100 protein-coding genes (2 of these 100 only partly in view) are annotated in these 115,343 nt (G+C 57.7%); 51 read left to right on the forward strand and 49 right to left on the reverse strand.

Annotated features, from left to right (window positions below; all coding sequences use genetic code 11):
- Nucleotides 1-11 carry the end of a citrate lyase holo-[acyl-carrier protein] synthase gene (gene citX, locus P349_RS15355; protein WP_032647413.1) on the forward strand. 529 nt of this gene lie to the left of the window's left edge, so 11 of the gene's 540 nt are visible here — the last part of the coding sequence; its start codon lies beyond the left edge, outside the window; its stop codon occupies nucleotides 9-11.
- On the forward strand, nucleotides 1-861 hold the 3' portion of the coding sequence (citG, locus tag P349_RS15350) for a triphosphoribosyl-dephospho-CoA synthase CitG (RefSeq protein ID WP_032647411.1). Its footprint begins 15 nt before the window's first position; only the last 861 of its 876 coding nucleotides appear in the window; its start codon lies beyond the left edge, outside the window; its stop codon occupies nucleotides 859-861. The genes citX and citG overlap by 26 nt, the downstream gene beginning before the upstream one ends.
- 27 nt (nucleotides 862-888) lie before the next feature.
- Entirely contained in the window at nucleotides 889-1,437 is a 549-nt protein-coding gene (locus tag P349_RS15345) for an RBBP9/YdeN family alpha/beta hydrolase (protein ID WP_032647409.1), read from the forward strand.
- 17 nt (nucleotides 1,438-1,454) lie between these two features.
- Nucleotides 1,455-4,049 carry a bifunctional aconitate hydratase 2/2-methylisocitrate dehydratase gene (locus tag P349_RS15340; protein WP_032647407.1) on the forward strand — a complete coding sequence of 865 codons (2,595 nt, stop codon included), beginning with the start codon at nucleotides 1,455-1,457 and terminating at the stop codon, nucleotides 4,047-4,049.
- Between the two features lie 96 nt (nucleotides 4,050-4,145).
- Entirely contained in the window at nucleotides 4,146-5,585 is a 1,440-nt protein-coding gene (locus tag P349_RS15335) for an anion permease (RefSeq protein WP_032647406.1), read from the forward strand.
- 57 nt (nucleotides 5,586-5,642) lie between these two features.
- Here the strand turns inward: P349_RS15335 and P349_RS15330 are convergent, their stop codons facing one another.
- Nucleotides 5,643-6,236, reverse strand: coding sequence for a TetR family transcriptional regulator (locus P349_RS15330; RefSeq protein ID WP_032647404.1), 594 nt, complete (start codon nucleotides 6,234-6,236; stop codon nucleotides 5,643-5,645).
- A 116-nt stretch (nucleotides 6,237-6,352) separates the two neighbouring features.
- Between P349_RS15330 and P349_RS15325 the strand changes: the two genes are divergently transcribed.
- Nucleotides 6,353-7,840: an MFS transporter gene (locus P349_RS15325; protein ID WP_032647401.1), complete on the forward strand. Its 1,488-nt coding sequence runs from the start codon at nucleotides 6,353-6,355 to the stop codon at nucleotides 7,838-7,840.
- 77 nt (nucleotides 7,841-7,917) lie between these two features.
- Entirely contained in the window at nucleotides 7,918-9,801 is a 1,884-nt protein-coding gene (locus tag P349_RS15320) for a potassium transporter Kup (RefSeq protein WP_032647843.1), read from the forward strand.
- A 39-nt stretch (nucleotides 9,802-9,840) separates the two neighbouring features.
- Here P349_RS15320 and P349_RS15315 read toward each other — a convergent pair whose 3' ends face one another.
- The 7 genes from P349_RS15315 to P349_RS15285 are packed head-to-tail and all read right to left on the reverse strand — an operon-like array spanning nucleotide 9,841 to nucleotide 16,291.
- Nucleotides 9,841-11,067: a Zn-dependent hydrolase gene (locus P349_RS15315; protein WP_032647399.1), complete on the reverse strand. Its 1,227-nt coding sequence runs from the start codon at nucleotides 11,065-11,067 to the stop codon at nucleotides 9,841-9,843.
- A complete protein-coding gene (locus tag P349_RS15310; RefSeq protein WP_032647396.1) occupies nucleotides 11,064-11,546 on the reverse strand; it encodes an L-2-amino-thiazoline-4-carboxylic acid hydrolase in 483 nt (160 codons plus the stop codon). The genes P349_RS15315 and P349_RS15310 overlap by 4 nt, the downstream gene beginning before the upstream one ends.
- Before the next feature lie 17 nt (nucleotides 11,547-11,563).
- Nucleotides 11,564-12,721: a branched-chain amino acid ABC transporter substrate-binding protein gene (locus tag P349_RS15305; protein ID WP_032647394.1), complete on the reverse strand. Its 1,158-nt coding sequence runs from the start codon at nucleotides 12,719-12,721 to the stop codon at nucleotides 11,564-11,566.
- A gap of 28 nt (nucleotides 12,722-12,749) precedes the next feature.
- A complete protein-coding gene (locus P349_RS15300; RefSeq protein ID WP_032647393.1) occupies nucleotides 12,750-13,469 on the reverse strand; it encodes an ABC transporter ATP-binding protein in 720 nt (239 codons plus the stop codon).
- Nucleotides 13,462-14,229, reverse strand: a complete 768-nt coding sequence (locus tag P349_RS15295) for an ABC transporter ATP-binding protein (protein ID WP_032647391.1) — start codon at nucleotides 14,227-14,229, stop codon at nucleotides 13,462-13,464. The genes P349_RS15300 and P349_RS15295 overlap by 8 nt, the downstream gene beginning before the upstream one ends.
- Nucleotides 14,226-15,332, reverse strand: a complete 1,107-nt coding sequence (locus P349_RS15290; RefSeq protein WP_032647390.1) for a branched-chain amino acid ABC transporter permease — start codon at nucleotides 15,330-15,332, stop codon at nucleotides 14,226-14,228. The genes P349_RS15295 and P349_RS15290 overlap by 4 nt, the downstream gene beginning before the upstream one ends.
- Before the next feature lie 8 nt (nucleotides 15,333-15,340).
- A complete protein-coding gene (locus tag P349_RS15285; RefSeq protein ID WP_032647388.1) occupies nucleotides 15,341-16,291 on the reverse strand; it encodes a branched-chain amino acid ABC transporter permease in 951 nt (316 codons plus the stop codon).
- A 170-nt stretch (nucleotides 16,292-16,461) separates the two neighbouring features.
- On the opposite strand from P349_RS15285, the gene P349_RS15280 reads away from it, so the two are divergent.
- The gene (locus P349_RS15280; protein WP_032647386.1) at nucleotides 16,462-17,406 is read left to right on the forward strand and encodes a LysR substrate-binding domain-containing protein; all 945 of its coding nucleotides are present in this window, start codon (nucleotides 16,462-16,464) and stop codon (nucleotides 17,404-17,406) included.
- 49 nt (nucleotides 17,407-17,455) lie between these two features.
- On the opposite strand, the gene P349_RS15275 is transcribed toward P349_RS15280, so the two are convergent.
- Together P349_RS15275 and yddG are read right to left on the reverse strand one after the other, a co-directional pair.
- On the reverse strand, nucleotides 17,456-18,565 hold the full coding sequence (locus P349_RS15275; RefSeq protein ID WP_032647384.1) for a porin OmpC: 1,110 nt from the start codon (nucleotides 18,563-18,565) through the stop codon (nucleotides 17,456-17,458).
- Nucleotides 18,566-19,194: 629 nt separating this feature from the next.
- Entirely contained in the window at nucleotides 19,195-20,073 is an 879-nt protein-coding gene (yddG, locus tag P349_RS15270; RefSeq protein WP_032647383.1) for an aromatic amino acid DMT transporter YddG, read from the reverse strand.
- A gap of 221 nt (nucleotides 20,074-20,294) precedes the next feature.
- On the opposite strand from yddG, the gene fdnG reads away from it, so the two are divergent.
- From fdnG to fdnI, 3 genes are read left to right on the forward strand one after another with little or no spacing between them, the layout of a single operon-like run.
- Nucleotides 20,295-23,342, forward strand: a complete 3,048-nt coding sequence (gene fdnG / locus P349_RS15260) for a formate dehydrogenase-N subunit alpha (protein ID WP_152540062.1) — start codon at nucleotides 20,295-20,297, stop codon at nucleotides 23,340-23,342.
- Nucleotides 23,343-23,353: 11 nt separating this feature from the next.
- A complete protein-coding gene (fdxH, locus tag P349_RS15255) occupies nucleotides 23,354-24,238 on the forward strand; it encodes a formate dehydrogenase subunit beta (RefSeq protein ID WP_032647380.1) in 885 nt (294 codons plus the stop codon).
- Nucleotides 24,231-24,887, forward strand: coding sequence for a formate dehydrogenase-N subunit gamma (gene fdnI / locus P349_RS15250; protein WP_032647378.1), 657 nt, complete (start codon nucleotides 24,231-24,233; stop codon nucleotides 24,885-24,887). Before fdxH ends, fdnI begins: the two co-directional genes overlap by 8 nt.
- A gap of 58 nt (nucleotides 24,888-24,945) precedes the next feature.
- Here the strand turns inward: fdnI and ppk2 are convergent, their stop codons facing one another.
- Nucleotides 24,946-25,788, reverse strand: coding sequence for a polyphosphate kinase 2 (gene ppk2, locus P349_RS15245; protein WP_032647376.1), 843 nt, complete (start codon nucleotides 25,786-25,788; stop codon nucleotides 24,946-24,948).
- Between the two features lie 178 nt (nucleotides 25,789-25,966).
- Between ppk2 and P349_RS15240 the strand changes: the two genes are divergently transcribed.
- Nucleotides 25,967-26,611 (forward strand): QnrE family quinolone resistance pentapeptide repeat protein, encoded by a 645-nt coding sequence (locus P349_RS15240; protein ID WP_032647374.1) that lies wholly within the window; start codon nucleotides 25,967-25,969, stop codon nucleotides 26,609-26,611.
- A 120-nt stretch (nucleotides 26,612-26,731) separates the two neighbouring features.
- Nucleotides 26,732-27,907, forward strand: a complete 1,176-nt coding sequence (gene araJ / locus P349_RS15235) for an MFS transporter AraJ (RefSeq protein WP_032647372.1) — start codon at nucleotides 26,732-26,734, stop codon at nucleotides 27,905-27,907.
- Between the two features lie 6 nt (nucleotides 27,908-27,913).
- Here the strand turns inward: araJ and P349_RS15230 are convergent, their stop codons facing one another.
- From P349_RS15230 to P349_RS15175, 12 genes are all read right to left on the reverse strand, one after another.
- Entirely contained in the window at nucleotides 27,914-29,005 is a 1,092-nt protein-coding gene (locus P349_RS15230) for an alkylhydroperoxidase domain protein (RefSeq protein ID WP_032647371.1), read from the reverse strand.
- Between the two features lie 10 nt (nucleotides 29,006-29,015).
- Complete coding sequence (locus P349_RS15225; protein WP_032647369.1) at nucleotides 29,016-30,005, reverse strand: putative FMN-dependent luciferase-like monooxygenase; 990 nt, start codon at nucleotides 30,003-30,005, stop codon at nucleotides 29,016-29,018.
- Nucleotides 30,002-31,609 (reverse strand): dipeptide ABC transporter ATP-binding protein, encoded by a 1,608-nt coding sequence (locus tag P349_RS15220; protein ID WP_032647368.1) that lies wholly within the window; start codon nucleotides 31,607-31,609, stop codon nucleotides 30,002-30,004. The genes P349_RS15225 and P349_RS15220 overlap by 4 nt, the downstream gene beginning before the upstream one ends.
- Nucleotides 31,609-32,457, reverse strand: coding sequence for an ABC transporter permease (locus tag P349_RS15215; protein ID WP_032647367.1), 849 nt, complete (start codon nucleotides 32,455-32,457; stop codon nucleotides 31,609-31,611). Before P349_RS15215 ends, P349_RS15220 begins: the two co-directional genes overlap by 1 nt.
- Nucleotides 32,454-33,398 (reverse strand): ABC transporter permease, encoded by a 945-nt coding sequence (locus P349_RS15210; protein ID WP_032647365.1) that lies wholly within the window; start codon nucleotides 33,396-33,398, stop codon nucleotides 32,454-32,456. The genes P349_RS15215 and P349_RS15210 overlap by 4 nt, the downstream gene beginning before the upstream one ends.
- A gap of 10 nt (nucleotides 33,399-33,408) precedes the next feature.
- A complete protein-coding gene (locus P349_RS15205) occupies nucleotides 33,409-35,028 on the reverse strand; it encodes a TIGR04028 family ABC transporter substrate-binding protein (protein WP_032647363.1) in 1,620 nt (539 codons plus the stop codon).
- Between the two features lie 150 nt (nucleotides 35,029-35,178).
- A complete protein-coding gene (gene adhP, locus P349_RS15200; RefSeq protein ID WP_032647362.1) occupies nucleotides 35,179-36,189 on the reverse strand; it encodes an alcohol dehydrogenase AdhP in 1,011 nt (336 codons plus the stop codon).
- Between the two features lie 196 nt (nucleotides 36,190-36,385).
- Nucleotides 36,386-38,095, reverse strand: a complete 1,710-nt coding sequence (locus P349_RS15195) for an ABC-F family ATP-binding cassette domain-containing protein (RefSeq protein WP_032647361.1) — start codon at nucleotides 38,093-38,095, stop codon at nucleotides 36,386-36,388.
- 773 nt (nucleotides 38,096-38,868) lie between these two features.
- Nucleotides 38,869-40,566, reverse strand: coding sequence for an NAD-dependent malic enzyme (locus tag P349_RS15190; protein ID WP_024909550.1), 1,698 nt, complete (start codon nucleotides 40,564-40,566; stop codon nucleotides 38,869-38,871).
- Between the two features lie 176 nt (nucleotides 40,567-40,742).
- Nucleotides 40,743-40,880 (reverse strand): stationary-phase-induced ribosome-associated protein, encoded by a 138-nt coding sequence (gene sra / locus P349_RS15185; RefSeq protein WP_008501714.1) that lies wholly within the window; start codon nucleotides 40,878-40,880, stop codon nucleotides 40,743-40,745.
- A gap of 95 nt (nucleotides 40,881-40,975) precedes the next feature.
- On the reverse strand, nucleotides 40,976-41,191 hold the full coding sequence (gene bdm, locus P349_RS15180) for a biofilm-dependent modulation protein (RefSeq protein WP_008501713.1): 216 nt from the start codon (nucleotides 41,189-41,191) through the stop codon (nucleotides 40,976-40,978).
- A gap of 232 nt (nucleotides 41,192-41,423) precedes the next feature.
- Nucleotides 41,424-42,275: a Vmh family MBL fold metallo-hydrolase gene (locus tag P349_RS15175; protein WP_032647359.1), complete on the reverse strand. Its 852-nt coding sequence runs from the start codon at nucleotides 42,273-42,275 to the stop codon at nucleotides 41,424-41,426.
- A 110-nt stretch (nucleotides 42,276-42,385) separates the two neighbouring features.
- Here P349_RS15175 and P349_RS15170 point away from each other — a divergent pair, with 110 nt between their 5' ends.
- Both P349_RS15170 and P349_RS15165 read left to right on the forward strand, forming a co-directional pair.
- Complete coding sequence (locus tag P349_RS15170) at nucleotides 42,386-43,267, forward strand: LysR family transcriptional regulator (protein WP_032647358.1); 882 nt, start codon at nucleotides 42,386-42,388, stop codon at nucleotides 43,265-43,267.
- 75 nt (nucleotides 43,268-43,342) lie between these two features.
- Nucleotides 43,343-43,771, forward strand: coding sequence for an OsmC family protein (locus tag P349_RS15165; protein WP_023311893.1), 429 nt, complete (start codon nucleotides 43,343-43,345; stop codon nucleotides 43,769-43,771).
- 23 nt (nucleotides 43,772-43,794) lie between these two features.
- Here P349_RS15165 and P349_RS15160 read toward each other — a convergent pair whose 3' ends face one another.
- Nucleotides 43,795-44,700, reverse strand: coding sequence for a LysR family transcriptional regulator (locus P349_RS15160; RefSeq protein ID WP_032647357.1), 906 nt, complete (start codon nucleotides 44,698-44,700; stop codon nucleotides 43,795-43,797).
- Nucleotides 44,701-44,815: 115 nt separating this feature from the next.
- Between P349_RS15160 and P349_RS15155 the strand changes: the two genes are divergently transcribed.
- On the forward strand, nucleotides 44,816-45,565 hold the full coding sequence (locus P349_RS15155) for an SDR family NAD(P)-dependent oxidoreductase (RefSeq protein WP_008501706.1): 750 nt from the start codon (nucleotides 44,816-44,818) through the stop codon (nucleotides 45,563-45,565).
- Here P349_RS15155 and P349_RS15150 read toward each other — a convergent pair.
- From P349_RS15150 to P349_RS15120, 7 genes are read right to left on the reverse strand one after another with little or no spacing between them, the layout of a single operon-like run.
- Nucleotides 45,562-46,491 (reverse strand): oligopeptide/dipeptide ABC transporter ATP-binding protein, encoded by a 930-nt coding sequence (locus P349_RS15150; RefSeq protein ID WP_032647356.1) that lies wholly within the window; start codon nucleotides 46,489-46,491, stop codon nucleotides 45,562-45,564. The two genes, P349_RS15155 and P349_RS15150, sit on opposite strands and share 4 nt — an antisense overlap.
- The gene (locus tag P349_RS15145; protein ID WP_032647355.1) at nucleotides 46,484-47,470 is read right to left on the reverse strand and encodes an ABC transporter ATP-binding protein; all 987 of its coding nucleotides are present in this window, start codon (nucleotides 47,468-47,470) and stop codon (nucleotides 46,484-46,486) included. The genes P349_RS15150 and P349_RS15145 overlap by 8 nt, the downstream gene beginning before the upstream one ends.
- Nucleotides 47,470-48,363: a D,D-dipeptide ABC transporter permease gene (ddpC, locus tag P349_RS15140; protein ID WP_032647354.1), complete on the reverse strand. Its 894-nt coding sequence runs from the start codon at nucleotides 48,361-48,363 to the stop codon at nucleotides 47,470-47,472. The genes P349_RS15145 and ddpC overlap by 1 nt, the downstream gene beginning before the upstream one ends.
- Nucleotides 48,360-49,382: an ABC transporter permease gene (locus P349_RS15135; RefSeq protein WP_024909542.1), complete on the reverse strand. Its 1,023-nt coding sequence runs from the start codon at nucleotides 49,380-49,382 to the stop codon at nucleotides 48,360-48,362. The genes ddpC and P349_RS15135 overlap by 4 nt, the downstream gene beginning before the upstream one ends.
- 23 nt (nucleotides 49,383-49,405) lie before the next feature.
- The gene (locus tag P349_RS15130; RefSeq protein ID WP_032647353.1) at nucleotides 49,406-50,938 is read right to left on the reverse strand and encodes an ABC transporter substrate-binding protein; all 1,533 of its coding nucleotides are present in this window, start codon (nucleotides 50,936-50,938) and stop codon (nucleotides 49,406-49,408) included.
- 15 nt (nucleotides 50,939-50,953) lie between these two features.
- A complete protein-coding gene (ddpX, locus tag P349_RS15125) occupies nucleotides 50,954-51,529 on the reverse strand; it encodes a D-alanyl-D-alanine dipeptidase (protein ID WP_032647350.1) in 576 nt (191 codons plus the stop codon).
- 12 nt (nucleotides 51,530-51,541) lie between these two features.
- Entirely contained in the window at nucleotides 51,542-52,396 is an 855-nt protein-coding gene (locus tag P349_RS15120; RefSeq protein WP_032647349.1) for a MurR/RpiR family transcriptional regulator, read from the reverse strand.
- 264 nt (nucleotides 52,397-52,660) lie between these two features.
- Here P349_RS15120 and P349_RS15115 point away from each other — a divergent pair, with 264 nt between their 5' ends.
- The 14 genes from P349_RS15115 (at nucleotide 52,661) to dsbG (ending at nucleotide 68,782) form a co-directional block, all read left to right on the forward strand.
- Nucleotides 52,661-54,142 (forward strand): alpha/beta hydrolase, encoded by a 1,482-nt coding sequence (locus P349_RS15115; protein ID WP_032647347.1) that lies wholly within the window; start codon nucleotides 52,661-52,663, stop codon nucleotides 54,140-54,142.
- 93 nt (nucleotides 54,143-54,235) lie between these two features.
- Entirely contained in the window at nucleotides 54,236-55,447 is a 1,212-nt protein-coding gene (locus P349_RS15110; protein WP_032647345.1) for a diguanylate phosphodiesterase, read from the forward strand.
- Nucleotides 55,448-55,535: 88 nt separating this feature from the next.
- Nucleotides 55,536-56,426 carry an aminoimidazole riboside kinase gene (locus P349_RS15105; RefSeq protein ID WP_032647343.1) on the forward strand — a complete coding sequence of 297 codons (891 nt, stop codon included), beginning with the start codon at nucleotides 55,536-55,538 and terminating at the stop codon, nucleotides 56,424-56,426.
- Between the two features lie 172 nt (nucleotides 56,427-56,598).
- Nucleotides 56,599-58,116: a carbohydrate porin gene (locus P349_RS15100; RefSeq protein WP_032647341.1), complete on the forward strand. Its 1,518-nt coding sequence runs from the start codon at nucleotides 56,599-56,601 to the stop codon at nucleotides 58,114-58,116.
- Nucleotides 58,117-58,183: 67 nt separating this feature from the next.
- Nucleotides 58,184-59,554, forward strand: a complete 1,371-nt coding sequence (locus P349_RS15095; protein WP_024909534.1) for a sucrose-specific PTS transporter subunit IIBC — start codon at nucleotides 58,184-58,186, stop codon at nucleotides 59,552-59,554.
- Nucleotides 59,554-60,960 carry a sucrose-6-phosphate hydrolase gene (locus P349_RS15090; protein ID WP_032647339.1) on the forward strand — a complete coding sequence of 469 codons (1,407 nt, stop codon included), beginning with the start codon at nucleotides 59,554-59,556 and terminating at the stop codon, nucleotides 60,958-60,960. The genes P349_RS15095 and P349_RS15090 overlap by 1 nt, the downstream gene beginning before the upstream one ends.
- A 28-nt stretch (nucleotides 60,961-60,988) precedes the next feature.
- Nucleotides 60,989-61,996: a LacI family DNA-binding transcriptional regulator gene (locus P349_RS15085; protein ID WP_032647338.1), complete on the forward strand. Its 1,008-nt coding sequence runs from the start codon at nucleotides 60,989-60,991 to the stop codon at nucleotides 61,994-61,996.
- Between the two features lie 98 nt (nucleotides 61,997-62,094).
- Complete coding sequence (locus P349_RS15080) at nucleotides 62,095-63,645, forward strand: methyl-accepting chemotaxis protein (RefSeq protein WP_032647336.1); 1,551 nt, start codon at nucleotides 62,095-62,097, stop codon at nucleotides 63,643-63,645.
- A 200-nt stretch (nucleotides 63,646-63,845) separates the two neighbouring features.
- Entirely contained in the window at nucleotides 63,846-64,265 is a 420-nt protein-coding gene (locus tag P349_RS15075) for a hypothetical protein (RefSeq protein WP_024909528.1), read from the forward strand.
- Nucleotides 64,266-64,270: 5 nt separating this feature from the next.
- Nucleotides 64,271-64,831 (forward strand): RNA polymerase sigma factor, encoded by a 561-nt coding sequence (locus tag P349_RS15070; protein ID WP_081758200.1) that lies wholly within the window; start codon nucleotides 64,271-64,273, stop codon nucleotides 64,829-64,831.
- An 87-nt stretch (nucleotides 64,832-64,918) separates the two neighbouring features.
- Complete coding sequence (locus P349_RS15065; protein WP_032647333.1) at nucleotides 64,919-65,290, forward strand: hypothetical protein; 372 nt, start codon at nucleotides 64,919-64,921, stop codon at nucleotides 65,288-65,290.
- Nucleotides 65,291-65,338: 48 nt separating this feature from the next.
- Nucleotides 65,339-67,363: a protein-disulfide reductase DsbD family protein gene (locus P349_RS15060; protein WP_032647331.1), complete on the forward strand. Its 2,025-nt coding sequence runs from the start codon at nucleotides 65,339-65,341 to the stop codon at nucleotides 67,361-67,363.
- 7 nt (nucleotides 67,364-67,370) lie between these two features.
- The gene (locus P349_RS15055) at nucleotides 67,371-67,982 is read left to right on the forward strand and encodes a DsbA family protein (protein ID WP_032647841.1); all 612 of its coding nucleotides are present in this window, start codon (nucleotides 67,371-67,373) and stop codon (nucleotides 67,980-67,982) included.
- Between the two features lie 41 nt (nucleotides 67,983-68,023).
- A complete protein-coding gene (gene dsbG, locus P349_RS15050; protein ID WP_032647330.1) occupies nucleotides 68,024-68,782 on the forward strand; it encodes a thiol:disulfide interchange protein DsbG in 759 nt (252 codons plus the stop codon).
- A 38-nt stretch (nucleotides 68,783-68,820) separates the two neighbouring features.
- Here dsbG and P349_RS15045 read toward each other — a convergent pair whose 3' ends face one another.
- From P349_RS15045 to P349_RS15005, 9 genes are all read right to left on the reverse strand, one after another.
- Nucleotides 68,821-70,113 (reverse strand): glycoside hydrolase family 10 protein, encoded by a 1,293-nt coding sequence (locus P349_RS15045; RefSeq protein WP_032647328.1) that lies wholly within the window; start codon nucleotides 70,111-70,113, stop codon nucleotides 68,821-68,823.
- 7 nt (nucleotides 70,114-70,120) lie between these two features.
- Nucleotides 70,121-70,408: a VF530 family DNA-binding protein gene (locus P349_RS15040; protein WP_032647326.1), complete on the reverse strand. Its 288-nt coding sequence runs from the start codon at nucleotides 70,406-70,408 to the stop codon at nucleotides 70,121-70,123.
- 94 nt (nucleotides 70,409-70,502) lie between these two features.
- Complete coding sequence (locus tag P349_RS15035) at nucleotides 70,503-72,677, reverse strand: glycoside hydrolase family 2 protein (RefSeq protein WP_032647839.1); 2,175 nt, start codon at nucleotides 72,675-72,677, stop codon at nucleotides 70,503-70,505.
- Nucleotides 72,674-75,340: a hybrid sensor histidine kinase/response regulator gene (locus P349_RS15030; protein ID WP_032647324.1), complete on the reverse strand. Its 2,667-nt coding sequence runs from the start codon at nucleotides 75,338-75,340 to the stop codon at nucleotides 72,674-72,676. The genes P349_RS15035 and P349_RS15030 overlap by 4 nt, the downstream gene beginning before the upstream one ends.
- Before the next feature lie 11 nt (nucleotides 75,341-75,351).
- Nucleotides 75,352-75,777, reverse strand: a complete 426-nt coding sequence (locus tag P349_RS15025) for a hypothetical protein (protein ID WP_028013202.1) — start codon at nucleotides 75,775-75,777, stop codon at nucleotides 75,352-75,354.
- A complete protein-coding gene (locus P349_RS15020; RefSeq protein WP_032647323.1) occupies nucleotides 75,774-77,168 on the reverse strand; it encodes a DUF3131 domain-containing protein in 1,395 nt (464 codons plus the stop codon). Before P349_RS15020 ends, P349_RS15025 begins: the two co-directional genes overlap by 4 nt.
- The gene (locus P349_RS15015) at nucleotides 77,153-78,700 is read right to left on the reverse strand and encodes a DUF3131 domain-containing protein (protein ID WP_032647321.1); all 1,548 of its coding nucleotides are present in this window, start codon (nucleotides 78,698-78,700) and stop codon (nucleotides 77,153-77,155) included. The genes P349_RS15020 and P349_RS15015 overlap by 16 nt, the downstream gene beginning before the upstream one ends.
- Nucleotides 78,697-80,016, reverse strand: a complete 1,320-nt coding sequence (locus P349_RS15010; RefSeq protein WP_032647319.1) for a DUF3131 domain-containing protein — start codon at nucleotides 80,014-80,016, stop codon at nucleotides 78,697-78,699. Before P349_RS15010 ends, P349_RS15015 begins: the two co-directional genes overlap by 4 nt.
- The gene (locus tag P349_RS15005; RefSeq protein ID WP_032647318.1) at nucleotides 80,013-81,830 is read right to left on the reverse strand and encodes a glycosyltransferase family 2 protein; all 1,818 of its coding nucleotides are present in this window, start codon (nucleotides 81,828-81,830) and stop codon (nucleotides 80,013-80,015) included. The genes P349_RS15010 and P349_RS15005 overlap by 4 nt, the downstream gene beginning before the upstream one ends.
- A 278-nt stretch (nucleotides 81,831-82,108) precedes the next feature.
- On the opposite strand from P349_RS15005, the gene opgC reads away from it, so the two are divergent.
- From opgC to P349_RS14980, 5 genes are read left to right on the forward strand one after another with little or no spacing between them, the layout of a single operon-like run.
- Nucleotides 82,109-83,326, forward strand: coding sequence for an OpgC domain-containing protein (gene opgC / locus P349_RS15000; protein ID WP_032647316.1), 1,218 nt, complete (start codon nucleotides 82,109-82,111; stop codon nucleotides 83,324-83,326).
- A gap of 11 nt (nucleotides 83,327-83,337) precedes the next feature.
- A complete protein-coding gene (locus P349_RS14995) occupies nucleotides 83,338-84,237 on the forward strand; it encodes a hypothetical protein (RefSeq protein WP_081112037.1) in 900 nt (299 codons plus the stop codon).
- A gap of 9 nt (nucleotides 84,238-84,246) precedes the next feature.
- Complete coding sequence (locus P349_RS14990; protein WP_032647314.1) at nucleotides 84,247-85,461, forward strand: PP2C family protein-serine/threonine phosphatase; 1,215 nt, start codon at nucleotides 84,247-84,249, stop codon at nucleotides 85,459-85,461.
- Nucleotides 85,451-85,789 (forward strand): STAS domain-containing protein, encoded by a 339-nt coding sequence (locus tag P349_RS14985; RefSeq protein WP_032647312.1) that lies wholly within the window; start codon nucleotides 85,451-85,453, stop codon nucleotides 85,787-85,789. The genes P349_RS14990 and P349_RS14985 overlap by 11 nt, the downstream gene beginning before the upstream one ends.
- Entirely contained in the window at nucleotides 85,790-86,215 is a 426-nt protein-coding gene (locus P349_RS14980; protein WP_032647310.1) for an ATP-binding protein, read from the forward strand.
- 28 nt (nucleotides 86,216-86,243) lie between these two features.
- On the opposite strand, the gene P349_RS14975 is transcribed toward P349_RS14980, so the two are convergent.
- On the reverse strand, nucleotides 86,244-87,731 hold the full coding sequence (locus tag P349_RS14975; RefSeq protein ID WP_032647308.1) for a UbiD family decarboxylase: 1,488 nt from the start codon (nucleotides 87,729-87,731) through the stop codon (nucleotides 86,244-86,246).
- A 113-nt stretch (nucleotides 87,732-87,844) separates the two neighbouring features.
- Between P349_RS14975 and P349_RS14970 the strand changes: the two genes are divergently transcribed.
- The gene (locus P349_RS14970) at nucleotides 87,845-88,729 is read left to right on the forward strand and encodes a LysR substrate-binding domain-containing protein (protein WP_032647307.1); all 885 of its coding nucleotides are present in this window, start codon (nucleotides 87,845-87,847) and stop codon (nucleotides 88,727-88,729) included.
- Here the strand turns inward: P349_RS14970 and P349_RS14965 are convergent.
- The 4 genes from P349_RS14965 to P349_RS14950 form a co-directional block, all read right to left on the reverse strand.
- A complete protein-coding gene (locus P349_RS14965) occupies nucleotides 88,720-89,631 on the reverse strand; it encodes a LysR family transcriptional regulator (protein ID WP_032647305.1) in 912 nt (303 codons plus the stop codon). The genes P349_RS14970 and P349_RS14965 overlap by 10 nt on opposite strands.
- A gap of 4 nt (nucleotides 89,632-89,635) precedes the next feature.
- Nucleotides 89,636-90,622 (reverse strand): MBL fold metallo-hydrolase, encoded by a 987-nt coding sequence (locus P349_RS14960; protein ID WP_032647303.1) that lies wholly within the window; start codon nucleotides 90,620-90,622, stop codon nucleotides 89,636-89,638.
- A gap of 142 nt (nucleotides 90,623-90,764) precedes the next feature.
- Nucleotides 90,765-91,514, reverse strand: a complete 750-nt coding sequence (locus P349_RS14955; protein WP_443112196.1) for a 5'-nucleotidase, lipoprotein e(P4) family — start codon at nucleotides 91,512-91,514, stop codon at nucleotides 90,765-90,767.
- Between the two features lie 86 nt (nucleotides 91,515-91,600).
- A complete protein-coding gene (locus P349_RS14950) occupies nucleotides 91,601-92,128 on the reverse strand; it encodes a GNAT family N-acetyltransferase (protein ID WP_032647299.1) in 528 nt (175 codons plus the stop codon).
- A gap of 132 nt (nucleotides 92,129-92,260) precedes the next feature.
- Here P349_RS14950 and treZ point away from each other — a divergent pair, with 132 nt between their 5' ends.
- Genes treZ through glgX form a run of 3 tightly spaced genes read left to right on the forward strand, consistent with a single transcriptional unit; the run spans nucleotide 92,261 to nucleotide 98,604 of the window.
- On the forward strand, nucleotides 92,261-94,048 hold the full coding sequence (treZ, locus tag P349_RS14945) for a malto-oligosyltrehalose trehalohydrolase (protein ID WP_032647297.1): 1,788 nt from the start codon (nucleotides 92,261-92,263) through the stop codon (nucleotides 94,046-94,048).
- A complete protein-coding gene (gene treY / locus P349_RS14940; RefSeq protein WP_032647294.1) occupies nucleotides 94,045-96,513 on the forward strand; it encodes a malto-oligosyltrehalose synthase in 2,469 nt (822 codons plus the stop codon). Before treZ ends, treY begins: the two co-directional genes overlap by 4 nt.
- 15 nt (nucleotides 96,514-96,528) lie before the next feature.
- Complete coding sequence (gene glgX, locus P349_RS14935; RefSeq protein WP_032647292.1) at nucleotides 96,529-98,604, forward strand: glycogen debranching protein GlgX; 2,076 nt, start codon at nucleotides 96,529-96,531, stop codon at nucleotides 98,602-98,604.
- On the opposite strand, the gene P349_RS14930 is transcribed toward glgX, so the two are convergent.
- On the reverse strand, nucleotides 98,605-99,150 hold the full coding sequence (locus P349_RS14930; RefSeq protein ID WP_024908533.1) for a winged helix DNA-binding protein: 546 nt from the start codon (nucleotides 99,148-99,150) through the stop codon (nucleotides 98,605-98,607).
- Between the two features lie 200 nt (nucleotides 99,151-99,350).
- On the opposite strand from P349_RS14930, the gene P349_RS14925 reads away from it, so the two are divergent.
- The 6 genes from P349_RS14925 (at nucleotide 99,351) to P349_RS14910 (ending at nucleotide 103,605) form a co-directional block, all read left to right on the forward strand.
- Nucleotides 99,351-100,073, forward strand: a complete 723-nt coding sequence (locus P349_RS14925) for a DUF969 domain-containing protein (RefSeq protein WP_008501655.1) — start codon at nucleotides 99,351-99,353, stop codon at nucleotides 100,071-100,073.
- Nucleotides 100,070-101,056, forward strand: coding sequence for a DUF979 domain-containing protein (locus tag P349_RS14920; protein WP_023344166.1), 987 nt, complete (start codon nucleotides 100,070-100,072; stop codon nucleotides 101,054-101,056). The genes P349_RS14925 and P349_RS14920 overlap by 4 nt, the downstream gene beginning before the upstream one ends.
- A 9-nt stretch (nucleotides 101,057-101,065) precedes the next feature.
- Nucleotides 101,066-102,061 (forward strand): DUF2891 domain-containing protein, encoded by a 996-nt coding sequence (locus tag P349_RS14915; RefSeq protein WP_032647290.1) that lies wholly within the window; start codon nucleotides 101,066-101,068, stop codon nucleotides 102,059-102,061.
- A 97-nt stretch (nucleotides 102,062-102,158) separates the two neighbouring features.
- Nucleotides 102,159-102,680 carry a polymorphic toxin type 44 domain-containing protein gene (locus tag P349_RS26795; RefSeq protein ID WP_238550726.1) on the forward strand — a complete coding sequence of 174 codons (522 nt, stop codon included), beginning with the start codon at nucleotides 102,159-102,161 and terminating at the stop codon, nucleotides 102,678-102,680.
- Complete coding sequence (locus tag P349_RS0124310) at nucleotides 102,658-103,092, forward strand: hypothetical protein (protein ID WP_032647288.1); 435 nt, start codon at nucleotides 102,658-102,660, stop codon at nucleotides 103,090-103,092. Before P349_RS26795 ends, P349_RS0124310 begins: the two co-directional genes overlap by 23 nt.
- A 21-nt stretch (nucleotides 103,093-103,113) precedes the next feature.
- Nucleotides 103,114-103,605, forward strand: coding sequence for an Hcp family type VI secretion system effector (locus P349_RS14910; protein WP_032647285.1), 492 nt, complete (start codon nucleotides 103,114-103,116; stop codon nucleotides 103,603-103,605).
- A gap of 32 nt (nucleotides 103,606-103,637) precedes the next feature.
- Here P349_RS14910 and P349_RS14905 read toward each other — a convergent pair whose 3' ends face one another.
- The gene (locus tag P349_RS14905; protein ID WP_032647283.1) at nucleotides 103,638-105,053 is read right to left on the reverse strand and encodes an MFS transporter; all 1,416 of its coding nucleotides are present in this window, start codon (nucleotides 105,051-105,053) and stop codon (nucleotides 103,638-103,640) included.
- A 117-nt stretch (nucleotides 105,054-105,170) separates the two neighbouring features.
- Here P349_RS14905 and P349_RS14900 point away from each other — a divergent pair, with 117 nt between their 5' ends.
- Nucleotides 105,171-106,076 carry a LysR family transcriptional regulator gene (locus P349_RS14900; protein WP_032647282.1) on the forward strand — a complete coding sequence of 302 codons (906 nt, stop codon included), beginning with the start codon at nucleotides 105,171-105,173 and terminating at the stop codon, nucleotides 106,074-106,076.
- A gap of 3 nt (nucleotides 106,077-106,079) precedes the next feature.
- Here the strand turns inward: P349_RS14900 and P349_RS14895 are convergent, their stop codons facing one another.
- Entirely contained in the window at nucleotides 106,080-107,534 is a 1,455-nt protein-coding gene (locus P349_RS14895) for a Cu(+)/Ag(+) sensor histidine kinase (protein ID WP_032647280.1), read from the reverse strand.
- Complete coding sequence (locus tag P349_RS14890; RefSeq protein ID WP_024908527.1) at nucleotides 107,524-108,207, reverse strand: copper/silver response regulator transcription factor; 684 nt, start codon at nucleotides 108,205-108,207, stop codon at nucleotides 107,524-107,526. Before P349_RS14890 ends, P349_RS14895 begins: the two co-directional genes overlap by 11 nt.
- Nucleotides 108,208-108,369: 162 nt before the next feature.
- Here P349_RS14890 and P349_RS14885 point away from each other — a divergent pair, with 162 nt between their 5' ends.
- The 5 genes from P349_RS14885 (at nucleotide 108,370) to P349_RS14865 (ending at nucleotide 115,048) form a co-directional block, all read left to right on the forward strand.
- On the forward strand, nucleotides 108,370-109,755 hold the full coding sequence (locus P349_RS14885; protein WP_032647278.1) for an efflux transporter outer membrane subunit: 1,386 nt from the start codon (nucleotides 108,370-108,372) through the stop codon (nucleotides 109,753-109,755).
- 28 nt (nucleotides 109,756-109,783) lie between these two features.
- Nucleotides 109,784-110,125 carry a cation efflux system protein CusF gene (gene cusF / locus P349_RS14880; RefSeq protein ID WP_024908525.1) on the forward strand — a complete coding sequence of 114 codons (342 nt, stop codon included), beginning with the start codon at nucleotides 109,784-109,786 and terminating at the stop codon, nucleotides 110,123-110,125.
- Nucleotides 110,126-110,136: 11 nt separating this feature from the next.
- A complete protein-coding gene (locus P349_RS14875; RefSeq protein ID WP_032647276.1) occupies nucleotides 110,137-111,387 on the forward strand; it encodes an efflux RND transporter periplasmic adaptor subunit in 1,251 nt (416 codons plus the stop codon).
- A 10-nt stretch (nucleotides 111,388-111,397) separates the two neighbouring features.
- Nucleotides 111,398-114,541 carry a Cu(+)/Ag(+) efflux RND transporter permease subunit SilA gene (gene silA / locus P349_RS14870; protein WP_032647275.1) on the forward strand — a complete coding sequence of 1,048 codons (3,144 nt, stop codon included), beginning with the start codon at nucleotides 111,398-111,400 and terminating at the stop codon, nucleotides 114,539-114,541.
- 180 nt (nucleotides 114,542-114,721) lie between these two features.
- Nucleotides 114,722-115,048 carry a hypothetical protein gene (locus P349_RS14865; RefSeq protein ID WP_032647273.1) on the forward strand — a complete coding sequence of 109 codons (327 nt, stop codon included), beginning with the start codon at nucleotides 114,722-114,724 and terminating at the stop codon, nucleotides 115,046-115,048.
- The last annotated feature ends 295 nt before the right edge of the window (nucleotides 115,049-115,343 follow it).

Genomic DNA, 115,343 nt, shown 5'->3' on the forward strand with positions numbered 1-115,343 from the left:
GCCAGATGTAATGCGCCAGAGGTTCAGCGCACCTTCGCTGAGCTGGCTACCGAGGCCATGTATCGGGAAATTCGCTTAACCCCGAAGCCGGGTCTGGTGGATCGCGTAAACAGCGGGGCGCATCGCGACATGGATTTTGCGCTTTTCATAACGAGTATCGCGGCGATTGCGCCCTGGTTCTCGACGTTCTTTAACGTTGGCAGAGAGACGGCTCATCTGACTGGCCCGCAAACGCTGCGGGCCATAAGACCGACCGGTCTGGCCTGCGAGCAGGCGATGTTTGACGCCACCGGCGGGGTGAATACCCATAAAGGTGGGATCTTCTCTCTGGGGCTGCTGTGTACCGCGGCGGGACGTCTGACGCAAAGGGATGAAACGCTTACGCAGCGCAGCTTATGCCGCGAGACCCGCATTATCTGTACCGGCATCGTTGAACAGGAGTTGAAAACGACCGGTATCGCCAGAACGAAGGGCGAGCAGCAGTTCCAGACATACGGGTTTACCGGGGCGAGAGGGGAAGCGGCCAGCGGTTTTATCACCGTTCGCCAGGCGGGTCTCCCGCACCTGCGCACCGCGTCAGGTCAGGGCGAATCCGAAGATGTAGCGCTCTTGAGAATGCTGCTGGGTTTGATGGCGGCGAATCCGGATACCAATCTGGTTTCCCGAGGCGGAATTGAAGGGCTGAATTATGCCAGACGTTATTCAAGGCGATTATTAAAAATAAAACGTCTCACGGCGGATAAATTAGTTATCGCGCTGCTCAGAATGGACGCGGAATTTATCAAACGCAATTTAAGCCCCGGCGGTAGCGCCGATCTTATTTCCGTTGGCTGGTTATTGTCGCAATTTCCACCCGACTAATCGCGAATAGCGTAACAGGAAAACGTCATGATTGAACAACGCCTGCAGCAGCTCAGTAAGGGTTATACCCTTGTTCTGATCCCGGGTCTCAGAGATAGCGATGAACATCACTGGCAAAGCTGCTGGGGTCGGCGTTTTCCCTTCTGGAAACGGATCCAGCAGAAAAACTGGTTTGAGCCCGACATCGAAAACTGGGTCTCCGCCATTACCCGCGAGCTGGCAATGTGTCCGCTGCCCGCCATCCTCGTCGGCCACAGCTTTGGCGCGCTGGCGTCATGTCGGCTGCTGCAAACGCGGCGGGTAAACGTCGCTGGGGTGGTGATGGTCGCACCGGCTGAACCCGCTTTTTTCGGCCTCGAAGAGGCCATTCAGCCAACGCCATTACCCGTCCCCTGCATGATATTTGCCAGCCGAAACGATCCTCTGATGCCTTTTGCTCGCGCTCACTACTGGGCAACGTGCTGGCGCGGCCATCTCATCGATATCGGTGAGGCCGGACATATTAATTCTGAGTCCGGTTTTGGCGAATGGCCTTACGGACTCGAACGATTAACCGAATTTTGTGAACAACTTTAGCTTTAACAGGAGAACCTATGTTAGATGATTATCATCAGCACCAGAAAGCGCGCGCTGAATCGGGTATTCCGGCGAAACCGTTAACAGCGGAACAAACCGATGCACTTATTTATCGTTTAATAAATGATGCGCCCGCGCATCATCCGCTATTAATCGATTTATTAACCCACTGCGTCCCGCCGGGCGTCGATCCTGCGGCAAAGCTAAAAGCCGATTTTTTATTCAAGGTGGCATTGCAGGAATACCGTGTTAACGGGCTTTCTCCTGAAGCGGCTACGACGCTGCTGGGGTCCATGCAGGGGGGCTATAACGTCCAGCCGCTGATTGAGCTCCTTGACCATCCGAACCTGGCACCGCTGGCCGCTGAGCAGCTCTCTTCTACCATCCTGATCTTTGAAAAATTCAGCCAGGTGGAAACCAAAGCGCAGAGCGGCAACGTCCGGGCAAAAGAGGTGCTTCACTCCTGGGCAAATGCCGAGTGGTTCACGCGCCGCCCGGCCATGCCTGAAAAAATTACCCTGAAGGTGTTTAAGGTTCCCGGTGAGACCAATACCGACGATTTGTCTCCGGCACCGGAGGCGTGGTCACGTCCTGATATTCCGCTGCACGCGCTCTCCATGCTCAGTAACGTCAGGGAAGGGGTAGCACCTGATGAACCCGGCGTACGTGGCCCTTTGCACCAGCTGGCAGAACTCAAAGCGTCGGGCTGGCCGCTGGTGTACGTCGGTGACGTCGTGGGGACAGGATCCTCACGTAAATCCGCCACCAACTCCATCCTTTGGCACATCGGGAACGATATTCCGTACGTGCCGAATAAACGTAACGGCGGGTTTGTGTTTGGCGGCAAAATCGCGCCCATTTTCTTCAACACGCTGGAAGATTCCGGTGCGCTGCCAATAGAGATGGATGTCTCCGCGCTGACGACCGGGATGCTGATCGATCTTTACCCGTACAAGGGCGAAATTCGTGAGACAGAAAGCCAGCGGCTGGTGACGACCTTTACCCTTAAAACCGAAGTGCTGCTGGACGAAGTACGCGCCGGCGGGCGGATCCCGTTGATTATCGGACGCAGCCTGACTGCGAAAGCGCGGGAATCGCTGAAGCTTGGGCCTTCCGCGGTATTCCGCACGCCCGCTTTGCCTGCGCCATCCGAAACCGGCTTTACGCTGGCACAGAAAATGGTGGGTAAAGCCTGCGGCGTGGCGGGGATCCGCCCCGGGCAGTATTGCGAGCCGAAGATCGCGACCGTGGGATCGCAGGATACCACCGGCGGGATGACGCGCGACGAGCTGACCGACCTGGCCTGCCTCACGTTTTCAGCCGACCTGGTGATGCAGTCTTTCTGCCACACCTCTGCCTACCCTAAGCCGGTAGATGTGCAACTGCATGAAACCCTGCCGCAGTTTATCACCCGCCGGAATGGGGTGGCGCTCAAGCCGGGTGACGGCATTATCCACTCGTGGCTTAACCGCATGCTGCTGCCGGATACAGTAGGCACGGGTGCCGACTCCCATACCCGCTTCCCGCTGGGGATCTCCTTCCCGGGCGGCTCCGGGCTGGTGGCGTTCGCCGCGGCAACCGGCATCATGCCGCTGGATATGCCTGAGTCGGTGCTGGTGCGCTTCAAGGGCGAGATGCAGAAAGGGATCACCCTGCGCGACCTGGTGCATGCCATTCCGCTCTACGCCAGAAAGCAGGGGCTGTTGACGGTCGAGAAAAAGAATAAGCGTAACGTTTTCTCGGGCCGGATCCTCGAAATTGAAGGCCTGGAAACATTAAGCGCAGAGCAGGCGTTTGAACTGGCTGACGCCTCCGCGGAACGCTCCGCTGCCGCGTGCGTTATGCGCCTGGCGGAAGAGAATGTCGCGCAATATCTGCGTTCCAATGCGGCCTTGCTGCGCTGGATGGTTAAGCAAGGGTATGAGAATGCCGCCACGCTTGAACGCCGCATTGCTGAAATTGAGGCGTGGCTGGCTAACCCGTCACTGCTCTGCGCCGATCCTGACGCGGAATATGCGGCAGTCATTGAGATCGATCTCAATGAAATCACCGAGCCGGTGGTCTGTGCCCCGGACGATCCGGACGATGCCCGGTTACTTTCGGAGGTTGCCAGCACCCCTATTGAAGAGGTCTTCATTGGCTCCTGCATGACAAACATCGGTCATTTCCGCGCTGCGGGGAAAATCATGGCCGGTGCCAGCGAAAACCAGGCGCGTTTGTGGCTCGCACCGCCGACAAAAATGGATGCACAACAGCTCTCCCGCGAAGGCTATTTTAATCAGTTTATTAAATCGGGGGCGAGAATCGAGCCTGCGGGCTGTTCCCTGTGTATGGGGAACCAGGCGAGGGTGCGTGAGGGGAGCAACGTAGTATCGACGTCCACTCGAAATTTCCCGCATCGTCTGGGAACAAATGCGAAAGTCTTCCTTGCCTCAGCTGAATTAAGCACCGTCGCTGCCATACTGGGTAAAATGCCAACCGTGGAAGACTATTTTAGCTATACGGATAAACTTCACGATGCGCATGAAAATATCTATCGCTATCTCAGTTTTGATACCCTGACCTCATATCAATTCAAAGAGAGTGATAATATCGATATTGTTAGTGTGTGATTTTTAGTTATTCATTTGGCAAATGTATTTAATCGGTGGAGGCCTCTTTCTGGTGCGGCCTCTGCTATTCAGGGACCCTTTTCTCATGGGTGAGATATGCTTAAATCCAATGTTTTAAAAACAATCTTACTTGCCGTAATAATATTACTATCAATATTTATTCCTCCGCCTGATGGATTAACCAAAGAGGCGTGGATACTGGCAGGCATATATCTGTCTGCTATCGTTGGGCTGGTCATTAAACCGTATCCCGAACCCGTCATTATGCTGGTCGCGGTGGCATTAACCTGTTTTACCGTAACAAAATTCCCGGATTCTCCTGTCAAATCAATGGATGTCCTGAGCGGATACGCCTCAGGTACGACTTGGCTGGTGTTTAGCGCCTTTACGCTTAGCGCGGCGTTTGTTACTACCGGTCTGGGGAAACGCCTTGCCTACTGGTTTATCCTCAAGTTTGGCAGCACGACGCTGAGGCTGGGGTATGTGACCGCCTTGCTGGATTTGGTGCTGGCACCGGCGACACCCTCAAATACCGCGCGGGCAGGTGGCGTGGTTTTCCCTATTATTAACAGCATCGCGACGGTATTAGGCTCAACGCCAAAAGAGACCCCGTGCAAGGCTGGCCGTTATTTAATGGTCAATGTCTATATGGTGACTAAAACGACCAGCTATATGTTTTTAACGGGCTTTGCCGGAAACGCGTTAGCGCTACAGCTAATTTCCGATATCTTCCATGTTCATATTAGCTGGATAGGCTGGATGCTGGCGGGAGCACCGTTGGGGTTATTGATGCTGTGTATCATTCCCTATATTTGCTATCGCGTTGCCTCCCCGGAAATTAAAAAAATTGATAATGTCGCTATTGCTACCAACGGCTTGCAAAGTCTCGGGGCAATGAGCCTCAAAGAGAAGGGCCTGGTCGTTATTTTTATCGCTGCCTTATTGGGCTGGATCTTTTCTCGTCAGCTTGGGCTCAATGAATCCGCCGTCGCCATTATCGCAATGGGCGCGGCGCTGCTGTTTAATATTATCGGCTGGAGCGACGTACAGAAAAACAAAGGCGGCTGGAATACCCTGATGTGGTACGGGGGCATCATCGGTCTGAGCGCCACCCTGAGCAAGGAGGGATTTTTCCGCTGGCTGGCGGATTTCCTGTCAGCGCATCTCGATTTTCTCAGCGCGGGGAATATGACCATCGTTATTATCGTGTTTCTCAGCGTGCTGGTTCGCTATTTCTTTGCCTCAGGTGGGGCGTACGTTGCGGCGATGGTGCCGGTCTTTGCCACCGTGGGGCTGGTTACCGGAACGGCACCCGTTCTGCTTGCTCTCGCCATTCTGTTTTCCAACTCCTATGGAGGTTGTATCACGCATTATGGCGGCGCAGCGGGGCCGATTATCTTCGCCGCCGGGTACAACGACATCAGGTCATGGTGGACTATCGGCACGCTCGTGGCGTTGTGCACGTTTTTAATCCACATGTTCCTCGGCATTCCCTGGTGGGGCTTCCTGATGCAGCACGGCATGCTGCAGTCTTAACGGATGAGGAGATGGTGAAACGCAGGCCGGGTAAGGCGTCGCCGCCACCCGGCAACATCACGGCTCAGACGGGGTAGTAAACAACTCGAGCGTAATTAATGTATCGAGATGCCTGTTAAACGCGGCCTCGTCCATTTCGGGCATGTTTAAGATATACATCCCGTCAAGACCACACACCAGACCAATCAAGCGCCAGGCAATATTTTCTGCCCGATCGCCCGGACGCAATGCCCCGGCCTTCGTTCCTGCTTTGATTAGCGCCACCGTTTCCTGATGCCACATCTCCATGGTCATCACATAGGCACCCTTGATGTCAGCATCACGACTGGCAAGGATCTGGGCTTCACGCCACAGGCGAATATAGGGCTCAAACCTCCCGTCATCGCTGCCGAGCATGGCATGAAGCTGCTCCCGCCAACCGGCCTGTTTACCCGCGACATCCGCATCCAGCAGCTCGCGAATCAACCGTACGAAGGCCAGCGATTTTAGCTCCCCGCCGGACGTAAAGTGATGATGCACCTGTCCGGTGGCGACTCCGGCTTCAGCCGCAACGCGGCGTACCGTCATTGCCGCCAGTCCTTCTGCCAGCGCCACGCGCATGGCGGCCTGTAAGATGGCTTCCCGCCGTTCATCCTTGCTCAGATATCGCATGTTTACTCACTCTCAATGGGAACGAAACGAGTGTAACAAAAAGCTGGACATGCGTTCAACTTTACGTAGGATCGCATCCTGGACATGTGTCCATGTTTTAAAAGAAAAGGAAATTTATGTTTCGTCAGTGGTTAGCGTTAGTGATTATCGTGCTGGTGTATATCCCGGTGGCGATCGACGCGACGGTGCTGCACGTGGCGGCGCCGACATTGAGCATGACGCTGGGTGCCAGCGGCAATGAATTGCTGTGGATCATCGATATTTACTCGCTGGTGATGGCGGGTATGGTGTTGCCGATGGGCGCCCTGGGTGACCGTATCGGTTTTAAACGGCTGTTGATGATCGGCAGTACGCTGTTTGGCCTGTCATCGCTGGCGGCAGCGTTTGCCCCGTCAGCAGGGTGGCTGATTGCGGCGCGCGCCTCGCTGGCAATTGGTGCGGCGATGATTATTCCGGCTACGCTGGCTGGGATCCGTACGCTGTTTATCGACGCGCGGGATCGTAATATTGCGCTCGGCGTCTGGGCGGCGGTCGGTTCCGGTGGTGCGGCGTTTGGTCCGTTGATTGGCGGTATGCTGCTTGAGCATTTTTACTGGGGATCGGTGTTTTTAATTAACGTGCCGATTGTGCTGGTGGTGGTTTCGCTGGTCGCGCGTTTTGTGCCTCCTCAGCACGGCCGCCCGGAGCAGCCGCTGAATATTAGCCATGCCATTATGCTGATTGTGGCGATTTTACTGCTGGTCTACAGTGCGAAAACCGCCCTGAAAGGCGCGCTGTCACCGTGGATAGTCGCGTCCGCGTTGATTACCGGCTCGGTACTGCTGTTTATCTTCGTGCGTATTCAGCTCCGCGCTCGCGTACCGATGATCGACATGCGTCTCTTCTGCCATCGCATCATTTTGAGCGGCGTGGTGATGGCGATGACCGCCATGATTGCCCTGGTCGGGTTTGAGCTGCTGATGGCCCAGGAACTGCAGTTTGTTCATGGCTTTACGCCGTTTGAAGCGGGCATGTTCATGCTGCCGGTGATGGTCGCCAGCGGGTTCAGTGGTCCGATCGCGGGCGTGCTGGTTGGGCGATTAGGGTTACGCATCGTCGCGGCCGGCGGCATGGGGCTCAGCGCCGTCAGCTTTATCGGCCTGTCGATGCTCGACTTCAGCACACAGCAGTGGCAGGCGTGGGGACTGATGGTGCTGCTCGGCTTCAGTGCCGCCAGCGCGCTGCTGGCCTCGACCTCGGCAATTATGGCGGCCGCGCCGAAAGAGAAAGCCGCCGCCGCAGGGGCAATTGAAACCATGTCCTACGAACTGGGGGCCGGACTGGGGATCGCCATTTTTGGTCTGCTGTTGACCCGCAGCTTCTCTGCGTCGATTGACCTGCCGCAAGGGCTGAATGCCTCGCTCGTCGATAAAGCCTCGTCATCCATTGGTGAGGCGATGAAGGTGGCGCAGGATCTGACCCCGACGCTGGCGGAGTCGGTGATTGAGGCGGCGAAAAGCGCGTTTATCACCTCGCACAGCGTGGCGCTGGGCAGCGCGGGCGGAATGCTGCTGCTGTTGGCAGTGGGGATCTGGTTCAGCCTGGCGAAGGTCAAGCCGCAGTAATACAGGGCGCGCGGTTGGCGCGGGCGGGGCAGATGGGCTATGTTTTTTACAGGATTATCTGACTCTTGCTGGAAAATATGAGCCTTCGCCACAGCAGTGAACCGTCCCAACCGCTCTCCCGGTTAACCCTGCTTGCAGGGGGGGCGCTGGGCGTCGTTTTTGGTGATATCGGCACCAGCCCGCTTTATACCTTTCGGACGGTACTTTCGCTCTCTGAGCATGACCCTACGCCCGGCGTCATACTGGGCCTGCTCTCCCTGATCACCTGGACACTCATCCTGGTGACATCCATAAAATATGCCGCCTTCGCCATGCGAATTGATAATCATGGCGAGGGGGGCATCATGGCCTTAATGTCGCTTCTGGTGGAGAAAGGCAAAGGCGGGCGCTGGGTCATTTTTGCCGCCCTGATTGGCGCCGCGTTGATATACGGTGATGGCGCGATCACCCCGGCCATCTCCGTGCTTTCCGCCCTTGAAGGACTGGAGATGGTGATCCCTGAGTCCCAGCCGTACATATTACCCCTGACGGTGGCAGTGTTGCTGGCGCTGTTTCTTATCCAGCCTTTTGGTACCGCCCGCATAGGGAAGATATTTGGCCCGGTGATGGCACTGTGGTTCCTGGCGATTGCGGCCCTGGGCGTGCGGGGGATCCTTCAGCACCCCTCGGTACTGTTGGCTCTTAATCCTGCTTACGGCATCGCGTTTTTGTTTTCGAACGGGTATACCAGTTTCCTGGTCCTGGGCGGCGTTTTTCTCTGCGTGACGGGGGCCGAGGCCCTGTATGCAGACATGGGGCATTTTGGTAAAAAGCCGATCTGGCTTGCCTGGTACGGTATCGTCTTTCCTTCGCTGCTGCTCAACTATGCTGGCCAGTCAGCGCTGATTCTGGCCGGTGCCGACAGCAAGCAAAACCTTTTCTACACGCTCTGTCCGCCTGTTCTCCAGGTTCCTCTCATCATTCTTGCCGCGCTGGCGACGATCATTGCCAGTCAGGCGATTATTACCGGCGCTTTTTCCATGACGCGCCAGGCCATTCAGCTTGGCTGGTTACCCCGGTTACGCATCAAACAGACGGCGGCAGAAAGCTACGGTCAGATTTATATCGGGATAATAAACTGGCTGCTGATGGTGGTGACGATTGGCCTGGTGGTGTTCTTTAAATCCTCCGATAAGCTTGCCGCGGCGTACGGCATCGCCGTGTCGTTAACCATGCTGATGACTACGGGGCTGTTGTTTGTGGCGATGCGGGAAGTGTGGCGCTGGAGCCGGGTCAGCAGCGCGCTTATTGCCCTCTGTTTCCTGGTGATTGATGCCACCTTCTTGTTTGCCAATCTAATTAAAGTCCTGGAGGGTGGCTATATCCCGCTGCTGATGGCCGCAGCCATTTGTACGGTGATGCTAATCTGGCACCGCGGCGTTAAGGCGGTCTCCGCATCGGTGGGCGAGAAGGGCGTCAGCGTGGATGCGTTCTTTGCCCAGCTTCAGCAAAAGACGGTGCCCAGAGTGGTAGGCTCTGCCGTGTTTTTGACCCGTACACAGAACAATATCCCACCGGTCATGCGCTGGCATGTCGCGCGAAACCGGGCGCTACAGCAGGATGTGTTGTCGCTGACCATTGATATACTCAATGTGCCCTACGTCGGGGAAGAGCAGCGTATCAGGGTGGAACAGCGCGCGCCGGGCTACTGGCACGGCGTGGCGCAATATGGCTTTATGGAACACCCGGACATTCCGCGGTTGTTACAGGGGGTCAGCGAGATTAACGCGCTTTTTGCCACGGATGATGCCACCTGGTATGTCGGGCATGAAACCATTGTGGCAGGCGAAGGCGGGGCCGGTATGGCGGCCTGGCAACGGCACATTTTTGCCTTCATGAAACGCAACTGCACGCACGTCATTAACCACTACCACCTTCCCAGCGATCGGGTGGTTGAAATCAGCCGGCGCGTTGCGGTATAGACTCTGGCGAAAGCAGAGGACCTCTGCTTTCGCACCGTTCTAGCTCTCCTGGGCCGCGGACAGGACGCTGTGCAACAGCACGTTCGCCCCTTTCTCCGACCACTCCGGCAGGATCCTTTCCGCTTCGTTATGGCTGACGCCCTTCACGCAGGGGATAAAGATCATGCTGGCGGGCGCAATTTTGCTCACATAGCAGGTGTCGTGTCCCGCACCGGAGACCATCGGTTTCGACGAATAGCCCAGTTCCGCCACGGCCTTCTCCGTACGAGCGAGGCATTCAGCATCAAACGCGATGGGCGCGTAGTCAAAAATGCGCTCAACGAGAGCCGACACGCCGCACAGGCTCAGGCTTTCAGCCACCTTATGCAGCGCCGCTTCCATGGCTTCCAGAGCCTGCTGCGCCGGATGGCGAAACTCCACGCTGCATTCCACGCGAGACGGCACGACGTTGCGCGAGTTTGGCGTAACCTTCGCCATACCGATCGTCGCGCGTCCGTCCGGCGCATGCCGATAGCCAATCTCTTCCACTTTCAATGCCAGCTCGGCGAAGGCGGTCAGCGCGTCGCGGCGGCTGTGCATCGGCGTCGTGCCTGCGTGAGCGGCGAATCCGTCCAGCGTCAGGGTAAACCAGCGCTGCCCCATTGCCGCGCGGACGAGCCCGATATCGATGGCTTCGTCTTCCAGGATCGGGCCCTGTTCGATGTGCAGCTCGTAGCAGGCGTGAACCGGAAACGCGCGGGCAGGGGCTTCACCCCGGTAGCCAATGTTATCCAGCGCTTCACCCACGGTGATACCGTTACTATCCGCGCGGGCATGGGCGTACGCTTCGCTAAACTGCCCCGTCCAGACCCCTGAAGCGAGCATGGCTGGCGCGAAGCGCGCGCCTTCTTCGTTGGTCCAGTTCACCAGCACGATGTCACGCTCCGTCTCAACGTGATGGTCATTGAGGGTACGCAGCAGCTCCAGCCCGGCCAGCACGCCGTAAACGCCGTCATAGTTCCCGCCCAGCGGTTGGGTATCCACGTGCGAACCGGTCATGACCGGGGCAAGCTGCGGGTTTTTTCCCGCGCGGCGGATAAACATGTTGCCCATGCTGTCGACGTTACAGGTAAAACCGGCGTCCATCGCCCAGTCGCGCAGCAGGTTACGCGCAACACGATCTTCCTCGCTCAATGCCAGACGGGTGACGCCACCGGCGGGCGTGCCGCCGATCTGCGCCATCATCTCAAGCGTTGACCACAGCCGTTCGGCGTTGACGCGGATCATGTCTTGTCCTTGCTGCTGCGGTAGCGGAAATCACAGCACGCACCGCCCTGCATGATGGTGGTCGTGCGGGTTAGCTCAACGTCCGGCGCATAGCCAACGATGAATTTTTCATCGCGCGCGCAGGAGAGCAGGTGGCCAATCTCGCCCAGCCCCATCTCGTGGTACATCTCCGCGTAGCGACAGCGGGTCACGTTGTAGTTGTACTGCTGGTCGTCGGCGTAGATCACCTTCACCTCCAGCGCGTTATCCTTCTCCCACAGATACTGCAGGGCGATAAAGCTCTTGATGTTCGCGCCGTTGGGTTCTTTGTTGGCAAACGCTTTACCAGCGTCAATCGCGGCCTGCTCAATGGCCTCGCCAATCACCGCCTGGGCGCGGGCTTTCCCTATCTCGCGCACCAGGATTTCATAAATTGGCTTAATAATTTCTGCTTCAATTTTGCGGCGGGCGAGAATGCCCAGCTCGTTATTATCACTCATCACATTGCCTCGCTGCGTTACTTCGCTTTTGCGCCGCCCAGCACGGTCTGCGGCTGCCATTTGCCGTCGACCACCTTGTAGACCGTGAACGACGGCGATTTCAGGTTGCCCTCTTTATCAAACGCGATCTGTCCGGTGACGCCGGAATAGCTGATGGCGCGCAGGGCGGGCAGATAGTCGGACGGCTCAACGGAGTTTGCTTTTTCCATTGCCGCTACCAGCACGCGCGTGGCGTCGTAGGCGAACGGGGCGTGCAGTTCGATATGGGTGTGGTAGCGGGACTGGTACGCCTGCTCGAACGCTTTACCGCCCGGCATCTGGTCAACGGGCAGACCCGGCTCCAGCGCCACAACGCCTTCGCCTTCTTTCTGCGCCAGCTTGAGGAACGTCTGGCTGACGAATCCGCCTGCGCCCATCAGCGTGGCATTCATGCCCAGCTGTTTGATGCGACGCGCCAGCGGTGCGGCCTGGCTGTCGACGCCGCCGAAGAAGATCAGATCGGCGTTTTTACTGCGGATGGCGGTCAGTACGGCGCTAAAATCGACCGTTTTGTCATCCACGTACTGACGATCGACAATTTTCACGCCCTGGGCTTCCAGCGATTTAATAAACTGGTCTGCCAGACCCTGACCAAATGCGGTACGGTCGTCGATCACCGCAATGCGTTTGGCTTTCAGCGTATTCACCGCGTACTGACCGGCAAACTGACCGCCGTCATCGTCGTGTCCCATCACGCGGAAGCTGGTATCAAAACCTTGTTGCGTATAGGCGTGACCGGTCGCGACCGGTGCCACCTGGGCGATGCCCGCATCGTGATAGACACGTGCGGCAGGAATGCTGGTACCGGTGTTCCAGTGACCGACGACGCCCGCCACGCCGCTATCCACCAGACGCTGCGCGACGGCCACGGCGGTGCGCGGGTCGGACTGATCGTCTTCGGACTGCAGTTTGAAGGTCACCGCTTTGCCGCCGATGGTCGGGTGCTGCTTGTTAATGTCGTCAATGGCCAGCTGCGCGCCGTTCTCCAGATCTTTACCGATACGGGCGGACGGACCAGTGAGCGGGCCCGCGAGACCGATAAGCACGGTTTCGCTGTCAGCGGCCCACGTGGCCGTCGAGGCAAAACTGCCGAGGAGGATAGCGGCGCTGAGCGCACGGATTTTTACTGTTTTCATTGTATTTCCCTGATGTTGGCTGGTGTGGTTAAACGGGCATTTCGCCCAAATAAATCTGTGCAATCTGGTCGTCATTGAGCAGCGCTTTCGATTCGCCATGATGAACAATGCTGCCGCTGTCCATCACCCACGCGCTGTCGGTGACTTCCAGCGCGAGACGGGCGTTTTGTTCGATGAGCAGCAGGGCAACGCCGCGCTCGCGCAGCCCGGCGATCACGACAAAAATGTTCTCGACCATCTTCGGGGCAAGGCCCATCGACGGTTCGTCGAGGATCAGCAGACGCGGGCGGCTGAGCAGGGCGCGGTTAAGGGCCAGCAGCTGTTGCTCACCGCCGGACAGTAGCCCGGCAAGCTGATGCTGGCGTTCGCCCAGGCGCGGGAAGCGCTCGAAAATCTCGTTCATTTCGCGCTTAATGGTGACAGTGTCACGCCTGAGCCAGGCGCCCATCTGCAGGTTTTCAAGGACCGTCATGCGGGAGAAGATCCCGCGTCCCTCCGGGACCATCACCAGTCCGTCGCGAAGCAGGGTCTCCGGGCTGTGTTTACGTACCGCTTTACCGCAGAATTCAACACTGCCGCTAAAGCTTTCCAGTCCGGTAATGGCGCGCACGGTGGAGCTTTTCCCCGCGCCGTTAGCGCCGATCAGCGTCGCCTGTTCACCCTCGCGCAGGGTAAAAGAGACATGCCGGACGGCCTGAATACCGCCGTAATGCACGTCCACACGTTCCACCTTCAGTAACTCAGACATGGGCGTTGCCTCCAAGCCAGGCGGCGATCACTGCCGGGTCTCGACGTACGTTCTCCGGCGTGCCGCTGGCGAGCGTTTTGCCGTAATCCAGCACCGTCAGGCGATCGCAGATGCCCATCACCAGCTTGACGTCATGCTCAATCATCAGCAGGGTTTTGCCATCATCGCGCAGGCGGATTAGCAGCTCGCCGAGCGCCACTTTTTCCGCCGCGTTCATCCCGGCGGCGGGTTCGTCCAGCGCCAGCAGCAGCGGATCCGTTGCCAGCGCACGGGCAATCTCCAGACGGCGTTGATGACCATAGGCCAGATCGCAGGCGCGGTAGTGGGCGAACCTGGCAATGCCGGTGTACTCCAGCCAGTGCCAGGCCAGTTCCCGGGTCTTCCTCTCTTCCTCGCGAGCGCGTTTGTGACGGCTCAGCGCGGCCCACAGGCCGTTAAGGGTGCGCACGTGGCGACCCACCATCACATTTTCCAGCACCGACATGTCGTTAAAGAGGCGCACGTTCTGAAACGTGCGGGCAATCCCGGCGGCGGTGACTTTCTCAATGTGCTTTGGGAAATAGGGCTTATCGGCAATCGAAAATTCACCGCTGTCCGCCGGATAAAGCCCGGTGATCAGGTTAAAACAGGTGGTTTTTCCCGCCCCGTTGGGACCAATCAGGCCGTAGATCTCACCCTTGTTCACGGCGATCGAAACGTCATCCACGGCGGTAAGCCCGCCGAAGCGTTTTGACATGTTGCGTACGGTTAACAGGCTCATGCTTTCACCTCCTTGTGGCGAACCGGCCAGATCCCGGACGGGCGCACCAGCATGACCAGTACCAGCGCCAGGCCGTAAAACAGCTGACGCAGCACTTCCGGGTCAATCAGCACCGTACCGAACAGCGCCTGCTGAACCGGCGCTGCCTGACTGCGCAGCAGTTCCGGCAGGGCGGTAAGCAGTATCGCGCCGAGGATCACGCCAGGAATGTGTCCCATACCGCCCAGCACCACCATCGCCAGCACGGCAATGGATTCCTGTAACGTGAAGGATTCCGGGGAGACAAAGCCCTGAAACGCGCCGAACAGGGCACCCGCCACGCCGCCAAATGAGGCACCCATCGCAAAGGCCAGCAGCTTATAGTTACGCACGTTGATGCCCATCGCGCGTGCCACATCCTCATCTTCACGGATGGCGTGCCAGGCGCGACCAATACGGGAATGCTGCAGGCGCAGGCAGACAAAAATAATCGCCACAATCACCAGCATCAGCAGGTAGTACCACAGCCACAGCGCGGGCACTTTGAAACCAAACCAGTGGTATGCGCCGCTGAACTTCAGGCCGAACAGGTTGAGCGTATCCACCCCGGTAATACCCTTCGCACCGTTGGTGATGTTCACCGGTCGGTCGAGGTTGCGCATCAGAATGCGGATAATTTCGCCAAAGCCGAGGGTTACTATCGCCAGGTAGTCCCCGCGCAGCTTGAGCGTAGGAGCACCGAGTAAAATGCCGCAGACCGCCGCGACGAGCGCTGCCAGCGGAATAATCAGCAGATATGAGGTGTGCAGCCCGTCCGGGAACCAGACGCTGAGGACAGGAAATACCGCCAGCAGGTGTGGGGAGGCCATTAGTGCCGCAAGGTAGGCGCCGACCGCGTAAAAGGCGATAAAGCCCATGTCCAGCAGGCCGGTATAGCCCACCACAATATTGAGCCCGAGTGCCAGCATGATGTAGAGCAGGGCGAAGTCGATCACACGTACCCAGTAGTTGCCGCCAAGCTGCGTGGCCATTACGGGAGCAATCAGCAGCGCGAGGCAGAACAGGACCATGCCTGACCAGAATTTGCGCGTCGTCGTCGGGGCCTGAAGTTGAAGTGTTGTCATGGTATTCCTTACGCCCTGTGCGCCACGCGCTCGCCCAGCAGGCCAGCCGGACGGAAGACCAGCACCAGGATCAGGACCATAAAGGCAAAGACATCCTGATAGTTGCTGCCAAAGACGCCGTGGGTGAGTTCCCCCAGATAACCTGCGCCCAGCGCTTCGATAATGCCGAGCAGGATCCCGCCAATCATTGCGCCACGAATGTTACCAATGCCTCCCAGCACGGCGGCGGTAAAGGCTTTGATTCCGGGCAAAAAGCCCATTGAGAAGCTGGCGTTGCCGTAGTTGCTGGCCATCATGACGCCTGCCAGCGCGGCAAATACGCCGCCAATGGCGAACGTCAGGGTAATAATGGCATTGGGGTTAACCCCCATCAGCGTGGCCACGCGCGGGTTTTCCGCCACGGCGCGCATGCCGCGGCCCAGGCGGGTGTATTCTACCAGCAGCCATAGCCCGGTCATCACCGTAAGCGCCAGCGCCACGGTAACAATGCCGGTGACGGTCACAATGGCAGGGGGATGCAGTTCACTTCCTGCCGTCACGGCGATCGGATCCATGGGCAGGATCTGCGGGAACATCAGCGGGTTGCGCGTCCAGATAATCATCGCCACGGTTTGCAGCAGGACCGAGACGCCGATACCCGAGATCAGCGGTGCCAGGCGTGGGGCGTTACGCAGTCGACGGTAGGCAAACCGCTCCACGGCCATTGCCAGCAGGGCGCAAACGGCCATGGCAATCACCAGGGCAACACCAAGCTGCAACAGCAGCGGCATGTGTGGAAAGGTGGTATTCAGGGCGTTAATGGCGGAAAGCGTGGTGAGCGCACCGACCATCAGAATATCGCCGTGAGCAAAGTTAATAATGCGCAAGATGCCATACACCATGGTATAGCCCAGCGCGATCAGCGCGTAGATGCTTCCCAGCATCACACCGTTGATCAGTTGTTGTATGAGTGTATCCAACGTCTGTACCCGCAAAGTGCTGTTTCTGCGGCTACCATCCGATAAATGAATTAAATTGTAAAATACACATATATTATTTCTTATGATAAACCGGCATTGCTTTATCTTAATGATTTGTATAAAGATAATGTAATCGCGTTCCCGGCTAAAAAGCCTAAAGAAATCAACATATGAATAAAACAGAACAATCGGCAGATTTGTCCGCGTATGCAGACAGTCGCCTGGCAAACGATCCGCCGCTTCGGGCTGTCCGTGCCTTTGAGGCCATCGCCCGGCTGGGCAGCGTCACGCTGGCCGCGCAGGAGCTGGATATCTCTCCGTCGGCGGTAAGCCATCAGCTCAAGGTGCTTGAAGGGTATCTGCAAATGCCGCTCACGGAGCGTCAGGGGCGCAGGCTGGTGCTGAGCCAGCACGGACGTGAATATTACCGCTCGATCCGCGCGGCGTTTAACGTGCTGCGCCAGGCAACGGAGCACCTGGCGGAGCAGGCGCAAACGCGTCAGGTCACCATCAGCCTGATCCCGCTTTTTGGCATGGGGTGGTTCATCCCACGTTTACCTGCGTTTATGCGCGCCAATCCCCAAACCGAGATCAACGTGGTGTATGCCAACCACCGTAACTATCTGAGCGACGCGTCGGATATGTCGATTCGTTTTGGAAACGGTCAGTGGGCGGGCTATCAAAGCGAAAAGTTGATTTCCGGTCAGATGGTGCCGGTGTGCAGCCGTGCGTTTTTACGCATTCATGGCCATATCGATACGCCTGAGCAGTTGCTGCAAATGCCGCTGCTGCACGATGAAGAGCGTACGAGCTGGACGCAGTGGTTTTTGTTGCAGGGGGTAAAACGTCCTCTCCGGCGCAGCGGCCCGCTGTTTGAAGACGGACTGTTGACGCTGGCGGGCGTACAGGCTGGTCTGGGCTGTGCGCTAATGCGTGAGCCGCTGATTGCGCCGTATCTTGAGAGCGGCGAGCTGGTGAAGATATTTGACTTACCCATTGATGACGGGCGCGACTATCACCTCTGCGTGCGTTCAGATTCAGAGATGACCGAGGACGGCAAGCTGCTGCAAACCTGGCTTCGTTGGGCTGCGAACGGAGAGTCGTCAGCCGGATAGGAAGATAAAAAAAGCCAGCTTGTTCAGCTGGCTTTTGTAGTGACAATATTTAGAACTGGTAGGTCAGACCCAGCGCCACGATGTTGTCGGTACCGATGCCTGCCTGGCGAGTGAACTTGTTGTCGTCGAGCAGGTTGATTTTGTAATCCACGTAGGTGGACATGTTTTTGTTAAAATAGTAGGTCGTGCCAACATCGATGTATTTAACCAGATCCTGGTCGCCGAAGTTTTCGATGTCTTTGCCTTTAGACTGCAGGTAAGCGATGGATGGACGCAGGCCAAAGTCGAACTGATACTGAGCCACAACTTCGAAGTTTTGCGCCTTGTTGGCAAAACCGTAAATGTCGGTACGCTTGTTGTTAGAAGTACCGAAGCGGGTTGCGTTATAGGTCTGAGAGTACTGCGCCGCGAGGTAAACGTTGTTCGCGTCGTATTTCACACCACCGCTGTATACTTCAGCGCGGTCGCCTTCACCGTATACGCCAGCCGCATTCTGGTCAGCGGTACGACGGGAAGAGGACATTGCACCACCCACGCTGAAGCCTTCACCCAGATCGTAAGTCAGGGACGCGCCATAGCCGTCGCCGTTCTGGTTCAGCAGGCTGCGACCGCTGGTGTTTTCACCGCTTACGCTGCCGTTTTTGCCCTGGTACTGCAGAGCAAAGTTCAGGCCGTCAACCAGACCAAAGAAGTCCTGATTACGGTAGGTTGCAACGCCGTTTGCACGAGACTGCAGGAAGTTGTCTGCGCCGTAGGTGTCACCGCCGAATTCTGGCAGCACGTCGGTCCAGGAGGTCACGTCGTAAATCACGCCGTAGTTACGACCGTAATCGAATGAACCTGCTTCCGCGAACTTCAGACCTGCAAACGCCACACGCGTCCAGGACTGGTTGTCGCCTTCGTCTTTGTTGCCCTGAATCTGGTATTCCCACTGGCCGTAACCGGACAGCTGATCGTTAACCTGGGTTTCACCCTTGAAGCCGATACGCATGTAGGTTTTATCGCCATCTGCGCCAGCGTCATCAGAGAAATAGTGCAGACCTGTTACTTTACCGTACAGATCCAGCTTGTTACCGTCTTTGTTGTAAATTTCGGCAGCGTTAACAACGCCTGCTGCCAGCATGGAAGTGACTGCCACTGCAACTAATTTAAGTTTCATCTTAAATGTTCCTTATAATTTTTTTCAGTATTTCCTGAACCACTGTGAACGATTTCTAAACGAGGCTGCTCGTCAATGGCATGCTATTTTTAAAAATCTCGTAGTCTTATTTCAATAATAAGTTTCAAATTATTAAAGATAATTTCAATTAGTGTGATCTCGATCGTGTGAAAAGGCGATTATTTAAACAAGGCGCCCGAATTTTATACGATTATTAATTGTGTTATCTGCGGGACTATTGCCATCGCTATAATTTCTGTAAGTTTTAGTATATTAAGTTAGATTTCGGTATTCCCGATGCGTTGAGGGGGTGTTATTAGTTTTTGGGCTTAATAACAGTGAGTTAGGTGAGGGTTTAAACGTATATTACGAATATTTCCATGGATATGTCAGGATTTAATTATTACATTCAATGCTATCCATAATGTTAATATTCATGGTTGACTAGTTTCATGTCGTTGTCAGTTTGTGTCAATTATCTTGTTGAGCGTTTACAGAAGGTGCCAAATATAAACCGAAATTAAACAGACATCCTATTATTAGGATAAATATTCTGAGGTGCGATCACACTTTAAATTTATGTTAATTATGTTGCCGGGTTGAAATTTACCCGGCCGTGCGTGAAAGCATTATTTTCTTGTTGCGTACCAGCAGAGTAACGACCCGGCGCAGACCATCAGGGCGCCTTGCCAGAACGAGAATGAGAGGGGGGAACTCAGCACTGCGGCGGCAAGCGCGGCTGAAAGGACCGGGGTAAAATAGGATACGGCAGCCAGAACCGTGACGTTACCGTGCAGGATGCCAATATTCCATGCGGCGTATCCAAACCCAAGGGCAATGCCGCACATGACGAGTTTCACCACTACCGGAAGCGTGAACACCATCTCTGGCTGATCGCTCAGGACATATTTCACCCACAGACTCAGCGCGGTCAGCAAAACGAACAGGGTGATGCCGTTTTGTCCTTTCGCAAATTTGCTGGTGACAGTGCAGTAGGCGGCCCAGATAAATGCCCCGGCAAACGCCAGCGCGTAGCTCAGTGGGCTGGAAACGATATTGCGGGTTATTTCATCAAGATGTAAACCCTGTTCACCGCCCAATACCCAGCAGACGCCCAGCAGCGATATGACCAGGCCGGGGATCACCCACAGGGTAGATTTCTGTCCGTTGAACAAAATGGCAAACACAATGGTCAGGCTTGGCCAAAGGTAATTCACCATACCGACTTCAATCGCCTGCGATCGCGTTGCGGCATAGCCCAGCGACAGCGCCAGGCATATTTCGTAGCTGACAAATAAAACGCTACCCGCAATAAGATACCGCGGCGAGAACCGTCTGATATCAGGAAATCCTACCGTCACCAGACACAGTAATCCGCTGAGGGTGTAGATCATCGCCGCACCGCCTACCGGCCCCAGTCCCTCACTCACGCTGCGAATAAGGCCGACCATGGTGCTCCATAACAGTATTGCCGCCAACCCAATAAGCGTTGCCTTTTTTCTGTCCATTACTTCGCCATTGCAATAAAAATCAAAGGAAAAATGTATCGCATTACGCCTGTCGCTGTCGTGAATTATTCTCTTAAGCCGTTAATCAAAAAGGGGTAATGAAATGTTCCGGGGGTGACTATTAAGGGGGGGAAGACAGATGACCTTGATTTGACGCAAAAAAATCAGGGACTTTACTGCTAGTTTGCGGCGCGAAGTCTTATACGAATACGAGGACAACGATGGACGTCAGCCGCAGACAATTTTTTAAAATCTGCGCGGGCGGTATGGCCGGAACAACAGCCGCAATGCTGGGATTTGCTCCCAAAATGGCGCTGGCTCAGGCACGCAACTATAAGCTGCTGCGCGCGAAAGAGATCCGTAACACCTGCACATACTGCTCCGTAGGTTGTGGGCTTTTGATGTATAGCCTGGGCGATGGCGCAAAGAACGCCAGAGAAGCGATTTACCATATTGAAGGGGATCCGGATCATCCGGTGAGCCGCGGGGCGCTTTGCCCGAAAGGAGCGGGGCTGCTGGACTATGTTCACAGCGAAAATCGCCTGCGCTACCCGGAATACCGCGCGCCGGGTTCTGATAAATGGCAGCGTATCTCCTGGGATGAGGCCTTCTCCCGTATTGCCAAATTAATGAAAGCCGACCGCGACGCCAACTTTATAGAAAAGAACGCGCAGGGCGTAACGGTTAACCGCTGGCTTTCCACCGGGATGCTGTGCGCGTCTGCGGCAAGTAATGAAACCGGCATGCTGACGCAAAAATTTGTGCGCTCTCTCGGCATGCTGGCGGTAGACAACCAGGCGCGCGTCTGACACGGACCAACGGTAGCAAGTCTTGCTCCAACATTTGGTCGCGGTGCGATGACCAACCACTGGGTTGATATCAAAAACGCGAACGTCGTGGTGGTGATGGGCGGTAACGCCGCTGAAGCCCATCCGGTGGGGTTCCGCTGGGCGATGGAGGCGAAAAACAACAACGATGCGACGCTTATCGTCGTCGATCCGCGCTTTACGCGCACGGCATCGGTGGCCGATATCTATGCGCCAATCCGCTCCGGTACGGACATTACGTTCCTGTCCGGCGTGCTGCTGTACCTGATCGAAAACAACAAAATTAACGCGGAATACGTTAAGCACTACACCAACGCGAACCTGCTGGTGCGGGATGACTTTGCCTTCGATGACGGACTGTTTAGCGGCTATGACGCCGAAAAACGGCAGTACGATAAGTCCTCCTGGAACTATCAGTTCGATGAAAATGGCTATGCGATGCGTGATGAAACCCTGACGCATCCGCGCTGCGTGTGGAACCTGCTGAAGCAGCACGTTTCCCGCTATACGCCGGAGGTGGTGGAAAACATCTGCGGCACGCCGAAAGCGGACTTCCTGAAGGTGTGTGAAGTGCTGGCCTCCACCAGCGCCGCCGACAGAACCACCACGTTCCTGTACGCGCTGGGCTGGACGCAGCACACCGTTGGCGCGCAGAACATCCGCACCATGGCGATGATCCAGCTGCTGCTCGGCAACATGGGCATGGCGGGGGGCGGCGTGAACGCGCTGCGCGGTCACTCCAATATTCAGGGACTCACCGACCTCGGCCTGCTGTCGACCAACCTGCCGGGCTATTTGACGCTGCCGTCTGAAAAGCAGACGGATCTGCAAAGTTATCTGGCGGCGAATACGCCAAAAGCGACGCTGCCGGACCAGGTGAACTACTGGAGCAACTATCCGAAGTTCTACGTCAGCCTGATGAAATCCTTCTACGGCGACGCGGCGCAGAAAGAGAACGACTGGGGCTTTGAGTGGCTGCCGAAGTGGGACCAGGCTTACGACGTCATCAAGTATTTCAACATGATGGATAAGGGCAACGTCACGGGGTATATCTGCCAGGGCTTTAACCCGGTGGCCTCCTTCCCGGACAAAAACAAGGTTGTGCGTAGCCTCAGCAAGCTGAAGTACATGGTTGTGATCGATCCGCTGGTGACCGAGACCTCCACCTTCTGGCAGAACCACGGGGAATCAAACGATGTCGATCCGGCATCGATTCAGACCGAAGTGTTCCGCCTGCCGTCCACCTGTTTTGCCGAAGAGGACGGCTCGATAGCCAACTCCGGCCGCTGGCTGCAGTGGCACTGGAAAGGCCAGGACGCTCCGGGGGAAGCGCGTAACGACGGCGAAATCCTTGCCGGGATTTACCATCGTCTGCGCGAGATGTACCGCACCGAAGGCGGCAAAGGCGCTGAGCCGCTGCTGAAGATGAGCTGGAGCTACAAGCAGCCGGATCGTCCCGAGTCTGAAGAAGTCGCGAAAGAGAACAACGGCATGGCGCTGGCGGATCTCTATGATGCTAACGGCAATCTGGTGGCGAAGAAAGGCCAACTGCTGAACAGCTTCGCGCTGCTGCGCGACGACGGCACGACGGCGTCGTCCTGCTGGATCTACACCGGCAGCTGGACGGAGCAGGGTAACCAGATGGCCAACCGTGACAACGCTGACCCTTCCGGGCTGGGCAATACGCTGGGCTGGGCATGGGCGTGGCCGCTGAACCGTCGCGTGCTGTACAACCGTGCGTCTTCAGACATCAACGGCAAGCCGTGGGATCCGAAGCGCATGCTGATCCAGTGGAACGGGGCGAAATGGACGGGGAACGATATCCCGGACTACAACACCGCCGCGCCGGGCAGTAACACCGGGCCGTTTATCATGCAGCCGGAAGGGCTGGGGCGCCTGTTTGCGCTCGACAAGCTGGCGGAAGGGCCGTTCCCGGAGCATTACGAGCCGATGGAAACGCCACTGGGGACCAACCCGCTGCACCCGAACGTGGTCTCCAGCCCGGTGGTGCGTATCTACGAAGACGACGTCCTGCGCTTAGGCAAAAAGGACAAATTCCCGTACGTGGGAACGACCTACCGCCTGACCGAGCATTTCCACACCTGGACCAAGCACGCGCGGCTGAACGCCATCGCGCAGCCGGAGCAGTTTGTGGAGATCAGCGAGACGCTGGCTAAGGCGAAAGGTATTGCCAACGGCGACCGCGTGAAGGTGAGCAGCAAGCGCGGCTTTATTCGCGCGGTGGCGGTGGTGACCCGTCGTTTGCAAAGTCTGAACGTGCATGGTCAGCAGGTGGAAACCGTCGGTATCCCGCTTCACTGGGGCTTTGAAGGCGTGGCGCAGAAAGGCTACATCGCCAATACCCTGACGCCAAACGTCGGCGATTCCAATTCGCAAACGCCGGAATACAAAGCGTTTCTGGTCAACATCGAGAAAGCGTAAGGAGCGATTCAATGGCGATGGAAACACAAGACATTATCAAACGCTCCGCGACTAACCCGATAACGCCCGCGCCTCGCGCGCGGGACTACAAGGCAGAAGTCGCCAAGCTTATCGACGTCTCCTCCTGCGTGGGCTGCAAGGCCTGCCAGGTAGCGTGCTCAGAGTGGAACGATATCCGCGATGAGGTCGGGCACTGCGTGGGTGTCTACGACAATCCGGCGGATCTGAGCGCCAAATCCTGGACGGTGATGCGTTTTAGCGAAACCGACCAGAACGGCAGGCTGGAGTGGCTGATCCGCAAAGATGGCTGCATGCACTGTGAAGATCCGGGCTGCCTGAAGGCGTGCCCTTCAGCGGGCGCGATTATTCAGTACGCCAACGGGATCGTCGACTTCCAGCAGGACAACTGCATCGGCTGTGGCTACTGCATCGCGGGCTGTCCGTTTAATATTCCGCGCCTCAATAAAGAGGATAACCGGGTATACAAATGCACCCTGTGCGTGGACCGCGTCAGCGTCGGGCAGGAGCCTGCGTGCGTGAAGACATGTCCCACCGGGGCGATCCACTTCGGCACCAAAAAAGAGATGCTGGACGTGGCGCAGCAGCGCGTCGATAAGCTCAAAGCGCGGGGCTACGACAAAGCGGGCATTTACAACCCGCAGGGCGTGGGCGGTACCCACGTGATGTACGTGCTGCACCACAGTGACCAGCCGGAGCTGTACCACAAACTGCCGAAGGATCCGGCGATCGATACGTCCATCAACCTGTGGAAAGGGGCACTTAAACCGCTCTCGGCGGCGGGCTTTATCGCGACCTTTGCGGGGCTGATTTATCACTACATCGGTATTGGGCCAAACAAAGAGGTGGATGACGACGAGGAGGAGCATCATGAGTAAGTCGAAAATGATAGTGCGCACGAAGTTTGTCGATCGCGCCTGTCACTGGACGGTGGTGATCTGCTTCTTCCTGGTGGCGGTGTCGGGGATTTCGTTCTTCTTCCCGACGCTGCAGTGGCTGACCGAAACCTTCGGTACGCCGCAAATGGGGCGCATTCTGCACCCATTCTTCGGCGTGCTGATCTTCGTGGTGCTGATGTTTATGTTCGTACGTTTTGTTCATCACAACATCCCGGACAAGCAGGATATCCCGTGGGTGAAAGGGATTGTTGAAGTCCTGAAAGGTAACGAGCATAAAGTGGCGAAGGTGGGGAAATACAACGCCGGCCAGAAGATGATGTTCTGGACCATCATGAGCATGATTTTTGTGCTGCTGGTGACCGGAGTCATTATCTGGCGTCCGTATTTTGCCCACTACTTCCCGATTCAGGTGGTGCGTTACGCGCTGCTTATCCACGCCACGTCGGCCATCATTTTGATCCACGCCATCCTGATCCATATGTATATGGCGTTCTGGGTGAAAGGGTCAATCAAAGGGATGATTGAAGGGAAGGTGAGCCGCCGCTGGGCGCAGAAACACCACCCTCGCTGGTACCGTGATGTGGAGCGTCTGGAAGCGAAACAGGAAAGTACGGAAGGATTGAAGTAAACCCTGCGCCGTCGGCTTTGCCCGGCGGCGCTGCGCTTGCGCGGGCCTACTCTTCAAATCAAAACCGCTCCTCCACATAGCGGAACGGATATTTTGTGGGTTTGACTTTGCCGATTTTGCGTTTCGGTAAATCCACCTTGTCGACGTGTATTTCTTTATACGGGATCTGCGAAAGCAGGTGCGAAATAATATTCAGTCGCACGCGTTTTTTATCTTCTGAACGTGCCACAAACCACGGCGCCCATGCGGTATCGGTGGCTTCAAACATGGCGTCGCGCGCGAGGGTATACTCGTCCCACAGGTTAAAGGATTTAATATCCATCGGCGATAGCTTCCAGATCTTACGACCATCGTTAATACGGTCGCGCAGGCGACGCTCTTGCTCTTTAGGCGTCACCTCCAGCCAGTACTTCAGCAGGATAATTCCGGCATCGACCATCGCTTTTTCCATCACCGGTGCGCCATCCAAAAATTTCTCCACCTGTTCCTCAGTGCAGAATCCCATTACCCGTTCGACACCCGCGCGGTTATACCAGCTGCGATCGAATATCACGATCTCGCCTGCTGAAGGCAGGTGCGGCACATAGCGCTGGAAGTAGAGCTGGCTTTTTTCTTTTTCAGTTGGGGCAGGGAGCGCAACAACGCGAAACACGCGAGGGCTGACGCGCTCGGTGATCGCTTTGATGGTGCCGCCTTTACCGGCACCGTCGCGTCCTTCAAAAACAATACACACTTTGAGTCCTTTGGCGACGACCCACTGCTGGAGCTTAACCAGTTCAACGTGCAGGCGACGAAGTTCTTTTTCGTACTCTTTCGTCTTCAGCACGGGTTTAACCACGCTATCTACACTCGCTTTGGTCACGGTCACTGCTTTGGTTTTATTCTGTTTTGCGTTTCCCATGATAATCCTCATCTCCGGAACGTGTGATGTGCATAGAAGGAACTAACACTTTGAAGTGTAATGCTGACCTGCAACCTTCGCGGGAATTTTTGATATGTGTGTCTGATAAGCGTGTTTCTCTTCATCAGGGAACGAGGTAGAATGGTGAATGGTACTGTATGAATAAACAGGTGGTGTGATGGCATTGATTTTTGAGGGCGAAAAAATCGGTCGTACTCGTTTTACCGGCGAGAAAATAGAGAATGCGATCTTTCGTAACTGCGACTTTTCAGGCACGGATTTAACCAGCACGGAGTTTATCGGCTGTCAGTTCTATGACCGGGAAAGCCAGCAGGGCGCTAAGTTTACTCGGGCGCAGCTTAAAGATGCTATTTTCAAAAGCTGCGATTTATCGATGGCAGATTTCAGGCATTCGAATGCCTTAGGCATCGAAATCCGTGAATGCAGGGCGCAAGGGGCTGATTTTCGCGGTGCCAGCTTTATGAACATGATCACCACGCGTACCTGGTTTTGCAGTGCTTATATAACAAAAAGCAACCTGAGCTATGCCAATTTTTCGAAGGTGGTTCTGGAAAAATGCGAGTTGTGGGAAAACCGCTGGAACGGCGCGCAGATCCTGGGGGCAACTTTCAGTGGTTCGGATATGTCAGGCGGCGAGTTTTCTTCATTTGACTGGCGTGCAGCAAATTTCACACACTGCGATTTAACCAATTCGGAACTGGGTGAACTGGACGTGCGTGGCACTGATCTACAGGGCGTTAAGCTGGACAGTTATCAAGTGTCGCAAATTATGGAACGCCTTGGCATCGCGATTATCGGCTGACAATATTCACAGTCTGCGCTGTATAAATGGATTAACGTGTCAGTCTGCCAGTTTGAACTGGCTCACCATACAAGATTATTCAATAATGCCCGCTGCGAGTGATTAACCCGTGGTTGAGGTATGAAAAAGACAATATTTTCGTTGGCGCTTGGCACATTTGGCTTGGGCATGGCTGAGTTTGGCATTATGGGCGTGTTAACCGAGCTGGCGCATGACACCGGTATTTCGATTCCCTCCGCCGGGAATATGATCTCGTTTTATGCCTTCGGCGTGGTGATTGGCGCCCCGATTATGGCGCTGTTCTCAGGCAAGTTCTCGTTAAAAACGACGCTGCTGTTTCTGGTTGCCCTGTGCGCGGTGGGGAACGCCCTGTTTACCTTTTCATCATCATATTTCTGGCTGGCGACGGGACGCTTAATTTCCGGTTTTCCGCACGGCGCGATTTTCGGCGTCGGGGCGATTATCCTCTCTAAAATTGCGCCGCCGGGGAAGGTGACGGTCGCAGTAGCGGGAATGATCGCCGGGATGACCGTGGCCAACCTGGTAGGCGTCCCTCTGGGTACCTGGCTGGGGCACCAGTTCAGCTGGCGTTATACCTTTTTCCTGATTGCGGTGTTCGACGCGCTGGTGATCCTCTCGGTTCTGCTCTGGGTGCCGGACATCCACGACACATCGGAAATCAAATTGACCGAGCAGTTCCACTTTCTGAAAAAACCAGAACCCTGGCTGATTTTTGCCGCCACCATGTTTGGCAACGCCGGGGTGTTCGCGTGGTTCAGCTTCGTTAAACCGTTTATGGTCAACGTTTCAGGCTTCACCGAAGGCGTGATGACGATCATCATGATGCTGATGGGGCTTGGCATGGTGCTGGGCAACCTGTTGAGCGGCAAACTCTCGGGGCGTTTTAGCCCGCTGCGCATTGCGGCGACCACCGACATGGTGATTGTCGCCTCGCTGCTGCTGCTTTTCGCCTGTGGTGAACTCAAAACGGCCTCGCTGATCATGGGCTTTATCTGCTGTGCCGGGCTGTTCGCGCTCTCTGCGCCGCTGCAGATCCTGCTTCTGCAAAATGCGAAGGGTGGCGAAATGCTGGGGGCGGCAGGGGGGCAGATGGCATTTAATCTCGGTAGCGCGATCGGGGCGTACTTTGGTGGCATGATGATTACCCTCGGCTTTAGCTGGCGCTACGTCACGCTGCCTGCGGCGATACTCTCGTTCTCTGCCATGAGCGCGCTGTTGATCTACGGTTACCTGCGGGCCAGACGGGCTCAGGCTAACGCGCGTGCGCTAGCCTGATTGAATTCAGGCAAGCCAGGGCTCACCCAGGGTCAGCATCAGGCGGTTGGCCCAGGCGAAGAACGCGGCGGACTGCACCAGGTCAAGCTGGGCTAAGGTGTCCAGCCCCTCTTTTTCCAGCGCGGCAAGGTGCAGCGGCGTGGCGGCAGGTGGGGTAACCGACAGCGCCGCTGCAAAATCGATTTCCGCCTGCCAGCGCGCAGATTGTCCCTCGCTCAGGGATTGTCCCGGACGCACGGCCAGCAGGGCCTCTACTGCCGGATCATCCTTTGACAGCTGGCTGGCTTTCCGCGCATGGACAGATGCGCAGTAGATGCAGCCGTTAATTTTACTGGCGACCGTTGCCGCCAGCTCGCGCTCGGCGCGCGGCAATCCCCCCGGCGTATAAAAAATCCCTTTATCCGTTAGCGTACGCTGTTCAAGCACCGGCAGGTTGCGCCCCAGCAGGCGGAAATAGTCGGAATCGGTATGGCCAAATTTTGCAAGGATGGCAACCTCATCGTCACGAAAATCCGCCAGCGGTTTTGCTGCTATCCATGGCTCCCATCCCAGCTCCTGCTGGGTAAACGCGACGGGAGCCGCCTTTCCGGTGGCCGTGGTGGCGGTCGTGTGCCAGATGCCTGCCGCCACCGGCGCATCGCTTTTGGCGACAGGCCTGTCGTTCAGCAGCCGCAGCCCGGCAATCAGTCGGCTCTGGAAGCTGACAAACGCGATAAGCTGCGCCAGGGTCACGATGCCTTCCTTGCTCCATCCCGCCTGGGTCAGCGCCCTTAACGATGCCGGCGTGGCTTCGACGGGGGAGAAGGTCAGCAGCCGCGCGAAATTGAGCGCCGGGGTCAGGCGTTCAGAGGTCGGGTCGGCCAGGCCAAACCCCGCATAGTGCGCGGCCAGCGCCTCCGCGTTGTGCCACCTGGCGACTTTTGCCGCCACGGCGAAGCGCTCGTCCAGCGCAAAATCGCTATCCTGCTGGGTAAATAAGATTTCGTAGCTGCCCTGTGCGTGGCGCGTGGCGGCGTCCCGCGTGGCGCGCGCCTCTGCCAGAGGGGAACCGGGTTTAATTTCCGCTAGCTCGGCGAGAATGTCGTGACTTAATGACATAGGTATCTCCTCAACGTATATGGGGGGCAATATGTTCAGCGATCAGTTCGATGGAGCGCAGCGTGTCGCGATGGGTGGGCTCGACCGAATGGACCTGGAATGAGATGTCCGTGGCGCGCCGGAGAACGGAATCGGCCTGCAGCGAGCGCAGCACCGTCTCGGGCGAACCGATATGGGCGTCGAACTGGCGACGAAAATCGGTGACGGTGTCACCTTTAACCGCATGCCCGGCAGCGCGATGCTGCTGGGCTTGTTTCGTCAGACCCGGTGTGGCGACCTTGAGCGCATAGTCGTCGCTGTCGGCGACGAATGCCGTACGGGAAGCCAGAATGCGCGGTGCGCTGCCCGCGGGCAGCGCCTCAAGGTAGGCATCCACAATAGGGTTCTGGATCGCGTCGAGCGTTAAATCCAACTGGTCTGCCGGGCGCGGCTGCGTGCGGGAGAGCATTAAACCGTGTCCGGCCTGCGCGGCGCGAACGGCACCGTCGACCGAAAAGGTGGCAATCCAGATACGGTCGGCCAGCTGTGGCGCAGGCGGGTAAAGGTGGTTATCCGGATGGGTGAGCGAATCCCCGCGCCAGGCGCTCTGGATCACATGTAAATGGTCAGCAAAAGCTGCGCCGCGCGCCTCAAACGTCAGGCCGAACGGCAGAAATGAGGTCGGCGTGCCGCCTGAGCCAAAACCGACTTCAAGACGGCCATTGGCGAGTAAATCCAGCACGGCGGCATCTTCTGCGACGCGCAACGGGTTTTCCATCGGCAGGGTAATGATGGCCGTACCCAGGCGGATGGTTTCGGTATGTGCGGCTACGTGTGCCAGAAACAGCAGTGGCGACGGCAGTCCGCCTTCAGTTTCGTGAAAGTGGTGCTGCGCAATCCAGGCGCTGTCAAAACCGTGGCGTTCGGCGTGGCGGATCTGTTCAGTTGCCAGACGATAGCGCTCCTTCGGCGTAGTGTCGTCAAGCAGGCGGGTGAAAAATCCCAGGCGTTTTCGCGTCATGCGAACTCCTCCGTAGCGGGTGAAAAATGGGGAATGGCGTCAATCAGCTCGCGGGTATAATCGTTCTGCGGCGATGCAAATAAGGTTCCGACGTCGCCGTGTTCGACTACCTGACCGCTGCGCAGCACCGTGACGCTGTGGGCGATCCGGCGGACGGTAGACAGATCGTGCGTGATAAAGAGGTAGGTCAATCCCAGCTGCTGCTGCAACTGCTGAAGCAGAGCCAGAATCTGCGCCTGCACGGTGACGTCCAGCGCGGAGGTGGCTTCGTCCAGCACCAGAATGGTCGGCTCCAGGATCAGCGCCCGGGCGATGGCCACGCGCTGACGCTGTCCGCCTGAAAGTTCCCGGGCGGTGCGGCCCAGGAGTTCGACGGGCAGGGCAACCCGCTGCGCCACGGTCTCCACCCGAACCTTTCGCTCCGCCTTACCGAGGCGAGAAAAGTTCTTCAGGGGCTCTTCGATGATGTCAAACAGCGTCTGACGCGGGTCGAGAGAGGCAAACGGGTTCTGGTAGACAAACTGGATCTTCTGGCGCAGCTGACGACGGGCCTCGCGGCTGAGCGTGGTGGCATCAATATCATCAATAATGACCTGTCCGCTGTCGGCCTGTTCAAAACCCAGCAAAATACGGGCGAGGGTGGTCTTCCCGGAGCCGGATTCACCGACCAGCGCATGCGTGCTGCCGCGCCTGACGTCAAACGTCACCCGATCCAGCGCCTGAAGCTGATGACCTTTGCCCAGCGAGAATTGTTTGCTGATGGCGCGAGCGCGAATGGCCGGTGACGCGAGCGGAAGACCTGATACCGGGGCAATGGTCAGGCGCTGGCCCTGGAGATCGCTCAGCAGCTGACGGGTGTAGGCGTGCTGCGGCGTACGGACGATATCTACGGTGCTGCCTTGCTCCTGAATTTCGCCATCGCGAAAAACCAGCAGCCTGTCCGCGCGCTGGGCGGCCAGGGTCAGATCGTGGGTGACAAACAGAACGGCAGTGCCCGATTCCCGCCGCAGGATATCCAGCAGATCGAGAATGCGTTTTTGCACCGTCACATCCAGCGCGCTGGTGGGCTCATCGGCAACGATCACGTCCGGGCGCAGGGCAATGGCGATGGCAATCAACACGCGCTGTTTCATCCCGCCGGAGAGCTGATGGGGATACTGCGTCATGCGCTGTTCGGGGTGGCTCAGGCCGACCTTTGTCAGCAGGGCGAGCACCTGCTCGTCGCGCTCGGCGCGGGTCACTTTCTGGTGTAGCTGAATAATTTCCCCGACCTGCGCGCCGATGGTCTTCACCGGGTTGAGTGAATTACCCGGATCCTGCGGAACCAGGCTAATTCGCGCCCCGCGAAGGGTATCGAGACGCTTAGCGGACCACCGGCTAATCTCCTCGCCGTTGAGCACGATTTTTCCTGCATCACGACGGGCGTTATCGGCCAGCAGACCAATAATCGCCTGTGCCGTGGTCGTTTTACCGGATCCGGATTCACCGACAAACGCCAGCATTTCCCCTCGCCCGAGCGTGAAGCTGACGTTATGCACCACCTCTCTCCACTGGCGTGCGGTGCGGTAGCTGATCGTCAAATTTTCCACTGAGAGAACGGTCATTAGCGACCTCCGCTGAACTGTTGGCTGATACGGTTGGTGGCCAGCACCACGGCGATGACGACGACGCCGGGGAAGGTGGTTAACCACCAGGCGGTAGAGAGATAGTTACGGCCTTCGGCAATCAATAAGCCCCATTCCGGCACGGGCGGCGGGGTGCCGTAACCGAGAAAACTCAGCGTGGAGAGCGCCAGGATGGCCTGACCAAACTGCAGCGTGGCAAAGGCGAGGACGGCGGTTAAGGCATTGGGCAGGATGTGTCGCCACAGCACCGCCAGGAACGTTCCACCGCTGCCAAACGCCGCCTCGACATAATCCGTGTGGCGGATGCGCACCACTTCACCGCGCGCGAGGCGGGCGAAGCTGGCAATGGAGGCAACGCCGACGGCAATGGCGGCATTAACGGTGCCAAACCCGAGCAGAATAATGACCGTCAGCGAGAGCAGCAGAGACGGAATGGACAACAGCACGTCGACAAAACGCATCAGCAGAGACTCGACGCGTCCGGCGAACGCCCCGGCGATGACCCCCAGACCGGTGCCCACCACCAGCCCCATCGTGACGGCAGCGAGCGCCGCGCTCAGGGAGTGGGACGCACCGTAGACAATACGGGTGTAAACATCGCGGCCAAGCTGATCGGTGCCGAGCCAGTGTTCCGCCTGAGGCGCCAGGCGCTGTGCGCCGGCGATGCCCTCAATCGGGCTGTAGTGGGTTAACAGGCCGGGCGCCACGGCGGCAAAAACGGCGAGAATAATCACCCCCCATGCCAGCCACAGTCCCGGCTGCCATTCCACCCCCTGCCACGCTGGAACGCGTTTTCGCGCGGCGGCAGCGTAATCGACCAGACTCATGATGCACCTCCGGTAACGGTTTGCAGACGGGGATCCAGCAGCGGCATCAGCAGATCCACCAGCAGATTGATCAGGACAAAACCGAGGGCGGAAATCATCACGACCGCCTGAAGCACGGCGATATCCTGGTTATTCACCGCCTGCTGGGTCAGCTGTCCGAGCCCGCTGCGGCCAAAAACGGTTTCCGTGATCAGCGCCCCGGCAATCAGCTCGCCCAGCAGCAATCCGGCAATATTCAGGACCGGCAGCAGGGCGTTGCCGGTAATGTGACGCCACAGGACAGCGGTTTCGCTCAGCCCTTTGGCCCGGGCGACGGCGACAAACGGCTGCGTCGCCACCTGGTCCAGGCTGCGCATCAGAATTTGCGCCAGCGGGGCGGAAATCGGGATCGCGACGGTCACAATCGGCAGGATCAGCCCCTGCAGCGGCGTCGGGTTAATCACCGGGATTAGCCGCAGCTGGAAAGAAAAGAGCTGGATGAGGGCAATCCCCAGCCAAAACGTCGGTAAAGAGATAAACAGGACCGGCAGCGACTGCAGGGTATTACTCAGCCAGCGTAGACCCGGCAGGCGCGATGCAAAGGCCAGCGCAAACGCCAGCAGGACTGCGAGTACAAACGCGGGCAGGGCGAGGCTCAGGGTATCCGGCAGATTGCTGGCAATCAGCTCGCTGACCGGCACCCCGGCCTGTAACGAATAGCCGAAATCCCCGCGCAGCATCGCCAGCAGCGTATGGCCGTATTGCTGCCACAGCGGGCTGTCCGCGCCATAGGCCACGCGCATCTCCTCGATTTGCGCCGGGCTCAAGCCCAGGTCCGGGTTCTGAAATTTAATCAGCACCGCGTCGCCCGGCAGCACCTGGAGCAACACGAACGAGAGGGTAAAGGCGGCCCACAGTACCAGCAGCCCGTGCCCAAAGCGTTGAAGAAGTGCGTGGCGCATCGTCAGCTCCTCAGTGTTTCTCAATCCACGCGCCGTAGAACGACGGGCGGCCGACCGCTTCAAAATTGACGCCTTTCAGCCACGGCGCACCGGCAAAGACCTGCGGCTCTTCGAAAATTGGAATGACGTAGGCGTTATCCAGCAGGTAGCGCTGGGCATCGCCGGTCAGCTGCAGGCGTTTTTTCGGATCGACTTCAGCAGAAATGTTCACCAGCAGTTCATTCAGCTTGTCGTCACGGAAGCTTTTGACCTTGTCGCTGGAGCCGCCTTTTTGCAGCAGCGCGTCGCGGTTAGCGGGGTAGAACATGCTTTTCACCACGTCCGGATCGGCGCGGCCTACTTCGGAGACGGTTAACGGGGTTTTCAGCGGATCAAGGTTATCCAGCGTGCGGCTGCCTGCGTCACCGGCTTTAACGCTCAGCGCCACGCCCACCTGTCGCCACTGCTGGGCAACCAGCTGCAGCACCTCTTTATTTTGTGGCTGCGGCAGGGATTCATACACCGTCAGCGCCAGCCGCTGGCCGTCTTTAGCGCGGATCCCGTCGCTGCCTGCTTTCCAGCCCGCCTCGTCCAGCAGCTGGTTGGCTTTAGCCGGGTCAAAGGTCAATTTATCGCTGAGGTCGACAAAGCCTGCGGCGGAATCGGCAATCACCGACTTCGCCTGCGGATAGTTGGCCGAGAAGAGGGTCTCGACCACCTGTTTTGCATTGGTGGCATGCAGCAGCGCCTGGCGTACGCGAATATCGGAGACCAGCGGGTTATCCGGGCGGAAGCTGATGCTGTCATTCACCCCGCGCGTCGGGGCGGCGTAGATTTTATAGCCCTGGTCTGTCGCCTGCTTTTCGTCATACGCCTGCACCTGGCGAATAAAGTCGGCCTGACCGGCCAGCAGGGCGCCGACGCGCACGCTGTCTTCCTGAGTCACGATAAACTTGATGCCATCAAGATTGGCTGGCCCCTGCTGCGCCAGGTTTTTCGGTCCCCACTGGTAGTCCTTACGCGCTTCCAGCGTCACTTCGCGACCCAGCTTCTCGTCCTTCACCACAAACGGGCCGGAGCCAATGATATGCCGGGCATCACCCAGCTCTTCAAAGTTGCGCTTCAGCGTGCTGAGCGAGACCAGGCCCGACCCGATTGTGGCGGTGCCCTGCAGGAACCCAGGCGACGGTTTTTTGAAGTAGAACTTCACGGTCAGCGGATCGACCACTTCGCTGCGATCGTAGTTATTGATCACTTCTGACACCGGCAGGCGCTGCGCCTTATTACCTAAGCCGTAGGTATCAAAGTTTTTCGCCACGGCGTTGGCGTCCAGCGGCGTGCCGTCGGAGAAGGTGATGCCGGGGCGAATTTTAAAGGTGTATTCGGTTTTATCGGCGTTGGTGGTCCAGCTTTCGGCTACCCACGGTTCCACCTGCAGCGTCTTTGGGTTCTGCCACGTCAGTTTGTCGGTGATTTGGTTCAGGATGCCGCCGTTCGGGTAAAAGCCACCGGCAGGCGGATAGAGGTTGGTGTGCGCCTGCTGCTCCAGATAAATCAGCGTGCCGCCTTTGACGGGCGCATCCGCGGACCAGGCTGCGGTTGTCGTCAGAATCAGCGCCGTCAGCAGCGGCAGACGAAATGGGGTTTGCATGGTGAATTCCTTTGTTATCTTCTTGTTAGCGTCGGATTCATCATCGGGCGCGGGGGAAAACAAGGGAACAAAGGAATTAAGATAAGGATTGCCGGAAAATGGCTATAAAAAAACCGCCCCTGTCAGGAGCGGTAATTGAACGGTGGGTGATTATGAACGCAGGTCAATCACCATACGGCCGCGGATCTGGCCCTGTTCCATCTCTTTAAAGATGGCGTTGATGTCCTCGATCGGGCGCATCGTGACTTTCGGCACGACCTTGCCTTCAGCGGCGAACTGGAAGGCTTCCTGCAGATCCTGACGGGTGCCGACGAGCGAACCCACTACCTGAATGCCGTCCAGCACCAGGCGCGGAATGTCGAGGCTCATGGCTTCCGGCGGCAGACCAACGGCCACCACGCGGCCACCGGCACGCACGGCATCAACGGCTGAGTTGAAGGCGGCTTTTGCGACGGCAGTGACGACTGCGGCATGCGCGCCTCCGGTTTTCTCCTGCACAATTTTAGCGGCATCTTCGCTGCGGGAGTTGATGGTGAGATCCGCACCCATGCTGGCCGCCAGCTTCAGCTGTTCGTCGTTAACGTCAAGGGCGATGACTTTGGCGTTAAAGACGTTTTTGGCGTACTGCAGCGCGAGGTTGCCCAGCCCGCCCAGACCGTAAATCGCAATCCACTGGCCCGGTTTAATACCCGATACCTTCACTGCTTTATAGGTGGTGACGCCAGCGCAGGTGATGCTGCTGGCCGCCGCCGAATCCAGACCGTCTGGCACTTTTACCGCGTAATCTGCGGTGACGATGCACTCTTCCGCCATCCCGCCGTCGACGGAGTAACCGGCGTTTTTCACGTCACGGCACAGGGTTTCGTTGCCGGTATTACAATATTCGCAGTGGCCGCAGCCTTCAAAGAACCAGGCCACGCTTGCGCGGTCGCCGACTTTCAGCGACTTCACGCCAGGGCCGACTTCTTTTACGATACCAATCCCTTCATGGCCCAGGATAACCCCGGTTTTATCGCCGAAATCACCGTTCTTCACGTGGAGATCGGTATGGCATACGCCACAGCATTCCATCTTCAGCAGGGCTTCCCCATGCTTTAGCGGGCGTAAGGTTTTTTCGGTAACGTTGACCTGGTGATCCTGAGTGACAACAGCAGCCTTCATGTGTATCTCCTTGTTCATGATAAGAATCTGCATAGCAGGTATAGTACCCCTTAAGGATTGATACATTAGCCAGGTAATGCAAGGCTGCGGCAACATAATGTTATCATTTGATTCGATTTCAGATTAAGAATACGGCGTTCCTCTAAAAATTAAGGGGGAAAATGCTGGCCCGGCGAGATGCTCGCCGGGCGCAGACTTACAGCTGTGCTTCTATCTCCTCTATCTCTTTACGCCATTGCGCCTGTAGCTGCGGCTTTTGATGCTTCGGCTTACGCGCCAGATCGTCTTCCAGCAGCGTTTCCAGCGCGACCAGCCGCTCCAGCAGATCGTCATACGGCGAGGATTGAATCGTCGCGGCGACAGCGGGCGCAGCGGATGTCATAAGCCCCGCGCTTTCACGCAGACGCTCAAACACCGCTTCTGCATCGTGCCACTCGCTCAGCTTTCCCTCTTCAATCAGCCAGAAACGGTTGCAGCTTTGGCTAATTAACTGACGATCGTGGCTGACCAGCAGGACGCCGCCTTCGAACTGCTGAAGAGTGTGCGCCAGCGCCTCTTTGCCTTCCATGTCGAGGTGGTTGGTCGGCTCATCCAGCATCAGCAGGCTATAGCGGGCGAGCGTCAGGCCAACGAACAGCAGGCGCGAACGTTCACCACCGCTGAGCGTGCTGACCGTTTGCCCGTGACGCGCCCACGGGAAACCCGCGCTTATCAGTGCCATTTTGCGGTTCTGCGGATCCGGCGCGAAATGTTCCAGCGCGTCGAGCAGCGTGGCGTCATCCGGCAGCTGATGAAGCGTCTGGTCGTAATAACCTGGCGACACGCGCGGATGGATTTTCAACCCGCTGTCTGCGGACTCATCAGCAAATTGTTGCCAGATAAGCCTCATCAGCGACGATTTGCCGCAGCCGTTACGCCCGACAATCGCTACGCGATCGCCGCTTTTCAGCCGCGCCATGTCGATGTTAAACAGCGGCCGTAGCCCGGGCGCAGGCGGGACGCTGAGATTTTCCATCTCCAGCAGACGGTCAGCCCGCAGCGCGTCGCCGCGCAGGGTTAACGTCCACGGGCTGCCTGCCGTGAGCGCCGTCTGGCTCTCCTTCAGCCGTTCGACCTGTTTTTCCATCTGTTTGGCTTTGCGGGCCAGGTCTTCGTTGTCGTAAACCTTGCCCCAGGTCGCCAGCCGCTTCGCGCTGGCGGTCACGCGGTCGATCTCCTTTTGCTCGGCCTTGTGGCGCTGGGCATCGCTTTCATCCTTTGCTTCAAGCGCCTTGCGGGCGGCCGTGCAGGGAAGGGCGAAGTAGTGAAGCGTTTTATCGCGCAGGATCCAGCTGCCGTTGGTGACGGCATCCAGCAGCTGTCTGTCATGCGAGACCAGCACAAAGCTGCCCGACCAGTTCTGTAGGAAGTGTTCCAGCCAGAGCATTGTCGGGAGGTCCAGGTGGTTGCTGGGTTCATCCAGCAGGAGCAGATCCGGCTCGTGAATCAGCGCCCGCGCCAGCAGCAGGCGGGTGTGTTGCCCGCCGCTCAGCGTGGCGGATTGCAGCATCATATCCTGCGGCGTGAAGCCCATGCTCGCCAGCAGCGTTTCGGCTTTCCAGCGCAGGCTATCGCGCTCAGCTAAAGGCAGCTGCGCGAGTACGGCATCCAGCATGGTCAGCGGAAAAATAGCGTCCGGAAGATGTTGCTCCACGCGCGCCATCAGGCAGTGCCCGGCCAGTGCTACCGTTCCGGCGGCAGGGGAATCCGTGCCGTCCAGCACCTTCAGCAGCGTACTTTTGCCGCAGCCGTTGTCGCCCAGCAGGCCAATGCGGTCGCCTTTTTTCAGCGTAAAGGAGAGTGAGTCGAAGAGCGTGCCAAACGCCGTATCAACGCGTAAAGATTGTGCAGTGAGTAAAGTGCTCATTGTTGCTTACCCAAGAGTTACAGGCATGTTTATGCCTCGTCAAACATCGCTGACGATAACTCAGTAAGCCCGAGAGAAGGGATTTCAGGGGTTGGTGTCTTCGCTCAAGCAGAAGTTATCGCAGCACGATACCGATAACGCTTGAGCTGGTGCGATCACCAAATGTATGTGAAACATTGAAAATTTCACAGTACAGCATAATTGGCCTCCTTATATATTCAGTGGGTTAATGGATGAAGGGAGTGTAGCGGGGGAAAAGGGGTTTGGCTAGTGGGTGGGACGAATGTAATTCCCTCTCCTTTGGGAGAGGGTTAGGGTGAGGGGAACATACGGCTCTGGTGGTCATTCCGTTCACTTTATGTTCCTTGCTACTCTTTAACGATGTGACCGGTGAACGTGCCAGGGTGGCTCAGTCGCCACCACCCTGGCGACCCGGGCTCCCGGCGGTAAATCGCCGCTTCGCGGTGCCCTCAGCTTATTCCTTCAGGCTATCGGGTCGGGCATGAGCCTGCATCCCTGCAGGCCACGCCCTCTCGGCGCATCCCTGCGCCTCGCCCCGGCCTTACGGAAACGCTTCGGCGATTTACAGCCGGACCAGGGCGTCGCTGTAAGTCATTCATTTTCATGAAGCAACATTCATCGCATCCGGTAAAAAAAATTACTGGGATTCCTGAGCCCACAGGGAGAGCCCCCGTAGGCCCGGTAAGCGAAGCGCCACCGGGCGATTGGGCCGCACTGCATCTCCCGCAGGGAGAGGGAACGGTCAAAGCGAATTAAATCGAGGTACGGCGATAGCTACGGTATTCAGGCTTCCAGAAGTTGTCGTCGATGGCCTGCTGCAGCGCGTCGGCAGAGGTTTTCACCGCCACGCCCTGCTGCTGCGCCATTTTACCTACCGCAAACGCGATGGCGCGCGACACCTTGTGAATGTCCTTCAGCTCCGGCAACACCAGCCCTTCACCGTCATTGACCAGCGGAGAGTAACCCGCAAGGGTTTCGCTCGCCGACATCAGCATTTCGTCGGTAATGCGGGACGCGCCGGAAGCGATCACGCCCAAACCAATGCCCGGGAAGATATAGGAGTTGTTGCACTGGGCAATCGGATAGGTTTTATCCTTCCACACCACCGGATCGAACGGGCTGCCGGTCGCGACCAGCGCGTTACCTTCGGTCCAGGCGATGATGTCCTGCGGCGTCGCTTCCACGCGGGAGGTCGGGTTGGAGAGCGGCATCACGATAGGGCGCTCGCAGTGCTTGTGCATCTCGCGAATGATCTCTTCGGTAAAGAGACCGGTTTGCCCGGAAACGCCGATCAGAATATCCGGCTTCACGTTGCGCACTACGTCCAGCAGGGAAAGGACTTCGTTGTCGGTATCCCAGTTTTTCAGGTTTTCGCGTTTCTGCACCAGCTTGGTCTGGAACGGCAGCAGGTTTGGCATACCGTCGGTCAGCAGGCCGAAACGGTCAACCATAAAGACGCGGGAGCGGGCCAGCTCTTCGCTTAACCCTTCACGCTGCGTCTGGGCGATAATCTGCTCGGCAATACCGCAGCCCGCAGAGCCTGCGCCCAGGAAGACGATTTTCTGGTAGCTCAGCTGGCTGCCGGCTGCACGACTGGCGGCGATAAGCGTACCCACGGTCACGGATGCGGTACCCTGGATGTCATCGTTAAAAGAGCAGATCTCATCGCGATAGCGGTTCAGCAGCGGCATCGCGTTTTTCTGCGCGAAGTCTTCAAACTGCAGCAGAACGTCCGGCCAGCGGTGCTTCACGGCCTGAATGAAATCGTCGACAAACTGATAGTACTCATCGTCGGTAATGCGCGGGTGGCGCCAGCCCATATAGAGCGGATCGTTGAGCAACTGCTGGTTGTTTGTGCCAACGTCCAGCACCACCGGCAGGGTATACGCCGGGCTGATGCCACCGCAGGCGGTGTAGAGAGAGAGCTTACCGATTGGGATCCCCATCCCGCCAATGCCCTGGTCGCCAAGGCCGAGAATACGTTCGCCGTCGGTTACCACAATCACTTTGATATTGTGGTTAGGCACGTTCTGCAGAATATCGTCCATGTTGTGACGGTTCTGATAAGAGATGAATACCCCGCGTGAACGACGGTAGATCTCTGAGAAACGCTCGCACGCCGCACCTACCGTTGGGGTGTAGATCACCGGCATCATCTCTTCGAGATGGTTTTGCACCAGGCGATAGAAGAGGGTTTCGTTGGTGTCCTGAATGTTACGCAGGTAGATATGTTTGTCGATTTCGGTTTTGAAACCCTGGTACTGGATCCACGCGCGCTCTGCCTGTTCTTCAATGGTTTCAACCACTTCGGGCAGTAAGCCCAGCAGGTTAAAGCTGCTGCGCTCTTCCATGCTGAAGGCGCTGCCTTTGTTGAGCAGGGGGAACTCAAGTAAAACCGGTCCGGCGTATGGGATGTATAAGGAACGATGTTTTTTCAGTTTGTTGTCCATGTCACTCACTCTTTTTATGAAGATCCGTCCCTGACACTGCTGTTTGTCATCTTTCTGGCCTGTGCGATGGGATGCGGTCAGGTGGTATTATAAAGGAGCTAAATATTAATTACCGCAACACATAAACAAAAACACCATCGGGATTACCGATGGTGTTCTGGATCTCAGTCTGGAACTTACTTGCCCGCGTGGCGTTTTCTGCCGGTGGCGTGAGTGACTTGCGTTTCGTGGTCGCCTTCAATCACCACTTTGCGCTGATTAGAAAGCTTGTAGTTCAGTCCCAGAATATGGCGTGCCTGACGGTTCGATTTCATATTAACTCCTCAATCCTGTTGATAGTTTTAAGGACCAGTTTGCTTACGCAAACGAAATGTAACCCCTTAGGTTGCTGATCCAGCTTAGCAGGTTTTTACAAAGGTGCGTTTTGCCCGCTGACAACGTAGTTAATAGTTTGCTGGTAGATGTCACTGAGGATGTCATTATCTGTGGATTCCACCCACCTGGTCAGTTCCATCAAAATGTCATCTTCAGTTACAGCACCGTGCTCGGCGTGAAGACCCTGCGCAATCGCGTTAACGAGTTCAGGTTGTGCTGCTGCGGTATTAGCCGGGTAATAAGTAAACATGCTGCCTCCGTGTCGTTGTCTGTTTAATGGTACGGCTCGCAAAAAATTTAATTCACAAACAGAATGGCAAATATTTTCCCGGTTGTGGCTCAGATTCATCTTAGAAATAAAAATGACATAAGTGTATGCTTTTGTGTGCTTTTGAAATGTGGGGGTAAATTGAAGTGGCGTTGAGAGGATATTATAACGATGCTCCTGCTATCACGAAAATATAGCAGGAGCAGAGTTTACATTACCACTTCATTTCGCCGGTATTCACCTTGGCGCTTAATTCCAGCGAGCTCTCTTCAGCCAGGTTCGGATACTGTTTTTTCAGGGTGCTGATGACACCTGCAGAATCTTTATGAACGGATAAGGCCTTTTCAAAGCGCTGCAGATAGTCACGGGTAAAATCAATCGCACCCGCTCCGGCTGGCGGGGTACCCAGATAGTGACCCGGGATCACGCGCTCGGGTTTGTGCGCCGCCATATTCACCAGCGTTTCCTGCCACTGCTTACGGCTTGCCGCCGTCTGGGTGTCAGCCGTCCAGACGTGAATTCCCCAGGCTACCCCGGTGCCGCCGAGGATGGTTTTCGCTGACGGGATCCACACATAGGCCGCGTAGCTGTCAGGCTGTTCGATATCGATCTTTTCCCCGTCCACCATAAACGTGGTGGAGGCGAGCACCTGCGGGACGACCAGCTCCGTTGGCGCGCCGTCTTTCATCTGCGGACCCCAGAAGGCGAGCTTGGCGTCTTTGGTGGCCTTGATGTGATCAACCACGTGCTGCGTGGCCACCACTTTGGCGTTCGGGAAGGCTTTGACCAGCGGCTGCAGGCCAAAATAGAAATCCGGATCGCCGGAGGTGATCACAATCTTGTTCAGGGTCTTACCGCTTTGACGAATTTTATCTACCAGCGCTTCGCCATCCTTCACGCTGAACTGCGCGTCAAACAGCACAGCCTCTTTCGGGCCGGAAACCAGCGTGGAGGAGACCGCGAAAATGCCTTTCTCCTGCGGGTTATAGGTATCAATGCTCAACGGCGCGGCAAAAACAGCCGGAGTGAAAAGCGTGGAAAGCAGGGCAAGGTGAGTGAATTTCATGCTGTTGTCTCTGTTGTTCAGGAATGTCTCTATTGTACGGATATTCGCATTTGCGAGAATTCCTGAAACAAGACATGCTTAGTTTCATAAATCGAGCAAATGGAGCTTATATGGATCGCGTGATCGCCGCTCAGGTCTACAACCGGATATGCGAGCTGGGAAGCTTGAGCGCGGCGGCCCGCGCGCTGGGCATTTCCCGACCGATGGTGAGCCGCTACCTTGAACAAATGGAAAAGTGGGCGGGAACGCGGCTGGTAAACCGCTCCACGCGCAAGCTGACGCTGACCGCAGCAGGGGAAAAGGTGCTGCAAAAAACGCGGACGCTCTCGCAGATTTCGCAGGAAATCGAAGGCCAGTCGGAGAAAGATCTCCCGTCCGGCACGCTGCGGGTGGCCTGCGCGCACTTTACCGCCATGCACCTGATTGCGCCGGTGCTGCCCGGGCTGCTCTCGCGCTACCCGCAGCTGCGCATTGAGCTGGACGTGAATAACCACCCGGTCAGCCTGGTGGGAGAGCGCATTGACGTCGCCGTGCGCATTACGGATAACCCTGAACCCGGCATGATTGCCCGCCGGCTGGGGGAATGTCGCTCGGTGCTTTGCGCCTCGCCGGACTATCTGGCGCAGCACGGTACCCCCGTCAGCCCCGAAGAATTAGCGCAGCACAACTGCCTGCACTACAGCTTTTTCGCCGGGCAGTCCTGGCACTTCCTGACGCCGGAAGGGGAAAGCCTGAGCGTGGCCGTCAGCGGCAACCTGAGCGCCAGCATCTCTTCGCTGCTGATGGACGCGGCGGTTAAGCACTGCGGTATCGCCATGCTGCCGGAGCGCGAAGCGTCTGCCGCGCTGGAGCAGGGATTACTGGTGCCGGTACTGGCGGCCCTGGAGCCGAAACCGCTTGCCATCCATGGCATTTATCAGTCCCGTGAATACCAGCCTGCCGCGCTGCGCGTGTTCCTTGACGCGCTGGCGCACCATTTACTCAGTGACTAAGACTCGTCTGTCTTCCCCGCAGAATCCGGACAGCCTTCTATACTTAACCCTTTGTAAGCCAAAAGGAGAGCAAGAATGACTATTCATAAGCACGGTTCGGCACACTGGTCTGGCGACATTAAGCGCGGAAAAGGAACGGTTTCCACCGAGAGCGGCGTTCTCAATCAGCAGCCTTATGGCTTTAACACCCGCTTTGAGGGTGAAAAGGGGACCAACCCGGAAGAGCTGATCGGCGCGGCACATGCGGCCTGTTTTTCGATGGCGCTGTCGCTGATGCTCGGCGAAGCGGGTTATACCGCTGACTCTATTGATACCACTGCGGACGTCTCTCTGGATAAGACCGACGGCGGCTTTGCTATTACGAAGGTTGCCCTGAAAAGCAAGGTGACCGTCCCGGGCATCGCCCCACAGCAGTTCGACGGTATTATTCAGAAAGCCAAAGCGGGCTGTCCGGTATCGCAGCTCCTGAAGGCTGAGATTACGCTGGACTATAAACTTAACTAAGCCACAGCCGGGTTTACGCCCGGCTATCCCTTAAGCGCGGCGGGAAACACCTCCGCCAGCCACGCAATAAACACCTTAAGACGGTGCGTCAGATGCCGGTTCTGAGGGTAAACCACATGAAACGGATAGGCGGCGGGGCGCCAGTCGCTCAGGATCGCCGTCAGCGTACCCGCCTGTAAATACGCGTTTGCCGAATACTCAAAGGTCTGCACAATGCCCAGCCCCGCCGCGGCAGCCGCCAGGTGAGCATTACTTTCATTTACGCCGAGATAATGCGGAATATTGATTTCCAGCGCCTCGCCGTTTTTTCTGAAGCGAAACGGAAATGCCCGCCCGCTGACGGGCGAAAGGTAGCTGATAAGCTTGTGGCCGTTGCACAGCTCCTGCGGATAGGCCGGGACGCCATGATTTTTCAGGTAGCCCTGCGTCGCGCAGGTGACCATCTCAGCGTTGCCAATATGGCGGGCGATGAGGGTCGAGTCGTTCAGCGGGCCGCCGCGGATGACGCAGTCTACGTTACCGCTAATGAGATCCACCGGCCGGTCGGCTACCCCAAGGTCGATGCGGATTTCCGGATAACGCTGCATAAAATCCGGAAGCCGAGGGATAAGAACGTCCCGGGCGGTGGAGCCGCCCACGTCAACCCGCAAATGCCCTTTGGGCGTCGCGCGGGAAACGCGAAACGCGGTGTCGATATCTTCGATATCAATCAGCACCCTGAGCGCTTTTTCATAGTATTCCATCCCTTCCGGCGTCGCGACCACCCGGCGAGTCGTCCGGTGCAGGAGGCGTATCTCCAGATGCGCCTCAAGGGATTTCACCAGCTTGCTCAGGGTGGCGATGGGCATGTTCAGAGAGTCCGCCGCGCGGGTAAAGCTGCCGGTTTCCACCACCCGGGTAAAAGCGCGCATCGCCATGAGCTGGTCCATTAGGCTCCCCTGATTATTTCTATGTGTGAATAGTCATTTTCATTCTTGCCGGTTTTTCACTAATTCGGCAAGGGCTAAAGTTTGTCCAACGCAAACCCAACAAAAGGTAAATGACATGAACACGACTCTCTCAGGAAAAATCGCACTGGTCACCGGCGGCAGCACCGGCATCGGTCTTGCCACGGCGCAGGAGCTGGCGGCACAGGGCGCGAAGGTGTACATCACCGGACGACGTCAGGCCGAGCTGGACGCGGCAGTAGCTGAAATTGCTTCAACGGCAGTGGGCATTCGCGCTGACGTGTCAAAACTGGCGGACCTGGACGAGGTCTATGCCCGGATAGCCAAAGAAGAAGGTCGCCTCGATATTCTGTTCGCCAATGCGGGTGGCGGCGATATGCTGCCGCTGGGCGCGATCACCGAAGAGCAGTTTGACCGGATTTTCGGCACCAACGTCCGCGGGGTGCTGTTTACGGTACAGAAGGCGCTGCCGCTGCTCTCCGCCGGATCCTCGATTATTCTTACCGGCTCGACGGTGTCCATTAAGGGGACGGCCAACTTTAGCGTCTACAGTGCCAGCAAAGCCGCCGTGCGCAATTTTGCCCGCTCCTGGGCGCTGGATTTGCAGGGCCGTGGGATCCGCGTCAACGTGGTGAGCCCGGGTCCGATCAAAACCCCTGGTCTCGGCGATCTGGTGCCGGAAGAACATCGTCAGGGGCTGTACGACGCGCTGGCCGCTCAGGTGCCGCTCGGCCGTTTAGGCGCGCCGGGTGAGGTGGGTAAAGCGGTGGCGTTTCTGGCCTCCGACGCGGCCAGCTTTATTAACGCCACGGAGCTGTTCGTGGACGGCGGGATGGCGCAAATTTAACCCACACTGCGCCAGCAGCGGACGTCACGGCCCTCGTGAGAGGGCTGTAACGGCTGGGGACGCTCACACCCCTGCGTTGCCATCGGACAACGGTCGCGGAAGAAACAGCCTTCGGGCAGGCGGCGGTTGCCGGGAAGCTCCGTTTTCCGTAAGGCCAGCGTCTCATCCAGCGGTTCACCTGTGCGGGGAACAGAGTCGAGCAGCAGACGGGTGTAAGGATGGCGCGGCTCGCCAAGCACCTGCGCGGCGCTGCCCAGCTCCACAATCTGCCCAAGGTACATCACCGCCACGCGGTCGCTCATGTGCCTGACCACCGAGACGTTATGTGAGATCAACACGTAGGTCAGATTACGCTGCTGTTGCAGGGTCACCAGCAGGTTGAGGATCTGCGCCTGCACGGAGATATCCAGCGCGCTGGTGGGTTCATCGAGCACGATAATATCCGGATCGGACGAGAGCGCCCGGGCGATGGCAATGCGCTGGCGCTGCCCGCCGGAGAAGGCGTGCGGAAGCCGGTCGAGATATTCCGGGCGAATGCCCACCTGCAGCGCCAGGTTTTCAGCCAGCTGACGGCGCTCGCGCTCGCTGCTGCGCTTTTGCACCCATACCGGCTCGGTGATAATGCGCCAGACCGGCAGGCGCGGGTCGAGCGAGGAGAGCGGATCCTGAAACACCATCTGCATGCCGCCCGCGTGGTGCGCCCGCTGGCAGGCGCCGGTGCTGGGCTTAAGCATGCCCATCAGCAGCTGGGCCAGCGTGCTTTTCCCGCAGCCGGATTCCCCGACAATGCCAAGCGTCTCTCCCCGACGGATCTCAAGGTCGAGCCCGTTGAGCGCATGGACCTGTTCCGTCACGCGACCCAGCCAGTTTTTGCGCGCCGCAAAGTTCACGTGCACGCTATCCAGTTCCAGCAGTACATCAGACATGGTGTTTCTCCCGTTGTGGATACCAGCAGGCAGCCTGTTGGCCTTCTGCGCCATGGGGCTGCAGGCGCGGCGTTTCGCTGCATTTCGCCCCGGCGGCAAAGCAGCGTTCGCGGAACGCGCATCCCTGCGGAAGCTCGCTGAGGTTGGGGACCGTGCCGGGGATGGCGGGAAGCGGGGCGCGCGGCTGGCCGTTTTCCGGCGCGCACTGCAGCAGGCCGATGGAATAGGGATGAACAGGCTGATGGATCAGCGTTTGCGTGGCACCGCTCTCGATCACGCTGCCTGCATACATCACGTACATTCTGTCGCAGAGCTGGGACACCACGGCCATATCGTGGCTGATAAACAGCACCGAGGTGCCGCTGGCCCGCGCCTTGTGCTTCAGCAGGCGCAGCACCTGCAGCTGGACGGTGACGTCCAGCGCGGTGGTCGGTTCGTCGGCGATAATCAGCTCCGGCTCGCAGGAGAAGGCAAGGGCGATCATCACCCGCTGGCGCATCCCGCCGGACAGCTCAAACGGATAGCGCGCCATGACCGCTTTCGCATCCGGGATTTGCATCTCTTCCAGCAGGGTAATCGCCTTCTGCTGCGCCTCATGCCGGGAAAGCGGCTGATGCTGGCGGATCACCTCGACCATCTGTTTGCCAATCCGCCGCGTCGGGTTGAGGGCGGTCATGGGCTCCTGAAAAATCATCGCGACCTTTGCGCCGCGCCACTGGCGAAGCTGTTTCTCGGACGCCGTCAGGACGTTTTCGCCGAGTAATTTCACCTGGCCATGATGAATGCGGTAGCTGCCTTCCGGCAGCAGCCGCATGGCGAGCATGGCGGTCACCGATTTACCTGAACCGGATTCGCCCACCACGCCGACAATTTCACCCCTGCCGATATCTAGCGAGACGTGGTTCAGCGCGTGGACCTCGCCGCGAAAAATCGGGAAGCTCAGATGCAGGTCTTCAATCTTGAGTACCGGATCGGTCATCACTGTTTACCTCCCGATTTCGGATCCAGCAGATCGCGGATACCGTCGCCAAACAGGTTAAAGCCCACGGCGGTTATCAAAATCGCCGCACCGGGAAACGCGCAGTACCACCACTGGTCCAGAACGTAGTTACGGCCGACGGCCACCATCGCGCCCCATTCGGCGGTCGGCTGCTGCGCCCCCAGGCCAATAAACCCCAGCGTAGCGGCCATCAGGATGGCGCTGCCGATGTCCAGCGACGCCTGCACAATCAGCGGCGGCAGGGCGTTGCGCAGGATGTGCCAGCGGATCAAATGCCAACGGGAGGCGCCAAAGGTGCGGGCGGCCTGCACGTAGGTAAACTGGCGCACCACCAGGGTTTGCCCGCGCGCCAGGCGAACGTAAAACGGGATGCGGACAATCGCAATCGCCAGCATGGCGTTAAACAGGCTCGGCCCGAGCGCGGCGGCCAGCGCCATGGTCAGCACCAGGGAAGGTATCGAGAGCATAATGTCCATCACCCGCATGATGACGGCGTCGCCGCGCCCGCCCAGCACGCCGGACAGACAGCCCAGCAGCGAACCGATGCCGCCCGCAATCACCACCACCGCCAGTCCGGCGGTAATGGACTGCTGGCTGCCCGCCAGCACGCGGCTGAACAGATCGCGGCCCACCTCGTCGGTACCAAACCAGTGCTGCGCAGACGGCGCCTGCAGGCGCGTGGTCAGATCCAGCGCGTTCGGGTCGTGCGGCACGATCCACGGTGCGGCCACCATAATGAAAAGCATCACAAGCATAATGACGCCGCCAACGATCGTGAGCGGGCTTTGACGCAGCATCCAGAACAGCTTTGGCCAGTTGATGCGTTGTCTGACGGGTTTAACCGGGACGGGCGTTTCCTGCGTTAACATCATTCGGCACCTCCGCGCCCGATTCGCGGGTCAATCCACAGGTAAAGCAGATCGACCACCAGATTAACCAGCACATAGGCCAGCGAAACAACGACGGCAAAGCCCATCACGGCAGGGAAATCGAGCGCCTGAATGGAGGTCACCACCCAGGCGCCCATGCCCGGCCAGGCAAAGACGGTTTCGGTCAGCACGGCGCCGTACAGCAGATCGCCCAGCGCCAGCCCGAGCACGGTAATCGATGGGATCATCGCATTCGGCAGGGCGTAGCGCAGGACGATATACCAGCCGGGCAGGCCGCTGGCGCGCGCGGTGCGGATATAGTCCTCGCTAAGCTGCTCCAGCATCGCGGAACGGACCTGACGCGCCACGATGCCCAGGTGAACAAACGCCAGCGTCAGCGAGGGCAAAATCAGGTGCTGCAGCGCATTGAAAAAGACCTCTCCGTTACCTTCCAGCAGTGCGTCCAGCAGATAAAAGCCGGTGACGTGGGCAGGCGGGTCGAGCCAGTCGTCCAGCCTGCCGCCGCCCGGCAGGATCTGCAGGTGCCCGTAGAACAGCACAATGACGCCCAGACCGAGCCAGAAGGCCGGGGTGGAGATCCCGGTCATCGCCATTAAACGCACCAGGTGATCCAGCCAGCGGTTGCGGTAAACCGCCGACAAAATCCCCAGCGGCACGCCGATGACCAGCGCCAGCACCAGAGAACAAAAGGCCAGCTCCAGCGTGGCGGGGAAAAAGGCCTTCAGGTCTTCAGCGACCGGACGTCCGGTACGGATGGAGGTGCCTAAATCACCGTGGGCCAGGGCGTCCACGTAGCGGCCAAACTGTATATACAGCGGCTGATCCAGCCCTAACTGCTGGCGGATGTTCTGCACGATTTCGTCGCTGGCGCGATCGCCGGCCAGCAGACGGGCCGGATCGCCGGGGATCAGGTGTGAAATAATAAAAGTGATAATACAGACACCGGCCACCACCAGGAGTAACCCCCAGCAGCGCTGGCGCACTATGCTCCAGAACGTCATACACTTTCCCCCGGCGAGAACCGTTATTTACTCATGGTGGCGATGTTGAACACCTGCTCGAGCATCGGATTAAAGGTGAAGCCTTTGACCTCTTTGTTCATCGCCAGCTGGTAGTTTTTCTGGAACAGATAAACGTAGGCCGCCTCGTCGATGACCACCTTTTGCGCCTGCTGATAATCTTTGGTGCGTTCCGCCTGGTCGGTGGTTTTCAGCGCCGCCTGCAGCAGGGAATCGACCTCTTTGTTCTCATAGAACGACCGGTTGCCCGGCAGCCCTTTTTTGTCCGATTCGAACCAGTAGTTCATGAACATGTACGGGTCGGCAAAGTCCGGGCTCCAGTTGCCGATGGCAATGTCGTAATCGCCTTTTCCGACGCGGTCGCGCATGGTGGCGTTGGCCAGTTTTTCCAGCTTGACGTTAATGCCGATCTTGCCAAGGCTGGCCTGCGTCGAGAGGGCAATAGGCTCCCAGTTCGGATCGTTGTCCGAGTAGAGGAAGGTCAGGCTGGCGGGCTTATCTTTGACCTTATCCAGCGCCGCTTTAGCTTTGGCCTCATCGAAGCTGTACTGCATTGCCGTGGCGTCAAAGCCCCACATGCCTTCCGGGATCGGGCCGCGCATCTGCTTGCCGTTGCCGCTCAGAATGCCTTTCACCATCCCCTGATAGTCCGTCGCCCAGGAGACCGCGCGGCGTAAATCGACCTGATTGAGCGGCGCTTTGCTGTTGTTGAGATAGAGGTAAGTCACGCGCAGGGACGGGTATTCGGCGACGGCCACTTTCCCTTCCTGCTTCAGGGCCGCAAGCTGATCGACCGGAAGTGAGTCGGCAATGTCCAGGTCACCGCGGGAAAGCTGCAGACGACGCGATGCGCTCTCACCGATAATTTTTACCGAGACGCGCTTGAAGTGTGGCTTCTCACCCTGCCAGTGGGGGTTTGGCACCAGCACCAACTGTTGGCCTTTCTGCCAGCTCTTCAGCATAAACGGTCCGGAGCCGGCGGTATTTTGCGCCAGAAAACCGCGCGCATCGTCCGCGGCATTGGCCTTCAGCACCGCCGGGTTAATGATGGACGCCCCGTCGTTCGCCAGGGTGTAGAGGAAAGGCGCGAACGGCTGGCTGAGGGTGAACTTCACCGTATGGTCATCAACGGCATCAATTTTCAGATCTTTCGGGAAGGCTTCGGACGGCCCCTGGCTGAGCTTCAGCAGGCGCTCAAAGGAGAGTTTGACCGCCTCGGCGGTGACCGGTGTGCCGTCGGAGAATTTGGCGTTATCCGCCAGGGTAAAGGTCCACTCTTTCTGGTCGTCGGACGCCTTCCAGCCCGTCGACAGATCGCCTTCCACCTCGGTAGAGCCTGGCTTGTATTTGACCAGACGCTGGTAAGAGGGATAGGTGACGGTCCAGTCGTTGTTATCAATGGTGATGGCCGGATCGAGCGTTTGCGGGTCGGCGGCTTTACCGATCGCCAGCATGTCTTTCGGGACGGCAGCCAGCGCCAGCGGGGCACTCAGGGCCAGCGTGGCGGCGATCAGAGTCGAGATAAGCGATGTTTTCATGGCAGTGCTCCAGGTTTAAAGAGGGGGGGGCGTCAGTGGAAAACAGGCAAAACGGTCGTCAAGCAGCGGGTAGCTGGCGGCATTCGGCAGTTCAAAGTGCCACCATTCGCTGCTGATACCCACAAAACCGCCGCCAAACATGATGGCGTTCAACAGCAGACGGTTGCGCTGGGCGTGCGGCGGCACGGAGGGGTGATACGGATGCGATCGGTCATGCATTTCATCAAAACCGGCCCCCATATCCAGCACGGCGTTATGTTCATCCATCAGGGTCACGTCGATGGCCGTGCCGCGGCTGTGATTGGAGCCAATCGCCACGTCGACCACGTATTCCGGGTTCGGACAGGCATCCCACAGCTGGGCCTGCGCCTGCTGCGGCCGATAGGCGTCGTAGACCACCAGCTTCAGACCGGCCAGAGAGGCAATGCTGATGGCTTTTGCCAGGGCGGTGGCCGCGTCGGTATGCAGCAGGCACTGCGCCTCCTGATAGATCGGGCGGCCGGTGATGTTGTCGGCGGTGGCGTACTTCAGATCGATATGCAGCGTGGGAAACGTCTTCGCCACATCAATCAGTTCACTCTCTTCGGGCATAGCTCCGCTCCTTTAGCGTTCGAATTGACCAAACTCTTGTTGTAATTGTCGGTTTACCGCCAGACGCGCCGGGAGCGCCTCACCCAGCGCTTCCACCACGCCCGACAGCAGCAGGTTGAACAGACAGCTCACGGGGGCAAGTGAATCCCAGAAATGACCGGTATCGGTTTTCACCTGCAGTAAATCAATCGGGTAATCCCGCGCCCACGGGCACCAGATGTCGGTGATTAAGGCCAGCGGAATGCCTTTCTCGCTCGCGACGCGGCAGTACTGGCGGGCCATCGTGGAGTAGGTGCGCGTGTCGGTCAGCACGACATAAGGGTGCGCAAACCCGGAGTTCAGCGATTCAACCCAGCTGCCGGAAGCGCCCTCCGAATAGCTCACGCGCGGGCGGAGGTATTCAAGGTGGCTGAAGAAGGCATTGGCAATCCCGCGTGTGGACTGGATCCCCAGCACAAAAACCGCGTCCGCGTGGGCGAGGTTGTGCACCACCTGACGAAAGGCATCCGTTTGTGCCAGCTGGTACACCTGCGTGATGGCATCCACCTCCAGCGACAGAGCATGCTGAAGGCGGTTGGGCAGGGGGCGCTGCTGCTGCCAGGAGTCGAGGCGCTCGTTCATGCCCCAGGGCTGGTACGGATCGCGCAGGCTCTTTTTGGCATCCTCCAGGTTGCGATACCCCAGCTTGCGCAGGAAGCGACCGACGGTAATTCCGCTGGTCCCGCTTGCCAGCCCGACGCTCTCCGCCGTTTCAAACGGGATTTGCGCGGCGTGCGCCAGCAGCCAGCTCCCGACCCGCTTTTCGCTGGGTGTCAGCTGGCTGAAGGTCGCTTCGATACGGCTCAACATCTCAGGTTTCGTCGTCATACCGCCTCGCTGTTAACTGGCTGTCAATGGCCGAAAATGTGTTACCTGGTTAACAATGCATGACGCGTGCCATGTTCACAGGCGGGTGAAAACCCGCTGCGCAGTAAACTTCATGCAATATTTGGTTAACCAATGATCAACATTTGTGCAGCGTAGTTCACTTTTGGTGCACTGTCTGACCGTGCAGGTATGAATTTGGTGAATACGTCAGCCTGTTCACATTTTTGATAAGATAGAAGCACTGAGAACATAAAAGGATCCCTCATGGCGAATTTGCCCTGGCGAGTCAGCGTGCGCCTGATCGCGCTTGCAAAGAAAACAGGAATGGTCGTGGGGATCGTTCTGGTCGTTCTGCTGGCGGTGCGGGTGTATCTCTCGCAGCAGGGGCCGGAACTGCATCTCTGGCATACCTGGCGGGCCGATGAGATGTCCGTGCGCGAGCTGGATAACGCCGACTTTGCCGGGTACCTCGCTCGGGAAAAGGCGATTTTCACCGATCTGGATAACGCGGTGACGGCGAAAACAGCAGGCGAGGAACAAACCCCGTTAAACCGCTATTACCGTCATAGCCTGGTGTGGCCCGGTCAGTTTGCCCCCGATGCCAACCGCTCCTTTGTGCTGATGCCGACCGGAAAGCCGCGCGGCGCGGTAGTGCTGCTGCACGGGTTGACGGATTCGCCATACAGCGTAAGGCGCCTTGCCGTGAACTATCAGCAGCACGGCTTTGTGGCCGTAGTCCCGCGTCTTCCCGGACACGGCACCGCGCCCGGCGCGCTGACGGACGTTGACTGGGAAATGTGGCTGGCGGCCACGCGCCTTGCCGTACGGGAAGCCACACGCCTGGCGGGTGAGGCTGTCCCTTTGCATCTGGTGGGCTACTCTAACGGCGGGGCGCTGGCGATGAAATATGCCCTCGATGCGCTGGACGCGCCTGCGCTGCGCAAACCGCAGCAGGTGATACTGCTCTCACCGATGATCGGTGTGACGGCCTTTGCGCGCTTTGCCGGTTTCGCCGGACTACCGGCGCTGCTGCCGCCGTTTGCCAAAGCGGCCTGGCTGAATATCTCCCCGGAATATAATCCGTATAAATACAACTCGTTCCCGGTGAACGCCGCCCGCCAGTCGTGGCTGCTGACGAAAGCCCTGCAGGAGCAAATTGGCCGCGCGGCGCGGGAGCAACGGCTGGCGCAGCTCCCGCCGGTTCTGGCGTTCCAGTCGGTGATGGATTCTACGGTCAGCACTCGCGCGGTGGTCAGCGGCCTGTTTGACCAGCTTCCGGCAAACGGCAGCGAGCTGGTGATGTTCGATATCAACCAGGCGGCGAGCTTCCGTCCGCTCTTTAAACCGTCATCATGGACGGCCACCACGGCGCTGCTGCCGGTTGCGCAGAGACGTTACGGTGTCACGGTTATCACCAATGCGGACGAGCACAGTTTCTCGGCAGTAGCGAAAACAACTCCGGCAGGCAGCACCCGCGAGACGGTCGTGCCGCTTGCGCAGGCCTGGCCGCAGGATGTCTATTCCCTGTCGCACGTTGCCGTGCCTTTCCCGCCGGATGACGATCTCTATGGTCGCGAGCCTGGGGTGAAAAACCGCTATGGCATCAGCCTGGGGACGATTGCGCTCTGGGGCGAAACGTCCGTATTGAGCGTTGGAAAAGAGGCGTTGATGCGGGTCACCTCGAACCCGTTCTACGACTACATGCAGGAAAGAATTAACAGCCGGATCGGGGACGCGAAAAAGTAACGTTCTCTTGTGGCGTGAATATGTTAGGTCGCACTGATTAAGTATGTTAAATAATAGCTTCAAGGCACCTCTCTCTCATCGGAACCCACTTTTGTGCTGACGACTCTGATTTACCGAAGCCAGTTGAATTTATCCCGCCCGTCCACCGAACTGCGGGAGCTGGTGGATCGCGCCAGGGGCCGCAACACAAAACTGGATATCACCGGTGTCCTCCTGGCAAAAGGGAATGACGTTCTGCAAATCCTCGAAGGGTCGGAAGAGAGTGTGGTCAAACTGTTCCACACCATCCGTGAGGACAAGCGGCACAGCGGGGTGGTTGAACTGATGCGGGATTATGGCCCGCGCAGACGATTCGAAAACGTCGGTATGCTGCTGTTCGATCTGCAGACGCAGTCACCGAAAGAGGTGCTGCAGTCGGTCCTGCATTACAGCAAGCTGGACAGCTATCTCACCTCTGACGATCGGGTGTTCAAATTTATTCAGACGTTTATCATGGGCAAACGTCCGGCCCCGTCGGGCGCGCGCTACACCCCTGAAAAATGGACGCTTTCACCCGAGGCGTTACCCTTTGGCGAACATCTGGGCCTGTTTACCGGACAAACCTGCCAGTTTGCGCTGCAGCCTATTGTCGAGCCCTCGGAAGGGAAGATCAGCTCCCTTGAGGCCCTTATCCGCGGCAACGACGGCGGCAGTCCGGAGCATTTCTTCAGCACTGTCGACCCGGACAACGTCTACGAAGTTGATCTCCAGACGAAAGCGTATGCCTTTGCGCTGGCGGAAAAGCTGGGCATTGGCAGCCATAAAATCGCGGTAAACCTGCTGCCCATGTCGCTGGTGAATGTCCCCGGCGCAGTGGAATTTCTGGTCGATCAGATTAAACAACATGGGCTTCAGCCGGAGCAGGTGGTCATTGAAGTCACGGAAAATGAGATGATCTCCGGGTTCAACCAGTTTAATAGCGCCATCAAGCAGCTTCGCGGTGAGGGGATTGGCCTGGCGATCGATGATTTTGGCTCGGGCTATGCCGGACTTTCGCTTCTGACCCGGTTCCAGCCTGATAAAATTAAAATCGACCGGGAAATTGTCAGCAACATTCACCTCAGCGGCCCGAAGCAGGCGATTGTGCGCTCCATCGTCAGCTGTTGCTCCGATCTTGAAATTAGCCTGGTAGCCGAAGGCATCGAGAAAATAGAAGAGTGGTGCTGGCTCGAATCTGCCGGGATCCGCCGCTTCCAGGGCTTTCTGTTTGCCCGTCCGCAGATTAATGGCGTCGGCGATATCCACTGGCCGCACCTGGTGCGTTAAGTCAATTTTCCCTCCCGTTATTTCCCCTTTGCCCAGCCTGTGCTTAAATAGCTAAAACGGTTTAACATAGTTTAGCTGAGAGGGTTACATGAAAAAAATCTGGGTACTTGGCGATGCGGTAGTGGATTTGCTGCCCGATGGAGAAGGCAGATTACTGCAGTGTCCCGGCGGCGCACCGGCAAACGTCGCGGTCGGCATTGCCCGGCTGGGCGGCCAGAGCGCCTTTATCGGCAGGGTTGGCGACGATCCTTTTGGGCGTTTTATGTCTAAGACATTAGCCGACGAGCGGGTCGACGTGAAGTATATGCGCCTTGACCCGGCGCACCGCACCTCAACGGTGGTGGTCGATCTGGATGACCACGGCGAACGCTCGTTTACCTTTATGGTGCGCCCGAGCGCCGATCTGTTTCTGGAATCTGCCGATCTGCCGACGTTCAGCGCCGGGGAGTGGCTGCACGTCTGCTCCATCGCCTTAAGCGCCGAGCCGAGCCGTTCTGCGACCTTTCAGGCGATGGCCGCCATCCGGGAGGCGGGCGGTTACGTCAGTTTCGACCCCAATATTCGCCCGGACCTCTGGCCGGATGAGAACGAACTGCGTCGCTGCCTGGAGCAGGCCCTGCAGAGCGCAGACGTGGTGAAACTCTCTGTCGAAGAGCTGGCGTTTTTAACCGGAGACTTGCAGGTAAACGTCGGTCTGGACACGCTGATGGCGCGCTGCCCGGCGCGTCTGGTGCTGGTCACCCTGGGTAAAGAGGGGGTAATCGCCTGGCATGAGGGCACTGTGAAACATTATCCGGCCACCCCCGTTCAGTGTGTCGATACAACCGGCGCGGGCGACGCCTTCGTCGCGGGGCTACTCTACGGCCTGGCTGACGGTCAGGCGCTGCCACCGGTTATCGCGCTCGCCCAGCGCTGCGGCGCGCTGGCCACCACGGCCAAAGGGGCGATGACCGCGTTGCCCTGGCAGCACGACCTGTAATTTCTCCTCTCCTGGCCGCCATCCGGCGGCCTGAATTGTCGCCTCGATCACACTTACTAAATCGGTTTAGCAAAAAAGATTGCCGATCCAAAATCCAGAGGTTTAGTATCAGCAACCTAAACCGGTTTAGCAATTTAGCACGTTTAATGACTTCTTTTAGGGATGCGACAAAATGTATAAAAAACGCAGACTTGCCGTGATGATAGGCATGCTGGCCGGAAGTACCTCTGTTTTTGCCCAAACGGATATGACAAGTATCGAAGCGCGTCTTGCCGCAATGGAGCAACGCCTCCAGGCGGCGGAAACGCGTGCGCAGGTGGCAGAGAAGCGCGCCACCGATGCAGAACAAAAAACGCAGCAGTTGGTTGCCGCCCAGCAGCAGGCGCAAACGACGACCCAGGAGGTGGCGCAGCGCACCACCGCGCTGGAGAAGAAGGCGGATCAGACCGGCGGGTTTGAGTTCCACGGCTATGCTCGTTCTGGCCTGCTGATGAACGATGCGGCTTCCAGCAGCAAAAGCGGTCCTTATCTGACCCCGGCCGGTGAAACCGGCGGTGCGGTAGGGCGTCTGGGTAACGAAGCCGATACCTACGTGGAGCTGAATCTGGAGCACAAGCAAACCCTGGATAACGGGGCGACCACACGCTTTAAAGCGATGCTGGCCGACGGTCAGAGAACCTATAACGACTGGTCAGCCGATACCAGCGATCTCAATATTCGCCAGGCTTTCGCGGAGCTGGGCAACCTGCCTGATTTTACCGGCGCGCTGAAGGGCAGCACCTTCTGGGCGGGTAAACGCTTTGACCGCGACAACTTTGACATTCACTGGCTGGATTCCGACGTGGTGTTCCTCGCCGGTACCGGCGGCGGCGTCTATGACGTGAAATGGAACGATTCGCTGCGCAGCAACTTCTCCATTTATGGCCGCAACTTCGGCAGCGTGGAGCAGACCGACAACAACGTTCAGAACTATATCCTCAGCATGAACCACTTCGCCGGCCCGTTCCAGCTGATGGTGAGCGGCCTGCGGGCGAAGGATAACGACGACCGTAAAGACACTAACGGCGATCTCATCAAAACGGATGCCGCCAATCACGGCGTTCATGCTCTGGTGGGCTTGCATAATGACAGCTTCTACGGCCTGCGCGAAGGGACCGCCAAAACGGCGCTGCTTTATGGTCACGGGCTGGGTGCGGAGGTGAAAAGCATCGGCTCCGACGGCGCACTGCTGTCTGAGGCGGATACCTGGCGCTTCGCAAGTTACGGTGTCACGCCGATCGGCGGTGGCTGGAGCGTTGCGCCAGCCGTACTGGCACAGAGCAGTAAAGATCGCTACATCAAGGGCGATAGCTATGAGTGGGTAACGCTCAACACTCGCCTGATTAAAGAGGTGACGCAGAACTTCGCGCTGGCGTTTGAGGGAAGCTATCAGTACATGGATTTAAATCCTGAAGGTTATAAGGACCGCAACGCCGTGAACGGCAGTTTCTACAAGCTGACCTTTGCGCCAACGTTAAAAGCGAGCAAAATCGGCGATTTCTTCAGCCGTCCGGAGCTGCGCCTGTTTGCCACCTGGATGGACTGGAGCAGCAAACTGGATCATTACGCCAGCGATGATGCCTTTGGCAGCAGCGGCTTCAACGCCGGCGGGGAATGGAACTTTGGGGTCCAGATGGAAACCTGGTTTTAACCCATCACGCTCCCGCCTGGCGGGAGCGTTTCGCACATCATAAAAAAGAAGTCAGGCAGAGGTATCTATGGATTTTAATCAAATCGCCCGCGAGCTTATTCCACTGCTCGGTGGCAAGGAAAATATCGCCAGCGCGGCGCACTGCGCAACGCGTCTTCGTCTGGTGCTGGTCGATGACGCGCTGGCGGATCAGCAGGCTATCGGCAAGGTCGACGGCGTGAAAGGCTGCTTCCGTAACGCCGGGCAGATGCAGGTGATTTTTGGCACGGGCGTGGTTAACAAGGTGTACGCCGCGTTTATTCAGGCGGCGGGGATCAGCGAATCCAGTAAATCGGAAGCCGCGGACCTGGCGGCGCGCAAGCTGAACCCGTTCCAGCGCATTGCCCGTCTGCTCTCCAACATCTTTGTGCCGATCATTCCCGCGATTGTGGCGTCCGGTCTGCTGATGGGTCTGCTCGGCATGGTGAAAACCTACGGCTGGGTCAATGCGGATAACGCCATCTACATCATGCTGGACATGTGCAGCTCGGCGGCGTTTATCATTCTGCCTATTCTGATTGGCTTTACCGCCGCGCGCGAATTTGGCGGTAACCCGTACCTCGGCGCGACGCTGGGCGGGATTCTGACCCACCCGGCGCTGACCAACGCCTGGGGCGTGGCCTCCGGCTTCCACACCATGAACTTCTTCGGCCTTGAGATCGCGATGATTGGCTATCAGGGTACGGTATTCCCGGTGCTGCTGGCCGTCTGGTTTATGAGCATCGTGGAGAAAAACCTGCGCCGCGCGATCCCGGATGCGTTGGACCTGATCCTGACGCCGTTCCTCACCGTCGTTATCTCCGGATTTATCGCCTTGCTGATTATCGGTCCGGCGGGGCGCGCCTTAGGGGATGGTATCTCCTTCGTTCTGAGCACGCTGATCGCCCACGCGGGCTGGCTGGCCGGGCTGCTGTTCGGCGGGCTTTACTCGGTGATTGTGATCACCGGTATTCACCATAGTTTCCACGCGATTGAAGCCGGGCTGCTGGGTAACCCGTCGATTGGCGTTAACTTCCTGCTGCCTATCTGGGCCATGGCGAACGTGGCGCAGGGCGGCGCCTGTCTGGCAGTATGGTTCAAAACCAAAGATGCCAAAATCAAAGCCATTACCTTACCGTCGGCGTTTTCTGCGATGCTGGGCATCACCGAAGCGGCCATTTTTGGTATCAACCTGCGCTTCGTTAAGCCGTTTATCGCCGCGTTGATTGGCGGCGCGGTGGGCGGGGCCTGGGTGGTCTCGGTTCATGTCTACATGACCGCCGTTGGGTTGACCGCCATTCCGGGCATGGCCATCGTGCAGGCCAGCTCGCTGCTCAACTATATTATCGGCATGGTGATTGCCTTCGGCGTGGCGTTTACCGTCTCACTGCTGCTGAAATATAAAACGGACTCTGAATAATGACGTTGCCTTCCCGCTGGCCTGCGATCCTGCAGGCCGTTATGAAAGGTCAGCCACGGGCGCTGGCGGATAGCCACTATCCGCAGTGGCACCCCGCACCGGTGACGGGGCTGATGAACGACCCGAACGGGTTTATCTGGTTTGCCGGCCGCTATCACCTGTTCTATCAGTGGAACCCGCTGGACTGCGAGCATCGCTTTAAGTGCTGGGGGCACTGGAGCTCTGCGGACCTGGTGCACTGGCGGCATGAGCCGCTGGCGCTGATGCCTGACGAAGCGTATGACCGCAACGGCTGCTACTCCGGTAGTGCCGTGGATAACCAGGGGGTTCTGACCCTGTGCTACACCGGAAACGTTAAGTTCGATGACGGCAGCCGCACGGCCTGGCAGTGCCTGGCCGTGGAACAGCCGGACGGAACCTTTACGAAGCTGGGGCCGGTGCTGGCGCTGCCGGAAGGCTACACCGGCCACGTGCGCGACCCGAAGGTGTGGCAACACGACGGGGAGTGGTACATGGTGCTCGGCGCGCAGGATGTGCAAAAGCGCGGCAAGGTGCTGCTGTTTAAATCAGCCGATTTGCACGCCTGGACGTCCTGTGGGGAGATCGCTGGTCACGGGGTCAACGGCCTGACGGAGGCGGGGTATATGTGGGAGTGCCCGGACCTGTTTGCCCTCGACGGAACGCACGTCCTGATCAGCTGCCCACAGGGACTGGCGCGCGAGCCGCATCGCTATCTCAACACCTATCCGGCCACCTGGATGAGCGGGGCGTTTGACTATGCCTGCGCCGCATTCGATCACGGCGAGCTGCACGAGCTGGACGCGGGGTTTGAGTTTTACGCGCCGCAAACGACGCTGGCGGAAGATGGACGCCGCATTCTGATCGGCTGGATGGGCGTACCGGACGGGGAAGAGATGCTTCAGCCAACCCGGGCGCACGGCTGGATGCACCAGATGACCTGCCCGCGCGAATTACGCTATCGCGACGGCAGGCTCTGGCAGACCCCGGCGCGCGAGTTGACGGCGCTGCGTGAAGATGAGCAGCACTGGCAGGGGCTCGCCAGCGACGCGCCAAACCTGGACGCGACGCGCCTGGAGTTTGAGCTGGACGCCGCGCATGTGAATGTCGATTTTGGCGGCGCGCTGCGTCTCACGCTCGATGAGCAGGGTATACGTCTGGAACGCGCGAGCCTGAAAACCGGTGAAACGCTGACCCGCTACTGGCAGGGCGACGTCCGTCATTTACGCGTTCTGTGCGACCGTTCCAGCGTTGAAATTTTCATCAATCACGGTGAAGGGGTGATGAGCAGCCGCTATTTTCCTGACCATCCGACCCGGGTGCGATTCGAAGGTGCGTCCGATATCACATTACGCTACTGGTCGCTGCGCGCCTGCATGATAGAATGAGGGTTTTGGCAGCCGGATCTAAGTCGTTGTGAGAAAAACAAAACGCGTCACCATTAAAGACATCGCGGAGCTGGCGGGTGTGTCAAAAGCCACCGCCAGCCTGGTCCTGAACGGGCGCAGCAAAGAGCTTCGCGTGGCGGAAGAGACGCGCGAGCGCGTGCTGGCGATTGCAAAAGAGCACCACTATCAGCCCAGCATTCATGCCCGGTCGCTGCGGGATAACCGCAGCCACACCATTGGTCTGGTGGTCCCGGAGATCACCAACTACGGTTTTGCCGTTTTTTCTCATGAGCTGGAAACGCTGTGCCGCGAGGCGGGCGTTCAGCTGCTGATCTCCTGCAGCGATGAAAACCCGGGGCAGGAGACGGTGGTGGTGAACAACATGGTGGCGCGTCAGGTGGACGGGCTGATTGTGGCCTCCAGCATGCTCAACGACGCGGACTACCATAAGCTGAGCGAGCAGCTGCCGGTGGTTCTGTTTGACCGCCACATCAACGACAGCGCGCTGCCGCTGGTGATCACCGATTCGATTACCCCGACGTCCGAACTGGTGGCGGACATTGCGCGCCAGCATCCTGATGAGTTCTACTTTCTCGGCGGCCAGCCCCGCCTGTCGCCTACGCGCGACCGCCTGGAAGGCTTTAAGCAAGGGCTGCGTGAGGCCGGTGTGGAACTGCGCCCCGAGTGGATCATTCACGGCAACTATCACCCGAGCTCCGGGTACGAGATGTTTGCTGAACTCTGCGCCCGTCTGGGGCGTCCGCCGAAAGCGCTCTTCGCCGCCGCCTGCGGGCTGCTGGAAGGGGTGCTGCGCTATATGGGCCAGCATAACCTGCTGCAAAGCGATATCAGGTTAGCCAGTTTTGACGATCACTACCTCTACGATTCGCTGACGATCCCGGTGGATACCATTCGCCAGGACAACCGCCAGCTGGCGTGGCACTGCTTTGATTTGATTAGCAAATTGATCGAGGGAGAGACCCCGGAACCGTTGCAACGCAAGCTGGCTGCCACCCTGCAGCGGCGCTATAAGTAAGCAATATAGCCCGGACCGATACATCAATAACTTTAATTAATTTAAGTTTTGGAAGCGCCGATAACCATAAGGAATAATTCTCCTTGAGGTATTGGTTTATGTCGTTGAAAAAGTCATCCCTGATTGTCCTGTTCTCGCTGCTTTTCTTCTTTGTTGTCAGCACCGTCACCAGCGTTGGCCTCATCATTAAAAGTAATAATTCGCTGGATAACGTCAACAAAGAGATCCAGGTTGTGCTGTCCATTATTGACCCGATCAACCATAGCCGTACGCTGCGCGTGCGGGTGATGGAGTATGTGAAGATGGTGGAAGCGGGCAACGCGGCGGACGGCGCTGCAAAGCTTACCGCCGTGAAAGAGGCGCTGACCAAAGCGGATCACGCCTTTGCGGCCTTTATGGCGTCGCCGCGCCTGAGCGATGAAGCGCCGCTGGTCACTGCCTATCAGGATGCCTGGCAAAACTACCGCAATCAGGGGCTGGCGCCGCTGATCGATGCCGCCGAGGCGCACGATGTCGCCAAATTTAACGCGCTGATCCCGGAAGTCTCCCGTCTCGACCGCCAGTACGAGATCGTTCTCGACCAGGTCCTTTCCGTCCACCAGAAATACGCCAAAAGCCTGAACGAAGATGCGAGCAGTAACTTCGTCTCTGGTCTGGCGATCATTGCCGCTATCGCCAGCCTGTTTGTGGTGGTGATTGTCGCCGTCAGCCTGCTGATGAAGCGCTTTGTTTTTGCGCCGGTCAACCTGGCGCGCGAGCACTGCAGCCAGATTGCGGCAGGCAAGCTGGACATTCCGGTGCCGGTGAAGGGGAGTACAGGCAACGAAATCGACCATCTGATGGGCTCGATGGAGCAGATGCGTCAGGCGCTGCTGGCGACCATCGCCCAGGTGCGCGATGCGAGCCATACCGTAACGCACGCAGCCCAGGAGATTGCCTCCGGGAATATCGACCTGGCGTCACGCACCGAGCAGCAGGCTTCGGCGTTAACCCAGACGGCGGCCAGCATGGAAGAGCTGAGCGCGACGGTGGCGAACAATACCGATAACGTGTATCAGGCCGGGAAGCTGGTGCAGGACGCTGTGAAAAATGCCCACACCGGTGAAGCGGTGACCCGTGAAGTGATCGACACGATGAATACCATCGCGGCGAACTCGAAGCGCATTGAAGACATTACCAGCGTGATTAACAGCATCGCCTTCCAGACCAACATCCTGGCGCTGAACGCGGCGGTTGAAGCGGCGCGCGCCGGTACGCAGGGCCGCGGCTTTGCGGTCGTGGCCAGTGAAGTCCGCACCCTGGCGCAGAAAAGCGCGGTGGCGGCCAAGGACATCGAAAGCCTGATCGCGCAGTCGGTATCCAGCGTGAAAAACGGTGCGGAGCTGGTGAGCCGCTCCGGCGAGGTGATTGACTCGATTATTTTATCGGTGAATAAAGTAAATACGCTGATGGAGCAGATCTCCGTCGCCTCCGAAGAGCAGAGCCGCGGGATCAGCCAGGTCGGGCAGGCGGTGACCGAGATGGACGGCGTGACGCAGCAGAACGCCGCGCTGGTGCAGCAGTCCGCCGCTGCTGCGGCATCGCTGGAAGAGCAGGCGCAGCAGCTTTCACGGAGTATTTCGAGTTTTAGTTTGCCGGTGCAGGCGTAAGCCTTTGACATGTGCCGGGTGGCGCTGACGCTTACCCGGCCTACGAAACCTGTAGGCCCGCGCAAGCGTCAGCGCCGCCGGGCAATCACCGCGAATGTGCGGCCAGAGTAATTATTTCATTCATCCCGGCAATATTTCCCTTCCTCATCCGTCTACCTCATCACACGCCATAATCAGTTACTGTAAACGAGGTAAACACCATGAGAGATTTTGATATGCACGGCAGAGGTCACGGACGCGGATTTGGTCGCCACCGTATGGGCAAGGGGTTAGTCATCGGCGCGGTGATTTTCATCGTGCTCGGCCTGCTGGTGATGACCCTGTGGAACGCCTTGCTCCCGGCCATCCTCGGCGTTAAGGCCATCGGATTCTGGCAGGCACTGGGCATTCTGGTGCTGAGCCGTATTCTGTTTGGCGGGTTAGGTTTCCGCCCCGGAATGTTTGGCGCGCACCGCCGGATGCACGAGCGCTGGATGAATATGACACCCGAACAGCGTGAGGCGTTTATTCAGCAGCGCCGTGAAGGGTTTGGTCGCCACGGTCGCGGGCACTGCGGCTGGCACGGCCATCGTGACGATAAGCGCGATGACGCCACGCCAAAAGCGCCGGAAGCAGAGTGAGCGAGATGAAAGCCGGGGAGGCGGGTGGCTCCATGCTGATGTCGGCGCTCAACGCCTGTCGCGCCCGGCTGAAAGCCTTCATTCGCGGACGGACGTCCGTTCGCGATGATGCCGACGACATTTTGCAAGAAGTGACGTACCAGCTGATGAAAGTGGAGCAGCCGGTCGAAAACGTCGCCGCCTGGCTGTTCCGCGCGGCGCGTAACGAGATGACCGACCGGGCGCGCAAAAAGCGTGAGGTGTCGCTCTCCGGCTATTTTACGGGCGAGGACGACGAGGGTTTTCCGGAAGACGAGCTGGCCGAAACCCTGTTTGGCGTACCGCGCACGCCGGAGGAGGAGTACCTCAAAACGCTGCTGTGGGAAGAGCTGGGGCAGGCGCTGTCTGAACTGCCGTCGCCGCAGCGCGAGGCGTTTGAAAAGACCGAGCTCCACGGCTACAGCATTAAGGTGCTGGCAGAGGAGACCGGCGCCAGCGAACAGGCGCTGTTATCCCGCAAGCACAAGGCGGTGCTGTTTCTGCGCACGCGGCTGCGGGACGTCTACGACGCGCTGACGGGCGAATAGCGGCGGCAGACAAAACCTTACACTTCCGGCACTTGTAGATTCATCACTATCGTTTATGATCGGGTCGTCTTGTCACTCTGGAATGTTATGCGCAACCGTCAGCTCCTCGGAAAATGGCTTTTGATTATCACCTGTCTCGCGATGGCGCTTTGCCTCGTGCAGCGTGCGGTGATGCTCAACCATTTTTTACAGGGACTGGATCCGCAGATTTCACTGAGTGCAGATGCCCCGGCTCAAACCAGCAGCACTGAACAACCCGGCCCGTCGCCGTGTCAGCTCGGCGCTCACTCGCTGCTTTGCGCGCAGCCGCTGTTCTTCGACGGCGCGCTGCCGGCCATTGTTATCTTCTTCGCGCTACTGCAGCTGTTGATGCAAGGGCGGGCATTGGTTCCCGTGGAACAGCCCGTTCAGGCGCCGCCTCCCCGAATACACCTTAAAAACTGCGTTTTCCGTGAATGAAAAACATCGTCACCGCACGATAATTTTTCACTGTTCACGGAGTACAACATGGTTAACCTCTTCAGGGGATTCGTCTTCCTGTGGCTGTCCTGCATCGGCATTGTCCATGCGGCGGACACCGGCTGGCTGGTCTCCCCACAAAACGATCACGCCCGCATCCGCTTTCAGGCGGAGAGGGAACAAACGCACGTTAAAGGCCTGCTCACCGTTGAGCTAAAGCCCGGCTGGAAAACCTACTGGCGATCGCCGGGCGAGGGCGGCGTGGCGCCGAAAATCAGCTGGCCGGAAGGCGTAACGGACAGCTGGTCATGGCCGGTGCCGTCGCGCTTTGATATCTCCGGCATGACCACGCAGGGCTATCACGATAAGGTGACGATCCCGATGACGCTCGACGGGGTGACGGGCGACGCGCTCGACGGGACGCTGACGCTCTCTACCTGCAGCAACGTCTGCCTGCTGACGGACTACCCGCTGCATCTCGATTTTACCCAGCCGGTAGATGAGGGCTTCCGTAGCACCTTCGAGCAAGCGATGCGCGCCGTACCGGGCACGTCTGGCGTATCCAAGGATCTCTCCGCCTGGCTCTCTGGCGACAAGCTGGTGATTACCGGCACCACGGACGGCAAGTGGGACAATCCGGGGATCTACTTTGACCCGCTGGAGGGTGACATTCTGCCCGGCGAGCCGGTCATTAAACACGACGGCAATACCCTTCGGGTGACGGTACCCGTGACCGACGAGTGGGGCGATAAACCCGCCTCGCTGGCAGGCAAAAGGCTGTCGTTTGTGCTGACCAACGGCGAACGGGCGCAGCAAACCACCATGACCGTTGGAACCGCGCCCGAAGAGACCTCCGTACCGGACAGCACGGGAAAAATGGTGCTCTTTGCGCTGCTGGGCGGGCTGATCCTCAACCTGATGCCCTGCGTGCTGCCGGTGATGGGCATGAAGCTTAACAGCATCCTGCTGGCGGGATCGGACAGCCGCGCCATCAGGCTGCGCTTTCTGGCCACCAGCGCCGGGATCCTCACCTCCTTTATGCTGCTGGCCGGGATGGTGACCGCGCTGAAGCTGGCCGGGGCGTCGCTGGGGTGGGGCATTCAGTTCCAGAACCCGTGGTTTATCGGCCTGATGGTCGCCGTCACCTTCCTGTTTGCGCTGAACCTGTTTGGGACGTTTGAAATGCTGCTGCCTTCTTCTGCCGCAGGACGGCTGGCGACGGCAGGGGGAACGGGGATCGGCGGCAGCTTCTGCGAAGGAATGTTCGCCACGCTGCTGGCGACGCCGTGCTCCGCACCGTTCCTCGGTACCGCGGTTGCCTTTGCCCTTGGTGCGCCGCTGCACGCCCTGTGGCTGATCTTCCTGATGCTCGGCGTGGGCATGAGCCTGCCGTGGCTGTTCGTTGCCCTGGTACCGAAAACGGCGATGCTGCTGCCGAAACCCGGCCGCTGGATGAACACGCTCAAGGTCATCCTCGGCCTGATGATGCTGGTCTCAAGCCTCTGGCTGGCGACGCTGTTGAGCGTGCATCTGGGCGAGGCGGTCAGCCAGATCGTGATGCTGGCGCTGACTGCCGCTGCGCTGGTGCTGTTCGCGCTGAAGGGGCAAAAATCCTCACCCTTGTTCTGGCTGGTGGTCATCGCGCTGTCGGCGTTCAGCGGGTATCAGCTGCGCGGTCTGCTTAACGCGCCGCCTGATGCACCGGCACAAAACGTTGCGCAAACCATCCCGTGGCAGCCGCTCAGTGAAGAGGCCATTGAGCAGGCGCTGGCGCAGGGGAAACGGGTGTTTGTAGATATCTCGGCGGACTGGTGCGTGACGTGTAAGGTGAACGAGCACCGCGTACTCAGTCAGCCGGACGTTATTGCCGCGCTGCGCCAGCCGGACGTGGTGGCCCTGCGCGGAGACTGGAGCCAGCCGTCCGCGTTTATCGCGGATTTTCTGGCGAAGCGAAACCGTTACGCCATTCCGTTTAACGCGGTGTATGGCCCCGGCCTGTCTGAAGGGGAAATCCTCTCGCCGCTGCTGGACAAGCGCACCCTGGTCACCACCCTGAACAATGCAAAAGGCTAACGGTATGATGAAAAAATTCCTTATTACGCTGCTGCTCCTGCTGGCCCCGGTTCAGGCATTTGCTGCCCAGCCGCTGACGGCGGACCAGGAGCAGCGTGCGCAGAAGATGATCGCTGACTTCCTGTTTAACGATCCGAACTCCCCGCGCATCGGCGCGAAAAACCCAAAGCTCACCCTGGTGGTGTTTACCGACTACAACTGCCCGTACTGTAAAAAATTCGATCCGTACCTGGAGAAGATTGTCGAAAAACACCCGGACGTGGCGGTGGTCTTTAAGTTTTTACCTTTCCGCTCGGAAAGTTCGCTGACCGCCGCGCGAGACGCGTTAACCGTCTGGCGTGCGCATCCTGAGCAGTTTATGAAGCTGAACCACACACTGATGGCGAAAAAGGGGTACCACGATGACGCCAGCATTCAGGAGGCGCAGAGGCGGGCGGGCGTGAGCGTGACGACGCCGGACGAGGAGAGTTTGCTGACGATCAGGCGCAGCCTCATTGTGGCGGAAAAAATGGGGATCCAGGGCACGCCTGCCACGCTTATCGGCGAGGGGCTGCTGCCCGGCTGGGTGCCGTACGAACAGTTCGACGAAATGGTCAGTGACGCACTGAAAAACCGCTAACCTGAAGGGGGCGAAATGCCCCCGACAAACCGGAGAGGGAAATGAAAAAATTACTGTTACTTTCGGCGCTGGCGACGTCAGGGCTGGTACAGGCGGCTGAAGCCATACCGGATGTGGTGAAGCACTTCAGCGAGCAGCAGAATATCAAAATCATCAAGAAGCTGGATGCGCCTGGCGGGGCGCCAGCCTGGCTTGGGCAGTATCAGGATATGGGCGTGACGCTCTTTCTCACGCCGGACGGCAAGCACGTGATCTCGGGATATCTTTATGATGACAAAGGGAAGAACCTCAGCGAAGGCTATTTCCAGAAAGAGATCTACGCCCCAATGGGACGCGAAATGTGGAAGAACCTCAACGCGGCGCATCCCCTGAAGGAAGGGGCGGATAACGCCCCGCGTAAAGTCTTTGTCTTTGCCGATCCGTTCTGCCCGTACTGCAAGCAGTTCTGGGCCGAAGCGCAGCCGTGGGTCAAGGCCGGTAAGGTTCAGCTCAATACGCTGCTGGTGGCGTTCCTCAACCCCAACAGCGGGCGTAACGCCTCAGCGATTCTGAATGCGAAAGATCCGGTTGCGGCCTGGCGCGAATACGAGCTCTCCGGCGGCAAAAAACTGCCCAAGCCTGAAGGGGACGCTTCTCGCGAAACGGTTGAGATCCTACAGAAACATCAGGCACTGATGGACAGCCTGGGCGCTAACGCCACGCCGGCCATTTACTATCTGAATGCGGAAAATGAGCTGCAGCAGGTGGTGGGAATGCCGGATGCTCAGCAGCTCGAGGCGATGTTCGGGCCGAAGCCGTAAAAAACAGGCAGAAACGGGCGTTTCTGCCTGGTAATCACTTAACTACCCCAGCGTCCACGGAGGTAGTTTACCGCCTGCTGGGTCTGCGGCTGGTTCAGGTAATCTTCCCGGAACAGGATAGTGCCGTTGACGTTGGGCAGCGAATCGTTGAGGTCGAGCTGCTTTTTCAGCTCCGGCACGCCGCCCTGAACCGTCCAGTCCGGCTCGTTTCTCGACGGCTCGCCCACTTTATAGAACGCAATGCCAATATACAGGCGAGTATGGGTCGGCTTCACGACGTCGGCCCACCATTTGGTCAGCACGTCGTAGCGCGCGGCATCCCGGGAGAAGGGCCAGTAAATCTGCGGCGCGATGTAGTCCAGCAGGCCCTGCTGCACCCACTGACGCGTATCGGCGAAGGATTCATCATAGGCCGCGGCGCCGCGTGTGTCGGAGCCTGCCGGGTCAAAGGAGCGGTTACGCCATACCCCCGCCGGGCTGACGCCAAACTCAACGTCGGGCTTTGTCTGCTTGATTGCGCGGGAGACCTGGACGATCAGCTGCTGCGTGTTGTGCCTTCGCCAGTCGGCTTTTGAGGCAAAACCCTGGCCGTACTGCCGCCAGGTCTGCGAATCATTCAGCGCGGAGCCCGGCGATTCAGCATAGAAGTAATCATCAAACTGCACGCCGTCTACCGGGTAGTTCGCCACCACTTCGGTCACCACTTTGGTTATCCAGTCCCGCACCTCGGGAATGCCCGGGTCGAGCACAAAGCGGTCGCCTGAGATGCGCACCCACTCCGGATGCTGAACATAGACGCTGGACGGGGTCTGATAGGCGGTCCGGTTTAGCGCGGCGATGGTGGACGGCTTCGTGTTGGTCGACACGCGATAGGGGTTGAACCAGGCATGAACCTTCATGCCGCGCTTGTGCGCTTCATCGAGCATAAACTGCAGCGGGTCGTATCCCGGATATTCGCCGACGTTGCCCGTCAGCATATCCGACCACGGGAGAATCTTTGATGACCAGAGGGCCGTGCTGTCCGGCTTCACCTGGAAAAAGACCGTGTTAATGCCGAGATGCTTAAGGTTGTCGAGCTTTGCGATCAGCGCCTGTTTTTGCATCGCGATGCGCTGGTCCGCGCTGCGGCCATTCACCGACGCGACTGGCGGCCAGTCGAGACGCGAGACGGTCGCCAGCCAGATGCCGCGCATCGGCTCGTTTGCCTGCGGCGTCGGTTTGCTCGCGGTGGGGAGCGGGGTAACCAGTGACTTTGGTGGTTTTGAGGAGCAGCTCACAAGTAAAAGCGCGCAGGCAGCCAGCGCACCAATCCGTTTTACGTGTCGCGTCATTTGCGTATTAGCTCTTGATAATCCGACTGTTGGCCCAGGGATTAAAGGCGGGCGCCGCCTGCTCTGTATTTCCCTCATCGTTGAGGGAGTCCAGATACAGGGCTTCCACTTCCGCACGCGCCCATGGGGTGCGGCGCAGAAATTTCAGGCTCGATTTAACGCTGGGGTCTTTTCTGAAACAGTTAATTTTGATGCGGTCGCCCAACTCGCTCCAGCCATATTTCGCCACCAGGGCGTTGACCATCATCTCCAGCGTTACGCCATGCAAAGGATCTTTGGAAATATGTGCAGTCATAGGCGTCCGGATGTCTCGATTTTTAGGGGATTGGGGTAAACGCTGAAAGGGTACAAGAAAGCAGGGGAAGCGGCAATTTTCCTTTTCCCCTCGCTCACTTTATGACGGACTCCGTGCGCTGATTTTCGCCGACAATTTTTCCCGCACTGTTTTTTATCGTAAACCGAATCGACACGTCATCCTGGCCCGCGGGCGTGGCCGTCAGCGTTTTAATCATCGTTCCCGAGTCTGCTGCGATCGTCATCGTCGTCGTGCCTTTTGCCAGCACCTTATCGCGCTGGGTGATGCGCCAGCTCAGACGGCATTCGCGGCACGGTTTCCAGGTGTCGTTAATGACCCACAGACGCACGGTCGCCGCCGCCCCGGATTGCCACTGCGCGGTGACCGGCTCAATGGATGGCAGAACAGGCTGGTACGCACGTTGTAGCGCGTAAAACCCGGCCTTAGGTTTACGCAGGTAGTCCACCACGCCCCAGTTGATGGAGGGCCAGGTTTCCACGAACATGAAGTGGAACAGGGCCGTCACCGGCTGGTAGCGCTGTCGGCGATAGCTTTCTGCCGCCGTGGCCACCAGCTGAGACTGGTACGCCTGAGTATTGCGAATCATCGCCTGAATGTTCTTCCCGCGCGGAATACCGGCAAACTTAAAGGTCTGGAAGGGCTGAAAATTATGGTATTTCCAGACGGTCCAGCCGGGATCGTCAGCGGCGGTGGTTTTTGGCCAGAGGGACGCCGCCGGGATGATGGTTTTTAGCGTTGACAGGCGGGGAAGCGCCTGCGCGCCGAACTCGGTAATGATCCCCGTTTTGGCCGGCGTCAGCAGGTCGCGCACGGTGCCGAAGTACCAGCCCGCCCAGTAATGCTCCTCAACGGCGGAAAAGCGATGCACGATGCGGGAAGTATCTTCGGCAAGCGTATCCGCTACCTGCTGCGTGAGCTCGCGATTCAGATCTGTATTCCAGTCCGGGAAGCGTTTTTCCATCCACGGTGAATTCCAGGGCGGTTCGTTATGCCCGCCCCAGACGATGATGGCGGGGGAATTGCCAAACTGTTCGATCATCTCCTGCGTCTGGCGAACCGCGTTTTTCGTAAAGGCGTCACGGCTGTCGTAGCCCCACTGCAGCGGGACGTCCTGCCAGATCATCATTCCCATCTCATCGGCAACGTCATACAGCGCGCGCCCGGCAACGTGTCCGTGCACGCGTATGGCGTTAGCGTTCATGGTCTCCACCAGACGAAGATCGCGACGGTATTTTTCTCGCGTCATGGTGCTGAGCCAGGGGGAACCGATGTAATTACTGCCCTTAATAAAAAGGCGTCTGTCGTTAATGAGCCAGCCTTTATTGTCGGGCTGCTCAACGATTTTGCGCAGCCCGGTGCGGGTCACCGCAGTATCCATCAGGCCGTTTTCATCGCGCAATGCCACGCGAATGGTATACAGGTGCGGTTTCCCCGTGCCGACCGGCCACCACAGTTTTGCCTTCGGCATGGGCAGCGTCACCTGCACGGAATGGGCGCCGCTTTCGAGGGTAACCGGAAAGTCAGCCTGATAGCGCTTGCCGCTGAAATTGGCGGGCGTGGCGGTGAGCCGCACGGTCGCCGGGCCCTGACCGAGCGCGCGATAGCGTATCTCCGCCTTTAGCGCCGGACGAGTCAGCCCCTGCGTCCAGTCGGGCCGCAGGATGGTCTCATCAAGGGTAGCGCCCCGGCTAAGATGCAGCCTGACCGGTGCCCAGATGCCCCCCGAGTTGGCGTCCTGTCCTTGCGGCGACCAGGCCCCACCGGGACGCGTGTCATGCTGGTTAAGGATCCCCTTCATGAGCGTTTTATGCAGCGGCCAGACCTTAGTGGGATCTTCGTAAGGGCTGTCGACCCTGACCACGAGCTGGTTGTGACGTTGTAACGCTGAACGGGCATCCAGCGAAAAGCGCTGAAAATAGCCCTCATGCTTGCCCAGCGGCTGGCCGTTCAGCGTCACCTGTGCTAGATAATCGACGCCGTCAAACACCAGGGTACTCATCACGTCGGGGGGCTGCACGGGCAGGGAAAACGCGTGCTTGTACCACAGCGCGCCCTGGTGATCGTACCCGGCGCTGTACCAGTTGGCAGGAACTTGAAGCGGGCGCCAGCCTGATGCAACAGGATGTGCGCTGTCATTGGCATCCTGAACCTGCCATTCTCCAGCCAGAGACCAGCTGACCGGCGCAGAGTTCGCCACCGTGTGGGGGGCCAACAGGGCAAAAAGCAGCGCGCAGTTGCGAGTCATCATGCGTTTACCCCGCGCGCGGTGAGCCATGCCGTCAGGCGCCGCGATTCCTGGCGAAGGTTTTCATTCAGGGCTGCAAGCTGTTGCCTATCCAGCGCATGCGCGTCGCTTTCCAGCACCTGTAGCTGCTGTGCGAGCGTGCTGAAGTCCAGGGTGACGGCTTCTCCCCGCAGCTTGTGGGCAGCGCGGCGCAGCGCGTCGCGGTCGTCGCTGTCGATAGCCCGGGTGATGGCCTTCATGGCCTCCTCCAGCCCTTCGCCAAACAGGGCCAGCAACTCCTGCACCAGGTCAGGGTCGTCAGCACACTGCTTCAGCAGGCGTGCTTCATCCGGAAGACCGGAGGAATCTTCGTGGCGCTGGAGCACGCGAGCAATCTCTTCAGCGAGACGTTCCTGGCTGATGGGTTTAGCAATGTAGCCGTCAAAACCCATGTTAAGACAGCGCTCTTTGTCCCCCTGCATGGCGTGTGCGGTCATGGCGACGGTGGGCTGAGCCGGGCCAGGCCGGGACCGTTCTTCTTCACGCAGCAGGCGAATGGCGGTCTCACCGTCCATCTCTGGCATCTGAAGGTCGATCAGCAGAACGTCCCACGCGCCTGCGCGCCAGCTTTCCAGCAGCGAGACGCCATTATCGACGATCTGACAGGTGTGCCCGAGCCGCTCAAGCAGGCGCGCGGCGACCTTCTGGTTAACCAGATTATCTTCTGCCAGCAGGATCCGCAGTCCCGTAGCCCCTGGCGAGGCGACAGGCGCGGGCGTGCTTTCACCCACGGGTGCCGGCGAACGTTCAAACGCGGCGGCAATCGCCTGATGTAATTCATCCTGGGCGATAGGCTTATGGAGATAGTTCTTGATCCCGATCCGCTTCAGCATATTGATATCAAAATGTCGGCTCATGGAGCTCAGCATGATGATATGGCTCTCAGCAACTTGCGGCAGAACTGAAAGCTCAAGGGCTAGAGACACGCCGTCCATATCCGGCATCTGTGCGTCCAGCAGGATCAGCGGCCATACTGTTCCAGCTTTAACCCGGGTGATGGCCTCGCTGGCGTTGTTGACGCAGGTGGGTTTCAGCCCCATCTGGCTGAGCATCGCTGCCAGCAGCCGCAGATTGGTCTCGTTATCATCAACTACCAGCACGGGGTCACCGTTAAAGCGATGGCTATGTGGGCGCTCGCCAGGCGCCAGGGTCTGTGCCGCCAGCGGCAGCGAGAACGAAAATTCGCTGCCTTTTCCCGGATCGCTGGAGACCGTTAATTCGCCCCCCATCGCCGCAACCAATCGCGAAGAGATGGTTAGCCCGAGCCCCGTACCGCCATAGCGGCGTGTGGTTGAGTTATCCGCCTGGCTGAAGGCTTCAAAAATGGCCTTCTGCTTATCTGCCGGTATGCCAATGCCGCTGTCGCGCACGCGAAAACGCCATCGATTCTCGCTATCCCCGGGCTCAACAACCAGGATCACTTCTCCCTGATGCGTAAACTTCAGGGCGTTGCCCAGCAGATTGGTCAGGATCTGGCGCAGTCGCGCGCCGTCGACCAGCAGCACGTCGGGAACGTCGGGCGCAATATCAACCAGCAGCTCGATGCCTTTTTCGCTCGCCCCCGGCATGTGCGGGCGAATAAGCGACTGAATGAAGGGGCGGACAGGCACAGGGTCCGTCTCCAGCGCCACTTTGCCAGCTTCGATACGGGAAAAGTCGAGAATATCGTTGATGATATGCAGCAGAGACTGGGCAGAACTCATCACCAGCGTCAGGTAATCGCGCTGATCGGCACTGAGAGACGTATCCAGGCAGAGCTGGGTCATGCCAATAATGCCGTTCATCGGGGTACGAATTTCATGGCTCATATTCGCCAGGAACGCGCTTTTCGCCTCATTGGCTTTTTGTGCCTCAAGGGCCGAGGCGAACGCCTGAATTTCAGCCTCTTTGCGCCGCGTAATATCCTGCAGCGTGCCAATAACGCGCTCGGCGTTTCCCTCAATGGAGAGCGTGACCACCTGGCCTGACAGCAGCATCCAGCGCAGTCCTTCGGTAGGATGATGTACGCGAATTTCACATTCAAAGACCGGACGGTGATCCTGCTTCGAAGCGTGCAGCGCCTTGCGCAGCGCTGCGCGATCGTCCTCGTGGACCTGATTGAGCAGAAAACGCACCGGATATCGCCACTGTGTGCGCGACTGGCCCAGCATGGCAAGCAGAGTGTCGTTCACCTGGAGCGTGTCGCCGGAAACCAGCCAGTCCCAGATCCCGATATGAATGGATTCCGCCGTCAGCAGAAAGTCGTCATGCAGCTGGTGGCGCGCGCGCTGCGCTTCATCCAGCTCCGTAATATCGCTGTGCAGGCTGACAATACCGCCGTCCGAAAGCCGCTGATGCTGAACGAAGATCCGCCGCTGGCCCGCCTGCCGCACTTCGCAGTGTTTATCCTGCCGACAGTTGCGTACCACTGACTCGCGCAGCGTCTGGCGCAGGCCGGGGTCGACGTTGTAAACGGCATCGATAAAGCGTTCCGCCAGCGCCTCAAGGGTCGTTCCTACCTTCAGCCACGGGGTAATGACCGGATAAAACAGGGCCACGTTGTGATTCCAGGCCTGAAGGCATTCATTACGGTCATAAATCATGACGGCGGCCGGCAGCGCGTTAAGATCGTACGTGAATGTGCTCATCGTGATCCTCCCTACGCGCGGTAGTGCAGTTCTGCCTGTCGGCGAAGGTATTCCAACCCGGGCGCGATCGCCATGGCCCAGGCCGTCAGGATCTCATCGTCGCACTGCGGATCGCGCAGGCTCACCGCGTTCAACATCGCTTCGCGCCACAGGGCAAAAAATCGCGGGGGGAGGTGGAGACCGTCGTCACTTTGCTCCCGCGCCAGGCGTTCGAGAAAATCAGGGACAATCAGGGCACCGTCCACCGCAAGCATGGCGAAGAAACTTTTAAACAGGGTCTGCTGACCTTCCCGATCCGGCAGACGAGAAAAATGCGCTTCAGTTTCGGGTGACATGTGGACGAAGGCGTCATAGAACGTCTGAAAAAACGCGGTTTTTTCATTATTCGGAAAGACGCGGTTCAGGCTGGATTCAAACAGATCGCGATAAAACTTCACGGCGTCCTCCTTAGGGTGCTTTCGCCCGGCAGACAGTGCCCGATGGGCGTGTATTCCTCTGCCAGACGGCGTGAAAAATAGCTCTCTTTCTTCGACCGACGCACGTCAAACAGCGGCCTGGCGTTGTGTTTAAAGAAAAGGGCTTCCAGAACCGTGGCATTGGTAGAGAGGGTTAACGCAGCGTTGGTATCGCCCGTGGCTTCCTGACGGCCCTCGTACCAGCCTTTCTGCGGATCGTTAAGGTGTTTTGTAACCGTCATCAGCACGTCGGTGTACGGGGTGTCCCACAGGGCCCACAGAGCAAAGACTGCTTTGGTCGATACCTGCGCGAAACGGGTGTAGTCCCGGCCATCGTCGCCGACAGAGTTCCAGGCATAGCCATTTCCCCAGACGGTATCCTGAATATGCCAGGGCGCCTGAGAGAGCGAGAAATCCGCCCTGGCCGTCAGGATCTTATCGGTCTCCCAGCGGGTCTTCTGGCTTAGCCAGACGTTTTCGGCCTGCTTGCGCAGACGCTTTTGCAGATCGGCCGCAACGCCTTCGGGCTCCCAGCCAAACTCCAGGCCCGGCAGCATATAGGGAAGGGTGGTAATCAGGGAGGGCTGCCACGTGGTGCGCGGATCCCGGGCATCCACGGCCAGCCGCCGTTGAGAGATGATGACGTGGTTCATCGGCGGCGTAAACGCTTTATCCGGGGAAAAACCCCATAGATGAAACGCCGTCGCGGCGTATTCGCTCTCGCCCAGACGTAGCTCTTCCCGGACCACCGGCTGGCCATTTTGCAGCGAAGATGACCACAGTTCGCCTTCACCGTCGATGACCGGGCAGAAATTCCAGCGCAGGATAATTTTATCGAGGTATTCACTGTACTGCGGCTCCCGCTCAGCGGTGAGGCGCAGGGCGAGCATCAGGCGAGCCATATCGCGTGCGGACCAGCCATCTTTGACGGGGTTGCCGCTAAAATCGAGCGGCGCCGCCGTCTGGCTGGAATAGAGTCGGCCCGGCGTCCGGACCTCGGTCAGCGTCAGGCGGTTAAGGGTGCCCATTAGACGGGTTAAACGAGCGTCATACTCGGCGTCATCAATTAGCCCCAGCTCTTTCGCCGCCAGCAGGGCGATAAGCGTATCGCCCATTTGCCAGAGCGTGACGCGGGGCTGTTTGTCGCTCCCGTTGACCAGCCCCGTTTGCGGCTGGGTATTATTGACGAAATAGCGCCAGGCGGTTGCCGCCCATTTCTGTTCTTCCGGCGTCAGGGCAGAGATACGCGCGCTGGAGTGCCAGCCGCCGTTGATGAGCCAGCGCCAGCCTGCTCCCTGATGGCCAAACAGAGCAAAGATGATCGCGCCTGCGAGGAGTAATCCCGTGAGCCCTCTGGCTATGGTTTTAAGCATTGCGCAGTCACCGGTGGCAGTTTAACGGGCTCGTCCACGCTGCATGACGCGCACTGACAGGCCTGACAGGCGGGTTTAGTACGCTGCGTGACGCCGGTCCGGTCGCACCAGCTTTTTACGGCCGGCGTGCTGCTCAGGAACGGGCGGTTGCGCTGCGCGTTGTTCTCTTCAAACTGATCGAGCAGATTTTGATCCCACAGCGACGGGGCAAAATCCTTGCTCTTCGGGTTGTCGGTGTTAAAGGCCAGCAGTTTTCCCTCTTTTTTGAACAGCAGGGCCTCCAGCATGATGCCGTTATTGTTCGCGGTGAACTCCTTGATCGGCCCGTCACCGTTTTCATACAGCCCTTCGTAGTAGCCTTTTCCCTCTTCGTTGGCATTCTCAATGGTGTTCAGCAGGCGGTCGGTATAGGGGGAGTTCCACAGCACCCACATGCCCAGCGCAGCCTTAAGCGATATCGCGGCAGCGTTAGGGACGAACTGGCCCTTATCGGTAATGGTGTTCCAGTTGTACCCGTCGCTGAAGACGGTGTCATAGACGAAGTAAGGGGCTTTATCGAGCTGGTGCTCAGATCGCGCGGTGAGGACGCCGGTAATGGTATAGCGGTTCTCCTGAGCCTGATAAACGCGGTCAGCAAAGTTTTTCATCCACGTCAGGGAGTAGTCGCGCGGGGCGTTATCCCGGTCGGTCGGTTTATCAAAGCCGAACTCCAGCCCGTAGAGCAGGTAGGATTCCGTCACCACGTAGTTATGCTGCGACGTGTTGCGCGGGTCGCGTGTATCGTACGGGACCAGCACGCAGTAGATTTCGGCAAGCTCGTAAGGCTGCGGACGGCTGGCTTTACAGGTATTAAACCCCCACAGTTGGAAACCGGCCGCGCCGTACTCTTCATAGCCCAGCCGACCTTCCTGAACATATTTCGGCTGGCCGTTCTCCAGATAGGCGCCGTACAGCGTGCCGCAGGGGTCGATCGCGTGGCTGAAATCCCAGCCGAGCACCACGTTATCAATGCTGTTGCCGTACTCCGGATAACGCTCTTTGATGATTTTCAGCCAGACCAGCATTCGCCCGATATCCAGCGCCGAGAAGCCAATTTCACCGGGCTTGTTGGTGTAGTCCACTTTCTGGCCGCTGATGGTGTTATATGCCTTGTTGGGCAGCTCGTTGCGGAACAGTACCAGGGTGTTTAATGTGGCGAGGAATTTTAGCATCCGGCGGTCAAATTCCGCTTTATCAATGATCCCCAACTCGCGCGCCGCCGTCAGGGCGGCCAGATAGGAGGCGCTGTCCCACATGGTGGTGGAGGGGTATTTGTTGACCGCATTCACCAGGCCCGTCGTGGGCTGATAGTTGGAGACGAAATACTGCCAGGCGTTTTTCGCGATGGTCATCTCTCGGGCGGTCAGCTCGCCGCTACGCGGGGAGTAACCTGATGCAGGAAGCTCGGTGTCCGCACGCACGGTCGATAAGGCCAGCCAGAAGATCGTTATTCCCGTGAGCAGGTGGAAAAGGATCGGGGATCGTGACTTCATGGCGTTGCTCCTGCTGAGGGGGAAGTGTAGAGGCAGGCCAGACAGAGCATCTGGCCATGCGCGATGTAAGACAGACTTTCCAGCACAATGGCATTGGTATCGGCGTCTACGACGGCATTGACGCTGTTGTTGAGATTTAACCCGCGCTGCCAGCCTTTACCCGGCACCTGAAGCGGCAGAACCTGCTGGCGCAGCGCTTCGCTCCAGCTGTTGCGGAACAGGGCGTACCAGGCAAACGCGGTGCGTGTGGAGGTAATCGCCACCTTCTCCGGCACTTCGTCGCGCAGGTTGCGCGCCTGAACCGGCTGCCTGTTAGGCAGATCGTTAACATAATCCGGCGCCGGTTCGGCATAATCCGTGCTGACCGGCGGTTTTGGGGTACGCAGGCTATGACGCCGCTGTTGGATCTGCATAATCCGCCACGCGATTTCAGCGCTCTGCGCGTCAAAGCCCAGCTCAAGGCCGGTTAACAGATAGGGGAGACTGATCAGGGAGGTTTGCTTGCCCCAGGGCGTGCGTAGCCCTTCATCCGGCACCATCACGCCGTCCAGATCGATCATCTTTTGCCCTTCAGGCGGGTTGGTCACCGCGAGGCCTGCCGCGCTGTCAATTAAGCGCAGCGTATGGCTGGCATAGAGCCTATAGCCAAAGCTGTCCCGCTGTTCGTCATCGGTCAGCGTCCAGTGATGGAGCGGCACCGCAGCCTGGCTTTGGGTGTTATTTTCAATCAGCGCCGCGGTGCGCCACACGCTCAACAAATCGCGGATGGCCGCCGCGTGCTGCGGATAGCGCCACAGCAGGGTCTGTAATGCCGTCAGCAGCCGGCTCAGACCGATTGCGGAGACGTCAGGTTTGCCCAGAATCTTGAGTGTGTCAGCATGGTAATACGCGGCAGGGAGGCCTCGCTCGTTGAGCGGCAGCTGCCCCAGCGTAAACAGGGCCGTGCTGACCCTTTCGTCAAACTCATCGGTGGAAATAATGTTGAGCTGCTGTGCGGCGGCAGTCGCAAACAGATAGCTCCCCACGCTCCATAGACTCAGCCACGGTTCACCGTCGCTGGCGTTCGCCAGGCCGTTTGGCTGGGTATTATTCACGTAGTATTGCCAGGCGACCCGCGCCCAGATGGCTTCTTCATAGGTCAGCGCCCGTTTCGCAGGCAGCGGTGGGAAGTCTTTACTGAGCGCGATGCCGCCGCTGCTTTCCACACGCGTGGGCATCTGTTTCTCCACCCAGACCACAATGGCAAAGCCGAGCAGGAACCCGAGCAAAATGGTGAGGTAGCTGCGAGCGGGCAGCAGGGCATCGCGTATCCTCATTGGGTGACCTCATCCTCTTCAGCGGGTGTCCACATGGCCGCGAAAATTAGCGGCAGCATGGCGGCGATGTTCACCCCTCCCCAGAAAATATTGATGACGTAGCCGGAGGGGTCGTCCACCTGTCCACGCGCCACCTGGATACCGCCCCAGACGAGTCCTGTCAGGGTCAGCACCACGATGGCTATCTGCGGCTTCACCAGATAGAGAAAGCGGCCCGTCTGCCGCTCTTTTGGCGTAACGTGAAATTTGATCTGCTCGCCCCGCAGCACCGTATTGAGCGCGCGCAGGTTCATGGAAAAGAAGGAGAGGTAGGAGGCCCTGCCGTCCCAGGCCGAAATCCCCCATGTCCCGAACATAAAGGCCAGTTCAGAGAAAATAAAAAACGGGAGAAAGTGGAGATAAAACGGCGTCGACCAGGCGGATACCGGCGGAATGCCGGTGAACAGATAAATTATGGGTGAAATCAAAAACACCGTGTTCCACACGCAGGCCATGTACGACCAGAAGGTGGTGGCATACATCAGCGTCTGGGGTAGGGAAAGCCTGAAGCGGCGACGGCTGAAGATGTTGTCATGGAACAAAATATCCAGCGAGCCGGCGGCGTACTTAAAGCGCTGGATCATCCAGGTCAGCATATCCTGCGGAGAGAGCATCTTCGACTCCACCCGCGGGTGCATGACTGAGCGCCAGCGTCGCGCGGCGTCACCGTGCAGTAGCACCGAGGTGTAAATATCTTCCGAGACGTGGAATTTGTAGGGCGTTAGCTCAGTGTCAAACGCCACGTGCGGGCGCATTGCCTCCTGCAGCGCTTCCCGCGTTTCGTCATCGCGAATATCGCGCGTATGGCGATGGATCTCCTCTTCGACGGACCAGACATAGCTGCGCAGCGCGGCCTGCATGACCGCTTCGCGACGGTGGATGGAGGCCGCGCCGCAGCAGAAAGCCGCGTTCGCCCAGTTTCGCCGCCGCAGGATCACGTCATAGAACATGCGTGGATCGTTAAAAAACGGGTCGCGGCCTATCGTGACCGGGCCAACACACTTTTGAATCAGCCAGCCCAGACCGTAGCCCACTTTTCCCGCTTTCCGCTGGCCCCAGCGTGACAAATTCTCACCTTCCGGAAGATCGAAGAACCACTGCGGCGTCTGCACCCAGGCCACGTCCGGATCGCGGAAATAGCCCAGCGTATGGCTGAGCAGGGTGGGAAATACCCGGGTGTCGGCGTCGCAGATGACAATAAAATCGCCGTCAGTTTGCTCAAGGCCATTACGCAAATTACCGGCCTTAAAGCCGATGTTGGTCTGTCGACTGATGTAATTGACGCCTTCCTCATCACAAACGGCTTTCATCTCCGGGCGACGGCCGTCATCAAGCACGTGGATCCGGTAGTCAAGCGGGAACGGGTACGCCATCTTAAGGGCGTCGCGAATGGATAACCTGACCAGTTCGGTATCTTCCGAGTAGGTGGCAATGAACAGATCCACTTTTACAGGACGAGGTTCTACGGCCTCTTCTGGCGACAGGCATTCGTTAATTTCGCCAGGCGGCGGGCACTGGGGAGGATCCTGTTCTTTCCATAAATTGATGGTAAACAGCACGGTGCCGATCCACGCCAGCGTTTCGGCGAGAACCAGCGGTATGGCGTACCATAACGCGTCCGTATTCAGGGAGGAGGTCCAGCGCCAGTAAATATAATTGGCGCCCAGAATAAGCGCCGCGACCGCTAACACCTGCCAGGTCATCATTACCCAACGCGGTGTTGTTAACGGCTCCGGAGGACGACGATGTTCAAAACGGGAAAAATAAAAATCCATAGTTCCGGCGTTCCTGATTCCGTGAAAATGCAGACCCATTCTGCTGCGCAGACAGTTGCAAAAGAGAAAGAAAATAGCGATTAAACAAGATTTAAGATAAGTGTAGAACGCCGAATAAAAGTGTCCAGCCGCGTTTTTATTAATATGTAGCAGGGGTTAATTCAGCTTTAATTCTGCTTAATATGTTTCATCTGTCGCCGATAAATTGCAGTTACTATTCCTTTAGGCTATCTACTTTATTTAGACCTTAATGTTCGTTTTCAGGCAAAGGACACCCTATGAGCCATGTTGCGCCGTCCATCGCGCAAGAAGATGCCGCTAAATCAATAGCATGGCGTTATTCCGTTGCAGGTGCCCGGGATCTGAGAATTGACTTTATGCGCGGCATTGCCCTCGTCATGATGGTCGTGGCGCATACGGAGGTAATGTCGGTATTTAATATATTCTCCTGGGAGCGTTTTGGGTTAACAACCGGTGCAGAAGGCTTTGTCATTCTCTCGGGGTTTATGCTGGGAATGCTGAATCGCGCGCGTCTGCAAAAAGTGGTTTTACTCACGGTTTCCTGGGGGCTTTATCTCAGGGCGTGGAAAATATATCGCGTAAATATCATTGTCATAGTGTCATTTATTCTTCTGGCCTATATCCCACATATTAATATTTTCGAGGTTACCCATTTTACCGACCGTTTTTCGGGGCAAAGCTGGTCGCTTTATCCTGTTACGCCGCAGATTAAAGAGACCTGGTTCAACATTATTCTCTATTTGCAGATCGGCCCCCATCAGACGCAAATTCTGGGGCTGTATATCTTTTTGCTGCTCTTTAGCCCCCTTTTTTTAGGGATGTTGCAGAAAGGGAAAGTCTGGTGGCTGTTAGGGCTGTCGCTGCTGGTGTACGGCCTGTGGCAACAGTGGCCGCTTCGGCTGACCCCGTCGGAGTTCGAATTTGCCTTTCCGCTGCTGGCCTGGCAGTTCATCTTTGTGCTGGGCATGGTCAGCGGCTGGTATAAAGCCGAACTGATCTCTTTCGCACGCACGTCAGCAGGTAAAGTGGTGGTGGTTGCGCTGGTGATGGTGGCGCTCATTCTGGGGTTCGTCGCACAGAACCATACCAACCCGTTTATGCCCCCCGCGCTGCTGATGCACCTGATTCCACCGGACAGCTTCAATACCTTTTATCACACCTGGGCGGCGAAGAATGGGCTGGGCCCGGTGCGGGTGCTAAACGATATCGCCCTGATGGTTACCGTCTACCTGGTGCTGACGTATTGTTGGACGCCGCTCAACCGCCTGCTGGGATGGTTCCTGATCCCGCTAGGCCAGCACTCGCTTTATACCTTTATTTTGCATGTGTACGTAGTGCTGCTGGTGAGCCAGTTCATCACCTTCGACTTATGGCGTCACGCCTGGATAGAGAACACGTTAGTGCATGCGGCGGCACTGGGTATTTTGTGGCTGATGGCAAAATACGACGTCGGCGCACGCTGGATACCTAACTAAGGATGGCGGTTATGCGCGAAAAATGGCTTCTGGCGGGCGTGCTGCTCGCCGCGATCCCCGCCGCAGAGGCGGCGCAAAGCAGTGATAAAGAAACCCTGCGCGATAAGAACGGTGAACCCGTTCAGGCAGGCGTGTTTACCAGCCGGTGGGGGCGTTTGTTCTCGGGAAATGACAAGAAATTCTCTGGTGCCCTGAGCTTTAGTTCAGGGCTGAAAGAGCAGATGGTGAGCGTGCCCAATAGCTCGGACAGCGCCGCGCAGGAGAAAAAAATTAACCAGACGCTGAATCTGAGTCTTCAGTATTCCCCGTACAGCTTCTGGTTTGCCAACATTACCTCCCGGTTGCCCGTCAGGGATACCAACCGCTACACCGCGGACTTTCGCTATAGCTTCGGCTATGACGACTGGCATGCAAATACGTTTAGCCTGGTTTACGGAAACTACGGCGATAACCACTTCTGGACGTCGGGTAGCAGGAGACATACCTATTTCGAACAGGGTGCATTTACGCTGGCCTATAAGTTTTCCTTGCCCAAACCGATAGAAAATTCGCTGCTGATAAACAAAGGGGATTCCATTATTTGCCAGGTCGGGTACAGCTGGGTCCCGCGCTACTACGATCTCAGCAGCGATGACATCCGCAAAAATAAAAACGTCATGCTGGGCGGCTGCGGCTACACCTTCAAACAACATTTCTTCGTTCGTGCGACGGCATTCTGGTTTCCGGACAGCAGCCAGCAGCAGCCCTGGAACGGCGATTACAGCTACAGCTTTGGCTACGCGGGCTATACGCCGGGATCGTTCTCTGTTCAGTACGCTAACTATGCGGGGACGCGCTATCCGGGGCACGGCAACGGTAACGCAAAATTCAGGGAAGGGACCGTGAGCCTCATCTGGTTCTTACCGCTATAGGAGGGATACATGTCGGCTCTGCACGTGTTAATTGTTGAGGATTCGCTGATTTATCGTCGTCTACTCTCCCGGATGCTCACCCAGTGGGGGTATCTCGTGAGCGAGGCGGAAAATGGCGTCGCCGCGCTGGAAATCTTGTCCAGTCAGCCGGTTAGCATGGTGATAAGCGACTGGGAAATGCCGGAAATGGACGGACTTACGCTCTGTCAGACGATCCGTAACCGTCAGTTTGGCCACTATGTGTATATCATCCTGTTGACGGCCCGCGAGAATGCCGGGGACTTGACGCAGGGGTTTGATGCCGGGGCGGATGATTTTTTAAGCAAGCCCGTTGAACAGGCTGAACTTCGGGCGCGGCTCCACGCCGGGGTACGTATTTTGACGCTGGAGGCGACTCTCGCGGCGCATAACAAGCGCCTGAGTGAAGCGTTACATCAGATTGAAAAAGATCTTGAACTGGCGGCGCGCGTTCAGCACTCGGTGCTGCCTTCACACCGCTTACGCTATGGTGACTACTTCTCCGACTGGCTTTTCCTACCGTCAGCCTGGGTCTCGGGCGATGTGTTCAATATCTTTCCGCTGGATTCCCATCTGGGATTCTATTGCGTTGATGTCTCGGGTCACGGCGTGGGGGCCGCGATGATGTCCCTCGCGGTGGCTCGCCAGTTTTTACATGGCCGTGTGGTGGATCGCTTTCTGTTTACCGATGAAGGCGGCATTCAGTCACCTGCGGAGGTCGTCAGGATGTTGAACAGCCGCTTTTGCAGTGAAGAGAGCGACATCACCAGTTATTTCACGCTCATTTACGGCGTGATCGATCCAGAGAGTGGTAAGGGGTTGCTGTGTCAGGCCGGGCATCCCACTCCCGTCATTGTGAACGCAGACAGCGAAGTCACGTCCGTGGGCGATGGCGGCCCGCCGGTCGGGCTGATCCCAGACCTGAGCTGGGAGGACGTCGCGTTTACCCTCAATCCGGGGGATCGCTTATGCTTATTCAGTGACGGTATTACGGAGTGTGAGAACGTCAGCGGCGAGCAGTTTGGCCCGCAGCGTCTCGAACGCTGGCTTCATGAGCATGCCCGGCTCCCGGTTGACCAGCTCCTGCCGCGGTTTGGTGACCACCTGACCGACTGGCGCAATGCAAATCGTGATGAACCCATCGCCTTAACCGATGACGTGTCACTGCTCGTGATTGAGCGTCAGGGAGAACAGAATGATTATTAACACCGAACGATTACCACATGCCAATATTCTCACCCCCGCAGTTCGGCGGCTGGATGCGTCCATTGCCGCGGCGTTTAAGGCCTCTGTCACGGAAGAAATTGGCAGCGATCGTAAAGCCTTAATTGTCGATTTTAGCAAAGTGGACTTTATCGACAGCAGCGGGCTGGGGATGCTGGTGTCGTTGTTTAAGCTGATGAACGGGAAAGGCGAAATGGCGCTTTGCTCCCTGAACCCCGGGATCACGAATATGTTCACCCTGACCCGAATGGATCGCATATTCCGCATCTATCCGGATAAAAACAGCGCGCTTGCGCAACTGGGGCAGTAGATGCAGACGCCGGAGCAGGCTGAATTTCCGGCGGCGATCGCGTCCCTGACGCCGCTGTCCGACTGGCTGTGCGTCAGGTTGAGCGCGCTTCCCGTAGATGATGAGTGGCGTTTCGCCTTCGATCTCGCCGCCTGTGAAGTGGCGACGAATATCATCCGCTACGCGCTTCACGAGGATAACTCGCGCGTCTTTCGTGTACAGTTCGACTTCCGCGGTAATGACGTCTGCGTTGTTTTCAGCGACGCGGGTGACGCGTTCCCGCAGGAGCGGCTTGAGGCCGCCAGGCGAGACCGTTTCTGCGAAATGTCGCCGCTGCTGGAGAGCGGCAGGGGGCTGATGCTCATTTTGCTGAGCGTCGATCGTTTCACTGTGAAACGCGTGGCGGGTGAAAATATCGCCACGCTTGAAAAGAAAATAAGCGTATGACCTGTGGGCCATACGCGCGTGATTTTCTCTATTTTTTAGCGGCAAACAGCTCCGGCGCCCACGGACGCGGATCCACCTCCATAAACGGCGCGCGCTCGAAGCGGTCCTTCAGCGCCCACGGCACCGTGCAGTCGAAGATCGTCTTGCAGGAGATGCCGTTGCCGCGAATCGAGGTGCTGTAATCCGGCGACTGGGACGGATCCAGCTGGTGGCCGCGGATCCCCGGAATATTGGTGATGCTGACATCACCCTGCATGCGCGTCGTCATCGCCCACAGGATGTCGTCGCTGTCGAAAATATCCACGTCTTCGTCGACAAGAATAATGTTTTTCAGCTCCGAGTAAGTGGCCAGGGCGATAAGCGCCGCCTGGCCCTGGCGTCCTTCGTCTGACGGCTGGCGTTTTTTCACCTGCAATATTCCGAGGAACTTGCCGCCGCCCGCGGTATGGGCATAGACGTTTTGCAGGAAGCCCGGAATCGCCTCTTCAACGGCATTACGGATGCTGGCCTCGGTCGGCAATCCGGCCAGCGTGGTATGTTCTTCCCCCGGCCCCACCAGCGTTTGCAGGATTGCGTGGTTTCGCATGGTCACGGCTTTCACTTTGATCACCGGCAGGGAGGGATTCGCCTCGCCGCAGTAGCCCGGGAACTCCGGCATCGCGTGGCCGGTGTTGGTGTGCTGATCCTCTCTCACGCGCACGCCCGGAAGCAGTTCGCCTTCGATGATGATTTCCGCCCGCGCGATGGCTTTCTCTTTGACCGCCACGCCCTGCACCAGCTCAACCGGCTGCTGGCGCAGCGCCCCGGCGACGCCCAGCTCGTTATAACCAAATGGCGTGGTGGGGGCCTCAAAGCACGCGCCGATATAGATGGCGGGATCGAGTCCCATGTTGATCGTCACCGGCAGCGGTTTTCCGGCATCTTCCGCCTTTTTGCGGAACACTTCGATGTGGCGCCCGGCGGCAAGGAACATGGAAAGCTCGTCGCGCTCCTGCACGCAGAGGCGGTGGATGGTGACATCCGTCAGCGAGCTGTCTTCCGGATCGCTTGCCAGCACCAGCCCCAGACAGAAGAACGGGCCAGCATCAATCGGCGTGTTGGTCGGAGCCGGAAGCAGCTTGCGCAGATCGAAGTCAGGATCGTCAGCGTAGAAGACCTGCTCCTGACAGGGGGCCTGTGTGGCCGGAACGACAACCGGCGCAACCGGCTTTTTCACCGCCTGGCCGACGTGTTTTGCCAGTTCAGAGGGCTCGCAGCCTAACAGAAGCGCCGCGCGCTCGCGGCTGGCGTGCATGCCCACCAGGATGCGGGAGTGCGGATAGCCCTTAATGCTGTTGAACATCATGGCCGGGCCAGTGCGGGTTGGGCGTTTAACCGTGCCGCCTGCGCCGATATGGCGATAGACACCCGCCAGCTCCGCGTTGGGATCGACCGGACGATCGGTTTCATGATACTGCCCTTCGTGGCGCTGCAGTAAGGCGATGGCGCTGCGGAGATCGTTAATCTTGTTTTCCATATTTTCCTCCCTTGGTTGAATACCTCCATTTTTATGGCAATGACCAATAGCATCAATTGCATCATTACTGTTAAATTGATAAGTAAATTTATATCAATATAAGGAGGCGTCTCGTGCAGTTTCGTCAGATACGCCACTTCATCGTCGTGGCCGAAGAGCTCCATATGCACCGGGCCGCCGAGCGTCTGAACATGGCGCAACCGGCGCTGAGCCAGCAGATAAAGGCCATGGAAGAACGTTTAGGCGTCACGCTTTTCAGCCGTGCGAATCGCCGCTTAACCCTGACGCCCGCGGGCGAAGCATTCCTGGTAAAAGCCAGGCTCGCCATCTCCCTCACCGAGCAGGCGGTGCTGGACGCCAGGCAAACGGCAAGGGGCGAGCAGGGGGTGTTAAACCTCGGGTGCGTGTCGAGCGCGATGTTCGACGGCAGGCTGCCCGCCGCGCTTCGCCAGATGCACAGCCGCTGGCCGGCCATTACCATGTCGCTGATGACGGGAAACGTGCAGACGCTCTATGCTGCCGTGCAGAGCAATCAGCTCGATGTGGCCATCATCCGCGCGCCGCTGCCGTCGCTGCCGGACGATCTGCAAAGTCGTCCGTTCACCTCGGAGAAAACGGTGCTGGCGCTATATCGTCAGCATCCCCTGGCCGGGTCCGCCGCGCTGACGCTTTCGTCGGTGAAAGACGAAAAATGGATCTCCCTGCGCGACCCAGAGGGAATGGGGCTGGAACAGTATTTCTATGACGCCTGCAGCGGGGCGGGCTTTCAGCCGGACGTGGTGCAAAACGCAACCGATGTGCCCACAGTGATAAGCCTGGTTTCGGCAGGGTTTGGGCTGGCGCTGTTGCCCGCGTCGGCAAAGGCGGTGAGCGTCGAGAATGTGGTTTACGTGGACATTCTCGACCGGCTGCGGGAGAGCGAACTCACCCTGGTTTGCCACCGGATTATTCGCTCAGAAGTGCTTAAAAAGTTTCTGGTTACCCTCGATCACACCTGACGTCCGGCGGCCCGCAGCAGCTGTTCACGCAGCCAGGCATTTGCCGGATCCTGGCTGTTTTTCGGGTGCCAGTACATGTTGATGGTAATTGGCTGGAGCGGCAGCGGCGGTGGGAAAATATCCAGCGTGCTGGCGAACTGTCGCAGCATCCGTTCCGGCAGGGTACAGACCAGGTCGGTAACGGCAACAAGCGGTGGCGCCATGGCGTAGCTCTGGGTGGACATGGCGACGTGTCGCTGATAGCCCAGCCCGGCAAGGGTTTGGTCGACAAAGCCGGTAAACGGATCTCCCGCCGACGACACCACCAGATGGGAAAGCGCGCAGTAGCTTTCCAGATCTAACGGACCTGTTCCGCGCGGATGGCCTTTACGCTGGGCGGTGGCAAACGCGTCGTCGAGGAGTTTGCGCCTCACCCAGCCGTCATGAGCGCCCGCGCTCACGCCGATGTAGATGTCCACATCCCCGTTTTCCAGCTGCTGCGGCAGGTCAGCCATCTCCGGCAGGGCGAAGCGCAGGCGGATGCCGGGGGCGTCGGTTCCCACCTGGTTAAGCAGTCCGGTACCGAGCATCAGCGCCGGGTTCTCATGCAGCGCGATAACAAAGGTCCGGCTGCTGGTTCGCGCATCAAATGCCGTGGGGGCAAACATCGCGCTGATGCCGCGCAGTACGTTCGCCACCTGCGGCTTGAGCGCTTCCGCTCGCGGCGTGGGTAATACCCCGCGTCCATGCGGGGAGGGAATGAACAGCGGTTCGCCAAACAGCGAGCGCAGACGCGCGAGACGGGCAGACAGCGCGGGCTGGCTGATGCCCAGCCGCGCGGCCGCATGGGTGATGTTCCTGTCCTGAAGCAGGGCGTCCAGCGTCAGGAGCAGGTCTATGTCCATGTCAGATATCCGCGTCATCGCTCTATTTCGCGCCGCTGGCGTCCCGGTTGGTATAGGTGACAGGGACCCAGGCATAGCCGCCGTTCTCGCCTTTCGTTACATAGCCGATGCCCGGGAAAGGCAGGTGCGGCGCGGCAATGAGATCTTTATTTTTCACAAAGTCAGCGAACGCATGCTCGCGAACGCTTGCCGCTTTGTTCTGATCTTCATCGTAGGTGATGGTCACCGCAGGCTGCGGGAACTGAACAGCCGCGGCATGAATGATGTCTCCGACAAAGGTGATCTTCTCGCCTTTGCTTGTCAGCGTGTAGAAGGCTGAGCCCGGCGTGTGTCCGGGATGAACCGTGCCGGTCAGCCCCGGGAGAATCTCCGATGTGCCGCTAAACGGCACCACTTTCCCCGCGTCAAGATAGGGTTTTAAGGTCTTCTGCGCGACGTCAAAGTAGTTCTTGCCGTAGCCGGTTTTTTTCTGATTGTCGTCGTTAAAGAAAAAGTCGATATCCGGTTTACCAACAAAAACGCGCGCGTTGCTGAACACTACTTTTCCATCCTTCACCAGGCCACCGGCATGATCGGAGTGGGCGTGGGTCAGCAGGACTTCAGTAATGTCCTCGGGTTTAATCCCCTGCGTGGCGAGGCTCTCAATCAGACGGCCGCCGTTACCGGGGCCAAAGAGCTGGCCCGAGCCGGTATCCACCAGAATTTTATGTCCGGGCATCGCAATCAGGAACGCGTTGATGGACACCTCTGGCGGGTTGGTCTGGAAATTTTTCGCGAGCAGCGCATCAATGTTTTGCGGCGTTGTCCTGCGCAGCAGCTTGTGCAGATCCTGCGCGACGGTCCCGTCGGTAAACGAGGTGACCAGAACGTCGCCAACCTGAACGCTGTATCCGCCCGCCGGTTGTTTAACGACGTGCTGAGGCGTCTCTGCCGAGGCCTGCAGCGCAGGATAGAAAAGCAGTGAACTGGAAATCAGCGTGGAAAGAGCAAGTTTTTTCACGGTAAGCATACGAGTCTCCTTTGAAAGCACTCATCTTACTTCTTCGTAAAATTATAAGAACCTGCCCAGAAATGATAGGACCTATAAACGGGATGGATAGTTAACCGAAGGGCCGGGAAGGCGGGGGATGCCTTTTCCGGCCCGTAAGACCTTATTTTATCAGCGGTGCGTTCCAGCTATCCAGCGTGGCTTTGGACCAGGCGCCATAAGCGGCATTAGGCAGCACAATCCAGTCGTTGCCGAAGTGTTCGGCGCTGGCTTCAACCAGCTCACGCTGCTGCTCGCTCGGCTTTTTGTTTTTAAACTGCACGGCGAAATCCGGCAGGCTGTCGCCGAACAGCATCACGATCTGCTGTTTTTTGAGGATGCTCTGGCGACGCTCTTCCTTGCTGACCGTATCCAGCAGCACGCTTTCGTCAGACACCTGCGGCAGGCCGAGAGCGTTTAACGTCTTCAGCGTGTCGGCTTTATTTTCCTGCATACGATCCGAAACGTAGTAGATCCGGACCTTGCTTTGATTCACGTGGTCAAGAAACGCTTTCGCCCCCGGGATTAAGCCGGGTTTTCCCTGCTTCTCCCAGTCGCTCCAGGTGTCCCATTGTGTATAGTCGTGACACTGCTCCGCGTCGCGCACCAGCAGAGGGGTGTTATCCAGCACCGTTTCGTCGAGGTCCATCACCACGGCGTAATTTTCGGGCGTTTTCAGATCCTTTAACTTCTCGTTGAAACGCTCGGTGGCAAACCGATAGGTTTGCAGCTGCAGGGCCATAATCTCTGCCGATTTCTGCTGATAGCGCAGCGCCATTTCGTACGCTTTGGGTTCACACAGGTCGCGCCCGGCAGCCGTCGCGGTTGCCGCTGCACTCAAAACAGGTAATGCCAGCAGTAATGCCTTAGCCATTGAATTCACGCTTTTTTCCTCAACACCCTGGTTAAAATCCCGAAAGCGTAATGAAATTCAATGACAGAAATATGACGGCCGCGTCGCTAGACCAGCATGTAATACCAGAACAGGGCGACCTCGTCTTTTTCCGGCAAGGCGTTGTAGAGATAACGGTCGTATCCGCCCAGGGTAAATCCGTAGTGACGGTAAAACAGACAGGCAGAGACGTTCACGTTTTGTGTTTCAAGCCGTAATCCCGGCGCGTTTACGCTGCGGGCCCAGACGTGGGCGGCGGCCATCAATTTTTGTGCGGCGCCGGTTCTGCGTTTTGTACGCTCAACGGCGATATAATCCACTGAGATAAATTTATTCCAGCCAATTGAAGCGGTAATAAATCCGGCTATTTCACCGTCATCCGTTTCCGCAACAAGAAATATGGCGTCCGGATTAACGCAGTGGTTTTCAAGCGTTTGAATGTCGAGTTCGTAGGTTTTTATCCAGGGCTCGGCGACGGCTTCGATATGCAAATCACAGTGGATAAAGGGCTCTCGCGCAATGTGGCTAATGGTGAAAGAAAAGTCACAACATTCAAGACGGACGAGGTCCGTATTTAATCCTTTTCGAATCTGCATAATTTTCCCGGTAGTGAGTTATTTCATAAAGAATAGACGAAGCGGTTAAATCCGCTGGGCTAACACACTTTTAATCCTGAACTAAGCTTGTACTTCGTTCCGCGTAAAATGTGGGTCATTCGAGGACAATGAATGGAATTCAGGACATTTCAAAAGCAGTGGGGTGCTGAGTTTATTTCCGATGACGTTGTACGTTTTCGCGTCTGGGCAGAAGGACAGAAAGAACTTACGCTACGTCTGGTCGCCGCCGACGTGCCGATGACGGCAACGGGCGACGGCTGGTTCCAGGCAGACGTCCCCGGCGTCACGCACGGTGCAGAATATCAGTTTGTTCTTCAGGACGGCATGGCGGTGCCCGATCCCGCCTCGCGGGCGCAAAAGGGCGACGTTAACGGCCCCTCGGTGGTGATCGATCCCCGACGCTACCAGCCGGTCAACCGCGACTGGGCAGGGCGTCCGTGGGAAGAGACGGTCATTTACGAACTACACATGGGCACCTTTACCCCGGAGGGCACCTTCCGGGCGGCCATCGACAAGCTGCCGTATCTGGCAGAACTCGGGATTACCCAGCTTGAAGTGATGCCCGTCTCTCAGTTTGGCGGTTCCCGCGGCTGGGGGTACGACGGTGTGCTGCTATATGCCCCACACTCAGCCTACGGTACGCCGGAGGATTTCCACGCGTTTATCGACGCCGCGCACGGGCTGGGGCTTTCGGTGGTGCTGGATATCGTGCTTAACCACTTCGGGCCGGAGGGGAACTATCTGCCTTTGCTGTCGCCCGCGTTTTTCGATGCACAGCGGATGACACCCTGGGGCAACGGCATCGCCTACGAGCGCGAGCCGGTGAGGCAGTACATGACCGACGCGCCGCTCTACTGGCTAACGGAATACCGGCTGGACGGCCTGCGGTTTGATGCCATCGACCAGATAAAAGACGGCTCCGACACGCATATTCTCGAGGAGATTGCCACCAGGAGCCGAGAGGCCATTCCGCACCGTCACGTTCACCTGACCACGGAAGACAGCCGCAATGTGATTTTCCTGCATCCGCGCGATGAACAAGGCAACGCGCCGCTGTTTACCGGCGAGTGGAACGATGACTTCCACAACGCCGCCCACGTGTTTGCCACCGGCGAGACGCATGCCTACTACCAGGACTTTGCCTTTGAGCCGGAGAAAAAGTTCGCCCGGGCGCTGGCGGAAGGCTTTGTCTACCAGGGCGAGGTATCTCTGCAAACCGGCGAGTCTCGCGGGGTGGAATGCCGCACGCAGCCACCGCAGTTCTTCGTCGATTTTATCCAAAACCACGATCAGACCGGCAATCGCGCCCAGGGCGAGCGGCTTATCTCCCTCGCGGGTGCCGACAAGACGCGGGTGCTGCTTGCCGCGCTGCTGCTCTCCCCGCATATCCCGCTGCTGTTTATGGGCGAGGAGTTTGGGGAAACGCATCCATTCCTGTTCTTCACCGACTTTCACGGCGAACTGGCAAAGGCGGTGCGGGAAGGGCGCGCGAAAGAGTTTACCGGTCATGCCGGGCACGATGAAACCGTCCCGGACCCGAACGACGTGAACACGTTTATCCGCTCAAAGCTCGACTGGCATAAAGTCGCCACCGACGAGGGCAAGACGTGGCTGCGCTACACGCGCCACCTGCTGACGCTGCGCCATCGCTATATCGTTCCGCTTCTGCATCCGTGCGGCGCCGTTGAGGGCCATGTGCTCAAGACCGCGCCCGGCATGGTAGCGGTGTGCTGGCGCTTTCCGTCGGGGACGCTCTCTCTGGCGCTGAATATCGGCATTAAGCCCGTCGCGCTGCCCGCTCTGGCGGGGGAGACGCGTTTTGCCTCGCCGGAAGTCACCGACGTATTACCGCCGAACGGTATTGTCGTTCGCTTTGCTAATGGAGAAGCATCGTTATGATCCCTTCCGCCACGTACCGAATTCAGTTCCGTAACGGCATGACGTTTGACCGCGTTGTGGCGCTGGTGCCGTATCTGAAGGACCTCGGCATCAGCCACCTTTACGCGTCGCCCGTGTTCACTGCCACGACGGGGTCCACCCACGGCTATGACGTAACCAACCCGAATGAAATCGACCCCGCCATCGGCGGGCGAGACGGGTTTGACCGCATGGCCGCCGCGCTCAAGCAGGCCGGCATGGGGTTGATTCTGGACATAGTCCCCAACCATATGTCCACCTCGCTGGAAAACCTCTGGTGGCGGGACGTGATTGAATATGGCCAGCAGAGCCGCTATTTCCGCTACTTCGATATCGACGGGTCGCGACCGCTAACGCTGCCGTTTCTTGGCGACACCTTTGAGGCGGAGCTGGAGAAGGGAGCTATCACGCTAAAACGTGACGCTGTCACGAAAAAGGCCGCGCTGGTCTACTACGACGCCGAGTATCCGCTCAACCCCGGCACGTACAGCGAGGAGAAGAGCATTGCGGAACTGCACGACGCGCAAAGCTGGCGGCTGATGTCCTGGCGGGAAGCGCCGAAGCAGCTCTCGTGGCGGCGCTTTTTTGAGATCACCGGGCTGGTCGGCGTTCGGGTTGAAGATGATGCGGTCTTCGACGACACGCACCGGCTGATCCTTGAGCTGGTCCACGCGGGCGTGGTGGACGGCCTGCGCATTGACCATGTCGACGGCCTGGCGGATCCGCTGGGCTATCTGCAGCACCTGCGGCAGGCCACCGGGCCCGACTGCTACATTACGGTCGAAAAGATTCTCGCCAAAGGGGAACAGCTCCCCTCTGACTGGCCGGTATCCGGTACCACCGGCTACGAGTTTATCGCCTCGCTGGCGGAAGTGCTGGTCGACGACGATAGCCTGGGGCGTCTGGAGACCATCCACGACGAGACGCTGGGCATCACGGTCGATCGCCACGCGGAACTGCGCGATGCCAAAGGCCTGATGGCCGATCGTAATTTTGAGGGTGAATTCACCGCGCTGCTAAACCTTGCTGAGGATCTGGCACGCCGTAATGAGGTTGCGCTGCCGCGCGAGGAAATCCGCCACGCGCTGCGTGAGCTGCTTATTGCCTTTCCGGTCTACCGCACCTATGGCACTCGCGAGGGATTAACCCCGCCGGACGTGGCGCTGCTTAACCGCGTGGTCGCCAGCGTGGAGACGTCGGAAGCGGCGCTCAGCCTGATTGTGCGCATTCTTACCGGCGACCTGCCGGACGGGTGCCGCGAGTCCGCCGCGCTTTTCAGGACCCGCTTCCAGCAGCTCACCGGGCCGCTGATGGCGAAATCCGTTGAAGACACGCTGTTCTTCCGCCACAACCTGGAGCTGGCGCTCAATGAAGTGGGGGCCGACCCGACGCCGCGCGCGTTTTCATTATCCCGCTTCCACCAGGAGATGCGTATTCGCCAGGCCCGTCAGCCCGACGCGCTGCTGGGCACCTCCACGCACGATACCAAGCGCGGGGAAGATGCCCGGGCGCGTCTCTATACCCTGACGGAAGCCCCGGAACGGTGGGGTGAAAACCTGGCCCGCTGGCGGCAGATGAACCAGACCCAGGTGCGTTTTCTCAATGACGGTACCGCGCCGAACGCCGCCGATACCTGGATGATCTACCAGGCGCTGGCGGGCGTCTGGCCCGCCACGCTGTCACCGGACGACGCCGACGGGCTGAAATCACTGGAAGAACGTTTCCTTGGCTTCCTTGAGAAAGCGCTGCGCGAGGCAAAGCAGCGCACCGACTGGATCGACAGCAACGAGAGCTATGAGAGCGTGGTGTTGAGCTATGCACGGCACCTGCTTTCACCGGACAACACCCTGTTCCTGCACGATTTCAGCGAGGCGATGCAGCCTTTTATCCGCGCCGGGCTGATGAACAGCCTCAGCCAGACGGTGATCAAGCTGACGGCGCCCGGCGTCCCGGATATCTATCAGGGCAGCGAGGCGCTTAATTTTAGCCTTGTCGACCCGGATAACCGGCGGGAGCCGGACTTTCCGGCCCTGGTGCAGAGCCTCAGTGCGGCGGATGCCGGGGTGTTTGACAACCCGGCATGCTGGCGGGACGGCAGGGTGAAGCAGTTCGTTACCGCCACGCTGCTGCGGCTTCGACCGCACTACGACGCGCTTTTCCGCTACGGCGACTGGCTGCCGCTTAAGGTCAGCGGCGAGCGCGAGGAGAACCTGATTGTCTATGCGCGCGTTAAGGACGACGAGGCGCTGATTGTCGCCGTGCCGCGTCTGGTTTTTGACGTCACCGATAATCATCAGCTTTGGGTCAATACCACGGTCATGTTACCCGACGAGCTGGCCGGGAAGCGCTATCGGGATCTGTTCAGCGGCGAAAGCCGCATGCTGCAAGAAACGCTGGCGTTAACGTCAGAAAAGGGATGTGTACTGGTTCTGCTTACCTGCGAATAATCGTGGAGAACGAAAATGGCAAAGGATACAACGTTTGAAATTCGGGCCGGTCATGGCCAGCAGTTGGGTGCGAATTATGACGGGAAGGGCGTTAACTTCGCGCTGTTCTCCGCTCACGCTGAGCGGGTGGAACTCTGTCTGTTCGATCCGTCCGGGAAAACCGAAATCGCCCGGCTGGAACTGCCGGAATATACCCATGAGGTCTGGCACGGCTATGTGCCCGACCTGAAGCCTGGGGCGCTGTATGGCTATCGCGTCTACGGCCCCTACGACCCGGAAAACGGTCATCGCTTCAACCCGCATAAGCTGCTTATCGACCCCTACGCCCGCGAACTGGTGGGTGACATCGACTGGAACGACGCCCATTTCGGCTATGAGCTGGGGCATGACGAGCTGGATTTGAGCTTTGACACGCGGGACAGCGCGCCGTTCACGCCGAAATGCAGGGTCATTGACCCGGATGCCTCTGACTGGCAGGACAACAACCGGCCGAACGTGCCCTGGCCGCATACCGTTGTTTATGAGAGCCACGTGAAAGGCTTTACCCAGATGAACCCGGCCATTCCGCCCGAGCTGCGCGGCACGTTTGAAGGCATGGGGCATAAAGCCTCGGTCGACTATATAAAAAGCCTCGGCATTACCTCGGTGGAGCTGCTGCCGGTTCACTGGTTCCCGGACGATCAGCACCTGCTCGAGCGCGGCCTGAAGAACTTTTGGGGCTATAACACGCTCGGCTTTTTTGCTCCGGCGTCGCGCTACTACGGCCCGGCGGGGATTCAGGGCTTTCGCGACATGGTGCGCGCCTATCATGACGCGGGCATCGAGGTGATTCTGGACGTGGTGTACAACCACACGGCGGAAGGGAACGAGCTTGGCCCGACGCTCTCGTTTAAGGGGATTGATAATTACAGCTATTACCGCACGCTCCCGGACCAGCACCGGTATTACATCAACGACACCGGGACGGGAAATACGGTCAACACCTCGCATCCGCGCGTGCTGCAGATGGTGATGGACTCCCTGCGCTACTGGGCGGAATCGATGCACATTGACGGTTTTCGTTTCGACCTGGGGACGATTCTGGGCCGCGAGCCCGAAGGGTTTGACCCGCGCGGCGGTTTTTTTGACGCCATGACTCAGGATCCGGTCTTATCCCGACTCAAGCTGATTGGTGAACCCTGGGATATCGGTCCCGGCGGCTATCAGGTGGGCGGATTCCCGCCGGGCTGGGGGGAGTGGAACGACAAATACCGCGACACCGTTCGCGAGTACTGGAAGGGGGACAACGTCTCCACGGACTTTGCCGCGCGACTGCTCGGCTCCGGCGATCTGTACGATCTGCGCGGCCGTCGTCCGTGGGCCAGCGTCAACTTCATCACCGCCCATGACGGCTTTACGCTGAATGACCTGGTGTCGTACAACGAAAAGCATAACGCCGACAACGGCGAGGACAATAACGACGGGCATAACGATAACCGTTCTTATAACTATGGCGAGGAGGGGCCAACCGAAAATCCGGACATCATCGCCACCCGGGAGCGGCAGAAGCGTAACTTCCTGACCACGCTGCTGTTCTCCCACGGTACGCCGATGCTGCTGGCCGGGGATGAGTTTGGCCGCACGCAGAAGGGCAACAATAACGGCTACTGTCAGGACAGTGAGATCTCATGGATCGACTGGAAAGGGCTATCCGAAAATGACGCCGCGCTGCGCGAGTTCACCCAGCGGTTGATTGCCCTGCGCGCGCAGCAGCCGCTGCTGCGTCGTGAGAGCTGGCGCGACGGGCTGGAGATCCGCTGGTTCAATGCCGGAGGCGGTCCGCAGCAGGCCGAGCAGTGGGACGAAGGCTCGACGCTTGGGGTCTCCATCAGCAGGCCGGATCTTCGGCAGGAGGACGGTATCTGGCACGACGTGCTGATGCTGTTCAACCCGTTTGAAGGCACCGTGCCGTTCCAGATCCCGCAGTTTGGCGAAGGGGGATGGGTGCTGGAGCTGTCTACGGCGGATGACGCTGCCACCGGGACAGCGATCACCGAAACCGTAGAATATGAACTGGCCGGTCGCAGCATTACGCTGTTCCGACGACCTTAGTTACAGTGACGCCGCCGCCCGGGCGGCGGTGTCATACAGGGAGGAGATCGTGCGTAACAGCTGCGCGGTCTCGCCAATCGACTTCCCGGCAATGCCGCTCTCCGCGTGGATCGCAATCAGACACGCTTCCCGCACGTCCCGGTATTTCATGCACAGCGCTTTCCCTTCCTCCGTGGTAGAGAAAAAGAGCTCTTTACCCGCTTTCTCGCTCGTCACGTAGCCTGCTTTGACCAGCTTTTTCAGGGCATAGGTCACCACGTGGGTATCTTCCACGTTGAGGACGAAGCAGATATCGGCCAGCTTTTTCTTGCGGTCGCGGTGGTTCACGTGATGCAGCAGCGAAACGTCAAAGGCGCCCATATCGGGCTCGCCGGCTGCCGTCATGCAGCGCACCATCCATTTGTTAAACGCGTTGCTGGTCATGATCAGCGCATATTCCAGCTCTGATAACTCCGCGCAGCGCTCGGATACCAGGTGGCGGGAAGAGACGATCCGGCCATCGTTGATATCGTCGCGATCGGGTGAAGCACTCTTTTCTGAGGTCATAACGTTCCTTAGCCAGAAATGTAAACTCATCGATAAAATAAGAACATTTTATTGATAATTTGTTTACATGTTTTTGAGGTTCAGATATAGCTTTTTAGCGCAGGTTTTGCGAAGCCTGCCAACAAAACACAACATCGCTCGCCGCAAATTAAAAAAATAGCCGTCGGCGCGCAACGCTCACTTTCGATAGGGTAAACGTTATGGACGGTACTACGCTGCTGCCGCTGATCGGGATACCGATCGTGGTTATTGGTTTTGCACTGCGCTTCAACCCGCTGCTGGTGGTCGTGGTGGCGGGGCTGGCGACGGGTCTGCTGGTCGGTATGGATTTCGGCATGCTGCTGGAGACCTTCGGCGAGAAGTTCGTCAATAGCCGATCGCTGGCCACCTTCATCCTGATCCTGCCGGTGATTGGCCTGCTGGAATATTACGGGCTTAAAGAGCGCGCCCAGGCCTGGGTGGCGAAGATCGCCAGCGCCACCTCAGCGCGTATTCTGATGCTCTATTTTGTCGCCCGTGAAGGTACCGCCGCGCTGGGTCTGATGTCGCTGGGCGGTCACGCGCAGACGGTGCGCCCGCTGCTGGCGCCGATGGCCGAAGGGGCGGCGCTGAATGAATATGGCGAGCTGCCGCAGCACATTCGCGACAAAATCAAAGCCCATGCCGCCGCGTGCGACAACATCGCGGTTTTCTTTGGGGAAGATATCTTTATTGCCTTCGGGGCGGTGCTGCTGATCGACGCGTTCCTGAAAGAGAATGGTATCCAGGGCATTGAACCGCTGCATATCGGCCTGTGGGCCATTCCAACCGCCATTGCGGCATTGATTATTCATATGACGCGCCTGCTGCGCCTCGATGCAAGTATCCGTCGCGACGTGATGGCCTGGCGTGCAGAGCAGGGTACGCAGGAGGCCGCGCAATGATGACGCTTATCACCATTAACCGCGTGTACTACCTGATTGGCTTTGTCGTGATGCTGCTGGTTGTGATGACCCTGCGCGATCGCGCCAATCCGAAGCGTTTTACCACCGCGCTGTTCTGGTTCTTGTTTGGCGGGATCTTCCTGTTTGGCGATCTGATGGTGCAGGAGCTGGGGAAATCGCTGGCGTACCGGATTATCGGCGGTGGCGTTATCGTTATCGCGCTGCTGGCGGGTTTTGGTCTCGTCGGGAAAGGGCACTATAAAATGTCGACCGAGGAGGAGCGCGTCGCGTCGTCAAACCGTCTTAAAAACTGGCTGTTCCTGCCCGCGCTGATGATCCCGGTGGTGACGGTGCTGGGCACGTTATTCCTGAAGGGCGTTTCGGTCGGCGGCGTGTTTCTGCTCGATCAGAAGCAGCTCACCCTGGCGGCGCTTTGCGTGGCCTGCGTCGCGGCGATCCTCACCGGCTGGTGGCTGACCAAAGGCACGCCGCTGCATGCCGTTCGTCAGTCCCGTCGTCTTGTCGATACTATCGGCTGGGCGGTGATCCTGCCGCAGATGCTGGCCATGCTCGGCGGCGTGTTCGTGGTGGCTAACACGGGCGACTCGGTACAGAAGGTGGTGAGCCTGTTTGTGAACCCGGATAGCCGCTTCATGCTGGTGGTGATTTACTGTGTGGGTATGGCGCTGTTTACCATGATTATGGGTAATGCCTTTGCGGCCTTCCCGGTATTAAGTGCCGGTATCGCCTTGCCGTTTCTGATCAACGTGCATCACGGCAACCCTGCGCCGCTGCTGGCAATTGGCATGTACGCAGGCTACTGCGGCACGCTGATGACGCCGATGGCCGCGAACTTCAATATCGTTCCCGCCGCGCTGCTGGAGCTGAAAGACAAATATCAGGTGATCAAGATCCAGATCCCGACCGCGTTAACCTTGCTGGTGGTGAACGTGTTCTTAATGTATTTCCTCGTGTTTCGCTAAGGAGCTGTTATGGAATTAACGCAACATCAGGCCGACGCGTTTGCCCGCATGCCTTTGACCTATTTGCGCCAGGAATACCCGAACCACATCATGCACCTGCTGAATGATGATGGTGACGTTCTGCCGCCCCGCGAACTGCACCCGATTTTCTACGGCTGTTTCGACTGGCACTCGGCGGTGCACGGCTACTGGCTGCTGCTGCGCTGCGTGCGCCTCTATCCGGAATTACCGTGCCGGGACGCGATCGTCGCGCTTTTTGACGAGCACATGACCGAAGAGAACGTGGCGAAGGAGCTGGCCTATTTCACCGCGCCGTTCCGCGCCTCGTTTGAGCGCCCGTATGGTTACGGCTGGCTGCTGGCGCTGGCCCAGGAGCTGAAACAGTCGTCGCTGTCCCAGGCCGCAGGCTGGTACCGGACGCTGGAGCCGCTCACCCAGGATATTCGCAACCGGCTGATGGATTATCTTGCTAAGCTGACCTATCCGATCCGCGTCGGGACGCACTACAACACGGCGTTTGCTCTCGCGCTGGCGCTCGATTACGGTCGCGTCGTGGGAGACAAGGCGCTTGAACAGGCGATTCTGGCGGCAGCGGAGCGGTTTTATCTCGCCGACACGCGCTATCCGGCTCATTATGAGCCCGGCGGAGACGAGTATATTTCCGGCGCGCTGACGGAGGCGCTGCTGATGAGCAAAGTGTCTGAAGACTTCCCGGCCTGGTTTGATGCGTTTCTGCCGGAGGTGAGTGCCGTTACGGCACTGATGAACCCGGCGGAGGTGAGCGACCGTACCGATCCGAAAATTGCCCATCTGGACGGGTTAAACCTCAGCCGCGCGTGGTGTATGAAGCACATTGCGAAAGCGCTTCCTGCCAGCCACCCGGCGCAACCGGCGTTGCGCGAGGCGGTGACGAAACACCTGGCCGCCAGCGTCGGGCATGTGGTCGGCAGCCACTATAGCGGCGGGCACTGGCTGGCGAGCTTTGCGCTGCTGGCGCTGGAGTAAACAAACGAGTCGTCTTTCTTGCCGGGTGGCGCTGCGCTTACCCGGCCTACATTGTGCAACGCTTGCCTGTAGACCGTGCAGGGCAGCCTAAATTTCTTTGATTTTTAATGCGATTAATACCTTAGTTGGATATTTTTCCGCCATTTCTCTGGAAACAGATATCTTTTTTACCATCGCAAAAGTGTACGATACGCGGCCATATACCCACAATGGATGGATGGTTAATGTGGCTGTTATACCTTTGTTACCTAAAGAAGGAATCGCACTTGTGTTGGCAAACATGAGGATTGCAAGAGCGCATGGTATGAGTAGAAACATGGCTATCCCTACAACCTATCTTTGGTTTTATCAAAAAGTAAGAAATAAGGGGCCGTGGGATTACAAGCAGGGACACCCTGAGTTAGCAAATTTTGGGAACTTCAATTATGGTTCGGCTGGTTATGCCGCCGGGATACCATCAAAAACGCTATTGATGGGGGCTGGATGGGCGCAGGAAAGAGCTAAAACCTCCAAAAAGAAATGGGGGCACTGGTATCAAAAACCGCCTTATGGGGATGATCCTCACGATCAGTTTTGGATAAGGCAAGGTATAGAATATGCAAAGAAATACGGTTATTAAACGGTTTCATTTCTTACTCACAACGATTCTATTGCTCGTTGTTTGTGGGTTTCTGACATATCAATACTATTTTAATGCACCTCCTCACGATAGTTTTGTCAGCAAACAGAAACTCTCTGATACCGTCACACTGTACATAACTAAGTATGATAATGGGGGCGCTACGGTGTCGGGTGTTTACCGCTTCTACTTAGATAAAGACAACAGCGGGAACATTATGAAAGCCCTTGAAGATCGATCACCATTCCTTGAAGCCAACACAAGCAATGTTACTGCTTCAGCTTATGGGAGCACGGTAAATGTAAAAATCACTGGCAAGGTTTATTCATTCACTAATTCTGATCTGTTCTATGCAGATGGTGTAGCGATCATGCCTGTAATTAACCTCATAGCCAATGGAATAAGAGATTAATCAAAATAAGGAGTTATAGAAATGGCTGTACCAGTACACCTCTTTTTGAAAGACGATGGCGGAGCAATGATCCGTGGCGGTTCTGATGTTGCAGACCGTGAAGGAAGTATAGAGCTCAGGGATCTGATTCATAACCTGAGCATTCCAACAGATGATGCAACGGGTAAACTTACAGGTACAAGGCAACACTCAGCGTTCAGTTTAACAAAAGCAATTGATTCATCTTCACCCTATCTATATAAAGCAGTCGCTACAGGTCAGACGCTTCATAGTGCTGAATTAAAGTTCTACCACATCAATGATGCTGGTCAGGAAGTGGAATACTTCAACATCCTTATGGAAGATGTGAAAGTCATTTCAATAACTCCAATAATGCATGATACAAGAGATTGTCCCGGTACAGGTCACATGGAAAATGTATCTTTGCGATATGCAAAAATCACATGGAAAATTCTGGACGGAAATATTCAGTACACTGATGCGTGGAACGAACGCCCTACAGCCTATGCGTAAAAACGAGCAGCGCCTCTCGGCGCTGCAATAGTTTACGCTGATGCCCGAACCGCAGGGCGCAGCCTGCTCAGGCTAAATAAGACCGATCCCGTTGAGGCAATCACCGCAATCCACAGCGCCAGATGCACGGCCCGGTCATCAAGCGTTTGATGACCTGACCCTGTAGTCACAGCCAGCAAAACTCCCACCACGGCGGCGCCGAGACACTGGCCGAATGTCCTCACAATCGACAACACGCCGGAGGCATAGCTGGCATATTCCCGCGCGACGTTAGAGAGCATTTCCCGGTTATTGGGGCTCTGGAAGCAGCCAAATCCAATACCGCATACCAGACTGCGCAGGCAGATATTCCACACGGAAGGATTCTCCGGCAACGTGGCCAGCAGGACCAACCCACCGACAAAAATCACCAGCCCGAGGGTCGAGATCAGTGGCGCGGAGATCGTATCCGCCCAGCGACCCGCGTGCGGTGCAATCAGCACGATGCCAATCGGCCACGGCGTGAACAGCAGCGCCGACACCACCGGGCTGTAGCCATACACGCTCTGAAACAGGAACGGCAGCGCGACGAACGTGATCCCCTGGCTCACAAACGACGCCAGCGAGGTCAGCGCGGCGAGGGTGAAGCGCCCGTTTCTGAACATCACCGGCGGCAGTAACGGATGTTGTGCGCGCCGAATCCGCCAGGTAAAGGCGAAGGCGCCGACCAGCGCGAGAACGCCCCAGCAGACGGCCTCCTGGTTAATGTGTTGCTTCACGTGCTGAAGGCTGTCGGCCAGCATGATCGCTGAACCTAACAGGACGGCGGAGAGCACGGCGCCCGGCGCATCAAAGGGAGTGCGGTCAGCGGCCGATTCCCGCGGCAAGGCCCGCCACGCCAGCAGCAGGGCGATGCTGCCCGGAATAAGGTTAATGGCGAACAGCCATTGCCAGCTCAGGGCGTCCAGTATTGTTCCGCCGAGTACCGGGGCAATCGCCGTGCTGGAGGCGATAAGCAGGGCGTGCAACCCCAGAATGCGGCCCAGCAGCCGACCCGGAAAAACGGAGCGCAGGATAGCCGGGGCGATGCTCAGGGTCGCCGCACCGCCGATGCCCTGCAGAATACGCATCGCGGTTAACATTTCCGGCGTTGTTGCCAGCGCGCAGCCGAGCGAGGTGAGCGTAAAGGTGGCAAGCCCGGCAAGAAATACCGGGCGATAGCCCACGCGCGCCGCAAGCGCCGCGAAGATGGCCAACGTCATCGCCGCTGACAGCAGATAACCGTTGGCGAACCAGACCGCAACGTTCGCAGGGACCTGCATCGCTCTTGCCATGGAGGGGAGCGCGATGTTGATCATGGTACCGTCAAAAACGCCCATCAGCGTGGTGGTCATAACGGCGGCCAGGACCCTGGCGCGTTCATGCCCGGGTAAACCTTCATCGCCGGGCAGGTTGGTAAATAGCGTCATCGTCGTTACTCCGGATAAGAATCGTGATGACGAAACTATAATCATGCGGTATACAAGGCGGAAGACGCAGCATTTGCACTTAATCATTGCACGTAACGCCACATCTGAGGAGGCATCGTGTCCGATCCTGACTTTAACCTTCTGGTTGCGCTCGACGTTCTGCTGGCAGAAGCCAGCGTGGCGGGCGCGGCGAGACGTTTGAGCCTGAGCACCTCCGCCATGAGCCGCACCCTGAGCCGGCTGCGGGAGGTGACCGGTGATCCGATCCTCGTGCGGGCCGGTCGTCATATGGTGCTGACGCCCTGGGCCGAAGCCACCCGGGACCGCGCCAGAAGCGCCGTGCACGAGGCGAGGGCGGTGCTGCAGCCCTCCACCGACACGCTGAAGGTGGAAAGCCTTGAACGGCTGTTCACCATCCGGGCCAACGACGGTTTTGTAGTGGCGTTTGGGCCTCTGCTGATTGCTGCGGTGGCGAGCGTCGCGCCCGGGGTGTGCATCCGCTTCTCACCGAAACCGGAAAAAACGTCGCGCTACTTGCGTGAGGGGCTGGTCGACCTGGAGATCGGCGTGCAGGGTAACATGGGGCCTGAAATACGGCTGCAAAGGCTCTTTCAGGATCGGTTTGTTGGCGCGGTGCGTAAGGGGCATCCGCTGTCAGAGCAGCCGGAGGTCAGCCTGAGTGAGTATGTCGCCTGGGGGCATGTGGTGGCCTCGCCGGACGGATCGCTGCACGGGTTTGTCGATGAGGCGCTGGCGGAGCGCGGGATGAAGCGCAAGGTCGCCAGCGTGGTGCCTGGATTCCCGACGGCGTTATCCGTGGCGCTGGCGTCCGATCTGATTGCCATGGTGCCGGCGTTATATCTGCTCAATCAGGCGATGACCGAGCGCGTGCACGTATTTGAACTGCCCTTTAAGACCCGGACCATAACGGTTTCACAGATGTGGCATCCGCGCATGGAGAGGGACCCGGCGCACCGGTGGCTCAGGGAAAAGGTCCTTGAGGTGTGCCGCGCTGTTTGCTGACGCTCAGATCACTTTCCCCGGCACGGTGAGGATGAAACGCGTCGACACCGCATCCGATTCCACGCGGACTTTACCCTGATGTGCCGTGACGATGGACTTCACGATGGCAAGCCCAATGCCGCTGCCTTCGCCTTTACGCTGCCTGGACGGATCGACGCGATAAAAACGGTCAAACAGCTTCGGCAGATGCGCCGCTGGGATCGGCGTGCCGGGGTTTTCTGTCACCAGCTCAACGTCGTTATCCTGTTTTCGCAGTGAGACCGTCACCGTTTTGCCCGCTGGCGTATAGCGCAGGGCGTTGGATAACAGATTATTTATGGCCCTTCTGAACATCTGCGGATCGCCTTCTATCAGGCAGGGCATCCCGTTAAACTTCAGCGCGATGTGACGTTCTTCCGCCCAGGCTTCGAAGAAATCAAACACTTTCATGACCTCGGCGCTTAAATCAAACATCACCCGGTCAGGGATGAGCTGATTGTTATCCGCCTGCGCCAGGAAAAGCATGTCGCTGACCATGCGGGTCATCCGGTTGTACTCTTCCAGGCTGGAGTACAACACATCCTCCAGCTCCTTCGGAGTGCGGTTCTGACTCAGCGCGATTTCCGTTTGCGTCACCAGGTTGGTGATGGGGGTTCTGATTTCGTGCGCGATGTCGGCGGAAAAGTTAGCCTGACGGGTAAAGACATCTTCAATCTTTTCGATCATCTGGTTGAAGGAGATGACCAGCTGCTCCAGCTCAACGGGTACGCGGGACGGCTCCAGTCGTGCATCAAGATTTTCAGAGGTGATGTTTTTTATGGCGTTGCTGACGTTACGCAGAGGCAAATGTCCCTGGCGCACCGCGATGCGAATGACAAGGATAATCAGCAGGCTGATAACCGCCGCAATCGCCAGGAGATTCTTTTTCAGCGCCTCAAGATAGTGGAGATGAAAATTAATGGAGAGCCCGATCAGCATGACGTAGTCCTGGGTTTTTCCCTGCAGCGTTGCCGTGCCTGAAGAGGCGATAATCCGGTAGGTTTCCATTTTCATGTCGGACCCGGCGTGCATGGGGTTGGCCGGGTCTTCTACCGTCCAGAGAAACACATCCTGTGCGCGACGGTGTTCGCTAAAGTTCGCCGTGTTCATTGCCGGGCGCAAAGCCGCCCCTTGCGCTGAGGTGAACAGGGTATTGCCCTGCGGATCAAGAAGCAGGACGGCCACGTTGCGGTAGCTGGCGATCGACTCTTTAATCTTGCTGATTTTCTTTTGATCGGGATCGGCCGGTGATTGCAGTATGCGGTGCATCGCAGTGCTGATTTGCTGCAGATCGCTGATATCCTGCTCGGCGAAATGCTTTTCAACGGAATGGAGCATAAACCAGGTAAAGGCGAAAAAGGCCAGTATAGTGGAGAGACTGATAAGAAAGGTCAGCCGTAGAGCAAGAGAAAAGGGGCGCCGGGGAAGCTTAACGTGCATCCGGCACCTCCAGCATATAGCCCACGCCGCGCACCGTCTGGATCAGCTTCGGTTCAAAATCGTTATCGATTTTCGCGCGCAGCCGCTTTACCGCCACGTCAATCGCGTTTGTGTCGCTGTCAAAATTCATGTCCCACACCTGGGAGGCAATCAGGGAGCGGGGAAGCACTTCTCCCTGATGGCGCATGAAAAACTCCAGCAGGCTGAACTCTTTGCTGGTTAACAGGATGCGACTTCCGGCCCGGCTGACCTTTCTCGACACGAGGTCAACCGTCAGGTCCGCCACCTGAAGCTGGCTTTCCGCGATCACCGTATTTCCGCGTCTTAACAGCGTCCTTACCCTGGCGAGCAGCTCGGCAAAGGCGAAAGGCTTAATCAGATAATCATCCGCGCCCAGCTCCAGCCCTTTAACCCGATGTTCAATCGTACCGAGAGCCGTAAGTAACAGAATGGGCATCCCTTTGCCCGCAGAGCGGAGCATACGGACAATGTCCCAGCCGTTCACATCGGGCAGCATGATATCCAGAATCAGCAGATCGTATTCAGCGGTCATGGCGAGATGGTAGCCGTTCAGGCCATTATCCGCGTGGTCTACGACAAACCCCGCTTCAGTCAGCCCCTTACACAGGTACTCACCGGTTTTCATTTCGTCTTCGACGATCAGTATTTTCATCATGCTCCCCAGAATGGCCGCTGATGACATTCTATGGTGCCCGCGACCGTTCACAATGACTTACGTTAAAAATGACAACATTGTCATTATCCTGTCACCCGTCAAACAGGATGTGTTCCGTAGAGTAGCCCTAAAAATACTCTGGACTTCATCTGGACCGTTATGTTCCTGTTAAAACGACTAAGCATCAGTACGGTATTTATCCTGGCAGGCTGCGTCTCGCTGGCCCCCGACTATCAGCGCCCGGCGTCACCGGTACCTCAGCAATTTTCACTCTCGCGCAACGGTCTGACGCCCGCGGTGGCGGGTTATCAGGACACCGGCTGGCGCACCTTTTTTGCCGACCCGCAGGTAGCGGAGCTGATTACGGAAGCCCTGAATAACAATCGCGATGTAAAAATGGCCGCCCTGAAGGTTGAAGAGGCGCGGGCGCAGTTCAACGTGACGGATGCAGACCGTTATCCTCAGCTGAATGCGTCTTCGGGTATCACGTACAGCGGCGGGCTTAAAAGTGACAAACCCACCACGCAGCAGTACGACGCGGGCCTTGCGCTTAGCTATGAACTCGACTTCTTCGGCAAGCTGAGGAACATGAGCGAGGCTGACCGACAAAACTATTTCGCCAGCGAAGAGGCCCGGCGCGCGGTGCATATCCTGCTCGTCTCTAACGTTTCCCAGAGCTATTTCAACCAGCAACTGGCGTATAAACAGCTGCGTATTGCGCGGGAAACGCTGACAAATTACCAGCAGTCTTCTGCGTTCGTTGAGCAGCAGCTGGTGACGGGCAGTACGAACGTCCTGGCGCTGGAGCAGGCCCGGGGACAGATCGAAAGCACGCAGGCAGATATTGCCAAACGAGAGGGAGAGCTGGCGCAGGCCAATAATGCCCTGCAGCTGGTCCTCGGCACGTATCGCGCGCTCCCGGGCGACAGCGGCATGAATGCCGGCGATGTCGCGCCGGTAAAACTGCCTCCCCATCTTTCCTCAGCGATACTGTTACAGCGCCCGGATATTATGGAGGCGGAGTACCAGCTTAAAGCGGCCGATGCGAATATCGGCGCCGCGCGTGCCGCCTTTTTCCCGTCCATATCACTAACCAGCGGGCTTTCCACAGGTAGTACGGAATTATCCAGCCTGTTCACGTCAGGGAGCGGGATGTGGAATTTTATTCCTAAAATCGAAATTCCCATTTTCAATGCGGGCAGGAATAAGGCCAACCTGAAGCTGGCTGAAATTCGCCAGCAGCAGTCGGTTGTTAATTACGAACAAAAAATTCAGTCCGCCTTCAAACAGGTTGCCGACGCGCTCGCGCTGCGGGACAGCATTAACCAGCAGCTTGCTGCGCAACAGCGGTATCTTGATTCGCTACGCATCACCCTGCAGCGGGCCAGAGGGTTATATTCCAGCGGGGCGGTCAGCTATATCGAAGTGCTTGACGCGGAACGTTCTCTTTTCTCCACGCAGCAAAATATTCTCGACCTTATTTATGCCCGGCAGGTTAATGAAATTAATCTTTTCACCGCGCTCGGCGGCGGTTGGGTCGAATAACGTTATTTAATTAAACAGGAAAATAAACATGCGCAATTCACTTAAGGCTGTTGTATTCGGTGCGATCTCTATTGTGTTTTCTGCTGGCCTCCAGGCTGAAGTTCATCAGCACGAGGGGATGAGTGCTGCCAGCGAAGGGAGCTCAGAGCAGCTCATCACCGGGACCGGTATCGTGAAGGACATTGATCTCACGAATAAAAAAGTCACGATTTCTCATGAGGCCATCCCTGCGATTGGCTGGCCCGCGATGACCATGCGTTTCACCTTTATTCAGGCCGATGAGAGCATCAACGCCTTAAAAGTCGGCAGTCACGTTGATTTTTCATTTGTTCAGCAGGGCAATATCTCTTTACTGAAGAGCATTAAATAGCGAGATACGGCATGGCCTCATTAAAAATAAAATATGCTGCCATGATAGTCAGCAGCCTGATTGCGGGAGGGCTGATATCCGTGACGGCATGGCAGGCTTTTCATTCGTCTGAAAAAACAGAAAACAGCGTCTCTGAAAGAAAGGTGCTTTTCTGGTATGACCCGATGAAGCCTGACGTGAAATTCGATAAGCCCGGTAAATCGCCGTTTATGGATATGGATCTGGTGCCTAAATATGCGGACGAAAATGACGATAAAAGCGGCACCGGAATACGTATCGACCCGACACAGGTTCAGAATCTGGGATTAAAAACGCAAAAGGTGACGCGCGGAACGCTGAATTATGCCCAGACGATCCCGGCCAACGTCAGCTATAACGACTATCAGTTTGTCATTGTGCAGGCGCGTGCGGAAGGGTTCGTGGAGAAAGTGTATCCGCTGACGACGGGCGATAAGGTGAAGAAAGGCACGCCGCTGATTGATATTACCATTCCGGACTGGGTCGAAGCGCAGAGCGAGTTTCTGCTGCTATCCGGCACCGGTGGAACGCCAACGCAAATAAAAGGTGTGCTGGAGCGTCTTCGCCTGGCCGGAATGCCGGATGACGATATTCAGAGGCTGCGTGCGACCCGAACGATCCAGACCCGGTTTACCATCAAGGCGCCTATCGACGGGGTGATAACGGCCTTTGACCTGCGTACCGGGATGAATATTTCCAAAGATAAGGTGGTGGCGCAAATTCAGGGAATGGATCCGGTCTGGATCAGCGCGGCAGTACCTGAATCCATCGCTTATCTGCTGAAAGATACCTCGCAGTTTGCTGTTTCCATACCGGCTTATCCGGATAAATCCTTCCCGGTTGAAAAGTGGAGTCTTCTGCCGAGCGTGGATCAAACCACCCGTACGCTGCAGGTGCGCCTGCAGGTCTCCAACAAGGATGAACTGCTGAAACCGGGCATGAATGCGTACCTGAAGCTAAATACCCAAAGCCAGGAAATGCTGCTGATCCCCTCCCAGGCCGTAATCGATACCGGCAAAGAACAGCGCGTTATTACCGTTGATGCGGACGGGAAATTTGTGCCGAAAAGGATCCACGTTCTGCATGAAGCTCAGCAGCAGTCCGGCATTGGTAGCGGACTGGAAGAGGGAGAGTCGGTAGTGGTCAGCGGTCTGTTCCTGATTGACTCGGAGGCCAATATTACCGGCGCGCTGGAGCGCATGCGTCACGCTGAAACGGCTGACGGCGCGCATTCTGGCCATTAAGGAGACGATGATGATTGAATGGATTATCCGGCGGTCAGTCGCCAACCGTTTCCTGGTCATGATGGGGGCGCTCTTCCTCAGCGTCTGGGGGACATGGACCATCATCAACACCCCGGTCGATGCCTTGCCCGATCTGTCTGACGTTCAGGTGATTATCAAAACCAGCTATCCCGGCCAGGCTCCGCAGATTGTTGAAAACCAGGTGACCTATCCACTCACCACCACCATGCTGTCGGTTCCCGGCGCAAAGACCGTGCGCGGTTTTTCGCAGTTTGGTGATTCGTATGTCTATGTCATTTTTGAAGACGGTACCGATTTGTACTGGGCCCGTTCGCGCGTGCTGGAGTATCTGAACCAGGTTCAGGGCAAACTCCCTGCCGGTGTGAGCTCAGAGATCGGCCCTGATGCCACGGGCGTGGGCTGGATATTTGAGTATGCGCTGGTGGATCGCAGCGGAAAACACGATCTCGCCGAGTTACGCTCGTTGCAGGACTGGTTCCTGAAATTTGAACTGAAAACGATCCCGAACGTGGCTGAAGTGGCCTCCGTCGGCGGCGTGGTGAAGCAGTATCAGATCCAGGTCAATCCGTTAAAACTGGCTCAGTACGGCATTAGTCTGCCGGAGGTTAAGCAGGCCCTTGAGTCGTCTAACCAGGAGGCAGGGGGATCGTCAGTTGAAATGGCGGAAGCGGAGTATATGGTCCGGGCCAGCGGTTATCTGCAGACGATGGACGATTTCAATAACATCGTCCTGAAAACCGGCGAGAACGGGGTACCGATTTACCTTCGTGATGTTGCCCGCGTACAAACGGGGCCGGAAATGCGGCGCGGTATTGCCGAGCTTAACGGGCAGGGTGAAGTGGCGGGCGGCGTGGTGATCCTGCGTTCGGGTAAAAACGCGCGCGAGGTCATTACGGCGGTGAAAGATAAGCTGGAGACGCTGAAGGCCAGCCTGCCGGAAGGTGTTGAGATTGTGACTACCTACGATCGCAGCCAGCTCATCGATCGGGCAATCGACAACCTGAGTTCTAAGCTGCTCGAAGAATTTATCGTGGTGGCCATCGTCTGCGCCCTGTTCCTGTGGCACGTTCGCTCGGCGCTGGTGGCGATTATCTCTCTGCCGCTTGGCCTGTGTATTGCCTTTATCGTCATGCATTTCCAGGGACTGAACGCCAATATCATGTCGCTGGGAGGCATTGCCATTGCCGTCGGCGCGATGGTGGATGCCGCTATCGTGATGATTGAAAACGCGCACAAACGGCTGGAAGAGTGGGATCACCAGCATCCGGGAGAGCAGATTGATAACGCTACGCGCTGGAAGGTGATCACCAACGCCTCTGTCGAGGTTGGCCCCGCGCTGTTTATCAGCCTGCTGATTATCACCTTATCCTTCATTCCTATCTTTACCCTTGAGGGTCAGGAAGGGCGGCTGTTTGGTCCGCTGGCCTTCACGAAAACGTACGCCATGGCGGGCGCGGCCGCGCTGGCCATCATTGTTATCCCCATCCTGATGGGATTCTGGATCCGGGGTAAAATTCCCGCTGAGACCAGTAACCCATTGAACCGGCTACTGATTAAAGCCTATCATCCGCTACTGATTCGTGTGCTCCACTGGCCTAAAACAACCCTGCTGGTTGCGGCCTTATCCATCTTCACGGTGATCTGGCCCCTGAGCCAGGTGGGCGGCGAGTTCCTGCCAAAGATAAATGAAGGTGACCTGCTGTATATGCCGTCAACATTGCCGGGCGTCTCTCCGGCTGAAGCTGCCGCGCTGTTACAGACAACGGACAAGCTCATCAAAACCGTACCTGAAGTGGCCTCGGTGTTTGGCAAAACCGGCAAGGCCGAAACGGCAACGGATTCCGCTCCGCTCGAAATGGTGGAGACCACTATTCAGCTCAAGCCTGAGGATCAGTGGCGGCCCGGCATGACCATTGACAAGATCGTTGATGAGCTAGACAAGACCGTTCGTTTGCCGGGCCTGGCGAACCTCTGGGTTCCGCCCATTCGTAACCGGATAGACATGCTTTCGACCGGGATCAAAAGCCCCATCGGTATCAAAGTGTCAGGTACCGTTCTGTCGGATATTGACGCCACGGCCCAGAGCATTGAGGCGGTAGCCAAAACGGTGCCGGGCGTGGTGTCTGCCCTGGCTGAACGTCTGGAGGGCGGGCGCTACATCGATGTTGATATCAACCGGGAAAAAGCCTCCCGCTACGGGATGACGGTGGGTGATGTGCAGCTGTTCGTCTCCTCGGCCATCGGTGGGGCGACGGTGGGTGAAACGGTGGAAGGCGTCGCCCGATACCCGATTAATATTCGCTATCCTCAGGACTACCGGAACAGCCCGAGCGCGTTGAAGCAGATGCCTCTCCTCACGCCGATGAAACAGCAGATCACGCTGGGCGATGTGGCGGATATCAACGTGGTTTCCGGCCCCACGATGCTAAAAACGGAGAATGCCCGACCTGCGAGCTGGATTTATATCGATGCCCGCGGCAGGGATATGGTGTCGGTGGTGAACGACATTAAAATGGCTATCAGTCAGAACGTAAAGCTGAGACCGGGTACCAGCGTCTCATTCTCTGGACAGTTTGAACTGCTCGAACACGCCAACAAGAAACTGAAGCTGATGGTGCCGATGACGGTGATGATCATCTTCATTCTGCTGTATCTGGCGTTCCGTCGCGTGGATGAAGCGTTGCTGATCCTGATGAGTCTGCCGTTCGCCCTGGTCGGAGGAATATGGTTCCTCTACTGGCAGGGCTTCCATATGTCTGTGGCAACCGGCACCGGTTTTATCGCTCTGGCCGGGGTAGCGGCAGAATTTGGGGTGGTCATGCTGATGTATTTGCGTCATGCCATTGAAGCACACCCGGCGTTATCCCATCGGGAAACGTTCACCGAACAGGGGCTAGATGACGCTCTTTATCATGGCGCGGTGCTGCGCGTGCGGCCAAAGGCGATGACCGTCGCGGTGATTATTGCCGGTCTGCTGCCCATTATGTGGGGTACCGGTGCCGGGTCAGAAGTCATGAGCCGGATAGCGGCGCCCATGATTGGCGGCATGATCACGGCACCGCTGCTATCGCTGTTTATTATTCCGGCGGCGTATAAGTTAATTTGGCTGCGCAGGCATAAAAAACACATTTGATGAACATAAAGGACACTGAAAGGTGTCCTTTTTTTATTCTGCGCTGAACTGAAGGGGGAGGGAGATCGCCTCTGACAGAATTGTCATCAGCCCGTCACGCGGTAAACAGGGGCTGCTTTTTATAATTAAATCATAAATAAGGCCCCATATGTCTGGCACTTTAACTTCGGAGATACAACCATGAAAAAGATCCTTTTATCTGTTATTGCCATCCTGGCGGTTTCTGCATCCAGCTGGGCTGCAGAGACCAACAACCGTGAACAGGCAGCAATGTCTCATGACATGATGCAATGCAACACATCGGATTCGAGCCAGGGCATGGCGGAAATGCATAAGGAGATGATCAAAACCCGTCCATGCGGTACTAACGAAACAGCGACGTCGTTTTCCGCGATGAATGAACACGAGAAAGCGGCGATTGCACACGAGACGGCGAATAACGGCCAGTCTTCGGTCAGCCATCAGCAGCAGGCGCAACAACATCGTCGCCAGATGACAGAGAATTAATCCGCTGCTTAGCCGGCAGGGAATGTCGCCTTTACGCTCCCTGTTCGGTCTGCCCGCGTTAAACCATTATTATTTTGATAAAACTGATTATTACTTTGATAAAAACGGCGCTGCACGGGAATCATTCTCACGCAGCGCCGCTTTTGATGGACACATTTCACTCAACGGCGCGGCTTTTACGCGTGCACAATCACAAAAACGAACCCTGATGCTCACCTCGTTGATCTCTGGCACAAATCTTGGATTTGTACGTAGCGATGGGCTTTTCCCGTGGCTACTTACAGGATTGATAATA

This window comes from Enterobacter sp. DC4 (assembly GCF_000568095.1).
Classification (GTDB): Bacteria; Pseudomonadota; Gammaproteobacteria; order Enterobacterales; family Enterobacteriaceae; genus Enterobacter; species Enterobacter pseudoroggenkampii.

What these genes read in the sequence shown, in the direction of transcription:
- P349_RS15345 (WP_032647409.1), top strand. Translation starts at nt 889, where the DNA reads ATGATTGAACAACGCCTGCAGCAGCTCAGTAAGGGTTATACCCTTGTT.
- P349_RS15340 (WP_032647407.1), top strand. Translation starts at nt 1,455, where the DNA reads ATGTTAGATGATTATCATCAGCACCAGAAAGCGCGCGCTGAATCGGGT.
- P349_RS15335 (WP_032647406.1), top strand. Translation starts at nt 4,146, where the DNA reads ATGCTTAAATCCAATGTTTTAAAAACAATCTTACTTGCCGTAATAATA.
- P349_RS15330 (WP_032647404.1), bottom strand. Translation starts at nt 6,236, where the DNA reads ATGCGATATCTGAGCAAGGATGAACGGCGGGAAGCCATCTTACAGGCC.
- P349_RS15325 (WP_032647401.1), top strand. Translation starts at nt 6,353, where the DNA reads ATGTTTCGTCAGTGGTTAGCGTTAGTGATTATCGTGCTGGTGTATATC.
- P349_RS15320 (WP_032647843.1), top strand. Translation starts at nt 7,918, where the DNA reads ATGAGCCTTCGCCACAGCAGTGAACCGTCCCAACCGCTCTCCCGGTTA.
- P349_RS15315 (WP_032647399.1), bottom strand. Translation starts at nt 11,067, where the DNA reads ATGATCCGCGTCAACGCCGAACGGCTGTGGTCAACGCTTGAGATGATG.
- P349_RS15310 (WP_032647396.1), bottom strand. Translation starts at nt 11,546, where the DNA reads ATGAGTGATAATAACGAGCTGGGCATTCTCGCCCGCCGCAAAATTGAA.
- P349_RS15305 (WP_032647394.1), bottom strand. Translation starts at nt 12,721, where the DNA reads ATGAAAACAGTAAAAATCCGTGCGCTCAGCGCCGCTATCCTCCTCGGC.
- P349_RS15300 (WP_032647393.1), bottom strand. Translation starts at nt 13,469, where the DNA reads ATGTCTGAGTTACTGAAGGTGGAACGTGTGGACGTGCATTACGGCGGT.
- P349_RS15295 (WP_032647391.1), bottom strand. Translation starts at nt 14,229, where the DNA reads ATGAGCCTGTTAACCGTACGCAACATGTCAAAACGCTTCGGCGGGCTT.
- P349_RS15290 (WP_032647390.1), bottom strand. Translation starts at nt 15,332, where the DNA reads ATGACAACACTTCAACTTCAGGCCCCGACGACGACGCGCAAATTCTGG.
- P349_RS15280 (WP_032647386.1), top strand. Translation starts at nt 16,462, where the DNA reads ATGAATAAAACAGAACAATCGGCAGATTTGTCCGCGTATGCAGACAGT.
- P349_RS15275 (WP_032647384.1), bottom strand. Translation starts at nt 18,565, where the DNA reads ATGAAACTTAAATTAGTTGCAGTGGCAGTCACTTCCATGCTGGCAGCA.
- yddG (WP_032647383.1), bottom strand. Translation starts at nt 20,073, where the DNA reads ATGGACAGAAAAAAGGCAACGCTTATTGGGTTGGCGGCAATACTGTTA.
- fdxH (WP_032647380.1), top strand. Translation starts at nt 23,354, where the DNA reads ATGGCGATGGAAACACAAGACATTATCAAACGCTCCGCGACTAACCCG.
- fdnI (WP_032647378.1), top strand. Translation starts at nt 24,231, where the DNA reads ATGAGTAAGTCGAAAATGATAGTGCGCACGAAGTTTGTCGATCGCGCC.
- ppk2 (WP_032647376.1), bottom strand. Translation starts at nt 25,788, where the DNA reads ATGGGAAACGCAAAACAGAATAAAACCAAAGCAGTGACCGTGACCAAA.
- P349_RS15240 (WP_032647374.1), top strand. Translation starts at nt 25,967, where the DNA reads ATGGCATTGATTTTTGAGGGCGAAAAAATCGGTCGTACTCGTTTTACC.
- araJ (WP_032647372.1), top strand. Translation starts at nt 26,732, where the DNA reads ATGAAAAAGACAATATTTTCGTTGGCGCTTGGCACATTTGGCTTGGGC.
- P349_RS15230 (WP_032647371.1), bottom strand. Translation starts at nt 29,005, where the DNA reads ATGTCATTAAGTCACGACATTCTCGCCGAGCTAGCGGAAATTAAACCC.
- P349_RS15225 (WP_032647369.1), bottom strand. Translation starts at nt 30,005, where the DNA reads ATGACGCGAAAACGCCTGGGATTTTTCACCCGCCTGCTTGACGACACT.
- P349_RS15220 (WP_032647368.1), bottom strand. Translation starts at nt 31,609, where the DNA reads ATGACCGTTCTCTCAGTGGAAAATTTGACGATCAGCTACCGCACCGCA.
- P349_RS15215 (WP_032647367.1), bottom strand. Translation starts at nt 32,457, where the DNA reads ATGAGTCTGGTCGATTACGCTGCCGCCGCGCGAAAACGCGTTCCAGCG.
- P349_RS15210 (WP_032647365.1), bottom strand. Translation starts at nt 33,398, where the DNA reads ATGCGCCACGCACTTCTTCAACGCTTTGGGCACGGGCTGCTGGTACTG.
- P349_RS15205 (WP_032647363.1), bottom strand. Translation starts at nt 35,028, where the DNA reads ATGCAAACCCCATTTCGTCTGCCGCTGCTGACGGCGCTGATTCTGACG.
- adhP (WP_032647362.1), bottom strand. Translation starts at nt 36,189, where the DNA reads ATGAAGGCTGCTGTTGTCACTCAGGATCACCAGGTCAACGTTACCGAA.
- P349_RS15195 (WP_032647361.1), bottom strand. Translation starts at nt 38,095, where the DNA reads ATGAGCACTTTACTCACTGCACAATCTTTACGCGTTGATACGGCGTTT.
- P349_RS15190 (WP_024909550.1), bottom strand. Translation starts at nt 40,566, where the DNA reads ATGGACAACAAACTGAAAAAACATCGTTCCTTATACATCCCATACGCC.
- sra (WP_008501714.1), bottom strand. Translation starts at nt 40,880, where the DNA reads ATGAAATCGAACCGTCAGGCACGCCATATTCTGGGACTGAACTACAAG.
- bdm (WP_008501713.1), bottom strand. Translation starts at nt 41,191, where the DNA reads ATGTTTACTTATTACCCGGCTAATACCGCAGCAGCACAACCTGAACTC.
- P349_RS15175 (WP_032647359.1), bottom strand. Translation starts at nt 42,275, where the DNA reads ATGAAATTCACTCACCTTGCCCTGCTTTCCACGCTTTTCACTCCGGCT.
- P349_RS15170 (WP_032647358.1), top strand. Translation starts at nt 42,386, where the DNA reads ATGGATCGCGTGATCGCCGCTCAGGTCTACAACCGGATATGCGAGCTG.
- P349_RS15165 (WP_023311893.1), top strand. Translation starts at nt 43,343, where the DNA reads ATGACTATTCATAAGCACGGTTCGGCACACTGGTCTGGCGACATTAAG.
- P349_RS15160 (WP_032647357.1), bottom strand. Translation starts at nt 44,700, where the DNA reads ATGGACCAGCTCATGGCGATGCGCGCTTTTACCCGGGTGGTGGAAACC.
- P349_RS15155 (WP_008501706.1), top strand. Translation starts at nt 44,816, where the DNA reads ATGAACACGACTCTCTCAGGAAAAATCGCACTGGTCACCGGCGGCAGC.
- P349_RS15150 (WP_032647356.1), bottom strand. Translation starts at nt 46,491, where the DNA reads ATGTCTGATGTACTGCTGGAACTGGATAGCGTGCACGTGAACTTTGCG.
- P349_RS15145 (WP_032647355.1), bottom strand. Translation starts at nt 47,470, where the DNA reads ATGACCGATCCGGTACTCAAGATTGAAGACCTGCATCTGAGCTTCCCG.
- ddpC (WP_032647354.1), bottom strand. Translation starts at nt 48,363, where the DNA reads ATGATGTTAACGCAGGAAACGCCCGTCCCGGTTAAACCCGTCAGACAA.
- P349_RS15135 (WP_024909542.1), bottom strand. Translation starts at nt 49,382, where the DNA reads ATGACGTTCTGGAGCATAGTGCGCCAGCGCTGCTGGGGGTTACTCCTG.
- P349_RS15130 (WP_032647353.1), bottom strand. Translation starts at nt 50,938, where the DNA reads ATGAAAACATCGCTTATCTCGACTCTGATCGCCGCCACGCTGGCCCTG.
- ddpX (WP_032647350.1), bottom strand. Translation starts at nt 51,529, where the DNA reads ATGCCCGAAGAGAGTGAACTGATTGATGTGGCGAAGACGTTTCCCACG.
- P349_RS15120 (WP_032647349.1), bottom strand. Translation starts at nt 52,396, where the DNA reads ATGACGACGAAACCTGAGATGTTGAGCCGTATCGAAGCGACCTTCAGC.
- P349_RS15115 (WP_032647347.1), top strand. Translation starts at nt 52,661, where the DNA reads ATGGCGAATTTGCCCTGGCGAGTCAGCGTGCGCCTGATCGCGCTTGCA.
- P349_RS15105 (WP_032647343.1), top strand. Translation starts at nt 55,536, where the DNA reads ATGAAAAAAATCTGGGTACTTGGCGATGCGGTAGTGGATTTGCTGCCC.
- P349_RS15100 (WP_032647341.1), top strand. Translation starts at nt 56,599, where the DNA reads ATGTATAAAAAACGCAGACTTGCCGTGATGATAGGCATGCTGGCCGGA.
- P349_RS15095 (WP_024909534.1), top strand. Translation starts at nt 58,184, where the DNA reads ATGGATTTTAATCAAATCGCCCGCGAGCTTATTCCACTGCTCGGTGGC.
- P349_RS15090 (WP_032647339.1), top strand. Translation starts at nt 59,554, where the DNA reads ATGACGTTGCCTTCCCGCTGGCCTGCGATCCTGCAGGCCGTTATGAAA.
- P349_RS15080 (WP_032647336.1), top strand. Translation starts at nt 62,095, where the DNA reads ATGTCGTTGAAAAAGTCATCCCTGATTGTCCTGTTCTCGCTGCTTTTC.
- P349_RS15075 (WP_024909528.1), top strand. Translation starts at nt 63,846, where the DNA reads ATGAGAGATTTTGATATGCACGGCAGAGGTCACGGACGCGGATTTGGT.
- P349_RS15070 (WP_081758200.1), top strand. Translation starts at nt 64,271, where the DNA reads ATGAAAGCCGGGGAGGCGGGTGGCTCCATGCTGATGTCGGCGCTCAAC.
- P349_RS15065 (WP_032647333.1), top strand. Translation starts at nt 64,919, where the DNA reads ATGCGCAACCGTCAGCTCCTCGGAAAATGGCTTTTGATTATCACCTGT.
- P349_RS15060 (WP_032647331.1), top strand. Translation starts at nt 65,339, where the DNA reads ATGGTTAACCTCTTCAGGGGATTCGTCTTCCTGTGGCTGTCCTGCATC.
- P349_RS15055 (WP_032647841.1), top strand. Translation starts at nt 67,371, where the DNA reads ATGAAAAAATTCCTTATTACGCTGCTGCTCCTGCTGGCCCCGGTTCAG.
- dsbG (WP_032647330.1), top strand. Translation starts at nt 68,024, where the DNA reads ATGAAAAAATTACTGTTACTTTCGGCGCTGGCGACGTCAGGGCTGGTA.
- P349_RS15045 (WP_032647328.1), bottom strand. Translation starts at nt 70,113, where the DNA reads ATGACGCGACACGTAAAACGGATTGGTGCGCTGGCTGCCTGCGCGCTT.
- P349_RS15040 (WP_032647326.1), bottom strand. Translation starts at nt 70,408, where the DNA reads ATGACTGCACATATTTCCAAAGATCCTTTGCATGGCGTAACGCTGGAG.
- P349_RS15035 (WP_032647839.1), bottom strand. Translation starts at nt 72,677, where the DNA reads ATGATGACTCGCAACTGCGCGCTGCTTTTTGCCCTGTTGGCCCCCCAC.
- P349_RS15030 (WP_032647324.1), bottom strand. Translation starts at nt 75,340, where the DNA reads ATGAGCACATTCACGTACGATCTTAACGCGCTGCCGGCCGCCGTCATG.
- P349_RS15020 (WP_032647323.1), bottom strand. Translation starts at nt 77,168, where the DNA reads ATGCTTAAAACCATAGCCAGAGGGCTCACGGGATTACTCCTCGCAGGC.
- P349_RS15015 (WP_032647321.1), bottom strand. Translation starts at nt 78,700, where the DNA reads ATGAAGTCACGATCCCCGATCCTTTTCCACCTGCTCACGGGAATAACG.
- P349_RS15010 (WP_032647319.1), bottom strand. Translation starts at nt 80,016, where the DNA reads ATGAGGATACGCGATGCCCTGCTGCCCGCTCGCAGCTACCTCACCATT.
- P349_RS15005 (WP_032647318.1), bottom strand. Translation starts at nt 81,830, where the DNA reads ATGGATTTTTATTTTTCCCGTTTTGAACATCGTCGTCCTCCGGAGCCG.
- opgC (WP_032647316.1), top strand. Translation starts at nt 82,109, where the DNA reads ATGAGCCATGTTGCGCCGTCCATCGCGCAAGAAGATGCCGCTAAATCA.
- P349_RS14995 (WP_081112037.1), top strand. Translation starts at nt 83,338, where the DNA reads ATGCGCGAAAAATGGCTTCTGGCGGGCGTGCTGCTCGCCGCGATCCCC.
- P349_RS14990 (WP_032647314.1), top strand. Translation starts at nt 84,247, where the DNA reads ATGTCGGCTCTGCACGTGTTAATTGTTGAGGATTCGCTGATTTATCGT.
- P349_RS14985 (WP_032647312.1), top strand. Translation starts at nt 85,451, where the DNA reads ATGATTATTAACACCGAACGATTACCACATGCCAATATTCTCACCCCC.
- P349_RS14980 (WP_032647310.1), top strand. Translation starts at nt 85,790, where the DNA reads ATGCAGACGCCGGAGCAGGCTGAATTTCCGGCGGCGATCGCGTCCCTG.
- P349_RS14975 (WP_032647308.1), bottom strand. Translation starts at nt 87,731, where the DNA reads ATGGAAAACAAGATTAACGATCTCCGCAGCGCCATCGCCTTACTGCAG.
- P349_RS14965 (WP_032647305.1), bottom strand. Translation starts at nt 89,631, where the DNA reads ATGACGCGGATATCTGACATGGACATAGACCTGCTCCTGACGCTGGAC.
- P349_RS14960 (WP_032647303.1), bottom strand. Translation starts at nt 90,622, where the DNA reads ATGCTTACCGTGAAAAAACTTGCTCTTTCCACGCTGATTTCCAGTTCA.
- P349_RS14955 (WP_443112196.1), bottom strand. Translation starts at nt 91,514, where the DNA reads ATGGCTAAGGCATTACTGCTGGCATTACCTGTTTTGAGTGCAGCGGCA.
- P349_RS14950 (WP_032647299.1), bottom strand. Translation starts at nt 92,128, where the DNA reads ATGCAGATTCGAAAAGGATTAAATACGGACCTCGTCCGTCTTGAATGT.
- treZ (WP_032647297.1), top strand. Translation starts at nt 92,261, where the DNA reads ATGGAATTCAGGACATTTCAAAAGCAGTGGGGTGCTGAGTTTATTTCC.
- treY (WP_032647294.1), top strand. Translation starts at nt 94,045, where the DNA reads ATGATCCCTTCCGCCACGTACCGAATTCAGTTCCGTAACGGCATGACG.
- glgX (WP_032647292.1), top strand. Translation starts at nt 96,529, where the DNA reads ATGGCAAAGGATACAACGTTTGAAATTCGGGCCGGTCATGGCCAGCAG.
- P349_RS14930 (WP_024908533.1), bottom strand. Translation starts at nt 99,150, where the DNA reads ATGACCTCAGAAAAGAGTGCTTCACCCGATCGCGACGATATCAACGAT.
- P349_RS14925 (WP_008501655.1), top strand. Translation starts at nt 99,351, where the DNA reads ATGGACGGTACTACGCTGCTGCCGCTGATCGGGATACCGATCGTGGTT.
- P349_RS14920 (WP_023344166.1), top strand. Translation starts at nt 100,070, where the DNA reads ATGATGACGCTTATCACCATTAACCGCGTGTACTACCTGATTGGCTTT.
- P349_RS14915 (WP_032647290.1), top strand. Translation starts at nt 101,066, where the DNA reads ATGGAATTAACGCAACATCAGGCCGACGCGTTTGCCCGCATGCCTTTG.
- P349_RS0124310 (WP_032647288.1), top strand. Translation starts at nt 102,658, where the DNA reads ATGCAAAGAAATACGGTTATTAAACGGTTTCATTTCTTACTCACAACG.
- P349_RS14910 (WP_032647285.1), top strand. Translation starts at nt 103,114, where the DNA reads ATGGCTGTACCAGTACACCTCTTTTTGAAAGACGATGGCGGAGCAATG.
- P349_RS14905 (WP_032647283.1), bottom strand. Translation starts at nt 105,053, where the DNA reads ATGACGCTATTTACCAACCTGCCCGGCGATGAAGGTTTACCCGGGCAT.
- P349_RS14895 (WP_032647280.1), bottom strand. Translation starts at nt 107,534, where the DNA reads ATGCACGTTAAGCTTCCCCGGCGCCCCTTTTCTCTTGCTCTACGGCTG.
- P349_RS14890 (WP_024908527.1), bottom strand. Translation starts at nt 108,207, where the DNA reads ATGAAAATACTGATCGTCGAAGACGAAATGAAAACCGGTGAGTACCTG.
- P349_RS14885 (WP_032647278.1), top strand. Translation starts at nt 108,370, where the DNA reads ATGTTCCTGTTAAAACGACTAAGCATCAGTACGGTATTTATCCTGGCA.
- cusF (WP_024908525.1), top strand. Translation starts at nt 109,784, where the DNA reads ATGCGCAATTCACTTAAGGCTGTTGTATTCGGTGCGATCTCTATTGTG.
- P349_RS14875 (WP_032647276.1), top strand. Translation starts at nt 110,137, where the DNA reads ATGGCCTCATTAAAAATAAAATATGCTGCCATGATAGTCAGCAGCCTG.
- silA (WP_032647275.1), top strand. Translation starts at nt 111,398, where the DNA reads ATGATTGAATGGATTATCCGGCGGTCAGTCGCCAACCGTTTCCTGGTC.
- P349_RS14865 (WP_032647273.1), top strand. Translation starts at nt 114,722, where the DNA reads ATGAAAAAGATCCTTTTATCTGTTATTGCCATCCTGGCGGTTTCTGCA.